At 72.1% G+C, this 112,993-nt stretch carries 102 protein-coding genes and 5 tRNA genes (2 of these 107 only partly in view); 63 read left to right on the forward strand and 44 right to left on the reverse strand.

The window, feature by feature from the left end; translation table 11 throughout:
* The 5 genes from ABCQ75_RS09760 to ABCQ75_RS09780 all read right to left on the reverse strand — a co-directional run.
* On the reverse strand, positions 1-2,500 hold the 5' portion of the coding sequence (locus tag ABCQ75_RS09760) for an ATP-dependent helicase (protein ID WP_345885282.1). It extends 2,495 nt beyond the left edge of the window; only the first 2,500 of its 4,995 coding nucleotides appear in the window; its start codon is at positions 2,498-2,500; its stop codon lies beyond the left edge, outside the window.
* A gap of 121 nt (positions 2,501-2,621) precedes the next feature.
* A complete protein-coding gene (locus ABCQ75_RS09765) occupies positions 2,622-3,242 on the reverse strand; it encodes a DUF4232 domain-containing protein (RefSeq protein WP_345885120.1) in 621 nt (206 codons plus the stop codon).
* Positions 3,243-3,332: 90 nt separating this feature from the next.
* Complete coding sequence (locus ABCQ75_RS09770) at positions 3,333-4,094, reverse strand: SDR family NAD(P)-dependent oxidoreductase (protein ID WP_345885122.1); 762 nt, start codon at positions 4,092-4,094, stop codon at positions 3,333-3,335.
* A gap of 139 nt (positions 4,095-4,233) precedes the next feature.
* Positions 4,234-5,079: a YcnI family protein gene (locus ABCQ75_RS09775; RefSeq protein WP_345885124.1), complete on the reverse strand. Its 846-nt coding sequence runs from the start codon at positions 5,077-5,079 to the stop codon at positions 4,234-4,236.
* Positions 5,080-5,183: 104 nt separating this feature from the next.
* On the reverse strand, positions 5,184-5,864 hold the full coding sequence (locus ABCQ75_RS09780) for a hypothetical protein (protein ID WP_345885127.1): 681 nt from the start codon (positions 5,862-5,864) through the stop codon (positions 5,184-5,186).
* Between the two features lie 217 nt (positions 5,865-6,081).
* Between ABCQ75_RS09780 and ABCQ75_RS09785 the strand changes: the two genes are divergently transcribed.
* Positions 6,082-7,173 (forward strand): glycerophosphodiester phosphodiesterase family protein, encoded by a 1,092-nt coding sequence (locus tag ABCQ75_RS09785; RefSeq protein WP_345885129.1) that lies wholly within the window; start codon positions 6,082-6,084, stop codon positions 7,171-7,173.
* 200 nt (positions 7,174-7,373) lie between these two features.
* Here ABCQ75_RS09785 and ABCQ75_RS09790 read toward each other — a convergent pair.
* A tRNA-Ser gene (locus tag ABCQ75_RS09790) sits at positions 7,374-7,460 on the reverse strand.
* A 261-nt stretch (positions 7,461-7,721) separates the two neighbouring features.
* Here ABCQ75_RS09790 and ABCQ75_RS09795 point away from each other — a divergent pair.
* Positions 7,722-8,234 carry a DedA family protein gene (locus ABCQ75_RS09795; RefSeq protein ID WP_345885131.1) on the forward strand — a complete coding sequence of 171 codons (513 nt, stop codon included), beginning with the start codon at positions 7,722-7,724 and terminating at the stop codon, positions 8,232-8,234.
* Positions 8,235-8,306: 72 nt separating this feature from the next.
* Here the strand turns inward: ABCQ75_RS09795 and ABCQ75_RS09800 are convergent, their stop codons facing one another.
* The 5 genes from ABCQ75_RS09800 to tadA are packed head-to-tail and all read right to left on the reverse strand — an operon-like array spanning position 8,307 to position 11,329.
* Positions 8,307-8,918: a DNA-3-methyladenine glycosylase I gene (locus tag ABCQ75_RS09800; protein WP_345885133.1), complete on the reverse strand. Its 612-nt coding sequence runs from the start codon at positions 8,916-8,918 to the stop codon at positions 8,307-8,309.
* Positions 8,919-8,964: 46 nt separating this feature from the next.
* The gene (locus tag ABCQ75_RS09805) at positions 8,965-9,642 is read right to left on the reverse strand and encodes an alpha-ketoglutarate-dependent dioxygenase AlkB family protein (RefSeq protein WP_345885134.1); all 678 of its coding nucleotides are present in this window, start codon (positions 9,640-9,642) and stop codon (positions 8,965-8,967) included.
* Entirely contained in the window at positions 9,639-10,277 is a 639-nt protein-coding gene (locus ABCQ75_RS09810; protein WP_345885135.1) for a methylated-DNA--[protein]-cysteine S-methyltransferase, read from the reverse strand. Before ABCQ75_RS09810 ends, ABCQ75_RS09805 begins: the two co-directional genes overlap by 4 nt.
* On the reverse strand, positions 10,274-10,771 hold the full coding sequence (locus tag ABCQ75_RS09815; protein ID WP_345885136.1) for an RNA polymerase sigma factor: 498 nt from the start codon (positions 10,769-10,771) through the stop codon (positions 10,274-10,276). Before ABCQ75_RS09815 ends, ABCQ75_RS09810 begins: the two co-directional genes overlap by 4 nt.
* A 42-nt stretch (positions 10,772-10,813) precedes the next feature.
* Positions 10,814-11,329 (reverse strand): tRNA adenosine(34) deaminase TadA, encoded by a 516-nt coding sequence (gene tadA, locus ABCQ75_RS09820; RefSeq protein ID WP_345885138.1) that lies wholly within the window; start codon positions 11,327-11,329, stop codon positions 10,814-10,816.
* Positions 11,330-11,374: 45 nt separating this feature from the next.
* Here tadA and ABCQ75_RS09825 point away from each other — a divergent pair, with 45 nt between their 5' ends.
* Positions 11,375-12,115 (forward strand): phosphatase PAP2 family protein, encoded by a 741-nt coding sequence (locus ABCQ75_RS09825; protein WP_345885140.1) that lies wholly within the window; start codon positions 11,375-11,377, stop codon positions 12,113-12,115.
* Between the two features lie 12 nt (positions 12,116-12,127).
* Positions 12,128-12,763, forward strand: coding sequence for a uracil phosphoribosyltransferase (gene upp / locus ABCQ75_RS09830; RefSeq protein ID WP_345885142.1), 636 nt, complete (start codon positions 12,128-12,130; stop codon positions 12,761-12,763).
* A gap of 24 nt (positions 12,764-12,787) precedes the next feature.
* Here the strand turns inward: upp and ABCQ75_RS09835 are convergent, their stop codons facing one another.
* The 3 genes from ABCQ75_RS09835 to ABCQ75_RS09845 form a co-directional block, all read right to left on the reverse strand.
* Positions 12,788-13,618, reverse strand: coding sequence for a hypothetical protein (locus tag ABCQ75_RS09835; protein WP_345885144.1), 831 nt, complete (start codon positions 13,616-13,618; stop codon positions 12,788-12,790).
* Positions 13,615-14,205 carry an RNA polymerase sigma factor gene (locus tag ABCQ75_RS09840; protein WP_345885145.1) on the reverse strand — a complete coding sequence of 197 codons (591 nt, stop codon included), beginning with the start codon at positions 14,203-14,205 and terminating at the stop codon, positions 13,615-13,617. Before ABCQ75_RS09840 ends, ABCQ75_RS09835 begins: the two co-directional genes overlap by 4 nt.
* A gap of 110 nt (positions 14,206-14,315) precedes the next feature.
* Positions 14,316-14,969, reverse strand: a complete 654-nt coding sequence (locus ABCQ75_RS09845) for a protein tyrosine phosphatase (protein ID WP_345885146.1) — start codon at positions 14,967-14,969, stop codon at positions 14,316-14,318.
* 232 nt (positions 14,970-15,201) lie between these two features.
* On the opposite strand from ABCQ75_RS09845, the gene ABCQ75_RS09850 reads away from it, so the two are divergent.
* Positions 15,202-16,107, forward strand: a complete 906-nt coding sequence (locus ABCQ75_RS09850; RefSeq protein ID WP_345885147.1) for a DMT family transporter — start codon at positions 15,202-15,204, stop codon at positions 16,105-16,107.
* Here the strand turns inward: ABCQ75_RS09850 and ABCQ75_RS09855 are convergent.
* The 3 genes from ABCQ75_RS09855 to ABCQ75_RS09865 all read right to left on the reverse strand — a co-directional run bounded on the left by ABCQ75_RS09855 (position 16,058) and on the right by ABCQ75_RS09865 (position 19,309).
* Positions 16,058-17,581 carry a sensor histidine kinase gene (locus ABCQ75_RS09855; RefSeq protein ID WP_345885150.1) on the reverse strand — a complete coding sequence of 508 codons (1,524 nt, stop codon included), beginning with the start codon at positions 17,579-17,581 and terminating at the stop codon, positions 16,058-16,060. The genes ABCQ75_RS09850 and ABCQ75_RS09855 overlap by 50 nt on opposite strands.
* A complete protein-coding gene (locus ABCQ75_RS09860; RefSeq protein ID WP_345885152.1) occupies positions 17,578-18,318 on the reverse strand; it encodes a response regulator transcription factor in 741 nt (246 codons plus the stop codon). The genes ABCQ75_RS09855 and ABCQ75_RS09860 overlap by 4 nt, the downstream gene beginning before the upstream one ends.
* A gap of 217 nt (positions 18,319-18,535) precedes the next feature.
* Complete coding sequence (locus ABCQ75_RS09865) at positions 18,536-19,309, reverse strand: aggregation-promoting factor C-terminal-like domain-containing protein (RefSeq protein ID WP_345885154.1); 774 nt, start codon at positions 19,307-19,309, stop codon at positions 18,536-18,538.
* Between the two features lie 798 nt (positions 19,310-20,107).
* Between ABCQ75_RS09865 and ABCQ75_RS09870 the strand changes: the two genes are divergently transcribed.
* Both ABCQ75_RS09870 and ABCQ75_RS09875 read left to right on the forward strand, forming a co-directional pair.
* Positions 20,108-20,899 (forward strand): winged helix-turn-helix domain-containing protein, encoded by a 792-nt coding sequence (locus tag ABCQ75_RS09870; protein ID WP_345885156.1) that lies wholly within the window; start codon positions 20,108-20,110, stop codon positions 20,897-20,899.
* Positions 20,900-21,024: 125 nt separating this feature from the next.
* The gene (locus ABCQ75_RS09875; RefSeq protein WP_345885157.1) at positions 21,025-21,558 is read left to right on the forward strand and encodes a SixA phosphatase family protein; all 534 of its coding nucleotides are present in this window, start codon (positions 21,025-21,027) and stop codon (positions 21,556-21,558) included.
* Here ABCQ75_RS09875 and ABCQ75_RS09880 read toward each other — a convergent pair.
* The 3 genes from ABCQ75_RS09880 to ABCQ75_RS09890 all read right to left on the reverse strand — a co-directional run bounded on the left by ABCQ75_RS09880 (position 21,521) and on the right by ABCQ75_RS09890 (position 23,960).
* Positions 21,521-22,141, reverse strand: a complete 621-nt coding sequence (locus ABCQ75_RS09880; RefSeq protein ID WP_345885159.1) for a hypothetical protein — start codon at positions 22,139-22,141, stop codon at positions 21,521-21,523. The genes ABCQ75_RS09875 and ABCQ75_RS09880 overlap by 38 nt on opposite strands.
* Before the next feature lie 115 nt (positions 22,142-22,256).
* Positions 22,257-23,675, reverse strand: coding sequence for a dihydrolipoyl dehydrogenase family protein (locus ABCQ75_RS09885; RefSeq protein ID WP_345885161.1), 1,419 nt, complete (start codon positions 23,673-23,675; stop codon positions 22,257-22,259).
* Positions 23,676-23,883: 208 nt separating this feature from the next.
* Positions 23,884-23,960, reverse strand: a tRNA-Arg gene (locus tag ABCQ75_RS09890).
* Between the two features lie 313 nt (positions 23,961-24,273).
* Between ABCQ75_RS09890 and ABCQ75_RS09895 the strand changes: the two genes are divergently transcribed.
* The 6 genes from ABCQ75_RS09895 (at position 24,274) to ABCQ75_RS09920 (ending at position 32,011) form a co-directional block, all read left to right on the forward strand.
* Entirely contained in the window at positions 24,274-26,097 is a 1,824-nt protein-coding gene (locus tag ABCQ75_RS09895) for a phosphoenolpyruvate carboxykinase (GTP) (protein ID WP_345885162.1), read from the forward strand.
* Between the two features lie 206 nt (positions 26,098-26,303).
* Positions 26,304-26,474 carry a hypothetical protein gene (locus ABCQ75_RS09900; RefSeq protein WP_345885163.1) on the forward strand — a complete coding sequence of 57 codons (171 nt, stop codon included), beginning with the start codon at positions 26,304-26,306 and terminating at the stop codon, positions 26,472-26,474.
* Positions 26,475-26,629: 155 nt separating this feature from the next.
* Positions 26,630-28,120 carry an MFS transporter gene (locus ABCQ75_RS09905; protein WP_345885165.1) on the forward strand — a complete coding sequence of 497 codons (1,491 nt, stop codon included), beginning with the start codon at positions 26,630-26,632 and terminating at the stop codon, positions 28,118-28,120.
* Complete coding sequence (locus ABCQ75_RS09910) at positions 28,089-30,734, forward strand: PEP/pyruvate-binding domain-containing protein (protein ID WP_345885166.1); 2,646 nt, start codon at positions 28,089-28,091, stop codon at positions 30,732-30,734. The genes ABCQ75_RS09905 and ABCQ75_RS09910 overlap by 32 nt, the downstream gene beginning before the upstream one ends.
* A gap of 2 nt (positions 30,735-30,736) precedes the next feature.
* A complete protein-coding gene (locus tag ABCQ75_RS09915) occupies positions 30,737-31,318 on the forward strand; it encodes a TetR/AcrR family transcriptional regulator (RefSeq protein ID WP_345885167.1) in 582 nt (193 codons plus the stop codon).
* 84 nt (positions 31,319-31,402) lie between these two features.
* Positions 31,403-32,011: an NAD(P)-dependent oxidoreductase gene (locus ABCQ75_RS09920; RefSeq protein ID WP_345885168.1), complete on the forward strand. Its 609-nt coding sequence runs from the start codon at positions 31,403-31,405 to the stop codon at positions 32,009-32,011.
* Positions 32,012-32,114: 103 nt separating this feature from the next.
* Here the strand turns inward: ABCQ75_RS09920 and ABCQ75_RS09925 are convergent, their stop codons facing one another.
* From ABCQ75_RS09925 to ABCQ75_RS09945, 5 genes are all read right to left on the reverse strand, one after another.
* Positions 32,115-33,326 (reverse strand): globin domain-containing protein, encoded by a 1,212-nt coding sequence (locus ABCQ75_RS09925; RefSeq protein ID WP_345885169.1) that lies wholly within the window; start codon positions 33,324-33,326, stop codon positions 32,115-32,117.
* 100 nt (positions 33,327-33,426) lie between these two features.
* Complete coding sequence (locus ABCQ75_RS09930) at positions 33,427-33,876, reverse strand: RrF2 family transcriptional regulator (RefSeq protein WP_345885170.1); 450 nt, start codon at positions 33,874-33,876, stop codon at positions 33,427-33,429.
* A 54-nt stretch (positions 33,877-33,930) separates the two neighbouring features.
* Complete coding sequence (locus ABCQ75_RS09935; RefSeq protein ID WP_345885171.1) at positions 33,931-34,416, reverse strand: hypothetical protein; 486 nt, start codon at positions 34,414-34,416, stop codon at positions 33,931-33,933.
* Positions 34,413-35,816, reverse strand: a complete 1,404-nt coding sequence (locus ABCQ75_RS09940) for a phosphomannomutase/phosphoglucomutase (protein WP_345885283.1) — start codon at positions 35,814-35,816, stop codon at positions 34,413-34,415. The genes ABCQ75_RS09935 and ABCQ75_RS09940 overlap by 4 nt, the downstream gene beginning before the upstream one ends.
* Positions 35,817-36,074: 258 nt before the next feature.
* Positions 36,075-37,796, reverse strand: a complete 1,722-nt coding sequence (locus tag ABCQ75_RS09945; protein WP_345885172.1) for a thiamine pyrophosphate-dependent enzyme — start codon at positions 37,794-37,796, stop codon at positions 36,075-36,077.
* Between the two features lie 104 nt (positions 37,797-37,900).
* Between ABCQ75_RS09945 and ABCQ75_RS09950 the strand changes: the two genes are divergently transcribed.
* Complete coding sequence (locus ABCQ75_RS09950) at positions 37,901-40,081, forward strand: RecQ family ATP-dependent DNA helicase (RefSeq protein ID WP_345885175.1); 2,181 nt, start codon at positions 37,901-37,903, stop codon at positions 40,079-40,081.
* A gap of 102 nt (positions 40,082-40,183) precedes the next feature.
* Positions 40,184-41,200 (forward strand): hypothetical protein, encoded by a 1,017-nt coding sequence (locus tag ABCQ75_RS09955; RefSeq protein WP_345885176.1) that lies wholly within the window; start codon positions 40,184-40,186, stop codon positions 41,198-41,200.
* A 231-nt stretch (positions 41,201-41,431) separates the two neighbouring features.
* On the opposite strand, the gene ABCQ75_RS09960 is transcribed toward ABCQ75_RS09955, so the two are convergent.
* Positions 41,432-41,520: transfer RNA gene (locus ABCQ75_RS09960), tRNA-Ser, on the reverse strand.
* Positions 41,521-41,612: 92 nt separating this feature from the next.
* Positions 41,613-43,859, reverse strand: a complete 2,247-nt coding sequence (locus tag ABCQ75_RS09965; protein ID WP_345885178.1) for a prolyl oligopeptidase family serine peptidase — start codon at positions 43,857-43,859, stop codon at positions 41,613-41,615.
* Positions 43,860-43,911: 52 nt separating this feature from the next.
* Between ABCQ75_RS09965 and ABCQ75_RS09970 the strand changes: the two genes are divergently transcribed.
* Positions 43,912-45,960: an FAD/NAD(P)-binding protein gene (locus ABCQ75_RS09970; protein ID WP_345885181.1), complete on the forward strand. Its 2,049-nt coding sequence runs from the start codon at positions 43,912-43,914 to the stop codon at positions 45,958-45,960.
* A gap of 309 nt (positions 45,961-46,269) precedes the next feature.
* Here ABCQ75_RS09970 and ABCQ75_RS09975 read toward each other — a convergent pair whose 3' ends face one another.
* From ABCQ75_RS09975 to ABCQ75_RS09985, 3 genes are all read right to left on the reverse strand, one after another.
* Positions 46,270-48,768, reverse strand: coding sequence for an ExeM/NucH family extracellular endonuclease (locus ABCQ75_RS09975; protein WP_345885184.1), 2,499 nt, complete (start codon positions 48,766-48,768; stop codon positions 46,270-46,272).
* A 97-nt stretch (positions 48,769-48,865) separates the two neighbouring features.
* Positions 48,866-49,660 carry a VOC family protein gene (locus ABCQ75_RS09980; RefSeq protein WP_345885186.1) on the reverse strand — a complete coding sequence of 265 codons (795 nt, stop codon included), beginning with the start codon at positions 49,658-49,660 and terminating at the stop codon, positions 48,866-48,868.
* Positions 49,661-49,802: 142 nt separating this feature from the next.
* Positions 49,803-49,890: transfer RNA gene (locus ABCQ75_RS09985), tRNA-Ser, on the reverse strand.
* Positions 49,891-49,963: 73 nt separating this feature from the next.
* Between ABCQ75_RS09985 and ABCQ75_RS09990 the strand changes: the two genes are divergently transcribed.
* The 7 genes from ABCQ75_RS09990 (at position 49,964) to ABCQ75_RS10020 (ending at position 56,397) form a co-directional block, all read left to right on the forward strand.
* Positions 49,964-50,947, forward strand: coding sequence for an NAD(P)H-quinone oxidoreductase (locus ABCQ75_RS09990; RefSeq protein WP_345885188.1), 984 nt, complete (start codon positions 49,964-49,966; stop codon positions 50,945-50,947).
* Between the two features lie 178 nt (positions 50,948-51,125).
* Positions 51,126-53,426: a carbon starvation CstA family protein gene (locus tag ABCQ75_RS09995; protein ID WP_345885190.1), complete on the forward strand. Its 2,301-nt coding sequence runs from the start codon at positions 51,126-51,128 to the stop codon at positions 53,424-53,426.
* Positions 53,426-53,668, forward strand: a complete 243-nt coding sequence (locus tag ABCQ75_RS10000) for a YbdD/YjiX family protein (RefSeq protein WP_345885192.1) — start codon at positions 53,426-53,428, stop codon at positions 53,666-53,668. The genes ABCQ75_RS09995 and ABCQ75_RS10000 overlap by 1 nt, the downstream gene beginning before the upstream one ends.
* A 75-nt stretch (positions 53,669-53,743) precedes the next feature.
* Positions 53,744-54,391 carry a bacterial proteasome activator family protein gene (locus ABCQ75_RS10005; protein WP_345885193.1) on the forward strand — a complete coding sequence of 216 codons (648 nt, stop codon included), beginning with the start codon at positions 53,744-53,746 and terminating at the stop codon, positions 54,389-54,391.
* A gap of 8 nt (positions 54,392-54,399) precedes the next feature.
* Positions 54,400-54,840 (forward strand): hypothetical protein, encoded by a 441-nt coding sequence (locus ABCQ75_RS10010; RefSeq protein WP_345885195.1) that lies wholly within the window; start codon positions 54,400-54,402, stop codon positions 54,838-54,840.
* Positions 54,841-54,937: 97 nt separating this feature from the next.
* A complete protein-coding gene (locus ABCQ75_RS10015; RefSeq protein ID WP_345885197.1) occupies positions 54,938-55,792 on the forward strand; it encodes an aldo/keto reductase in 855 nt (284 codons plus the stop codon).
* Positions 55,793-55,836: 44 nt separating this feature from the next.
* Entirely contained in the window at positions 55,837-56,397 is a 561-nt protein-coding gene (locus ABCQ75_RS10020; protein WP_345885198.1) for a very short patch repair endonuclease, read from the forward strand.
* Here ABCQ75_RS10020 and ABCQ75_RS10025 read toward each other — a convergent pair.
* On the reverse strand, positions 56,330-58,117 hold the full coding sequence (locus ABCQ75_RS10025; RefSeq protein WP_345885200.1) for a glycoside hydrolase family 15 protein: 1,788 nt from the start codon (positions 58,115-58,117) through the stop codon (positions 56,330-56,332). The two genes, ABCQ75_RS10020 and ABCQ75_RS10025, sit on opposite strands and share 68 nt — an antisense overlap.
* An 85-nt stretch (positions 58,118-58,202) precedes the next feature.
* Between ABCQ75_RS10025 and ABCQ75_RS10030 the strand changes: the two genes are divergently transcribed.
* A complete protein-coding gene (locus ABCQ75_RS10030; RefSeq protein WP_345885202.1) occupies positions 58,203-58,724 on the forward strand; it encodes a hypothetical protein in 522 nt (173 codons plus the stop codon).
* A gap of 27 nt (positions 58,725-58,751) precedes the next feature.
* Here ABCQ75_RS10030 and ABCQ75_RS10035 read toward each other — a convergent pair whose 3' ends face one another.
* Complete coding sequence (locus tag ABCQ75_RS10035) at positions 58,752-59,651, reverse strand: SDR family oxidoreductase (protein ID WP_345885205.1); 900 nt, start codon at positions 59,649-59,651, stop codon at positions 58,752-58,754.
* 165 nt (positions 59,652-59,816) lie between these two features.
* Between ABCQ75_RS10035 and ABCQ75_RS10040 the strand changes: the two genes are divergently transcribed.
* Positions 59,817-60,803 (forward strand): DNA topoisomerase IB, encoded by a 987-nt coding sequence (locus tag ABCQ75_RS10040; protein WP_345885207.1) that lies wholly within the window; start codon positions 59,817-59,819, stop codon positions 60,801-60,803.
* Between the two features lie 80 nt (positions 60,804-60,883).
* On the opposite strand, the gene ABCQ75_RS10045 is transcribed toward ABCQ75_RS10040, so the two are convergent.
* Positions 60,884-61,312 (reverse strand): hypothetical protein, encoded by a 429-nt coding sequence (locus ABCQ75_RS10045; RefSeq protein WP_345885209.1) that lies wholly within the window; start codon positions 61,310-61,312, stop codon positions 60,884-60,886.
* Positions 61,313-61,601: 289 nt separating this feature from the next.
* Between ABCQ75_RS10045 and ABCQ75_RS10050 the strand changes: the two genes are divergently transcribed.
* Positions 61,602-62,291, forward strand: coding sequence for an SDR family oxidoreductase (locus ABCQ75_RS10050; RefSeq protein ID WP_345885210.1), 690 nt, complete (start codon positions 61,602-61,604; stop codon positions 62,289-62,291).
* A gap of 37 nt (positions 62,292-62,328) precedes the next feature.
* Complete coding sequence (locus ABCQ75_RS10055) at positions 62,329-63,231, forward strand: sigma-70 family RNA polymerase sigma factor (protein WP_345885213.1); 903 nt, start codon at positions 62,329-62,331, stop codon at positions 63,229-63,231.
* 12 nt (positions 63,232-63,243) lie between these two features.
* Here ABCQ75_RS10055 and ABCQ75_RS10060 read toward each other — a convergent pair whose 3' ends face one another.
* Positions 63,244-64,188, reverse strand: coding sequence for a glycosyltransferase family 9 protein (locus tag ABCQ75_RS10060; protein WP_345885215.1), 945 nt, complete (start codon positions 64,186-64,188; stop codon positions 63,244-63,246).
* Between the two features lie 121 nt (positions 64,189-64,309).
* Between ABCQ75_RS10060 and ABCQ75_RS10065 the strand changes: the two genes are divergently transcribed.
* From ABCQ75_RS10065 to ABCQ75_RS10095, 7 genes are all read left to right on the forward strand, one after another.
* Positions 64,310-64,876 (forward strand): D-glycero-alpha-D-manno-heptose-1,7-bisphosphate 7-phosphatase, encoded by a 567-nt coding sequence (locus ABCQ75_RS10065; protein WP_345885216.1) that lies wholly within the window; start codon positions 64,310-64,312, stop codon positions 64,874-64,876.
* Positions 64,873-65,925 (forward strand): glycosyltransferase family 9 protein, encoded by a 1,053-nt coding sequence (locus tag ABCQ75_RS10070; protein ID WP_345885217.1) that lies wholly within the window; start codon positions 64,873-64,875, stop codon positions 65,923-65,925. Before ABCQ75_RS10065 ends, ABCQ75_RS10070 begins: the two co-directional genes overlap by 4 nt.
* Positions 65,925-66,959: a glycosyltransferase gene (locus ABCQ75_RS10075; protein WP_345885219.1), complete on the forward strand. Its 1,035-nt coding sequence runs from the start codon at positions 65,925-65,927 to the stop codon at positions 66,957-66,959. Before ABCQ75_RS10070 ends, ABCQ75_RS10075 begins: the two co-directional genes overlap by 1 nt.
* A complete protein-coding gene (locus ABCQ75_RS10080) occupies positions 66,956-68,242 on the forward strand; it encodes a glycosyltransferase (protein WP_345885220.1) in 1,287 nt (428 codons plus the stop codon). The genes ABCQ75_RS10075 and ABCQ75_RS10080 overlap by 4 nt, the downstream gene beginning before the upstream one ends.
* Positions 68,242-69,003: a D-sedoheptulose-7-phosphate isomerase gene (locus ABCQ75_RS10085; RefSeq protein ID WP_345885221.1), complete on the forward strand. Its 762-nt coding sequence runs from the start codon at positions 68,242-68,244 to the stop codon at positions 69,001-69,003. The genes ABCQ75_RS10080 and ABCQ75_RS10085 overlap by 1 nt, the downstream gene beginning before the upstream one ends.
* A gap of 1 nt (position 69,004) precedes the next feature.
* A complete protein-coding gene (locus tag ABCQ75_RS10090; RefSeq protein WP_345885223.1) occupies positions 69,005-70,456 on the forward strand; it encodes a PfkB family carbohydrate kinase in 1,452 nt (483 codons plus the stop codon).
* A gap of 87 nt (positions 70,457-70,543) precedes the next feature.
* Entirely contained in the window at positions 70,544-71,329 is a 786-nt protein-coding gene (locus ABCQ75_RS10095; protein WP_345885225.1) for an SDR family oxidoreductase, read from the forward strand.
* Between the two features lie 14 nt (positions 71,330-71,343).
* Here the strand turns inward: ABCQ75_RS10095 and ABCQ75_RS10100 are convergent, their stop codons facing one another.
* A complete protein-coding gene (locus tag ABCQ75_RS10100) occupies positions 71,344-72,459 on the reverse strand; it encodes a glycosyltransferase family 9 protein (RefSeq protein WP_345885226.1) in 1,116 nt (371 codons plus the stop codon).
* A 303-nt stretch (positions 72,460-72,762) separates the two neighbouring features.
* On the opposite strand from ABCQ75_RS10100, the gene ABCQ75_RS10105 reads away from it, so the two are divergent.
* The 14 genes from ABCQ75_RS10105 (at position 72,763) to ABCQ75_RS10170 (ending at position 89,344) form a co-directional block, all read left to right on the forward strand.
* Entirely contained in the window at positions 72,763-74,304 is a 1,542-nt protein-coding gene (locus ABCQ75_RS10105; RefSeq protein ID WP_345885229.1) for a PfkB family carbohydrate kinase, read from the forward strand.
* Between the two features lie 109 nt (positions 74,305-74,413).
* Complete coding sequence (locus ABCQ75_RS10110) at positions 74,414-74,683, forward strand: DUF7218 family protein (RefSeq protein WP_345885231.1); 270 nt, start codon at positions 74,414-74,416, stop codon at positions 74,681-74,683.
* A complete protein-coding gene (locus ABCQ75_RS10115; RefSeq protein ID WP_345885233.1) occupies positions 74,664-75,263 on the forward strand; it encodes a DUF6328 family protein in 600 nt (199 codons plus the stop codon). Before ABCQ75_RS10110 ends, ABCQ75_RS10115 begins: the two co-directional genes overlap by 20 nt.
* Positions 75,264-75,435: 172 nt before the next feature.
* Entirely contained in the window at positions 75,436-75,795 is a 360-nt protein-coding gene (locus ABCQ75_RS10120; RefSeq protein WP_345885235.1) for an SPW repeat domain-containing protein, read from the forward strand.
* A 282-nt stretch (positions 75,796-76,077) separates the two neighbouring features.
* Positions 76,078-76,683, forward strand: coding sequence for a hypothetical protein (locus ABCQ75_RS10125; RefSeq protein ID WP_345885237.1), 606 nt, complete (start codon positions 76,078-76,080; stop codon positions 76,681-76,683).
* A gap of 155 nt (positions 76,684-76,838) precedes the next feature.
* Entirely contained in the window at positions 76,839-77,963 is a 1,125-nt protein-coding gene (locus ABCQ75_RS10130; RefSeq protein WP_345885238.1) for a hypothetical protein, read from the forward strand.
* Between the two features lie 72 nt (positions 77,964-78,035).
* Positions 78,036-79,436, forward strand: a complete 1,401-nt coding sequence (locus ABCQ75_RS10135; protein ID WP_345885240.1) for a hypothetical protein — start codon at positions 78,036-78,038, stop codon at positions 79,434-79,436.
* A 408-nt stretch (positions 79,437-79,844) separates the two neighbouring features.
* The gene (locus tag ABCQ75_RS10140) at positions 79,845-82,493 is read left to right on the forward strand and encodes a hypothetical protein (protein ID WP_345885243.1); all 2,649 of its coding nucleotides are present in this window, start codon (positions 79,845-79,847) and stop codon (positions 82,491-82,493) included.
* The gene (gene pstC, locus ABCQ75_RS10145) at positions 82,490-83,512 is read left to right on the forward strand and encodes a phosphate ABC transporter permease subunit PstC (protein WP_345885244.1); all 1,023 of its coding nucleotides are present in this window, start codon (positions 82,490-82,492) and stop codon (positions 83,510-83,512) included. The genes ABCQ75_RS10140 and pstC overlap by 4 nt, the downstream gene beginning before the upstream one ends.
* A gap of 4 nt (positions 83,513-83,516) precedes the next feature.
* Positions 83,517-84,833, forward strand: coding sequence for a PstA family ABC transporter permease (locus tag ABCQ75_RS10150; RefSeq protein ID WP_345885247.1), 1,317 nt, complete (start codon positions 83,517-83,519; stop codon positions 84,831-84,833).
* The gene (locus ABCQ75_RS10155) at positions 84,830-86,599 is read left to right on the forward strand and encodes a substrate-binding domain-containing protein (protein ID WP_345885249.1); all 1,770 of its coding nucleotides are present in this window, start codon (positions 84,830-84,832) and stop codon (positions 86,597-86,599) included. The genes ABCQ75_RS10150 and ABCQ75_RS10155 overlap by 4 nt, the downstream gene beginning before the upstream one ends.
* A complete protein-coding gene (locus tag ABCQ75_RS10160; protein ID WP_345885251.1) occupies positions 86,596-87,606 on the forward strand; it encodes a sortase in 1,011 nt (336 codons plus the stop codon). Before ABCQ75_RS10155 ends, ABCQ75_RS10160 begins: the two co-directional genes overlap by 4 nt.
* Before the next feature lie 10 nt (positions 87,607-87,616).
* Positions 87,617-88,540, forward strand: coding sequence for a phosphate ABC transporter ATP-binding protein PstB (gene pstB / locus ABCQ75_RS10165; protein WP_345885253.1), 924 nt, complete (start codon positions 87,617-87,619; stop codon positions 88,538-88,540).
* Positions 88,541-88,543: 3 nt separating this feature from the next.
* Positions 88,544-89,344, forward strand: a complete 801-nt coding sequence (locus ABCQ75_RS10170; RefSeq protein ID WP_345885254.1) for a lytic transglycosylase domain-containing protein — start codon at positions 88,544-88,546, stop codon at positions 89,342-89,344.
* 412 nt (positions 89,345-89,756) lie between these two features.
* On the opposite strand, the gene ABCQ75_RS10175 is transcribed toward ABCQ75_RS10170, so the two are convergent.
* Positions 89,757-89,829: transfer RNA gene (locus ABCQ75_RS10175), tRNA-Thr, on the reverse strand.
* Between the two features lie 75 nt (positions 89,830-89,904).
* Complete coding sequence (locus ABCQ75_RS10180; protein ID WP_345885255.1) at positions 89,905-90,177, reverse strand: hypothetical protein; 273 nt, start codon at positions 90,175-90,177, stop codon at positions 89,905-89,907.
* Positions 90,178-90,430: 253 nt separating this feature from the next.
* Between ABCQ75_RS10180 and ABCQ75_RS10185 the strand changes: the two genes are divergently transcribed.
* Positions 90,431-91,141, forward strand: a complete 711-nt coding sequence (locus ABCQ75_RS10185) for an HAD-IA family hydrolase (protein ID WP_345885256.1) — start codon at positions 90,431-90,433, stop codon at positions 91,139-91,141.
* 46 nt (positions 91,142-91,187) lie between these two features.
* On the opposite strand, the gene ABCQ75_RS10190 is transcribed toward ABCQ75_RS10185, so the two are convergent.
* Genes ABCQ75_RS10190 through tmk form a run of 3 tightly spaced genes read right to left on the reverse strand, consistent with a single transcriptional unit; the run spans position 91,188 to position 94,670 of the window.
* A complete protein-coding gene (locus ABCQ75_RS10190) occupies positions 91,188-92,777 on the reverse strand; it encodes an alpha/beta hydrolase (protein ID WP_345885257.1) in 1,590 nt (529 codons plus the stop codon).
* Positions 92,778-92,799: 22 nt separating this feature from the next.
* Positions 92,800-93,942 (reverse strand): DNA polymerase III subunit delta', encoded by a 1,143-nt coding sequence (locus ABCQ75_RS10195; protein WP_345885258.1) that lies wholly within the window; start codon positions 93,940-93,942, stop codon positions 92,800-92,802.
* Entirely contained in the window at positions 93,939-94,670 is a 732-nt protein-coding gene (tmk, locus tag ABCQ75_RS10200) for a dTMP kinase (protein ID WP_345885259.1), read from the reverse strand. Before tmk ends, ABCQ75_RS10195 begins: the two co-directional genes overlap by 4 nt.
* A gap of 104 nt (positions 94,671-94,774) precedes the next feature.
* On the opposite strand from tmk, the gene ABCQ75_RS10205 reads away from it, so the two are divergent.
* Genes ABCQ75_RS10205 through ABCQ75_RS10220 form a run of 4 tightly spaced genes read left to right on the forward strand, consistent with a single transcriptional unit; the run spans position 94,775 to position 97,994 of the window.
* Positions 94,775-95,947, forward strand: coding sequence for a trans-sulfuration enzyme family protein (locus tag ABCQ75_RS10205; RefSeq protein ID WP_345885260.1), 1,173 nt, complete (start codon positions 94,775-94,777; stop codon positions 95,945-95,947).
* A 9-nt stretch (positions 95,948-95,956) separates the two neighbouring features.
* Positions 95,957-96,268 carry a DUF2516 family protein gene (locus ABCQ75_RS10210; protein ID WP_345885261.1) on the forward strand — a complete coding sequence of 104 codons (312 nt, stop codon included), beginning with the start codon at positions 95,957-95,959 and terminating at the stop codon, positions 96,266-96,268.
* A gap of 54 nt (positions 96,269-96,322) precedes the next feature.
* Entirely contained in the window at positions 96,323-97,237 is a 915-nt protein-coding gene (locus tag ABCQ75_RS10215) for a class I SAM-dependent methyltransferase (protein ID WP_427916084.1), read from the forward strand.
* 10 nt (positions 97,238-97,247) lie between these two features.
* Positions 97,248-97,994: a phosphoglyceromutase gene (locus tag ABCQ75_RS10220; protein WP_345885262.1), complete on the forward strand. Its 747-nt coding sequence runs from the start codon at positions 97,248-97,250 to the stop codon at positions 97,992-97,994.
* Between the two features lie 153 nt (positions 97,995-98,147).
* Here the strand turns inward: ABCQ75_RS10220 and phoU are convergent, their stop codons facing one another.
* The gene (phoU, locus tag ABCQ75_RS10225) at positions 98,148-98,807 is read right to left on the reverse strand and encodes a phosphate signaling complex protein PhoU (RefSeq protein WP_345885263.1); all 660 of its coding nucleotides are present in this window, start codon (positions 98,805-98,807) and stop codon (positions 98,148-98,150) included.
* 188 nt (positions 98,808-98,995) lie between these two features.
* Here phoU and ABCQ75_RS10230 point away from each other — a divergent pair, with 188 nt between their 5' ends.
* Together ABCQ75_RS10230 and ABCQ75_RS10235 are read left to right on the forward strand one after the other, a co-directional pair.
* The gene (locus ABCQ75_RS10230) at positions 98,996-100,177 is read left to right on the forward strand and encodes a sensor histidine kinase (RefSeq protein ID WP_345885264.1); all 1,182 of its coding nucleotides are present in this window, start codon (positions 98,996-98,998) and stop codon (positions 100,175-100,177) included.
* Complete coding sequence (locus ABCQ75_RS10235; protein ID WP_345885265.1) at positions 100,174-100,854, forward strand: winged helix-turn-helix domain-containing protein; 681 nt, start codon at positions 100,174-100,176, stop codon at positions 100,852-100,854. Before ABCQ75_RS10230 ends, ABCQ75_RS10235 begins: the two co-directional genes overlap by 4 nt.
* Before the next feature lie 144 nt (positions 100,855-100,998).
* Here ABCQ75_RS10235 and ABCQ75_RS10240 read toward each other — a convergent pair whose 3' ends face one another.
* Positions 100,999-101,592 (reverse strand): hypothetical protein, encoded by a 594-nt coding sequence (locus ABCQ75_RS10240; protein ID WP_345885266.1) that lies wholly within the window; start codon positions 101,590-101,592, stop codon positions 100,999-101,001.
* A gap of 268 nt (positions 101,593-101,860) precedes the next feature.
* On the opposite strand from ABCQ75_RS10240, the gene ABCQ75_RS10245 reads away from it, so the two are divergent.
* The 6 genes from ABCQ75_RS10245 to rlmB all read left to right on the forward strand — a co-directional run bounded on the left by ABCQ75_RS10245 (position 101,861) and on the right by rlmB (position 106,714).
* Positions 101,861-102,343, forward strand: coding sequence for a CarD family transcriptional regulator (locus ABCQ75_RS10245; RefSeq protein WP_066495480.1), 483 nt, complete (start codon positions 101,861-101,863; stop codon positions 102,341-102,343).
* 110 nt (positions 102,344-102,453) lie between these two features.
* Positions 102,454-103,227, forward strand: coding sequence for a 2-C-methyl-D-erythritol 4-phosphate cytidylyltransferase (gene ispD / locus ABCQ75_RS10250; protein WP_345885267.1), 774 nt, complete (start codon positions 102,454-102,456; stop codon positions 103,225-103,227).
* Complete coding sequence (gene ispF, locus ABCQ75_RS10255; RefSeq protein WP_345885268.1) at positions 103,224-103,715, forward strand: 2-C-methyl-D-erythritol 2,4-cyclodiphosphate synthase; 492 nt, start codon at positions 103,224-103,226, stop codon at positions 103,713-103,715. Before ispD ends, ispF begins: the two co-directional genes overlap by 4 nt.
* Before the next feature lie 41 nt (positions 103,716-103,756).
* Positions 103,757-104,089, forward strand: coding sequence for a hypothetical protein (locus ABCQ75_RS10260; protein ID WP_345885269.1), 333 nt, complete (start codon positions 103,757-103,759; stop codon positions 104,087-104,089).
* Positions 104,090-104,140: 51 nt separating this feature from the next.
* Positions 104,141-105,709 carry a cysteine--tRNA ligase gene (cysS, locus tag ABCQ75_RS10265; RefSeq protein ID WP_345885270.1) on the forward strand — a complete coding sequence of 523 codons (1,569 nt, stop codon included), beginning with the start codon at positions 104,141-104,143 and terminating at the stop codon, positions 105,707-105,709.
* Positions 105,710-106,714 (forward strand): 23S rRNA (guanosine(2251)-2'-O)-methyltransferase RlmB, encoded by a 1,005-nt coding sequence (gene rlmB / locus ABCQ75_RS10270; RefSeq protein WP_345885271.1) that lies wholly within the window; start codon positions 105,710-105,712, stop codon positions 106,712-106,714.
* A gap of 70 nt (positions 106,715-106,784) precedes the next feature.
* Here rlmB and ABCQ75_RS10275 read toward each other — a convergent pair whose 3' ends face one another.
* Positions 106,785-107,579, reverse strand: coding sequence for a carbon-nitrogen hydrolase family protein (locus ABCQ75_RS10275; protein WP_345885272.1), 795 nt, complete (start codon positions 107,577-107,579; stop codon positions 106,785-106,787).
* 166 nt (positions 107,580-107,745) lie between these two features.
* Here ABCQ75_RS10275 and glgX point away from each other — a divergent pair, with 166 nt between their 5' ends.
* Positions 107,746-109,869, forward strand: a complete 2,124-nt coding sequence (gene glgX, locus ABCQ75_RS10280; RefSeq protein ID WP_345885273.1) for a glycogen debranching protein GlgX — start codon at positions 107,746-107,748, stop codon at positions 109,867-109,869.
* 9 nt (positions 109,870-109,878) lie between these two features.
* Here glgX and glgP read toward each other — a convergent pair whose 3' ends face one another.
* Entirely contained in the window at positions 109,879-112,494 is a 2,616-nt protein-coding gene (glgP, locus tag ABCQ75_RS10285) for an alpha-glucan family phosphorylase (protein ID WP_345885274.1), read from the reverse strand.
* Positions 112,495-112,679: 185 nt separating this feature from the next.
* Between glgP and ABCQ75_RS10290 the strand changes: the two genes are divergently transcribed.
* A protein-coding gene (locus ABCQ75_RS10290) for an alpha-1,4-glucan--maltose-1-phosphate maltosyltransferase (RefSeq protein WP_427916085.1) crosses the window boundary here: on the forward strand, positions 112,680-112,993 show its beginning. It continues 1,738 nt past the right edge of the window; the window shows 314 of its 2,052 coding nt (coding positions 1-314); its start codon is at positions 112,680-112,682; its stop codon lies beyond the right edge, outside the window.

The raw sequence follows: 112,993 nt of genomic DNA on the forward strand, positions 1-112,993 counted from the left end.
CGCCCACCTCCTCGGTGACGATCCCCTCGAGCTCGTCGGGGTCGAACACGAAGAGGTCTGCGCCGGGCGGCTCGTCCTCCATCATGGGCACGCGCAGTACGATCCCGTCGTCCCCGGCCATGGCGGAGCCGTCGAGTCCGTAGCGTTCGTGGAGGCGGCGGCCCACGGCGAGGGCCCAGGGGGCGTGGACGGGCATGCCGAAGGGGGAGTGGAGCACCAACCGCCAGTCGCCGAGCTCGTCCTGGAAGCGCTCCACCACGAGCGTCCTGTCGCTGGGGACGACGGACGTGGCCTCCTTCTGCTCGTCGAGGTAGGCCAGCAGGTTCCCGGCGGCGAACGCGTCCAGGCCCGCGGCCTCGATGCGGGCGGCGGCGCGGTCCCGGTCCGCGCCGGAGACCTCGCGCTGGAAGGCGCCGAGGGCCCGGCCGAGCTCGGCGGGGCGGCCCAGGCCGTCCCCCTTCCAGAAGGGCAGCTTGCCGGGCTGGCCGAAGGCCGGGGTGACGAGGACGCGGTCGTGCGTGATGTCCTCGATCTTCCAGCTCGTGGCGCCGAGCGCGAACACGTCTCCGACGCGGGACTCGTAGACCATCTCCTCGTCGAGCTCGCCCACGCGCCGTCCGCCGCGCGCGGCCTGCGCGGCCGCCGTGCCCCCGCCGCCTTCGTGCTCGGTCCCGATGATGTACACGCCGAACAGCCCGCGGTCCGGGATGGTCCCGCCGCTGGTGACGGCGAGGCGCTGCGCACCGGGCCGGCCCTCGATGGTCCCCTCGGTGCGGTCCCACACGATCCGCGGCCGCAGCTCGGCGAACTCGTCCGAGGGGTACTTGCCGGAGAGGAGGTCGAGGGTCGCGTCGAAGGCGGAGCGCGGGAGGGTCGCGAAGGGCGCGGCACGGCGCACCACGTCGAACCATTCCTCGACGTCCACCGGCCCGAGCGCGGTGGCCGCCACGGTCTGCTGCGCGAGGATGTCCAGCGGGTTGGCGGGGATGCGGAGGGCCTCGATGCGCCCGGCGAGCATGCGCTCGACCGTGATGGCGGTGTGCACGAGGTCTGCGCGGTGCTTGGGGAACAGGACGCCTTGGGACACCTCGCCGACCTGGTGGCCGGCCCGGCCCACGCGCTGGAGGCCCGAGGCGACGGAGGGCGGCGACTCGACCTGGACCACGAGGTCCACGAGCCCCATGTCGATGCCGAGCTCGAGGCTGCTCGTCGCGACCACGCAGCGCAGCCGGCCGGACTTGAGGTCGTCCTCGATCTGGGCGCGCTGCTCCTTGGACACCGAGCCGTGGTGGGCGCGGGCGAGGACGGGCTCCGCGCCCGAGGTCTGCCCGGCCTGCGCCATCATCTCGGCGGGTGTGCGCGTGGCCACCGCCGCCGCGGCCGCCCCGGCGGCTGCTCCCGCCGTGGTGAGCCCGCGCTCCGAGGCGGGCAGAGGCTCGTCCCACACGCTCGGCTGGGTCCGCTCGGCGTAGATCTCGTTGAGCCGGCCGGTGAGCCGCTCGGCGAGGCGGCGCGAGTTCGCGAACACGATCGTGGACCGGTTCGCGAGCACGTGGTCGACGATCTTCTCCTCGACGTGCGGCCAGATCGACGCGCTGGGCTGCAGCCCCGAGGCCGGCCCCATGTCATGCGCTGCGGCGGCGCCGGCGAGGTCGCTCATGTCCTCGACCGGCACCGTGACCGTGAGCTCCCACGTCTTCTTGGCCGGCGGCGCCACGATCTCGCACGCCGCGCGCCCCGCGAGGAACTGGGCGACGAGCTCGCGCGGCTCCACGGTGGCCGAGAGCCCGATCCGCTGCGCGGGCCTGGGCAGGATCGCGTCGAGCCGCTCGAGGGAGACCGCGAGGTGCGCCCCGCGCTTGGTCCCGGCCACGGCGTGCACCTCGTCCACGATCACCGTCTCGACCCCCGCGAGCGTCTCGCGCGCCTGCGAGGTGAGCATGAGGTAGAGGGACTCGGGCGTCGTGATGAGGATGTCGGGCGGGTTCGCCAGGAGCGCGCGCCGGTCGGACGACGGCGTGTCCCCGCTCCGCACCCCCACGCTCACCTCGGGCGCGGGCAGGCCCAGGCGTTTGGCAGTCTGCGCGATCCCGATGAGCGGCGCGCGCAGGTTGCGCTCCACGTCCACGCCGAGGGCCTTGAGCGGGGAGATGTAGAGCACCTTGGTCTTGTTCTTCGGCGCACGACGCCGGCGCCCGCCTGCCGCCCTGCCGCCCCCTTCCGCGGTGCTCTCGTCGGGGTGGCTGCCGCCTGCCTGCTCCAGCCCGGGGAGGGGCGCGGCGGGAGGCGGCTCCCCGCCGTCGTGCGCGCCCGGGTGCCGTGCGATGAGTTGGTCGAGGGACCACAGGAACGCCGCGAGCGTCTTGCCCGAGCCGGTCGGGGCGACGACGAGCGCGTGGCGGCCCGAGGAGATCGCGTCCCAGGCGCCGGTCTGGGCGGGCGTGGGCTCGCGGAAGGCCCCGAGGAACCATTCGCGCGTGGCCGCGCCGAAGCGCTGCATCACGCCCGCGGCCACCGCCGCAACTCCGTCCGGTCCGTCCGTCACCGCACCATCATCCCGCACCCCGCCGACACTCCTCGGTCCGGCACCGCGTTGGCCCGGCAGCGCGCGCGGCAGGCCGCTAGGCCGGCTGGAACGCGCGGAGGGTCAGCAGGTGGATGTCCGCGTTGCTGCACGCCGCGGCGGGCGCCGGGATGAACACCGAGCCGTAGTCCTCCGGCGGGTAGACGCGCAGCCCGGCGGCCTGGACCACGGTGCAGCCGGTGAACGTGCGCGCCTGGCGCAGCCCGAACTCCGCCGCGCCGGACTCGCCGGGAGCGAGCACCACCGGCGTGACCGCGGTGGCCTGGTCGCGGTCCGCGGGCGCGCCGATGGGCTTGCCCTCCGGGCCCGCGGTGAGCGACACCCCGGCGAAGCCCTCGAGCAGGCACGCGGTCTTCGAGACGTTCTTGAGCACGATCTTCTGGTACACAGTGCCCGCCGCCCCGCCCTGCCCGGGCGCGAGGGAGCCCTTGAGCTGGGTGGAGAGGCAGCGCGCGGTCCCGCCTGCCGCCTTCGTGGCGGTTCCGGAGGCGCTCGGCGAGGCGGACGACGCCGACGGGCTGGCCGAGGGGCTCGGGCTCGTGGCCTCCGTGGTCGGCGAGGGGCTCGTGGCCGAGGGGCCGGGGAGCCCGCAGCCTGCCAGGCCCGCGGCCAGCACGAGCGGCGAGAGGACGGCAGCGGCGCGGGAGAGGCGAGTCATAATCCCACGATTCACTCCTGTCACACGCGCGTCAAGCTCCCGTGCGCCGTGTCACGGTCCGGCCGCGCGGATCCGCGCGGCCGGCGGGCGTCACTGATCGCGGTGCACGAGGTGCGGCGCGGCCTGCGCGACCGGCTTGACCACGAGCCGGTCGATGTTCACGTGCCGCGGCCGCTGCACGGTCCACACGATGCACTCGGCCACGTCGTCCGCCGTGAGCGGGTCCGGAACGCCCGCATACACGCGATCGGCGGCCTCCTGGTTCCCTCCGAGGCGGCGCAGCGAGAACTCCTCGGTGTGGACCAGGCCCGGCGCGATGTCGATGATGCGCACCTTCTCTCCCACGAGCTCGAGGCGCAGCGTTTCCGAGACCACGCGCTCCGCGTGCTTCGCGGCGCAGTACCCGCCGCCGCCGGGGTAGGAGACGTCCGCAGCGATCGAGGACACCACCACGACGTCCCCGCCGGACGCGCGCAGCGCGGGGAGGAGGGCCTTCGTGACGCGCACCGTGCCCACCACGTTGACCTCGTACATCCACCGCCACTTCTCGAGGTCGGCTTCCGCGATGCTCTCCACGCCGCGCGCGCCGCCGGCGTTGTTCACGAGCACCTCCACGGAACCTGCGGCCTCGGCGATCCGCGCCACGTCGGCGTCGTCCGTGATGTCCGCGGCGAGGATGTCGCACCCGGTGCGGGCCGCGAGGCCCTCGAGGCGCTCCCGGCGGCGGGCAACCGCGAGGACGGAGTATCCGGCGTCGACGAGGTGGCGCACGGTGGCCTCGCCGATCCCGGAGCTCGCGCCCGTGACGACGGCGCGGCGGGCAGGGCGTGGCTGGTTCGCTGGAGTGCTCATGGGTCCATCCCAGCACCGAATCCCGCTCGGCGCACACAGTGAAGGCCGCCCAGCTGATCCGGGACGCCGGACGCCGGACCGCCGCGGGCCCTGCCCTGAAGCGGGACCCGCGGCGGCGCTCAGCACTCCGCCGTCGGTGTCAGGCCGAGCCGCGCGGAGAGCGCGTGCGCACGAACGCGAGCGTCCCCATGGCCAGGCCCGCGAGGCCCGCCACGAGGCCCGCCCATCCTGCCGACTCCGCGCCCGAGGCGCCCGCCATCGGCGAGGAGGCGTCGCCGTCGTCCGAACCGGCCGTCGCGTGCCCGCCTTCCCCGTGCCCATCCTCTGCGTGCCCGCTGGCTGCCGCGGACGTCACCTCGATCGACGGCGCGGGGTACTCCACGGCATCGTGCCCCCCGCCCTCGGCCGGGACCTGCGCCCAGTCCGTCCTGCCCTCGGTGCAGGTCTGGAGCGTCGGGAAGCGGAGGGTGCTGCCCGCGGCGTCCGCCGGGAGCTTCACCGAGAGAACGAAGTCGTCGCGCAGCTCCGCCGGCAGCGGCTTGATGGCCGTGTAGACGATCTGCGAGGTCCGCTCGGTGATCGTGGCGCCGTCCGGGGTGGTGATCGGGGTGCCGAGCTTCTCTGTGACCTTCCGTGCTGTCCAGTTGGCGTGGGCGGTCGGCGTCGCGTCGTTGATGCCTTCCGGGAGGGTGATCGCGACCTGCCTTGTGGGGCTCTCACCGCAGCCGTGCGGGATGCCGAACGCGAGGAGGGCGGATCCGCCTGCCTCGGTGGCGCTCGGGTCGATCGAGACGTGCGCGGATGCCGCACCGGCCCCCGAGAGCGCGAGTGCGGCGCTCGCGGCGGCTGCAGCGCCCGCGCGGGCGAGGAGGACGCGGGCGTTCCGCGCCCGGGCAGCGGCCCGGGCAGTCCGGGCGGTCCGGGTGTTCCGGGAGCTCGGCGTGGTGATCGGGGTGCCGGCAGTGGTGGTGTTCTCGGTGTTCATGGCAGTGCCTTTCGCGGCGCGCGGGCGCGCGCCAAGGACGCCGGCGCTCGGCACGGGGGTGCGCGGCGAGCGCGGCGGGAGGGATGCGCCGGGAGGCGCGGGACTCAGGCGAAGGCGGTTGCCGGGGGAGGGCCGCGCAGGGGCGGGGGCGCGAGGGTCCGCCACGCGAGAGCGCGCTGCACGGGGTACGGGGGCGCCGCAGCAGGCGCAGGGGCAGGCACGACGGCGGGTGGCTGGGGCAGGTGCAGGAGCGGCCGGATCCACTCGGCGAGTGCCGTGAGCGCGAGCTCGGACTGGCGGATCACCGCCGCGCACGCCAGGGTGGCGACCGCGTGCAGCGCGACCATGGCCCAGGACGCATGGGCGTGCTCCGGCGCGGCCGCCCCGGCAGCGGGGTGGGACGAGGCGAGCGCGGACACGGCATCCCCCACGTGCTGGTGGCGGCCGAATGCCAGCGCGTTCGCTGCCTCCGCGGGCACGGCCGCGGGCATCGAGAGCAGGGTGAACGCCTCGTGCAGGGCCAGCTGGCCCGCTCCCAGGACGCCGATCAGGGCGGGGAGGCGCAGCGTGACGCGGCCCAGGAGCGTCGAGCCCAGTGCCACGAGGGCCAGGAGTGCCGCGAGGACCGTCGGATGCGGGAGGGACCCTCCCGCCCAGGCGTGTGCTCCGGCGGCGAGCGCGGTCACGGTGCCGGCCATCGCCGTCGTCCGCATCCAGCGCACGGCATTGCCGCCGCGCAGGGAGGGGGGCACGGGCACCGAAGGGGTCTCGCGCGCGGTGTGCACGGCACCTCCTCGGGGTCTGGCCTCGGGCTGTGGCGGGCGCCGGCCGGGCTCTCTGGCTTCCCGCCGGTGGTGTGGCCCTGGCGTCCACAGGCCCGGCAGGGCGGTTCAAGTCTACTGCGGCGCTCGGGGAGCGCGGCGCCAGCCGTTCACCTGGGCGTTGCCCGGATCTCACAATCTGGACACCGCTGGTCAGGGATCGCTCCCTAGTCTCCCGGGCATGGCTAAGAAGCTTTTGACCACCGTCAGTACCCTTGCCGCGGCCGGCGCCCTCGCGCTCACAGCGCTCCCCGCCGTCGCCGCTACCGACACCACCGTTGCCCCGCACCCCCAGGCCGTGCTCCCGCAGAAGACCCACTTCGACCTGCAGGCACACCGGGGCGGGCTCGGCATGACCACCGAGGAGACCCCGCAGGCCTTCGCGAAGGCCCTCGAGCTCGGTGTCACGACCCTCGAGCTCGACACGCAGATCACCAAGGACGGCGCCGTCGTCGTCACCCACGACCGCCAGGTCCAGGCGCGCAAGTGCGCCGACACCGCCCCCGTCACCCCCGGGGACACGATGTACCCGTACGTGGGCAAGTACATCAAGGACCTCACCCTCGCCCAGGTCAGGACGCTCAACTGCGGCTGGCAGCAGCTGCCGGGCTACCCGGAGCAGGAGGTCGTCTCCGGCGTGAAGATGGCCGAGCTCAAGGACATCTTCGCCGTGGTGAAGGCCCATGATGCCAAGGGCGTCATGATGAACATCGAGACCAAGGTCGAGGCGGGCGCTCCCGAGCAGACTGCCCCGCGCGAGCTCTTCGTGAGCCGGGTCTACGAGGAGATCGCAGCGGCGGGCATGGACCGCCAGGTCACCATCCAGTCCTTCGACTGGGGCGCGCTCAAGGAGATGCACCGCATCGCCCCCCACCTGCCCCTCGTGGCGCTGACCAACTACGATTTCCTCCAGGTCGGCAAGCCTGGCGCCTCGCCGTGGCTCGGCGGGATCGACGCGGACGACTTCGGCGGCGACTTCGTCGCTGCTGCCGCCTCGATCGAGGGCGTCACGGCGCTGTCCCCGAACTACGGCTTCCCGCAGAACGGCAAGGTCGGCCAGCCGGGCTTCCGCTTCTACCCGAGCGAGAAGATGATCGAGGACGCGCACGCCCGCGGCCTCAAGGTCATCCCGTGGACGTGCGATGACCGCGCGACCATGGAAGCGCTCATCGACATGGGCGTGGACGGGATCATCACGGACTACCCGAACGTGCTCCGTGACCTCATGGCGGAGCGCGGCATGCGCCTGCCCAAGGCCTACCCGGCGGCGTGACGCCTCAGCCCGGGTGGCTCCTTCGGGGGCCGCCCGGGCCCGTTCCTCGAAGCCGCCCGCCGGCAGCCTGACGGCTGCTGGCGGGCGGCTTCGGCTGCAAACCAGTCAGCACGGTAGCCCGGAAGCATGGTCAGCCGGACCGCATGACAAAGGCCCCTGCATCCCCGGTATTCCGGGGCCGCAGGGGCCTTCGTGCTGGGCGGTGGTGGAGGGATTTGAACCCCCGTTGGCTTTTACACCAAACATCATTTCGAGTGATGCACCTTCGGCCGCTCGGACACACCACCAGCAGGCATCCACTCTACCGGGTGCTCGCCGCAGGTCCAAACCGGCCACAGCCCGGGCTCGGCGGGCCGCCCCGGGGCCTTGGCGATGAGTGGGTAGTCTCGTGGGAGCACCCCCGAAGGAAAGGAAGAGTCCTGGTTCTCGCCGCATCGTCTTCTGCAGAACAGCTCGGCGGGTTCGGGGCCTGGGCCGTCGGCATCATTGAGCAGCTCGGCGGCCTCGGCGCCGCCCTGCTCATCGCTCTCGAGAGCTTCTTCCCGCCCGTGCCCAGCGAGATCATCCTTCCGCTGGCCGGCTTCACCGCGTCCAAGAGCCCCCTGGGCGTCGTAGAGATGATCCTGTGGTGCACGGCCGGGTCCCTTGCGGGCGCATGGGCGCTGTACGCCGTCGGGGCGCTCCTGGGGCGCGCGCGCACCCACCGGCTCCTCGGCCGACTCCCGCTCATGAAGCTCGAGGACGTCGAGAAGGCCGAAGCCTGGTTCGGCAAGCACGCCAAGAGCAGCGTCTTCTTCGGCCGGATGGTCCCGGTGGTGCGCAGCCTCGTCTCGATCCCGGCCGGGATCACCCGCATGGGCCCTGTGCTCTTCACCCTCCTCACCGCAGGAGGCTCCCTGCTCTGGAACGGCGGCCTCATCATGGCCGGCTATCTGCTCGGGGAGAAGTGGCAGTCGGTGCGGCCCTATGTCGGCGGGTTCAGCAACCTCGTCCTCGTGGCGATGGGCGTGGCCGTGGCGATATGGGTCATCAGGCGCGTCCGGGCGAAGCGCTCCACCTGACGGCACCCCTCGGCCCTGGCAGCACCCCTCGGCCGGCGGACCCATCGGCGGATGAGGCCCCCGCCGGAGAGTTCAGCCGCCCGCCGCGAGTGGCCAGATCCCCGAGCTGCCGCGGCGATGGCTGCCCACGAGGTGGGTATCGATGATCCCGATCGCCTCCATGAGCGCGTGCATCGTGGTGGGCCCGACGAAGGAGAAGCCCTTCTTGCGCAGGGCCTTCGAGAGGGCGACCGATTCCGGTGAGGTCGAGGGGATGTCGGCGAAGCTGCGCGGTTCAGGGGTCCGCTCGGGCTTGAATCCCCAGACGAAGTCGACGAGTCCGCCCTCCTCGCGCAGCGCGATCGTGGCCCTCGCGTTGGTGATGGCCGCGGCGATCTTGGCCCGATTGCGCACGATTCCCGTATCGCGCATGAGCCGCTCCACGTCCTGGTCGGTGAACGTGGCGACGGCGTCCGGGTCGAAGTCGGCGAATGCGTCCCGGAAGGCCGGGCGCTTGCGCAGGATCGTCGCCCAGGACAGCCCGGCCTGGAAGCCTTCGAGGCAGATCCGCTCGTAGAGGCCCTGCTCGTCGAGCACGGGCATGCCCCATTCCGTGTCGTAGTACTCACGCATGAGCGCGTCGGCGCTTGCCCAGGATGGACGCAGGAGTCCGTCCTCTCCGGTGACCAGTGCAGTCTCGCCCATCGTGCTGTGCCTTCCTCTCACATGCCGGGTGCGGTGGACCCGGGGTTCATTCCAGGCCGGTGGCCCGCAGTGTGATGTTGATGCGGCCGGACTCGAGGCCGCACCCCGGAGGTGCGGTGCCGGGGAGGGTGCTCGGCACGCCGTGGTAGGCGAGCCGCGAGGGCCCGCCGAAGACGAAAAGGTCCCCGGACTCCAGAGTCAGGTCCTGATAGGGCTTCGCGCGGGTCTGCGTGTTGCCGAACCGGAACACGCAGCTGTCGCCGATGGACAGCGAGACCACCGGCGCGAGCGAGGCCTCGTCCTTGTCCTGGTGCATCCCCATACGCGCTTCGGAATCGTAGAAGTTCACGAGCGCGGCGTCCGGGGTGTACTCGAGGCCGCCGCCCGCGAGCCCGTCCGTCCCGTAGGCCTCGGCCACAGCGAGGCGCCCGACCCGCACGAGCCAGTCCGGCAGGGGAAGGACCTTGGCGCCGTTCACATCGGTGGCCTCCCGCGTGTAGCGGTAGGGCTGCCAGTGCCATCCGAGGCACACGGTCCGCACGGACATCGGGTGGCCCCGGACGAGGGCCGCGCGCGGGGGCACGGGGCCGGCGGCCCACTCCCGGAACCGGTCGGCAATCCATGCCTGCTGGTCGGGCCGCAGCCATCCGGGGACGTGCACGGCGCCCGGCGCCACTTCGCGGCGCGGCCGGGACAGGAGCTCGTCGCCGAAGAGCGTGCTCATGCTGCCGCGGACTCGAGTGACAGGAGCGCTGTCTTCGCCTCCAGACCGCCGAGGTAGCCGCCCAGGCTGCCGTCGGAGCGGAGCACACGGTGGCACGGGACGACGAGCGGGAGAGGGTTCGTGGCGCACGCCGTGCCGACCGCGCGGACCGCCTTGGGGCTCCCCACCGCCCGGGCAACCTCGGTGTAGCTCTCAGTCCGCCCGAAGGGGATCCGCTCGAGGTGCTGGATGACGGTCCGGCGGAACCCGGAGGACAGGCTCAGGTCGAGCGGGAGGCCGAAGGCGTGGCGCCGCCCCGCGAAGTACTCCTCGATCTGGCGGGATGCGGCGCCGAGCCGTGCAGGAGCCTCGAGGATGCGCGGGCTCAGCCGCACGGCCAGCTGCTGGAGGACCGCGTCGTGGCCCTCGCGCTCGAACGCCACGCGGACCAGGCCTCGCTCCGTTGCGGCCAGGAGGAGTGCTCCCAGCGGCGACTCGACCACGCGGTAGGCGATGTCCAGCACCCCCTCGCGGCTCGCCTCCTGGGCAAGCGACGCGCGCAGGCGATCGAGCGCGCCGGGCTCGATGGCGGTGGCGTGGGTCGGGAACACGAGGTCCACGGCCCCGGACGGGGGCGTCCAGTCGGTGGTGGTCATGGTGCGGCCTCTCCTGTGGGTGTCTCTTCGGCCATGGACGATCGCAGCCTCTTGATCCCGTCCGCCGCGGACCGCCGGGCGGCGGCCGCGCTGCCCCCGAGGATCCCGGCGATGTCCGCGAACGGGAGGTCCGCGAGGTAGCGGTACGCGATGACGCGGCGCTGCTTGTCCGGCAGCTGCGCCACAAGATGCCACACGCCGTCCGGCGGGCCGGGGTTGCCGTGCGCCGAGGCCCGGTCGGGCACCGAGTCCACGGGCACCGCGCGCCGTCCGCTCGCGCGCACCGAGTCCAGTGACCTCCGGTGCGCGATGGTCACGAGCCAGGCCTCGTGGTTCGCATCCGGCGGGAGCTCGGGGTAGGCACGGAGGGCAGCGATGAAGGTCTCCTGCCAGACGTCCTCCGCCTCCACAGGCCCGACGACGGCTCGGCACACCCGCAGCACCGTGGCGCCGTGGAGCTCCACGAGCTTCTCGAAAGGCTGTTTCGTGTCCATCACTGTGCAGACGCTCCCGGAGCCCGGAATGTGAGGTCCGGCTCAGGCATCGGCCCCGGCCGAACGGTGCGCGGCGAAGAACGCCCGCAGGACGTCTCCGCACTCCTGCTCGAGGACACCCCCGAACACCTCCACCCAGTGGTTGAGCCTCCGCTCCCGCAGCACGTCGAAGACGCTGCCGGCCGCACCGGCCTTCTCGTCCCATGCCCCGAAGACCACGCGCGGGATCCGTGCGAGCACGATCGCGCCCGCGCACATCGCGCACGGCTCGAGGGTGACCACGAGCGTGCAGTCCGCGAGCCGCCATCCGTCCCCGCCGCCGTCGTGCGCCAGCCGCGCGGCAGCGGCGCGGATGGCCTGCACCTCGGCGTGCGCCGTGGGATCGCCGCACGCCTCGCGCTCATTGCGCCCGACGGCGAGCACCTCGCCGCCGGGGCCGACCACGACGGCGCCGATCGGGACATCCCCGGTCGACTCAGCGGCGCGGGCCTGCTCGAGCGCCAGTCGCATCCAGGCCTCGTGGCGCGCGTCCTGGCGCAGGGGATCGGCGGTGGGCATGGCTCCAATGATAGGTTCGGGTCCAGTCGACCGGGGGAGGAACGCGTGCGCCGTCTGCTCGACGCCCTGGCCCGGTGGCTGGGGCCCAACGCCTCGATGTGGGCGCTGCTCGCGATCGGGGCGGGGCTCACGCTCGCACTCAGCGTGGCCGGCGGGGAGGTGTACGAGTCGGTGGCCCAGAAGGGGCGGCTCGCCTCGATGGACCAGCCCGTCCTGGAGGCGGCAGTCGCCGCCCGGACGCCCGAGTCGGTCGCAGCCGTCACCGCGTTCACGAACCTCGGGGGCGGGCTGATCTCCCCGATCGCCGCGGCCGCGGCCGCCATCCTCATCGCGATCCGCACCAACCACTGGCGGGCGCTCGTGCTCGTCCCGGCCGCCGGTGCGGGTTCGCTCCTCGTCACGGTGTTCGGCAAGGACCTGGCCGGGCGGGCCCGCCCTCCGCTCGCCTCTGCGGTCCCGCCGTTCGAGTACTCGCCGTCGTTCCCCAGCGGCCACACGCTCAACGCGACCGTCCTCGCCGGGATCATCGTCTACCTCGTGGCGCTGCACCTCCGCCGCGCATGGCCCCGGGCTGCGGCGATCGCCGTCGCCGCCCTCTACGCCTTCGCCATGGGCCTCTCCCGCGTGTACCTCGGACACCACTGGCTCACCGACGTGATCGCCGCATGGCTGCTCGGCCTCGCATGGCTGAGCGTGGTGGTGTTCGCCCACCGGGTGTTCATCCTCGTCCGTGCCCGCCGGGCCCGGAGGGCCGGCCGGGCCGGCCGGGCCGGGCCCGGGGGCTGATAGCTTTTCACCATGCGCACACTCGTCGTGGACCACCCGCTCGTTGCCCACAAGCTGACCGTCCTGCGGGACCGTGACACCCCCAGCCCCGTGTTCCGCCAGCTCACCGAGGAGCTCGTGACCCTTCTGGCCTACGAGGCCACGCGGGACGTCCGCACCGAGCCCGTCACCATCCAGACCCCGGTCGCGACCACCGTGGGCACGGCCTTCACCAAGCCGACTCCCCTCGTCGTCCCGATCCTGCGCGCCGGCCTCGGCATGCTCGAGGGCATGACACGCCTCGTGCCGACCGCTGAGGTGGGCTTCCTGGGCATGGCCCGCAACGAGGAGACCCTGGACATCATCACGTACGCCGAACGGCTCCCCGAGGACCTCACGGGCCGCCAGGTGTTCGTCCTCGACCCGATGCTCGCCACAGGCGGCACCCTGCGCGAGGCCGTCAAGTTCCTCTTCCGCCGCGGCGCCTCCGACGTCACGTGCATCTGCCTCCTCGCCGCGCCCGAGGGCCTGGCCAAGCTCGAGGAGGAGCTTGCTGACGCGAACGTGACCGTGGTGCTCGCCTCGATCGACGAGCGGCTCAACGAGAAGGCCTACATCGTCCCCGGCCTCGGCGACGCCGGCGACAGGCTCTACGGGCTCGCCAAGTAGCGCTCCTGCCTCCGGCGCGTCCGCTCACCGGCCGGTGAGCGGGTCCTCGGGAGGCTCGACGAGCGAGGGCAGGGACGGCACCGGCAGGCTCGGCGGGGTGTCCATAGTTGCAGGAGGCGCGGTCGGGCCCAGCGGGACCTGCGGAGCGGTCGGCACGGGAACGGGCTGGCCGAGGCTGTCGACCGGCGCGGGGGCGGGGGAGCCTACCGCCCCGTCCGTCGCCGAGGGCGAGGGAGCTGGCTGCGGTGCGTCCGTCGTCCCCGGTTCGGGAGCCGTGTACTCCTGGGGTGCTGCGGGCTCTGCGGGGGCCGGGGCCTGCTCGGCCGGGGTTCCCGCGACAGCGCCGAGGATCGTGGTGAGGGACGTGCTGATGCCCTCGCGCAGGCCCGGATCGGCAACGCTCGCCGCGGCAGTCCCCGTGGCGAGGGCGGCGACGACGGCCGCGGCCGCCAGGGGGGCGCGGCGCCGGCGGCGGCGCTCGCGCGCCCGGGCAAGGTCGACGACGTCGCCCGCCTCGCCCGGGTGACGCGCCGGTGGTGCGGTCACGGCAGACGCCGTCTCCACCGGCCCGGAGGCGGCAGCGGCAGTCAGGAGGGCGGCCTCGGCAGCCGCCGCCGCGGACTGGGGCACCGGCGCTGCTGTCGGCACGGCGGCCCGGTCCACATCCTGGGACATGAGGGCCACATCCGGGGACATGAGGGCCCTGAGCGCCCGGCTCGGCGCGACGGGCCCGCTGTGGGCCAGCGCGCGCAGCTCATCGAGCACAGGGCGCATCGACGCGGCGTCGTCGGCATCGCACTCGGCGAGGAACTCGTCGACGACCCTGAGGTCGTCCGGGTCCGGTGTGGCGTTCATGGTGTGCTCAGTTCTGAAGTCAGCGCGTGGGATCTGAGGGCGGTGAGCGCCCGGCGTTGGAGCTGTTTGACGGCCCCGGTGCTCCGCTCCATGATGGCGGCGGTCTGCTCGATCGAGAGGTCCGCGACGATCCGCAGCAGCAGGACCTCGCGGTGGTCGTCTGCGAGCCCGCCCAGGAGCGCGACGACGCCGCTCGCCTCGAGCGCCTCGTCCTCCGGGGTCAGGGGTGCGCGGCGCGGATCCTCGTCGGCCTCGTGGGGCACGAGGTGGGGGGTGCGGGAACGTCGGCGGTGGTGGTCGACGGCGCGGCCGTGGGCGATCGTGAAGGCCAGGGCCTTGGCGCCGTCCAGCCCCCCTGTGAGGCGGGGGCGGGCGCCGGGGCCGCGGTCGCCGTCCTCGGGGGCCATGCGGGTGTAGAGGGCCAGGAAGACGTCATGGGCCGCCGAATCGGGGTCGTCCACTCCGCGGGCGCGGAGGTATCCGCGGACGGACGGCGAGTAGGCCCGGTAGGCCGCGGTGAAGAGCCCAGTGAGGTCGGTGGGCTCGTCGGCGGGGGCGCTCTGCCCGGCCTGAACGTGCGTCGTCAACCCGTGTTCCTCCTTGTGGCCTGTCACCTCCGCGTCGTCACGCGGCAGTCCGGCCGGGATGGTGTGGTGCGCGGGAGCCCGCCGCGGCGGGCTCCCGCGAAGGGTTCAGCCTAGCGGACGCCCTCGGCGAGGCCGGACGGGGCTTCGGTCGGGACGGCCGGCAGGGACGGGGCCGGGGCGCTCGGGAGCGCATCCTCGGCCGGGACAGCCGGGACAGCCGGGGCGTCCGGCGCCTCGACCGAGCCCGTGGCGCTGGCTGCGCCCTGGGCGGCGGCCTCGGCCGTCACATCGGCGCAGTACGCGGCGATGTTGGCCTCGCCCTCGGCAGAGACCGAGAGGCTGCGGTAGGCGGTCGAGTCGGCGTCGAGGCCACCGTTGGCGTGGGCGGTGCAGAGGCCAAGGACGTCCAGGTTCGCCGGGTCCGACCCGTTGCCGACCGCCTTCGAGGCCAGCTCGCGGGCGTCGGCGAGGGCCTGCTCGGCCTCGCCCTTCGCGGCGTCCAGCTGGGACGTGCCCTTGGCCTGCGCGTCGGCGGCGAGCTCCTCGGCCGAGGCCTGAGCCGCCTGGGCCCGGGACTCGCCCTCGGCCTGGGCCTCGGCGACGGCAGGGGCGGGAGCCCCGATGAGGCTGTGGGCCATCTCCTGCGCGGGGGCGGGGAGGGAGCCGGTGTAGGCGGCGGTGCCCACGCCGCCGACGGTGAGGGCGCCGAGCGCGGCAGCGCTCGCAGCGATCTTGCTCGAGGCGAGGACGGTGAACAGCGACATGGAAGCTCCTGGGGTCTGTGGGGACGGTTTCAAGGCGCCATCGCGGCGTCCTTACACGGGGTCAACCGATGCCCCCTGCGGAAAGGTCACGCGGCCCGGAAGAATTCTGCGCGGCCCCCTGGATCCTCTCTGGAGCGGCACGGGGATTCGGTCCAGACCGAATGGTCGCCGGCCCGACCGCCCAGCCCTATCGTGAGTGGGTGGACTCCAGCACTTCTTCCAGGAACTCCGCGTGACCCGGCGCACGTGGGTGCTCTTCATCGCCATGGGCCTCATCTGGGGCACCCCCTACCTCCTCATCCGCGAGGCCGTCCACGAGGTGAGCCCAGCGGTCGTGGTGTTCGCGCGCACGGCGATCGGCGCCGTCGTGCTCCTGCCCTTCGCGTGGCGCGGGATGCGGAAGCTGTGGGAGCACCGGTGGCCCGTCCTCGCGTTCGCGCTCATCGAGATGGTTGGCCCCTGGTTCCTCCTCAGCGACGCCGAGCGGCACATCACGAGCTCGCTGGCCGGGCTGCTCATCGCGTTCGCGCCGGTGCTCGCTCTCCTGACGGCAAGGGTGAGCGGGCTCGAGCGGCGCATCGGCGGGCTGCGGATCCTCGGACTCGTCCTTGCCGTGGCGGGCGTCACAGCCCTCGGCGGGGACGGGATGAGGGCCTCCGGGCCGTGGCCCGTGGCGGAGATGGTCCTCGTGGCGGTCGGCTACGCCGTGGCCCCCCAGATCGCGGCGGTGAAGCTGCGCGAGGTCCCCGCCCTGCCCCTCACGGCGGTGTGCCTGAGCATCGCTGCCGTGGTCTCGGCCCCCTTCGCGGCGGCCACGTGGCCCGCCGATCCGCCCTCGTTCACGGCCACAGGCTCGCTCGTGCTCCTCGGGCTCCTCTGCACGGCCTTCGCGTTCCTCCTCTTCTTCCGGCTCATCGCCGAGGCGGGGCCCGCACGGGCGACGGCGATCGCGTACGTCAATCCCGTCGTCGCCCTCGCGCTGGGGGTCGCCCTGCACGGCGACCCGCTCACCCCGCTGCTGGGGATCGGCGCTGTCCTCGTCCTGGCCGGCGTCGTCCTCGCGACGAGCGGCCGGCGCGAGGCGGCCCTCACCCCGGAAGGCGAACCGCGAATACCGTCTGCCCCGGCCGCGACGTGAGCTCCACGCTCCCGCCGTGGGCCTCGACGATCGCCTCGACGATCGCGAGGCCCAGGCCGGTGGAGCCCTCCCCGGACGTGCCCGAGCGGGCAGCGTCCGCGCGCGCGAATCGCGAGAACACCGTGGTGCGCAGCTCGTCGGGGATCCCCGGCCCCGTGTCCGTGACCGTGATGACCACGCCCCCGCGCGGGTCCCTTCCGGCGGCGGCCGTCACCACCGTCCCCGGCGGGGTGTGCGTGCGGGCGTTCGCAAGCAGGTTCACGAGGACCTGGTGCAGCTTCTGCGCGTCTGCGCGGACCTCGAGCGGCTCGTCCGGCAGCTCGAGCCGCCACACGTGGTCCGGCCCGATCACCTTCTGGTCCGTGACCGTCTCGATGACCAGCTGCGTGACGTCCACCGGGCGCACCGAGAGGGCCTGCCCCTCGTCAAGCCGTGCGAGCGTGAGGAGGTCCTCGACGAGGCGCCCCATCCGCCGGGACTGCGCCTCGACCCGGGCGATCGACTCCGTGCCCTGGGGCGAGAGCGTCTCGGTGAGCCGCACCATGTCGGTGTAGCCGCGGATCGCCGTGAGCGGCGTGCGCAGCTCGTGCGAGGCGTCCGCGACGAACTGCCGTACCCGCTTCTCCGAGGCCTGCCGCGCCTCGAGCGCCCCGGCCACGTTCTCGAGCATCCGGTTCAGCGCGTGCCCCACCTGGCCCACATCGGTCCCGGGGTGCGCGGCCGACGGCGGGACCCTGACCGCGAGGGCGACTTCGCCGGCGTCGAGAGGCAGCTGGGCCACCTGCCCGGCGACGCGCGAGACCTCCTCGAGCGGCGCGAGCGTCCGGCGGATGATCCACGTCCCGACGAGGCCCAGGAGGACGAGCCCCGCGAGGGAGACGAGGAGCGTCGTGGCCACGAGTGAGCCGAGCGTGGCCTGCTGCTGGGCGAGCGGGAGCCCCGTGACGATCGTGTCGCCGTACCCCGTGCGCACGGCGACGAGGCGGTAGTCGCCCACGCTGAGGCGGCGCTCCACCGCAATGAGCCCCCCGTCCTCGTCCGTCAGGCCCGAGCGGGACGCGTCGGCATGCGTGCCGGAGACGGGCACCGAGGCGAGGGTGACGGCGTCGAACGCCTGCAGCTCGAGGCGCTCCCCCTCGGGGGAGATGAGCCCCCCGATCTGGACCACCCCTCCGCTGATGCGCGCATTGAGGGTCCCGGCGCCCTGGCCCCGGGCGTCGAGCGGGTCCATGCGCAGCCCCCCGCCTCCGCCGAACTGGGCGGCGCGATGGCTCGCGGCGGCGAGCTCCGAGTCGAGCTGGCGCGTGAGCACCGAGTCCATCGAGGCGTAGAGCAGCGTCCCGATGATGGAGCTGGCGGTGACGAGCAGGAGCATCGTGGCGAGCACGAGCTTGGTGCGCAGATGCCAGGTGTCCGGATGCCGCCAGCGGCGGGGCCGTGGCGTGCCGACGGCGGCGCCCACAGCCCCGCTCACCCCTCGGCCGGCTTGATGACGTAGCCGGCGCCGCGCACGGTATGGATCATCGGCGGGCGGCCGGCGTCGATCTTCTTGCGCAGGTAGGAGATGTACAGCTCCACGATGTTGGCCTGCCCGCCGAAGTCGTAGCGCCACACGTGGTCCAGGATCTGCGCCTTGCTGACCACCCGCCTGGGGTTCTCCATGAGGTAGCGGAGGAGCTCGAACTGAGTGGCCGTGAGCTGGATGTCCTCGCCGGCGCGGGTCACTTCCCGCGTGTCCGTGTTGAGGACGAGGTCTCCCACCACGAGCTCCGCGTCGTCCTGCGCCGCGACGCCCGAGCGCTGCACGAGGCGGTGGAGGCGCAGCATGACCTCCTCCATGCTGAACGGCTTGGTCACGTAGTCGTCCCCGCCAGCGGCGAGGCCCGTGATGCGGTCCTCGAGCGCGTCCTTCGCCGTGAGGAAGAGCGCAGGCACCCCGGGGAGGAACTGCCGGATCCGAGAGAGGGCCTCCACGCCGTCGAACCCCGGCATCATGACGTCCAGGACGAGGACGTCCGGACGGAAGTCCCGCGCGGCGGCGACGGCGCTCGGGCCGTCGCCCGCGGTCCGGACCGTCCACCCGGCCATGCGCAGGCCCATGCCCATGAGGTCTGCGAGGCTCGGCTCGTCGTCCGCTACGAGGGCGCGGATGGGAGTGCCGTCGGGGCGCGTGATGGCCGGCAGGTCGGAGACGGAGAAGGGGCGTTCCATGGGTCCAAGCCTCCCGGGTGCACTCGTGGCGGGCCTATGGCCCAGCTGTGGGCCAGCTGTGCGGGCAGGCCCGGCTGTGCTGGCAAGCCTAGCGCCGGCGCGTGGCCGGGGGCGGAAGCGCACGACGGCGCCGCCGGCCTCGTGGGGGAGGCGGGCGGCGCCGCGGTGGGTCACCCGGGCGGGCGGCGGGAGCCGCGAGCCCTGGAGGGAGGCCGGCTCAGTACCAGTTGTTGGCGTAGTGGAAGCCGAGCGCGTTCGCCGGCGAGCCGTAGCGCTCCTTGATGTAGTCCAGGCCCCAGTCGATCTGCGTCCGGAAGTTGGTCTGCCAGTCAGCGCCGGCAGAGGCCATCTTGCCCGCGGGGAGGGCCTGGACGATCCCGTAGGCGCCGCTGCTGGGGTTCGTGGCGTCCGTGCGCCACTCGGATTCCTTGGTCCAGAGCGTCTCGAGCGCGCTCATCTGGTCCTGGCCCCAGCCGTAGGCGGCGAGGCGGCTGGCCGCGTAGGCCCTCGCCGCGGCCGGGTCATTGACGGGGCGGGCGGCGGCGGCCTTGGCTTCCGCGGCCTTCTTCGCGGCGGCGGCCTTCTTCGCGGCAGCGGCCTTGGCGGCGGCTGCCTTGGCGGCCTCGGCCTTCTCGGCCTTGGCCTCGCGGGCCGCCTTCATGCGCTCGGCGGCCTCGCGCAGGCTGGCCTGCTCCGCGGCGGTCCGGGCCGCCGCGTTCTCTGCTGTGTTCTCTGCAGGCAGGGCTGCCTGGGCCGTCTCCACTGAGGCAGTCTGGCCGAGGTCGCCGGCGGTCGTCGCGGCGGCGCCGCCGCCGACTGCGACGAGTCCGAGCGACAGTGCCACGACAGCACTGCGGTGGCCGAGGCGGCCGCCGGGGGCCTTCGGGTCCGAGATGGACGCGGCGATGCGGGCGAGGGGGGTGCGGGTGGTTGCAGCTGCACGGCGGCGGCCGTGGGGGCGCGCGGAAGCGCGGAACGTCGACTTGCTCACTGGGGGCCTCTCGGTGGCGCCTGCGGAGTTAGCTGTCGGGTTCGGATGAGAGTCATCCGGCCCCGCCGCTGGGGCGTGGGCTTCACCCCGAGGCCGCACTCGCTGGGGGGTGCGGGGCGGCCGGGTGTGGGGTCCTCCGTCTCTGCCTTGCATGTCCTCCCAGGCTGCCGGCAGAGCTCGGCGGGCACGGCCCGGGGGAGCCCGCAGTGGCGCGGGCATGCATTCCACGGTACCGACCACGGCTCCCTTTGTCACATTTGGGTAACGGCAGATTCGCCCCGCGTGCCTACCGCATGCTCTAGCCCCTGTCCAACGGAAATGGGGGACTGCGGCGTGCTTGTCCAGTGAAGTCCGAATTGTGAGATCGGCGATCTCTCCCGGAGGGTCGGATCAAGAGCGCCTGTCGACCGAATAATCTTCGATAAACGTCCATTCGGTCGGTAAAACCCTGAAAAATGAGGTTCACATCAGCCAGTTATCGAATCGTGAGGTTCATCACAACTCCTTTGCGAATCTCACGATGTGAGACGAATCTGACATTGTTACTTGCCTGTAGGGATTGTTACGGGCCACACTCGGTGTGTGAACAAGGACTCAGCAGCACGTTTCGCTCGAGAACGCGCCGCCGGCTCACCCGCTGGCCGCGCACTGTGCCGCTGTCGAATGTCGAGCTGACTGCACCACCCCAGCAATCGCACGTCCATAGCCCAGCGTCGGGCCCACTTACGCCTTCGCGGGCGCCTGCGCTCCGCATTCGAAGCCGCTGCGGCGGCTAGTCACGAACGAGGTCTGCATCCCATGTCACTTGCATCCGGCTACGTCCACATCTCCGTCCGCAATGCCCAGAAGTCGCAGCAGGGCGCCGCACGCCAGCCCTTCGCGGCCCGTGTAGCGCAGCCGCTGCGCGCCGCCGGTCACGACTACGCGCCCATCACGGCGCCCACGCCGGTGATCGCCCCCTCCGCCGAGCCGGTGCGAGCCGTCCCGGCCGACAATGTGGCCCACGGCTTCGTGCTCTACGTGGGCCTGTCCGAGCAGGAGGCGGCAGCAGCCGGCACGTCGGTCGCGCGCATCGCCCAGGAGGTCCGCGCCTACGCCCAGACCCTCCTCGCCGGCGTCGAGTCCTACGCTGCCGTCGCCGTCGCCCCTGCCGGTGCACCGGGCACCCCGCTGGACGTCGTCCGCTCGACCTTCGGCGATCCCACTGCCTCGGTGCGCCAGCAGCGCCCCGAGCCCCGCCAGCCGGTCGCCCCGCAGGACGCCCGCCCGAGCGGCGTCCTCATCGACCTGGCCCGCCGCGAGGTCCACCTCGACGGCGAGACACTCAATCTGACCTTCAAGGAATTCGAGCTCCTGAACTACCTTGTCGAGAACGGCACCCGGACCGTGAGCCGTGACGAGCTGCTGGACGGGCTCTGGAAGAACGCCGAGGAAGTCCCCAACGAGCGCACCATCGACGTGCACATCCGCCGCCTGCGCTCCAAGCTCGGCCGCCTGGCCAACACCGTCCGCACGGTGCGCGGCCAGGGCTACCGCTTCTACGAGCACCCCGAGGTCGTGGTCTGGGCCGCGCCGGAGTACTCGATCTAGCCCACCCCGCCCGACCCGGCGGCAGCGCTCACAAGGCCGGTGATGCCGACCTGCCCGGACGCCGCCGTAGGCTGTGCCCCCACGCCGCCGTAGGCTGTGCCCCCACGCCGCCGTAGGCTGGGGGAGTGACCCAGCACCACCTCAAGCGCCTCGTCGTCCTCCGCCACGCCAAGGCTGCCTGGCCGCTCGGGGTGGATGACATCGACCGGCCGCTGGCCGAGCGCGGGCACGCTGACGCGCCGGCGGCGGGCGCGTGGCTCGCCAAGCACGGCGTGGTGCCGGACTTCATCCTCTGCTCCGTGGCGCTCCGCACGCGGCAGACCTGCACGTGGGTGTGCGAGCAGCTCGGCGACAAGGCGCCCACGCCCAAGCTCGAGACCGGCCTCTACGCCGCGAGCGCCGCGCGGATGCTCTCCGTGGTCAACCATGTGCCGGAGACCGTGCGCACCCTGCTCGTGATCGCCCACATGCCCGGCGTGCAGGACCTCGTCCTCCGCCTGGCCTCCCGCGACTCCGACCAGGACGCCTACATGGACGCGGCGAGCCACTTCCCGACGGCGGGCCTCGCTGTCCTCGAGGTCGAGGGACCCTGGGCCGAGCTGGACGGCCAGGACGCCCGCCTCACCCGCTTCGCCGTGCCCCGCGGGAAGCGGCACTGACCGGGGCGTTCGCCCGCGTGCGCGCCGGGGCGGCCGCCGCAGTGCCCTGCCGGGACGCGCGCGGGGCCACCCCCGTCCTGGGGCGCGGCGCGGCAGCGCTCTTGGGACCCGGTGCCCTGGCGGCTCTGGCCCGCGGCGCGCGCGGGGCGCGGGACGGGGTGCTGCGCAGGGCCCGCTGCTCCGGCCACACCGCGCCGGCGAACAGCACCGCGAGCGTGAGGCACACGGCGAGGACTGATCCGAGGAAGTAGGGATCGGCGTCCCGCGTCGAGACGGTCGCGACTGCCTCGGGGCTCTGGTCCCATGCAATGCCGAGGACCCGGAGGAACGCGAGCCCGGCGCCCAGCGCGAGCGCCGTGCCCGCCGCTGCAGTCCCAGCCGCGACGTAGCGCCTCATGGCCAGGACCGCGTAGAGCGAGCACGCCACGAACACCCCGGCGGAGACCAGCGTGAGCGTGGCGGATCCGGCATCCAGGGTCAGGAACGTGACGAATCCCAGGATGGCGGTCGCTCCCGCGCTCCAGAGGGAGGCGCGGGCGCTGGGGCGCAGCGGGCGGAAGCGGGGACGGGGCGGGGCAGCCATGGCTCAAGTGTGGCAGGGCAGTCCGACGTTTCTGTGCTGCACGTCGCGTGCCTCCCGCACGGCATCACGGAGCCGGCGTCGCCGAAGGCTCCCGAGGACGCCCACCGCAGGGCGCCTAGAGGCCGTAGGCCTCGAGCAGCCGCAACCACACCTCGGAGAGGGTGGGGAACGCCGGGACCGCATGCCACAGCCGGTCCAAGGGCACCTCGCCCGCAATCGCGATCGTGGCGGCGTGCAGGAGCTCGGCGACGTCCGGTCCCGCGAAGCACGCGCCCACAATGGTCCGCGTGTCCTCGTCCACGAGGATCTGCGCCCAGCCCTCGTAGTCCTCCCCGTGGAGGGAGGCGGCCGCGACATTGATGGGCAGGGCCACGGCACGCACGCGCAGCCCGGCCTCCCACGCCTCCACCTCGGTCATCCCCACGCGGGCCAGTTCCGGGTCGGTGAACACCGCCTGCGGGACGGCCAGGATGTCCGCGGTGCGGGCCCATGCGCTCCACGCGGCAGGGGTCTCCGCGGCACCGAGCTCGCCACGGGCGCGGGCCACGATCGCATCGCCGGTGATGCGCGCCTGGTACTTGCCCTGATGCGTGAGCTTCGGGCCGCCTGCGCAGTCGCCTACCGCGTACAGCCAGGAGAGCCCGTTCACGCGTCCGGTCGTGTCGGCCCGCAGGGAGACGGGCTCGATCCCGAACGCCGGCAGCCCGAGCCCGTCGAGCGCGGGGCGCCGGCCCGTCGCGACGAGCAGGCGCGCCGCCTCGAGCGTGCGGCCGCCGTCCAGCGTGAGCCGCACCCCGCCGTCGTCCGCCGCCTCCACGAGCTCCGCCGAGGCGCCCTCGAGGACCTCGACGCCGTCCGCCGCCAGCCCGGCGGCCACGAGCGCGCGGGCGTCCTCGGGGAAAGCAGGCAGGAGGGGGCCGCGGGCCACGACGGTGACCGCGGTGCCGAGGCGCGCGAAGGCCTGGGCGAGCTCGGTGCCGGCCACACCGCCGCCGAGCACGACCAGGCTCACGGGGACCTCGCGCGCGCTCGTCGCGTCCGCGGTGGTCCAGAAGGAGACGTCCGGCAGGCCCGCGAGCTTCGGCAGCGCCGGCACCGAACCGGTGGCGAGCACGACGGCGGTCCGCGCGGTGAGGTTCGAGGAGGCGCCCTCCGCCGTGGTCACCACGATCCCGCGGGAGCCTGAGAGCCGGGCGCGGCCCCGGACGAGCGTGATGCCGGCCTGGTCGGCCCATTCGGCCTGGGCGGTGTCATCCCAGTGGCCTGCGGCCTGGTCACGGCGGGCGAGGACGGCGCTGACGTCGAGGGAGCCCGTGACGGCCTCGCGTGCTCCGGGCACGGTCCGGGCCGCGCGGAGGGCGGTGCCGGGGCGGAGGAGCGCCTTGGACGGCTGGCAGGCCCAGTAGGAGCACGCGCCGCCCACGAGGCCGCTTTCCACGATGGCCGCCGTGAGGCCGCCCTTGACCGCGCGCTCCGCGGCGTTCTCGCCCGCGGCGCCGCCGCCGATCACAATGACGTCAAAGTCGCTGTCCACCCCACGATGCTAGACGACGCGCGGAAGGCCCTCGGACGGGTGGACCCGGGGCCTCGGCGGCCTGGCGGTGGGACGGCTGGGCAGGTGCAGGACCACGAGCTCACGGGGATAGGGGCGGCCCGAGCCCCGCGAGCCAGCGCGTGGCTGCAGGCGCCACGAAGCGGGCCCACGACGAAGGGCCCGGTCTTCCGACCGGGCCCTTCGTGGGTGGTGCGCCCAAAGGGATTCGAACCCCTGACCTTCTGTTCCGTAGACAGACGCTCTATCCAGCTGAGCTATGGGCGCTTGCCAGGCCTTCCGAGGCGTTCCCGCCCCGCTCGGCCTCGAATAACTTTACGCGAACTCAAGCCCAGTTCCAAATCGGCCTCCTCGCGAGCTCCGGCCCCGTTCCTGGGGCGTCAGGCGTCATCTTTCGACCGGCGAACTAGACCGGTCTATGTGACCTTGGTCACTCAAAGTCGCGTTTTAGTCACAGATCGGCCCAAAAACCCGGGTTTATGAGATGGATGCTCTCATCTCAAGGGGAAAAGGTCCTCAGTGGTCCAGACCACCTTCCCTAGCATGGAATGACACGCCGACCCGATCGAAGGAGTATGACATGGGCGATACTCGTCTGCCGCTGCTTGCGGAAGCCCCCACCACGTACGAGCCGCTGCTCTCCTGGGTCGAGGAAGTTGCCGAGCTGACCAAGCCCGAGCGAATCCACTGGGTCAACGGTTCGGAGGCGGAGTACCGCACGCTGACCGACGAGCTCGTCGCCGCCGGCACCCTCACGCGCCTCAACCCGGAGCTCTTCCCGAACTCCTTCGCCGCGTTCTCCGACCCGGCCGATGTGGCCCGCGTCGAGGAACAGACCTTCATCTGCTCGGAGAACGAGCGGGATGCAGGCTTCACCAACAACTGGATGGAGCCGGCGACCATGAAGGGCAAGCTCGCCGAGCTCTTCGACGGCTCCATGCGCGGGCGCACCATGTACGTGATCCCCTTCGTCATGGGGCACCTTGACGCCGAGGACCCCAAGTTCGGCGTCGAGATCACCGACTCCGCGTACGTCGTCGCCTCGATGCGCGTCATGGCCCGCATCGGCACTGATGTGCTGGAGAGGATCGAGGAGACGGGCGCCTTCTTCGTGCCCGCCCTCCACTCCGTGGGCGCCCCGCTCGAGCCCGGCCAGGAGGACGTGCCGTGGCCGTGCAACCCGGAGAAGTGGATTGTGCACTTCCCCGAGGAGCGCTCCATCGTCTCCTACGGCTCGGGCTACGGCGGCAACGCCCTGCTCGGGAAGAAGTGCTACGCCCTGCGCATCGCGTCCGTCATGGCGCGAGACGAGGGGTGGCTCGCCGAGCACATGCTCATCCTCAAGCTCACGAGCCCGGAGAACAGGGTCTACAACGTCGCGGCGGCCTTCCCGTCCGCGTGCGGCAAGACCAACCTCGCGCTTCTGGACCCGACGATCGAGGGCTGGAAGGTCGAGACCCTCGGCGACGACATCACGTGGATGCGCTTCGGCAAGGACGGCGAGCTCCGTGCCGTCAACCCCGAGGCGGGCCTCTTCGGCGTCGCACCGGGCACGGGCTGGGGCACCAACCCGAACGCGATGCGCGCCATCGCCAAGGGCAACAGCATCTTCACGAACGTCGCGCTCACCGACGACGGCGGCGTGTGGTGGGAGGGCATGACCGAGGAGGTCCCCACCCACCTCACCGACTGGCAGGGCAACGACTGGACGCCCGATTCCGGCCGCCCGGCCGCGCACCCGAACTCGCGCTTCTGCACGCCGATCGACCAGATCGACATGCTCGCCCCCGAGTACTTCGCGCCGGAGGGCGTCGAGGTGCACGCGATCCTCTTCGGCGGCCGCCGCAAGACCACGATCCCGCTGGTCACCCAGTCCCGCGACTGGGCCCAGGGCATCTTCTACGGCGCCACGCTCTCCTCCGAGACCACGGCGGCGGCCGCCGGTGCGGTCGGCGTGGTGCGGCGCGACCCGATGGCCATGCTCCCCTTCATCGGCTACGACGCCGGGGACTACCTCAACCACTGGGTCCGGGTCTCGGCGAAGGCCAACCCGGCCCGACTGCCCAAGATCTTCCTCGTGAACTGGTTCCGCCGCACGCGCGAGGGCGGCTTCGCCTGGCCCGGCTTCGGGGACAACGCCCGCGTCCTCAAGTGGGCGATCGAGCGGATCGAGGGCGCCGCGGACGCCGTCGAGACGCCGATCGGGTTCGTCCCGACGCCGGCGAGCCTCGACCTCACCGGGCTCGGGATGACCGAGGACGAGGTCCAGGAGGCCGTCCGCTTCGATGCGGAGGAGTGGAAGGCAGAGGTCCCGGGCCTCGAGGAGTGGTTCGAGCGCTTCGGCGGATCGCTGCCCGAGAGCCTCACGGCGGAGCTCGAGAGCCTCAAGTCGCGCCTCGCCTGAGTTATCTGGGTGTTTGGGTCCGTTTCCGCAGGGGTAAGGGACACCACAGCTGGTTGAAGAGGTCCGTAGCCTCGGGGGAACCTGCGGGGTGGGCCAACGGTCAGTGAGGCATGGTTCAAGAGTCCGGACTGTGCCGGTGCGGTACCCCCCGGCCTTGGCTGCCCGGTGCTGCATGGTCTCGGAAACCGAACAAGGAGGAGAGCATCATGCGATCGATCCTGACGGCCGTTTTCGCGGCCGGACTCACCTTCGGAGCCGCTGCTGCGGCCGCACCCGCCTTCGCCGAGCCCCCGGGCCCGGGCGACCAGCAGTGCGTGCCGGGCCAGAACGGCAACCCGCACCCCGGCTTCAAGGCCGGTGTCTGCGGCAAGAAGTAGCAGCTCCGAACGACGGCGGCGTCCCCGGCTGGGTGGGGGCGCCGCCGTCGTGCTGTGCCCGCGGCCGCGAGCGCCGGGCGGGCAGACCGGCACGTGGGAGAAATCAGCCTTTAGAGCACATTGAGTTCTCTAAAACCTGCGCGTAGCGTGGTTGCATGGAGGGAGGCCAGCCCATTCCGCCGGCCGTCCGGCGGGCGCTGCCGGCGCTGCTGCTCGTCATGTTCCTGGGCGCGGTGGACCAGACCGCCATGTCCGCGGCCCTGCCCAGCGTGGCAGGGGACCTCGGCGGTCCCGAGCACATGCCCGCCATCGTCGCCGCCTACCTCGTCGCCGCCACCGTCGCCATGCCGGCGGCCGGAATCCTCGGAGACAGGCTGGGCCACCGACGGGTCCTCGCGGGCGGGGTGCTCGTGTTCCTGGCCGGCGCCGTCGTGTGCGCAGCCGCTGGCCAGCTCTGGACCCTCATCGCCGCACGCTCCGTCCAGGGCGTCGGGGGCGGCGTGCTCATGATCGGGGCGCAGGCCGTCATCGGCGAGCTCGTGAGCCCGCGCGAGCGCGGCCGCTACCTCGCCGTCATCGGCGTGGCCTTCATGGCGGCGGCCGTCACGGGACCCGTGCTCGGCGGGGCAATCGTGGACGCGGCCTCGTGGCGCTGGATCTTCGTCGGCTACGTCCCCCTCGCGGTGCTCGCGTTCGTCGCGGTCCTCCGCGGGATCCGCCTCCCGCCCGTGCTGCGCGGCAGGAAGGGATTCCCGTGGGAGCTCGTGCGGGACAGGTCGTTCTCCCTCGCTGTCGCGATGAGCTTCCTCGTGGGCTTCGCGATGTTCTCCGTGATCGCGTACGTGCCCGCGTACCTCCAGATAGCCCTCGGCCTGTCCGCAACGCAGTCCGGCGCGGTCCTCGTGCTCCTGGTCGCCGCGCTGCTGACGACGGCGGTCGGCTCGGGAGTGCTCATCGCGCGCACCGGGCGCTACCGGGTGTTCCCCCGGATCGGGACGCTCACCGCGGGCGGGGGGCTCGCCCTGATCGCGGTGGCCGGGACAGGCGGCGGGCTCGCGGCGGCCCTCGGCGGGCTCGTGCTCGTGGGGCTCGGGATCGGGTTCACGATGCAGGTCCTCGTCATGATCGGCCAGAATGCCGCGACCCGCGAGACCCTCGGTGTCGCGACATCCGCGGTCGCGTTCGTGCGGCAGGTGGGCGCGGCGGCCGGCGTGGCACTGGTCGGTGCCGCGGTCACGGCGGGATTCAGGGCCCGGCTCCCGGCCGAGGCCGCCGCAGTCCTCGGGGACCGGTCCGGGGCCCTCGGCCCGGCGGCGATCGCCGGGCTCCCGCGGGGCGCCGCCGCGGACGTCGCCGCAGCCTACGGCGGAGCGCTCACCTCCGTCCTGCTCCTGCCCGCGGTCCTCTTGGGCCTCGCGGCCGTCCTGGCACTCCTGCTGCCCGACCGGCCCCTGCGCACCGAGGCCTTCGCTGATGGCGGCACGGGCGAGAGCGCCCAGCCGGGAAGCGCCCAGCCCGAGAACCCCGTGCCCGAGAACACCGAGCCCCAGAACACCGCACCGGAGAACACCGGATTCAGCGGCACCGCCCCCGAGACCACCCAGCGAGGACACCATGGACAAAGCCCCTCCGACGACCGCCCCTGATGCGCCGGGCCCCGGCACCGTCGTGCCGCTGACTGTCCCGCTCACGCGGCTGGGCGCGGGAGACCGCGCCCTCGCGGGCGGGAAGGGCGCCAATCTCGGCGAGCTCGTGCGCGGAGGATTCCCCGTGCCGGCCGGATTCGTCGTCACGACCGCCGCGTACGAGGCCCACACGGCCGCTGTCCCCGGGGTCCAGTCCGCGCCCGCCGAGCGCCGCAGGGCCCTCGTCGAGGCGGCGCCCCTGCCCGAGCGCGTCGCCCTCGCGATCGCCTCGGCCTACCGCGAGCTGGGCGCCGGCCCAGTGGCGGTGCGCTCGAGCGCGACGGCGGAGGACCTCGCCGGCGCTGCCTTCGCCGGCCAGCAGGACACCTTCCTCAACGTCATCGGCGAGGCCGGGGTCCTCGACGCCGTCCGGCGCTGCTGGGGCTCCCTGTGGACCGAGCGGGCGGTCGCCTACCGCGCCCGGGTCGGGGTGGACCCTGCGGGGGTGGGCATCGCCGTGGTCGTCCAGCGGCTCGTTCCCGCGGACGTCGCGGGGGTCATGTTCAGCGCCAACCCGGTCACGGGGGAGCGCTCCGAGGTCGTCGTGGACGCCGGGAGCGGGCTGGGCGAGGCGGTCGTCTCGGGCCTCGTGACGCCCGAGCACATCGTGCTCGACCGGCACGGCCGTGTCCGGTCCCGCACCGCATCCGGGGGAGAGGCCGTGGTGGGCCCCGCCGCGGGAGGAGGCACCGTCGTCGTACGCCGGGACGCGGAGGAGGCGGAGGAGACGGACGACGCCGGGAGCCCGCCCGCCGCGCCCAGCCCCACCGCCGCGCCCAGCCCCACCGCCGCGCCCGGCCCGACGCGCGCGCCCAGCCCCACCGGCGCGTCCGGCCCGACGCGCACGCCCCTCCTCACGGAGGCACAGCTCAGCGGGCTCGCGGCGCTCGCCCGGCGTGCACAGGACCACTTCGGCCGGCCCCAGGACCTCGAGTGGGCGATCGCGGACGGCGCCGTCTGGCTCGTCCAGTCGCGCCCCCTCACGGGCCTCGGCCCCCAGCCTCCGCGCCTGATCCCGTTCCAGCGGCTCGTGGGCCCATTCTTCCTCGAGATGTTCCAGGAGCGCCCCTACCCGCTCGACGTCTCGGGGTGGATCGAGAAGGGCATCGAGGCGATGCTCCGCCGCATGGCCGGAAGCCTCGGAGTCCGGTTCCCGTCCATGGCGGAGGTTCTCCCCGAGGAGGATGGGGTCGTGGTCCAGCTCGTGCCCCCGGTGCCGCGGCCCACGTGGCGCGTCCTCGGTGCGCCCCTCTCGGTGGCGCGCAGGGTGCGGCGCTATGACGTGCGGCGCTGGAGGGAGGATCCGCGCTTCGCGGCGTTCCTCGAGGAGATCCGCCGGCTCGAGGCCACGGACCTCGCATCCCTGCCGTGGAGCGGGGTGGTCGCGACGGTCCACGGGGCCTTCGAGGCGCTGGCGCGCGTCACGGACCTGCGCGTCTCCTACCTGCCCGGGGCCTTCCTCCCGCAGGGCCGGCTGCGGCTCATGCTCGCCCTGCTCGGCCGCGCGCGGCTCGGATCGGCGCTCGTGGCCGGCGCGGAGACCCGCACGAGCCACGCCAACGCGGCCCTCGAGCGGCTCGCCTCCCTCTCCGAGGGCGACCCCGAGCTCGCGCGGGCAGTCGACGCCGGGACGCCGGCCGAGGCGCTCGCCCGGATCCGGGCGGACGGCCGGTTCGCGGACTTCGCCGGGCAGCTCGACGCGTTCCTGGCCGAGTACGGGAACCGCGAGACCGTGAGCGTGCTCCTCAGCAGCGCGCCCACGTGGCGCGACGCCCCCGAGACGGTCCTCGGGATCATCCGCTCCCTGCGCGGGCGCCGCCCCGAGCCCGCGGACCAGACCGGCGCCGCCCTCGCCGAGCTCCTCGCCCACCCGCTGCTGCGCTCCGGGCCGCTCCGCCGCGCGGCCGTCGAGGCGGTGGAGGGCGCGCGTGCGGGGATGGGGTTCCGCGAGGACTCGCATTTCTACGCGACGAAGGCCCTCCCGCCCCTGCGTGCGGCGCTGAACGAGCTCGGGCGCCGGCTCGCGGAAGCTGGGGTCCTCGACGCCGCCGAGGACGTGTGGCACCTGCGGCTCGACGAGCTCGCCGCCGTGCCGGATGCGCCGCCCGACGGCGGGGCGCTGCCCGCGTGGGTGGGAGAGCGGTACCGTCCGCTCGTCGAGGCCAGGGCGGCGAAGCGCCGGAGCCTCGAGGGCGTGCCGCTGCTCGCGCCCGAGCTCCTCTTCCCGCACCGGCGCGAGGAGGACGGCGCCCTGCTCACGGGAACCCCCGCGAGCAGGGGGACGGCCGCCGGGCGGGTGCGCGTGGTCCGCGGCCCCGCCGACTTCGGCACGCTGCGCGCGGGCGAGGTGCTCGTGTGCCCCTACACGAACCCGTCCTGGACGCCGCTCTTCCAGCGCGCGGCCGCCGTGGTGGTGGACACCGGTGGCGTGGGGTCCCACGCAGCCATCGTCGCGCGCGAGTACGGCATCCCGGCCGTCATGGGGACAGTGCGCGGCACCTCTGTGCTCCGCGATGGGCAGGAGGTCCTGGTGGACGGGGCCGCCGGGACCGTGCGTGCGGGGGGTGGAGCGTGACCGTGGACCACCGCAGCCTTCCCCGCCGCCGCGGCGAGGCCCTGAACCGGGCCATCTTCGAGGCCGTGCTCGCTCTCGTCGAGGAGGACGGCTATGCGGGACTGACCATGGAGCGGGTCGCCGCGCGGGCGCGCACCGGGAAGGCGAGCCTCTACCGGCGCTGGGACGGGGTGCCCGCACTCGCCATGGACGCTGTCCGGGACGCCATGCCGGGCCCCGGCGCGATCCCCGACCGCGGGTCCCTGCGCGAGGACGCGCTCGCGGTCCTGGGCCTCGCAGCAGAGCAGCTCCGAGGACCGGTCGGGGCCGCGCTGCGCGGCGTCCTCGGCGAGGCCCTGCGGGACCCCGACCCGGACCGGATCGCCGCGCTCAGCCGCGGGAGCGCGCTCGCGATGATGCGCACGGTCGCCGAGCGGGCCGCGGCGCGGGGCGAATGCCCGGCGTCGTGCCTCACCGAGACCAGGCTCGAGGCGGGGCCTGCGGTCATGAGGCAGCGGTTCCTGCTCGGCGCGGGCGGGCTGGATGCCGCGTTCCTCGAAGCGATCGTGGACGAGGTCGTGGTGCCGCTCCTCACGAGGCCCTGAACCTCGCCGCCGTTGCCTGGTGCGGGGAATACCTGCGTGCGCGCGACGTTGCAGACAGTTGTCACTTCAACTTAAGGAGTCCTCATGAAGATCGCCGTCTACGGAGCCACCGGCATGGTGGGGAGCCAGATCGTCGCCGAGGCAGCGCGCCGCGGGCACGAGGTCACCGCCATCAGCCGCAAGGGCGCCCCGGTGGAGGGTGCCGCCGTCGTGCGCTCCGCGGACCTGGCCGACCTCGATGCCTACCGCGAGGTCGCGGCGGCGAGCGACGCCGTCGTGCTCGCGACCTCGCCGGACCGCACCGGCGGGCCGCGCGAGCCGTACATCGAGGCTCACCGCGCGGTCGCCGGAGTGCCCACACAGGCCCGCATCTACATGGTCGGCGGGTTCGGCGGCCTCAGGACGCCGGACGGCACGCAGATCAAGGACACCTCCGGATTCCCGCCGGAGTACAAGGGCGAGTCGGACGCCGCGTGGGCCGCGTACGAGGCGCTGCGCGACTCGGGGCTCGACGTGACTGGCCAGGCTCCGGCAGCGGTCATCGCGCCGGGCGAGCGGACCGGCAGGTACACGACCGCGGTGGGGGTCCCCGCTGCGGGCGACTCGATCTCGAGCCAGGACTACGCCGTCGCGCTCCTCGACGAGCTCGAGGAGCCCCGGTTCCGCGGGACGTTCTTCACCGCCGCCAACTGACGCTGCGGGGGACATGACGGCGGGCCGCCGCCCCGATGCCTTCCGTGGTCGGGGCGGCGGCCCGTGCCGTGCGCGCCGTGCGGTCTGGACTGCCGGGTGCCGGCTAGTTGGCCGAGGCGATCCAGAGGTCCGGGCCGAAGACCTCGTAGTGGATCTTCGTGGCGGGGATGCCCTTCGCGATCGCCTGCGAGCGGATCTTCTGCATGAACGGCAGCGGCCCGCAGAGGTACAGGTTCGCGTCGGCGGGCAGCTCCACATCGTCCAGGTTCATGAAGCCCTCGCGGGTGGCCACGCCGGCCGGCGCGCCCGCTCCGACGCCTGCGGGCTCGGACTGCGGCTGCTCGAGCCACACGTGCAGCTCGGCGTCGCTGATCCTCTCGACGTCCCCGAGCATCTGGCCGTAGAGGGCCCACGTGTCGAGGCTGCGGTCGGCGTGGAGGGCCAGCACCCTGCGGCCGGAGCCGCTGTTGGCCAGAGTCCGCAGGATGGAGGCGCTCGGCGTGCAGCCGATCCCGGCCGTGGCGAGCACGATCGGCTCGTCGCCGCCGTCCAGGGTCACGTCGCCGTACGGGTTGGAGAGCTCGACGACGTCGCCCACGCCGTACTCCTCGTGCATGACCGGCGAGACCTCGCCGCCGTCGGTGAGCTTGGTCGTGATGACGCGGCGCTGTGTGGACTCGGCGTCTGCCGAGAGCGTGTACTGGCGGGCCTGGAGGAGGCCGTCCGAGACGGGGACGCGGACGGAGACGTACTGGCCGGGCTCGCCGGGCGTCACGGCGGTGGCGTCCGCGGGCTCGAAGACGAAGGTCATGGTGGTGGGGCTCGCCGGGGTCTTCTCGACGATCTTCCACGGGGACCACATGGCGCTGTTGGCCTGCTTGGCGTAGAGGCCCTTCTCGATCTTGATGAGCGCGTCCGCCATGAGCCAGTACACCTCGGTCCAGGCCTGGGCGATCTCGGGGGTGATGACCTCGGCGAGGTCCTCCGCGATCGCCTCGAAGAGGTACCTGTACACGATCTGGTACTGGTCCTCGGTGATGCCGAGGGAGGCGTGCTTGTGGGCGATCCGGCTCAGCACGGCCTCGGGGAGCGTCCCGGGGTTCTGCACGAGGTGCGTCGCGAACGCCGCGATGGATCCGGCGAGGGCCTGGCGCTGCTGTCCGTTGGCCTGGTTGGCGCGGGAGAACACGCCGTTGAGGAGCTCGGGGTGCGCGGCGAAGAGCTTCTGGTAGAAGACCGGGGTGATCTCCCCGATCCGGCTCCCCACGAGGGGGAGGGTGGCTTCGATGACGGGACGCGCGGTGTCCGAGAGCATGTCGACTCCTCAACTGGTGGTTATTCGACATTTCTCATGCCGAATTAACGTCAGTCTTCTACGCTGCGTAGAAAATGGCAAATTGAGAGGCTCCCCAGCGTCACGCGGGCGGGCGCACGCCGATCTGGACGAGCACGGGGCCCATCTGGCCCTCATGGGGGAGCGAGCTCACGGTCACGCTGTCGAGGGCCTGGTAGAAGGCCTCCCGCGCGCGCCGCAGAGCCCCGCGCAGGGTGCACTGGTGGCGAAGGGGGCAATCGCCGTTCGGGGTCTCGCAGTCGGCGAGGTCCTCGCGCGTGTCAAGGGCCCGCAGCACGTCACCGACGCTCGCGCGCCGACCGGCCTCGCTGACCTGGACGCCGCCGGCGCGGCCCCGCGTCGCCTCGACGAAGCCGAGCTCGCGCAGCTTCAGGACGGCCTTGCTCACGTGGTTGTACGGGGTTCCGATCCCGTCGGCGATCGTGCGGGTGGCGAGCGGGAAGCCCGTGTCATTCGCGCACAGCAGCATGAGGGCGCGCAGGCTCACGTCCTCGAAGGCTGTCATGCGCATGCGTTCAAGTCTACGCGCCGCCCGCCCGGACCGGCTGGGCGCACCCGCGGGGGCTCAGTCGGTGAAGACCTCGGGCTCGTGCCCATCCGGCTCGAGCGGGCTGAAGGCGAAGCCCGCGTCCGTCTTTCCGTAGGGCACGACGGCGGCCATCACCCCGCCTGCCGCATGCTCGGCGGCCGCGTGGATGCCGTCAGCGCCACCGGCGCCGTGCTCGGGCAGGTGGACGTCCGAGGCGAAGGCCACGGCACGGCAGTCCGCGCGGTTCTGGCGCAGGAGCTCGAGGACGTCGGCCATCATCGCGTCCGCGTCGATGTCCCCGCCGGCCCCCGCCTCAGGCGGGGCCACCATGACAAGCCGCAGCTCGCCGTCGTGCGCGAGCGTGACGCCGAACGGCAGGAAGCCGCCGTTCTGCTCGAGATGCTCCTGGGCGAGCCCGAGCGCCGTGCCGAGCACCTCGCGAAGGTCCGCCGCCGGGTCCACCCCGCCGGCTGCGGCGTCCTCCGTGCCGGCCGCGCCGCCGTCCGTCCCCGCGCCGCTCATGCGCGCACGATCGCGAGCACGTTGTCCCGCAGCGACTCGAGGGTCGCGCGGTCCTTCGCCTCGCCGTTGAAGCGCAGGAACGGCTCGGTGTTGGACGGGCGCAGGTTGAACCACCACGAGCCGTCCGCGGCGGAGAACGTGGTGCCGTCGAGCTCGTCGATCGCCACGTCGTCGCCCTCGAACTCCTCGCGCACCCGCGCCACCGCAGCGGCCTTGTCCTCGACCTCTGAGTTCAGCTCGCCCGAGGAGACGTAGGGCTCGTACTCGGCGCCGAGCTCGGACAGCGGCAGCTCCTGGCCGCCGAGGGCCGCGAGGACGTGCATCGCCGCGAGCATGCCCGTGTCAGCGTTCCAGAAGTCGCGGAAGTAGTAGTGCGCCGAGTGCTCGCCGCCGAACACCGCGCCCTCTTCGGCCATGACGGCCTTGATGAACGAGTGGCCCACGCGGGTGCGGACCGGCCGACCGCCGTCGTGCACCACGAGCTCCGGGACGGCGCGGGAGGTGATGAGGTTGTGGATGATGACGGGGTGGTCCTCGCCCGCGGCCCTCGCGCGGGCGATCTCGCGCCGCGCCACGAGGCCCGTGATCGCCGACGGCGAGACGGGCTCGCCCTTCTCGTCGATGACGAAGCAGCGGTCCGCGTCTCCGTCGAACGCGAGGCCGATGTCCGCACCGTGGCGCACGACGGCGGCCTGCAGGTCCCGCAGGTTCTCCGGCTCGAGCGGGTTGGCCGGGTGGTTGGGGAACGTGCCGTCCAGCTCGAAGTAGAGCGGGACGATCTCCAGCGGCAGGCCGGGGAGGATCTGGTCGCCGAGGACGGCCGGGGTGGTGAGGCCGGCCATGCCGTTGCCGGCGTCCACCACGACCTTGAGCGGGCGGATCCCGCTCAGGTCCACGAGCGAGCGGAGGTACTCGGCGTAGTCGCGGAGCACGTCCCGCTCGGCGATCCGGCCGGGCTCCCCGACCGGCTCGATCACGCCGGCGGCCAGGTACGCCTCCGCGGCAGCCTGGATCTCCGCGAGCCCGCTCTCCGAGGAGACGGGCTGCGCGCCGGCCTTGGCCATCTTGATGCCGTTGTACTGGGCCGGGTTGTGGCTCGCAGTGAACGTCGCGCCTGCCGCGTCGAGGGCGCCGCACGCGTAGTAGAGCTCGTCGGTCGAGATGAGGCCGAGGGTCTCGACCTTCCCGCCGCGGGCGGCCGCGCCCTTGGCGAACGCGGCGATGAACTCGGGCGATGAGGGGCGCATGTCACCGCCCACGAGGACGTCCCGCCCCGCAAGGCCGAGGACGTCCACGAAGGCGGCGCCGACCGCCTCGACGATCGTCGCGTCGATCGTCTCGCCCACGATCCCGCGGACGTCGTACGCCTTGAAGGAGGCGGAGAGGTCGATGGCGGCCATGGAATCGGCCGATGGCGCGTCGGCGGGCGTGCTGGAAGGGCTGCTCACGTTGCTGGTCACGGGCTCGATTCTACTGGCGGGCGAAGCGGCCGACGGCGCGTCCCCCACTCGGGTGGGGGACGCGCCGTCGTGCGCCTGCGCCGGTTGCGGGGTCATGTCCCCGCGCTTGTGGGGTCCCTGCCGGGGGACGGGACCCCACATGCAGCGGGACGGGACCCCGCATTGGTGGGGACGGGACCCCGCAACGGGGAGGGGCGGTCAGTAGGCCTTGACGCGCTGCTCGACGACGAGGTGGACGAGCGCGAAGACGCCGTCCTCGTCGATGGCCCTGAGCGCGGCCTCGAGGGCGGCGGGGACGTCGGAATCGTTCTCGACCCGCACGCCGAAGCCGCCGAAGGCCTGGGCCATGAGCGCGAAGTCGGGGTTCTTCAGCTGGGTGCCGGAGATCCGCTGGGGGTAGTGCCGCTCCTGGTGGGTGCGGATGGTTCCGTACTCCTGGTTGTCCATGACGATCACGAGCGGCGTAGCGCCGTACTGGGCCGCGGTGGCGAGCTCCTGGCCGTTCATGAGGAACTCGCCGTCGCCGGCGATGGTCACGACCCGGCGGCCCGGGTGCGCCAGCGAGGCCGCGATCGCGGACGGCACGGAGTAGCCCATGGAGCCGTTGCGCGCCGAGATCATGGACGCGTACTGCTGGGTGGGGAAGTAGCGGTGGGCCCAATTGGTGTGCTCGCCGGCGCCGAGGGTCACCATGGCGTCCTCCGGCAGGCCCGCCACGAGGTGGGCCATGAGGGTGTCCATGCGCGCCGGGCCGTCCGTGGGGGTGGCCGGGGGCAGCGCGCAGAACTTCTCCTGCTCGCCGCGCATGCGCTCGGTCCAGGCCTTCCACTCCTCGCGCACGGGCAGGTTCATCATGACGAGGTCCCGCACGAACACGTCCGGCTTGGCCACGATCTGGTAGGAGACGGGGCCGGAGCGGCCGCGCAGGGACGGGTCGATCGTGACGAGGAAGTTCTTCTTGTTCCAGTCCTGCCGGACCAGGAAGCCGTCCGTGATGACATCGCCGGGGACGGTGCCCACGAACACGAGGAGGTCGGTCTCCTCGAGCAGGTCATAGGTGGGCTTGGGGCGGCCGTAGCCGATCGGCCCCACGTAGGAGGGGGAGTCGAAGGGGATGGTGCCCTCGCAGCGCCACTCCGCGGCGGCCGGGATGCTGTGGTCCTCGAGCCAGTTGGTCAGGGCGGTGGCGCCCCCCTGGGTCCAGTCGTTGCCGCCGACGACGAAAAGCGGCTTCTTCGCCTCGGACAGCGCGGCCTTGAGTGCCTTCCAGTCCGTGACGGTCATGCCGCCCCCGGCGACCGGGATCACGGGGTGGACCGTCGCGTCGACCTCCTCGCGGATGACGTCCTCGGGAAGGCCGACGACGACCGGCCCCGGCCGTCCGCTCATCGCCGCGAACATCGCCTCGGCCACGATCTCGGAGGCGCGCTCCGCGTGGTCGAGGACCATGACGCGCTTGGCGCCGGTGTCGAACCAGGACTTGATGTCGAACTCCTGGAACGCCTCGCGGTCACGGTGCGCGAAGGGGATGAGGCCTACGAAGAGGACCATCGGCGTCGAGTCCTGCCATGCAGTGTGAAGGCCCACGTGGGCGTTCGCCGCACCGGGCCCTCGGGTCACCATCGCGACGCCGGGGAGCTGGTTCATCTTCCCGTCCGCCTCGGCCATGTACGCGGCGCCGCCTTCGTGGCGGCACACGATCGTCTCGATGTCCGCGCCGTGCAGGCCGTCCAGGACGTCGAGGAAGGACTCCCCGGGGACCACGTACGCGCGCTGGACGCCGTGCGCGGCGAGGGAGTCGACGATCACGTGGCCGGCCGACTTGCGGCCCGGCGCGGCGGGGGCTGCAGTGGCCTGCGGTGCCTCCCGTGCGTCATCGGCGGGGATGGGATGGGACAGGGCCGGCGCCGTTGCCGTCATAGGTGCATTCCTTCTCTCGTGCACTGGACACTGGTTCCACGGTATCGGCGCCCAGGGCGCGGAAGCAGCGAGAAGTGTCAGAGGTCACGCCCATACTTGAAGGCATGGTCCCGAACTCCAGACTCAGTGCCCCCGAAGCCGAGAATATTACGCAGGAAGGCATCCGGGAACGGGCCCTCGGGGTCCTCCGCGAGCTCGTGGGGAGGCCTGACGCGCAGTTCCACGACGGCCAGTTCGAGGCCATCGAGGCGCTCGTCGCGCACCGCCGGCGCACCCTCGTGGTCCAGCGCACGGGGTGGGGGAAGTCCGCCGTCTACTTCGTCGCATCGCTGCTCCTGCGCGCCCGGGGAGCAGGGCCCACGCTCATCGTGTCCCCGCTGCTCGCCCTCATGCGGGACCAGGTCGCGGCGGCTGCGCGGGCCGGGGTGCGGGCCGTCGCGATCAACTCCGCGAACCGCCTCGAGTGGGACGAGGTGCACGCCGCGCTCGAGGCAGACACGGCGGACGTGGTCCTCATCTCGCCCGAGCGCCTCACCAACCCGTCCTTCCGCGAGCAGCACCTGCCCGAGCTCCTCGCGCGCACGGGCCTGCTCGTGGTGGACGAGGCCCACTGCATCTCCGACTGGGGCCATGACTTCCGCCCCGACTACCGCCGGATCGCGGCGCTCATCGACGGGCTCCCCGGCACGGTTCCCGTCCTCGCCACGACCGCGACCGCCAACGGCCGCGTTGTCCACGACATCGAGGAACAGCTCGGGGAGGGCGTGCTGACCCTGCGCGGGCCCCTCGGGCGGGAGTCGCTGCGGCTCGGCGTCCTGCGGCTGCCCGACGCCGGCCATCGCCTCGCATGGCTCCTGGCCCATCTCGAGGGGCTCTCCGGGAGCGGGATCATCTACACCCTGACGGTCTCGGCGGCGGAGGACACCGCGAGGATCCTCTCCGAGGCCGGCCACCGCGTGCTCGCGTACACCGGCAAGACGGACCCCGCCGAGCGCGAGCAGGCCGAGCAGCTGCTCAAGGACAACGAGGTCAAGGCCCTCGTGGCGACGAGCGCGCTGGGGATGGGGTTCGACAAGCCGGACCTCGGGTTCGTCGTGCACCTCGGCGCCCCCTCGAGCCCTGTCGCGTACTACCAGCAGGTGGGCCGCGCGGGCCGCGGCGCGGCGAACGCGGACGTCCTGCTCCTGCCCGGCCCCGAGGACGCGGACATCTGGCGGTACTTCGCCTCGGCGTCCATGCCCGAGGAGGCCAAGGCCCAGGCGGTCATCACGGCGCTTGCGGAGGCCGGCCGGCCGCTCTCGACCGTGGCGCTCGAGTCCCTCGTCGAACTCAGGCGCACCCAGCTGGAGCTCCTCCTCAAGGTCCTCGCCGTGGACGGGGCCGTCGAGCGGGTCGGCGGCGGCTGGCAGGCCAGCGGCCGGCCGTGGTCCTACGACGCCGAGCGGTACGCCCGGATCGCCGAGGCCAGAGTCGCCGAGCAGGACTCGATGGTGGTGTACGAGGAGACCTCGGGGTGCCGCATGGAGTACATCACGAGCGTGCTGGACGACGAGACGGCGGCCCCTTGCGGGCGCTGCGACAACTGCGCGGGGCGGTGGTTCCCGGCCGATGTCGACCCGTCCCTGCTCGAGAGGGCGGGGAAGCAGCTGCGCCATGCGGGCGTGCCGATCGAGCCCCGCGCCCAGTGGCCCAGCGGGATGGACAAGCTCGGGATCCCGGTGAAGGGCAGGATCCCCGCAGGGGAGCTGCTCGCGGAGGGGCGTTCCCTGGCCCGGCTCACCGACCTCGGGTATGGAGGCCCGCTGCGCGAGCTCTTCGCCGCGGGCGCGCCGGACACGGAGGTGCCGCCGGCCCTCGCGAGGGCCTGCGTCGAGCTCCTCGCGGGCTGGGCCAAGGGGGACTCCGCGGCGGGGCCCTGGAGCGGCGCGGGCCGGCCCGCCGGCGTCGTGAGCATGCCGTCCGCCACCCGGCCGCGCCTTGTGGAATCGCTGGCCCGGGGAATCGCCCAGGTGGGCCGCCTGCCGTACCTCGGAGCGCTCGAGCGCACGCCGTCCGCCCGGTCCGGCGAGGCCGGGGGCAACAGCGCCTTCCGCCTGGCCGGGGTGTGGGAGGCGTTCGACGCCGGGGCGGAGCTGCGCGGGCGCCTCGCCGAGATCGCGGGACAGCCTGTGCTCCTCGTGGACGACCTCGTGGACAGCCGGTGGACGCTCACCGTGGCGGGGCGCCTCCTGCGCCATCACGGGGCGGGGCCGGTGCTGCCCTTCGCCCTCGCACAGGCCGGGTGACTCCGAAGCGGAGGTGCTGCGCGTCACAGGATTGTCACGAAATGGTCTCGGTTGCGTAGGCTGGGGGAGACCACACGTCCCCGCACAGGAGAAACTCCCGACGTGATCTGGCCGCCCGTGCCGCGTGTCCCCCGCCCCATGCGCCTCGCGCTCCTTGTGCTGCTCGCATTCCTCTGCGCCGCAGGGTTCGCGATCGCCAGGCCCCCGGTGACCGCCGTCGCCGCCGAGCAGGACCCGCAGACGCTCGAGGGGGCAGGTCCGGCGACCTCGTCGGACATGGGGAGCCTCACTGATCCGACTCCCACCCCGACTCCCACGCCGTCCCCGGAGCCCACTCCGACGGGCACCGTCGAGCCCTCGCCGGCCCCCATCCAGGCCGAGGCCAGCCTCACCCGTGTCCGGTGCGACCTCATGCAGCTCGACGCCGCCGGCAGCGCCGGGAAGACGCTCGCGTACCGGGTCACCGACGAGGCCGGGCGTGTCGCGGCATCCGGCACCTTCACGGGGGCGCTGGGCCGGAGCGTCTCGATCAGCACCGGCCACTCCTACACGGCCCGCGTGAGCGAGTCCACGGGCGGCCCCGCGGTGGCCGTCTCCGAACCGGCGGACATGCGGGCTCCCTGCCCCGTAGTCGTCACCCCGGATGCCCCGGCGTTCTCCGACGAGTGCGGCACGGCCGCGGACACGGTCGAGGTCCCGCGGATCATCGGCATCGACTACCGCGTGGGCTCCAGCGTGCTCGTCCCCGGCGGCAACTCGGCCGTGGGGAACGTGACCGTGGTGGCGACCGCGCGGCCCGGCTACATGCTCAGCGGGACCTCGGAGTGGTCCCACGACTTCTCGGACGAGGCATGCGCTCCCGGCCGCGAGCCGGTCCAGGCCCCGGGGACGCCATCCCCGCCCCCCGCAGCCGCCCCCGGTCCCACCCCCGCGCCGTGGACGTCGTCCCCCGCCTTCCCGTCGTCGACTGCGGCCGTCCCCGAGGACGAGAGGTTCACGAGCCGGCCCGCGAGCGAGGCCAACGGCATCGGCGGCCCGGGCCCTCTCGCATGGGGCATCATGCTCGCCCTCGCGGCTGCCGGCGGCGTCTTCCTCTGGTCCAAGACCCGTCACCACTGAGGGGCAGTCCCTGACCGGGCCCCGGACTGCGGCGGCAGCCACACGCGCACCGCGGCGGGCCGGGGCGCCCACCCGTTGGGGCGGGCAGTCGGCAGGCCGGGCGGCGAGCCGGTGGGGGCCGGCCAAGGGCGCCGAGGGCCAGTCGAAACGCAGAACACCCCCGGTCCGAAGACCGGGGGTGTCAGCGATGTCTCGCCACATCCGTAAAGGATGTCCCGCTACATCACATTGCGGAGACGGGGGGATTTGAACCCCCGGTCCAAGTTTCCCCGGACCCTTCATTAGCAGTGAAGTCCATTCGGCCGCTCTGGCACGTCTCCTTGCTGTTACCAGCCGGACAAGCGTACCCAGAACCGTGGGCGCGACGCAAAAGCAGGCCGTCGTTCCAGCGTCCCTGCGGGGGGCGGACAGGTCAGCGCAGCGTGCCGGTGAGCGCGCGCCACAGGAAGCTCTGGCTCCGTGCCTGGAGCGAGGCCGCCTGCCGGTTGTCCGCGGCACCGGCGTGGCCGCCCTCGAGGGCCTCGTGGAACCACACGTTCGGGATGCCCATCGCCTCCATGCGGGCAGCCATCTTGCGTGCCTGCACGGGCCCCACACGATCGTCCGAGGTCGCGGTCCAGATGAACGTGTCCGGGTACTCCACGCCGTCCCGCAGCAGGTGGTACGGGGAGAAGGTGCGCAGGGACTCCCATTCTTCGGGGACCTCCGGGTCGCCGTACTCCGCGATCCACGAGTACCCGGCGGAGAGCTTCGTGTACCGGCGCATGTCCAGCAGCGGCACGCCGCAGGAGACGGCCCCGAACAGCTCCGGGTAGTGCACGAGCATGTTCCCCACGAGCAGCCCGCCGTTGGACCCGCCCGAGCAGCCCAGATGCTCCGGGGATGTGACGCCTCGTCGGATGAGGTCCTGGGCCACGGCGGCGAAGTCCTCGTACGCCCGGCGCCGGTTGGCCTTGAGCGCGGCCTGGTGCCAGGCGGGACCGTACTCGCCACCGCCTCGGATGTTCGCCACGACGTAGACGCCGCCCTTCTCGAGCCACCCGCGCCCCACCGTGCCGGAGTAGGCGGGCGTGCGTGAGATCTCGAACCCGCCGTAGCCGCTCAGCTGGGTGGGCGCGGTCCCGTCCAGCTCTAGCCCGCGTGGGGAGACCTGGAAGTACGGCACGCGCGTGCCGTCCTCGCTCGTCGCGAAGTGCTGCTCCACCTCGAACCGCTCCTCGTCGAAGAACGACGGCGCCCGCTTGACGTCCGCGCTCGTCCCGCCGAGGGTGCCGCGGACCAGGGTGGTCGGGGTCAGGAACCCGGTCACCACGAGCCAGTAGTCGTCCCCGGCCTCGGGGTCCTCGTCGTCCACGGCGTAGCTCTCCACGAGGTGCAGCGGCGGGCACGCGTCGAGCACGGAAGCCGGCCACCCGCCGTCGTGCGCGGCGCCAGCCTGACCGCCGTCGGCGCCCTCCTGGGCCGCTGGCTCCCGGACCGCAGACTGCGCCTCCTGGCCCGCGTCCTGGGACGGCGGGGTGAGCACGCGGATCTCGCTCGAGACGTCCCGCAGGAGGTTGAGCATGAGGTGGCCGCGGGTCCAGGACCACGACTGGAGGGACGTGTGCCCGTCCGGGGCGAAGAGGACCGCGAACTCGCGCCCGCCGGCCATGAAGGCCTCGAAGTCCGCCGCGAGCAGGGACCCGGCCGGGAAGGTCCCGCCGGCGCTTCCTGTGCCGGCTGCCCCGTCCGCACCCGCTCCGGCACCCTCGGGCGTCCAGTCCCGCTGGGGGCGGAAGAGGATCCACTCGCGGTGCAGGTCCACGTCCACGTCCGTGGGGACCGGGACGGGGGCCCACGCGCCGTCCCGCCACACATGGTGCTGGACGTCGAAGAAGCTCATCCGGTCGCTCGCGATGAGCCGCTCGAACCCGGGGGTGTCGTCGAAGCCGGCCCCGGCCATCATGTGCTCGGCGGGGACCTCGAAGATCACCTCGGCGCTCTCGAGGTCGCCGCCCCGCGGGAGCCTGCGCACGAGCCGCGGATAGGACGACGTGGTGACGGCATCCTCCCCGAGCGTCGAGGACACGAGGAGGGTGTCGGCGTCGAGCCAGTCCGCCCCGCCCTTGGCCGCCGGGAGCGAGAACCCGCCCGCGGCCGGATCCACGAACGCGCGGTCCTCGACGTCGTACTCCCGCAGCGCGGCCGCGTCGCCGCCGTCGGGGGAGAGACGGAGCATGCAGCGCCGCCACGAGACGCCGTCCTCGGGCCGCAGGAACGTCGCGCCGCCCCACACCCACTCGGTGCCCTCGGCCGCGGCGAGCGCGTCCAGGTCCAGCACGGGCTCCCACTCGGGCGCGTCGGTCACGTAGCTGTCCCAGCGGGTGCGGCGCCACAGGCCCTTGGGGTGCTCGGCGTCGCGCCAGAAGTTGTAGTACCAGTCCCCGCGCTTGGCCACCATGGGGATGCGTTCATGCGAGTCCATGACCTCGAGGATGCGGGCCTCGAGCTCGGGGTAGTCCCCGGTCTCGAGCAGCTCCTCGGTGCGTGCGTTCTGCTCGCGCACCCACGCGAGCTGGTCCTCGCCATGGATGTCCTCGAGCCACAGGTTCTCGTCGACCGGCTCGCCGGGGGCGTGGGCGAGGGTCTGCGCGGGGGTGGAGGCGGCAGGCTCAGTCATGAAGCCATCCTTCCACGACTGGCCCCAGCGCGCCCGGGATAAGCTCGTCCCTATGGTTCGGGGCGGTGCGATGCGGGTTGCCGTGGTGGGCGGCGGCCCCCGCGGCGCCTCTGCGGTGGAGCGTCTCCTCGCCAACTGGGCCGCCGTCCACTCCTCCGAGCACGACGCCGGTCACCCCCCTCGGCGGGACCCGCGCCTCGGTGGGAACCCGCCCACCCGAGCGGGACAGCCCCGTCCAGAGCGCCTCGAGATCACGGTCTTCGACCCGTACGAGCCCGGCCCCGGGCGCGTGTGGCGCACGGAGCAGCCGAGGCTGTTCCTCATGAACACCCAGTCGTTCTACCCGACCGTCATCCCGAGCGAGCCCGGGCTCGCCCCGCCGCTCGCCGGCGGGAGCTTCGATCAGTGGCGGGCCGCCCAGCGCGCAGCGATCGAGGACGGCTGCTGCGGGCTCACCGGGCAGGAGCGCGCCGAGGTCGAATCCCTCGGACCGGACGGATTCCCGCCCCGCGCCCTCTACGGCCGGTACCTCGCGGACACGTGGAGCGCGCTCCTGGCCGCCGCGCCCCCGGGAGTGGAGGTCGAGCACGTGCCCCACGAGGTCGTCCGGCTCGGCCGTACCCCGCACGGCTTCGCCCTCACCCTGGGGGACGGCCCTTCCGACGCCGTGCACGCCCGGGAGGCGGACGCCGTCGTGCTCGCAGTGGGCCACATCCCGGCCCAGCTGGGGCGCGAGCAGCGCGCGCTCGCGGAGGCCGCCGGGACGCTCGGGCTCGCATACTTCCCTCCCGCGGCGCCCGCGGACGTGGACTGGGACCGCGTCCCCGCGGGGGAGACCGTGCTCGTGCGCGGCATGGGGCTGAACTTCTTCGATGTCATGGTCCAGCTCACGCAGGGCCGTGGCGGCACGTTCACGGACGACGGCGACCGCCTCGCCTACGTGCCCAGCGGCCGCGAGCCGCGGATCGTCGCCGCCTCCCGCCGCGGGCTCCCGTACCGGGGCAAGGCCGAGCTCGGCGCCTATTACGCGCCTTCGGTGCAGCTGCGCTGGCTCACGCGGGAGGCGGCGCTCGCGCCCCGCCGCGCGGGCATCGAGCCCTCGTTCGACGCCGACCTCTGGCCCCTCCTGCACCGTGACGCCCTCTGGGCTTACTACTCGACGCTCGCGCGGGTCGAGGCGGAGTCCGTGGCGCCCGGGTTCCTGGACCGCTTCGCGGCGGCCCTCGCCCTCGAGGGGCCCGGCTGGGAGCCGGAGGCTTCGCGGGTGGTGCGCGACGGCGTCGTCCGCGCACGGCGCCTCGACCTCCGTGCGCTCGCCGCGCCGCTCGCCGGCTGGCACGCGCGGGACCGGGCCGAGCTCGATGCGCGGGTCCTCGCCTGCCTCGACGAGGACGCTGCCGGCTCGGCGCGCGGCGAGGACGACCCGGTCAAGATGGCGGTCGCCGCCCTCCACCGCGGCCGCGCCGTGCTCAAGGAGGCCGTCGCGGACGGCGGGATCACCGAGGAGTCCTGGGCTGCGGGGCTGCGGGGCTGGTTCGAGGGGCTCGTGGAGGGCCTCGCGAGCGGGCCGCCCGCGCTGAGGATCCGCCAGCTCGCGGCGCTCATGCGGGCCGGTGTGGTGAGCACGGTGGGGCCGGAGCCGCGCTTCGGGCTCGAGCGGACGGGGCCCGGGGCCCCGTGCTTCACCGCGGCCTCGCCGTGGGTGGGCGGGCCCGAGGTGCGGGCTCGCTGCCTTGTCGAGGCGCTCGCGCCGGTGAACCGCGTCGGCCAGGCGGATTCGGCGCTCGTCACGGGGCTGCTCGCGGACGGGCTTGCGCGGCCACGCTTCCTCGCCGGGGCGGACGGGACCCCGCGGCCCTCGAGCGGGTTCGATGTGACCGCGCCGCCGTACCGGGCGCTGGACGTCAATGGCCAGACGGTGGAGGGGCTGTACGTCCTGGGGCTCCAGCTCTCGGCCGTGCAGTGGGGCACGGCGATCGCCGCCGAGGCACACCCCTTCGCGGCGCCGGGCGAGGCGCACGACGGCGCCCCCTACCCCAGCGGGCAGCGCACCCTGCGGGACGCGGACGCGATCGCCAGGCACATCCTCGGCCTCCCCTGATTGTTTCGGGTACACATAAAGGGACCATTTCGGCGTTTCGGGTACGCGCTGCATTGTTTCGGGTACACACAAGGGGACCATTTCGGCGTTTCGGGTACGGCGCGCGACCTGTTGTCCGCAAAAGCACGGCGGCGGCCGGCGCCGTCCGTCTGGAAGGCGCCGACCGCCGTCGTGCTTCAGCGCGAAGACCGCAGCCGCCCGCTCGACAGTGCGCGATGCGGTGAACTGGTCCTGTACCCGAAACGCTCCTGGGCGCGTTTATGTGTACCCGAAACGCTCCTGGGCGCGTTTATGTGTACCCGAAACGGGCTAGAGGTTCGCTCCCACGAGGATTGGGTCGTGGTCGCTGGCCCGGTACTGGTCCGGTGCGTAGAAGAGCGTCGCGTTGTAGTTGTAGCGGCTGTACTCGAATGCGACCGGTTCGGGAGAGTTGATGTTCCACACGTCCTGGCCGGTCACCGCCGAAGCCGCGGCCGGCGAGGCGAACACGTGGTCGAGCGAGCCGACCGCGCCGCCGAACGCGTAGCTCTGCTTCCCGAGCGCTGGGTGGGTCTTCGAATACCCCGCGGCAAGGATCTCCTTGACGGGGTCCTCCTTGGCGTAGGCATTGAAGTCCCCGAGCAGGAACACCTTGTCCGTGCCCTGCGCCGCCTGCTGCTGCGCGGCGAACGCGACGAGCGCCTTGGCCTGGGCCACGCGGTCCGCGTTGTACGCGCCCTGCCCATCGCCCTGGTCGGCGTTGGCGCCGGTGGCACCGCTGCCGCTCTTGGACTTGAAGTGGTTCGCGATGGCGAGGAACTTGGCCGAGTCCGCGGCGCCCTTGGCCTTGAAGGACTGGGCGAGCGGCTGGCGGGCGTTGGAGAAGGCGGGGTCGTCGAGGATCACCGAGGTGCCCACGGGCTCCACGGCGGCCACACGATAGATGAAGGCCGTGCGGATCACGTCCTCGCTGCCGGGCCGGGCATTGGGCGAGCGGACGTAGTCCCACGTGCCCGGGGCAGACGCGTTGAGCGCGAGGACGAGCCGTGAGAGAGCGTCGTCGCGGTCCTTGCCGAACCAGAGCGAGTTCTCGACCTCGTTGAGCGCCAGGACGTCAGCGGTGGTCTTGTTGACGGCCGCGACGATCTTGGCCCGCTGCCGCTCGAGGTTGGCCGCGTTGGCGGCACCGCGGGCATCGCAGCCGCCGCTGACCGTGATCGGGTTCCCCTCGCGGTCGCTGTAGAACGTGCAGTTGCCCAGGGTGTCGCCCGTCGTCGTGAAGTAGTTCAGCACGTTGAACGTGCCGATCTGCACCGTCCCGCCCACGGCGGCGGGAGCTGCAGGGCGGGTCGCGCCGAAGCTCGCAGGCTTGACGGTCGCGGCGTTGTCCCGGGTGAGCTGGGTGAGCGGCTGGAACTTCCACAGGCTGTTGCGGTAGTCGAAGACGACGTCGGTCGTGAACGCCACGGGCGAGCCCACGCGCACTGGGTCCGTCGCGGTGAGCCACGGCAGCGGGATGGCCTTCGTCGTGGCGCTGGAGAGGAAATTGGTGGTGGAGCCGTCGTCGAGAGTCACCGTGTGCGCCGAGTTCGACGCCGCTGCTGCCGCCGCCGCTGCGCCCGGCTCCGCCTGGGTGGTCGGAGAGAGGAGCGGGGAGGTGCCGTCGGTGACGCCGAGCTCGCCGTACTTGTTGAGGTTGTAGTTGTCCGTGACCGTGAACGGGCCCTGTGGGGTGACGAGCATTCCCTCGAGCGCTTCGCGGTGCGGTTCGGCAGGCAGCCCGACGAGCGCGCCCTTGACCTCGGGCGCGGCGTCCGGGAGCACCGTCGCGCCGCCGGCCGGGACGGAGATCTGGGTGAGGCCGAAGCTCTCCTGGACCGTGCCGCGGACCTGCACGTGGTCGCCGGCCTTGACCTGGCCGACGGTGGCGGACGAGGAGACGAAGATGCCACTGGAGGCCGTGTGGGTGCCGAAGTCGATGGTCCCGCCAGTGCCAGGGGTCTGGATGTAGTAGCCGTTGAAGCCCCCGCTGGGGTAGACGGCGGTGACCTTGCCGCGTGTCGAGACGGTGCTGGACGCGAGCGGACTCGAGTCACCGGTGCCCTGGATGTCCTCGATCGTGCGGTAGTCCGGCGGCAGCGGCGTGGGGGCCGGTCCGGGATTCCCCGAGCCGCCATCGTCGGCGGGGGAGGACGTGTTCTGCGGCGTGACCGTGGACGTGAGGGCGAAGTCGTCGGCGTTGACGTCGGTGTCCCGGTGGGCGGTGCGGTCGATCGAGCGGGGATCCGATGTCGAGGACGGCGCCGGACCGGCCGCGGTCTCGAAGGTGTTGGTCGGGCCGTAGCCGATGAGGTCCGCGACGCGGGAGTCGTTGACGACAGAGCCGGTCGCGAGGGGGCTGAGCGCCGCCGTCGACTTCGCGAGGACGATCGTGCCCTTCGTGCCGCTGAAGTTCAGCGCGCCCGAGGCGAGGTCCGGTGCGGGCAGTGCAGCGCCCGTGCTCCCGTTCGATGAGCCCTGCACGAGGTAGAAGCTCTTCGGCGCGATCGTCCCGCTGAGTGCAGCCACCGCGGTCGGCGAGGATGTCCCGGTCGCGGAACGGTACTGGATGGACCAGCCTTCGAGGCTCACGGGAGTGGAGCCGGTGTTGTAGAGCTCGACGAACTTGTTCCTGTACGGGGCGTTGGAACTGCCCCCGTTGACATACGCCTCGTTGATGATGACGGCATCACCTGCGGGTGCCGCTGCTGCCTCTGTGGCCAGCAGCGGCACCGCGAAGAGGCCCAGCGTGAGCGCAAGCGCGGTGGCCGGCCTTCCGATCGTGTCCATGGTTCCCTCTCAGACGATGTGAGTGGCGCAGATCCCCCCTGCGCCAGCCCACCGTCCGGAGATGAACACGGCGTGTCACCGCGCCCAACACCTGCAGTCAAGCAGTCGGCTGGCCCTGGCCGAGGTCCTGCATGATGCGGAATGCGGCGCCCATCGGGTCGGCGAGGGCCGCCATCCGGCCGTACGGGGTGTCCACGGCGGTCATGAGCACGGTCGCCCCGAGCGAGGTCGCAGTGGTGATGGCCGCGTCCGCGTCCTCCACGCCCCAGTAGACCGTCCAGTGCGGCGGGACGCCCTCGGGCAGGTCCTTGGAGGCGTCGAAGATGCCCGCCTTCGCGTCCATGCCGGAGCCGAGGGTCGTGTAGCGCATCTCGGCGGAGTCGCTCATGACGTCCGTCTTCCAGCCGAGCGCCTTCTCGTAGAACGCGACGCTCGCGTCGTAGTCGCGGGCATTGAGCTCGAACCACACGGGGGAGCCCGGCTCCGCGACCTTCTCGAAGCCGGCCATCGGGGCCGGCTGCCAGCCGCCGAACACCGCGCCGCCAGCATCGGAGAACATGGCCATGTGGCCCTGGTCCGGGACCTCCATGGGGGGCATGAAGACCTGGCCCCCGGCCTGGGTGACGGAGTCCGCCGTCGCGGCGATGTCCTCGGTCGCGAGGTAGACGCTCCACACGTCCGGCATGGAGCCCTGGTCCTCCATCTTGCGCATGAGGCCGGCCACTGCCCGGCCGTCCTTCGAGGCGGTCGTGTAGCCGCCGTACTTCTCCTCGTCCCCGGTCTCGTAGGTCCAGCCGAAGAGGGCGGTGTAGAACTCCTTGGCCTTCTCGATGTCGCTCGTCATCAGATCGGCCCAGATGGGCGCTCCGGGGGTGACTTCTGGCGTGGGCATGGAAGCTCCTTGGGTTGGCGGGAAGCTGTGGGCCGAACGCCACCGACGCTATGCATGCCCTCTGACACTTTTCAAGGGCCGCCGAATGCGCAGAACGGCGCCCCCGGATTCCTCCGGGGGCGCCGTTCCCATCGTCACTGCGCGGAAGGTAAGGGATTTGAACCCTTGGCACGGGGTGACCGCGCACTGGTTTTCAAGACCAGCTCCTTAGGCCGCTCGGACAACCTTCCCTGCGCCTAGTAGTGTTTCACAGGCCAGCGACCCGGGGAAACTGAGCGCCCGGGAGAGGGAGGATCCCACGCCATGAAGGCCGTGTTCATCTCCGAGCCAGGAGGCCCAGAGGTCCTGGAGGTGCGTGACGCCGAGGAGCCCGTCCCGGGCCGGGGCGAGGTGCTCATCGACGTGGTCGCGGCGGGCATCAACCGCGCGGACGTCCAGCAGCGGCGCGGCTTCTACCCGCCCCCGCCCGGCGCGTCCGAGATCCCGGGGCTCGAGGTCTCGGGGCGGATCGCCGGGTTCGGTCCCGAGGTCGCGCGCCCGTTCTCGGTGGGGGAGAAGGTCGTGGCGCTCCTGGCCGGCGGGGGGTACGCGCAGAAGGTCGTGGTCCCGGCGGAGCAGGTCCTGCGCATTCCGGAGGGCGTGGACCTCGTCACGGCGGCCGGCCTGCCCGAGACGGGCGCGACCGTGTACTCGAACCTCTTCATGACAGCGCAGCTGCAGCCCGGGGAGACGCTCCTGGTCCACGGCGCCACGGGCGGGATCGGCACGATGGCGGTGCAGCTCGCCAAGGCGTTCGGCGCGCGGGTGGCAGCGACGGCGGGCAGCGAGGAGAAGGTCTCCACGGCTCGGGCCTTCCTCGGCGTGGACCTCGCGGTCAACTACCGCGAGGAGGACTTCGTGGAGGCGGTGCGCGCAGCGACAGGCGGGCGGGGCGCGGACGTGATCCTCGACGTCGTGGGCGCGAAGTACCTCGAGCGCAATGTCGAGGCCCTCGCCCCGTACGGCCGGCTCGTGGTGATCGGGCTCCAGGGCGGCGCGAAGGCCGAGCTCAATCTGGGGATGCTACTCAACAAGCGGGCCGCCGTCATCGGCACGGCCCTGCGGCCCCGCCCGGTCGAGGAGAAGGGCGTCATCATGTCCGCCGTCAGGGAGCATGTCTGGCCCCTCGTGGCGGACGGCCGGGTGAAGCCCCTCGTGGACCGCACCTTCCCGCTTGCCGAGGTGGTGGCGGCGCACGAGTACTTCGACTCCGGCGAGCATGTGGGCAAGGTGCTGCTCACCGTCTAGTGCGCGCACGACGGCGTGCGGTCGCCTCGGGCGGTCACCCGCGGCCGCCGCCAGCCGCCGGGCGCGGCAGGGCTACCGCTCGCCGCGCGGGTGTCCCGGCCCGGGAAGACCTGTTCCCGGCGAGCGTTCGCGGGACTACGCTCAGTATGCGTCTGTCACCTGCACTCGAGGAGGAGTCATGAGTTCCGTCTCACGCGACGCTGGGGGAGCGTCTGGGACCGGTCCGGAGCGCGGCACACTCGTCCAGGACCCGGCACTGCCGCCGGTTGCCGTGGACCCCGCCGTGCTCGAGGCCGAGGAGCGCCGCTGGACCCCTGCGAAGATCGCCGTCTGGGTGGCCATCGCCCTGGTCGGCGGCCTCGCGTGGGTGATGCTCGCGCTCGTGCGTGGCGAGACAGTGAACGCCATCTGGTTCGTGTTCGCCGCGGTCTGCACATACCTCATCGCGTACCGGTTCTACTCGAAGTACATCGAGAGGCACCTGCTCAGGCCCAATGACGTCCGCGCGACCCCGGCCGAGTACAAGGCGGACGGCAAGGACTACGTCCGCACCGACCGCAACGTCCTCTTCGGCCACCACTTCGCCGCGATCGCCGGGGCAGGCCCCCTCGTCGGGCCGGTCCTCGCAGCCCAGATGGGCTACCTGCCCGGCACCCTGTGGATCATCATCGGCGTGATCCTCGCCGGCGCCGTCCAGGACTACCTCGTGATGTTCTTCTCCATGCGCCGCGGCGGCCGGTCGCTGGGCCAGATGGCCCGCGAGGAGCTCGGCGTGGTGGGCGGCACGGCCGCGCTCATCGCGACGCTGCTCATCATGATCATCATCGTCGCGATCCTCGCCCTCGTGGTCGTCAACGCCCTCGGCGAGAGCCCGTGGGGCGTGTTCTCCGTGGCCATGACCATCCCGATCGCGCTGTTCATGGGCGTGTACCTGCGCTTCATCCGCCCCGGCAAGGTCATGGAAGTCTCGATCATCGGCTTCGTGCTGCTCATGGCCGCCATCATCGGCGGCGGCGCCGTGGCGAACACCGGCTGGGGCCAGGAGCTCTTCCACCTCGAGCGCCTGCCGATCGCGTGGGGCATCATCGTCTACGGCTTCATCGCCGCCGTCCTGCCGGTCTGGCTCCTGCTCGCGCCCCGCGACTACCTCTCCACGTTCATGAAGATCGGCGTCATCTTCCTCCTGGCCATCGCGATCATCATCGTGCGCCCGGAGATCAACGTCCCAGCGTTCAGCGAATACGCCTTCCGGGACAACGGCCCGGTGTTCGCCGGCGCCCTGTTCCCGTTCCTCTTCGTCACGATCGCGTGCGGCGCCCTCTCCGGGTTCCACGCGCTCATCTCCTCCGGCACCACGCCCAAGCTGATCGAGAAGGAGCGCCAGACCCGCTTCATCGGCTACGGCGGCATGCTCATGGAGTCCTTCGTGGCGATCATGGCGCTCGTCGCGGCGATCTCGATCGACCGCGGCCTCTACTTCGTCATGAACTCCCCGGCCAACCTCACCGGCGGCACGGTGGAGACGGCGGCGGCGTGGGTCAACGGCCTCGGCCTCGCCGGTGTGAACGTCACCCCGGACATGCTCGCGGGCACCGCGCAGAGCGTCGGGGAGCCCTCGATCGTCTCGCGCACGGGTGGCGCGCCGACTCTCGCGGTGGGCCTGAGCCACATCATGCAGCAGTTCATCGGCGGCGCGGGCCTCGCGGCGTTCTGGTACCACTTCGCGATCATGTTCGAGGCGCTGTTCATCCTCACCGCCGTCGACGCCGGCACCCGCGTGGCGCGCTTCATGCTGCAGGACTCGATCGGCAACTTCGTGCCGAAGTTCAAGGACACCTCGTGGCGTCCGGGTGCATGGATCTGCACCGCGGTCATGGTCGCGGGCTGGGGCTACATCCTGATCCTCGGGGTGACGGACCCGCTCGGCGGTATCAACACCTTCTTCCCGCTCTTCGGGATCGCGAACCAGCTCCTCGCGGCCATCGCGCTCGCGGTGTGCCTCGCGATCGCGGCGAAGCGCGGGACGTTCCGCTACCTGTGGATTGTGGCCGTCCCGCTCGCGTTCGCGGCCGTCGTGACCATCACGGCCAGCGCGTTCAAGATCTTCTCGACCGTGCCCGCGGTGGGCTACTTCGCCCAGAACGCGGCGTTCTCGAAGGCCCTCGCGGAGGGCAAGACCTCGTTCGGCACGGCGAAGACGGCCGCGGCGATGGAGGCCGTGGTGCGGAACACGATGGTGCAGGGGGTCCTGAGCGTCGTCTTCGTGACCCTCGCGATCATCGTGATCGTGACCGCGCTCGTCTCCACGTTCAAGGCATTCCGCGGGCTCGGCGCCGGAATCGGGGCCGACAAGGAGGACCCGGCGGTGCCCTCGCGGGTCTTCGCCCCCGCCGGCCCGGTCGCGACACCTGCGGAGCGCGCGGTCCTGCAGGAGTGGAAGGACCGCGGCATCAGCACGGTCCCGGCGGGCCACCACTGATGTCCTCCCTGACCAGCGGCTCCGGGCGCACGACGGCGATCGCCGCCGTGCGCTCGGCGCTCGCCGGGGCGCGGGGCTACTTCCGGGGTGTCCTCGGCGCGGATGCGTACGAGAAGTACCTCGACCACCACCGTGCCGAGGCGGCGGCCGGGCACTGCGCCGCCCCGGCGATGACCGAGCGTGAGTTCTGGCGGGACCGCACGGACCGGCAGGACACGAACCCCCAGGGGCGCTGCTGCTGACTGCCCGGCGCGGACCCGCAAGGCGCTGTCGCTGGGCGCCGTGCGCGTCTCGGCACGCGTGAGAGTATGGGCCACATGACAGGACCGGAGAGCGAACCCATGGCAGAGGACGGCACTCCCAGCGGGAACGGCGACGAGCCTGTGGAGGGCACGCCCGTGGAGGGACCTGAGACCGATGGCGGCGGCCCGGCGTCGCCCGCCATGGCCGGCGGGGAGCGCCGGGCGAGCCTCCAGGAGCTCGTGGACGAGCCCGCCAAGGTCATGCGGATCGGGACCATGATCCGCCAGCTCCTCGAGGAGGTGAAGGGCGCCCCGTTGGACGAGGCGGCCCGCACCCGGCTCGCCGAGATCCACGAGCGCTCGATCGCGGAGCTCGAGGACGGCCTCGCGCCCGAGCTCGTGGCCGAGCTGCACCGCATCTCGCTGCCGTTCAGCGATGAGTCGGTGCCCAGCGAGTCCGAGCTCCGCGTGGCGCAGGCCCAGCTCGTGGGCTGGCTCGAGGGGCTCTTCCACGGGATCCAGACCGCCATCGCGGCGCAGCAGGCCGCACACCAGCTCGCCGCTGCCCAGGTCCAGCTGCGCCAGCTCCCGCCGGGGACGATGATCGCTCCCGGCGTGGTGATCGGGGAGAACGGCGAGCCCCAGCGCGCGCCCGCGGGGCAGCGCCCCGGGATGCGTCCCGATCGGCGCGATCCGGACCACGGTCCGGGCCAGTACCTCTGAGAGGCGGGGTGGGGCTCCTCAGCTCGGCGTTCCAGGCCCGACGGGATGACGCGGAACTCGGCAAGGGCCTGTGGCGCCGTGCCCATGACCGCTTCCGCCGCGGCCTGGACCGCTACCACCAGGTCCTCGAGGGGATCGAGGACGACTCGCTGTACGCGGAACTCGTGGTGATCGCCGATTCCCTGGCCGCTCTGCTGCCGCGCGTGCGCGCCGTGTGCGTGGCCGCGCAGGCTGCCGCCCCGAGCGAGGGGCTGGACGTGCCCGGAGGCTTCGCGGACGTGCACCGTGCCCTCTCCAAGGCGGGGAACGCGCTCGCCACCACGGCGGAGGCCGCCGCGATGCTGCGCCTCGCGGTGGGCCCCGTCCCGGTCGGGGCGGTCTCGGTGGAGCGGCGGGCAGCCTCCGTGTTCGAGCAGGTGGAGCGGGCCGAGCAGCTCGTGGCGGGCTGAGGCTTCGGCGCCGCAGGCTGTTCGCGCTGCGCGAAGACGGGCGGGAAATCGGCGCCTGCCCCTTCCGAAGCGGCGCTGCACTGGAAGTATGGTGCCCATGACTTCGACTGAGACCCTGACTTCCCCTGTGCTCGAGTTCCACGACGGCAACACCATCCCGCAGCTGGGCTACGGCGTCTGGCAGGTCGAGGACGCGGTGGCGGAAGAGGTGGTGGGCGAGGCGTTCAACGCGGGCTACCGCCACATCGACACCGCCGCGATCTACGGCAACGAGGCCGGAGTGGGCCGCGCGATCGCGGCCTCCGGCCTGGCCCGCGAGGACCTGTACATCACCACGAAGCTCTGGAACGCGGACCAGGGCCGGGACAACGTGGCAGGCGCCTTCGACTCCTCCCTGTCCAAGCTCGGCCTCGACTACGTGGACCTCTACCTCATCCACTGGCTCCAACCGAAGCGCGGCCTCTACCTCGAGACGTGGGAGGAGCTGGCCAAGCTCAAGGAGTCCGGCCGCGTCCGCTCGATCGGCGTCTCCAACTTCACGGTCGAGGCGCTCGAGGAGATCGAGCGCGAGACGGGCGTGCGCCCCGTGATCAACCAGGTGGAGACCCACCCGTACTTCCCGCAGGCCCAGCTGCGCGAGTTCGAGGCCTCCCGCGGGATCCTGCACGAGTCGTGGTCCCCGCTGGGCCAGGGCAAGGACCTGCTCGCGGACCCGGCGCTGGAGGCCATCGCCGCCAAGCACGGCGCGAGCGTCCCCCAGGTCGTGCTCGCGTGGCACCTCGCGCTCGGCAGCGTCGTGATCCCGAAGTCCGTCACGCCCGAGCGCATCGCCCAGAACTGGGCCTCCCTCGGCGTCGCGCTCGACCCGGAGGACCTCGAGGCGATCGCTGCCCTCGACAAGGGCCAGGCCGGCCGGATCGGCCCTGACCCGGCGGAGGCCGACTTCGCCTGAGCGGTCCTGGGCCGGCACGCAGGCAGCGCTTGTACGCTGGCGTGATGAAGCAGGCGCACGACGACGGCGACGCACCCCGCGCGGGTGCGTCGCCGTCGTCGTCCCCGCGCCGAGCGGGCGAAGCCTCCTGGGCCTCGACCCCCGCCATCCGCCGGACCATGCTCGGCAACCGCTCCCGCGATACGGCCCCCGAGCTGTCGGTGCGCCGGGCCGTGCATGCGATGGGCCTGCGGTACAGGGTGGCCATGCGCCCCGAGAAGGCCCTCCGGCGCACGGCCGACCTCGTGTTCACGCGGGCGCGCGTGGCCGTGTTCATCGACGGCTGCTATTGGCACGGATGCCCCGAGCACTACATCGAGCCTGCCCGAAACGTGGACTACTGGCGGCCCAAGATTGCGCGGAACCGCGAGCGGGACGCGGAGACCACCCAGCTGCTCACCGAGGCCGGCTGGACGGTGCTGAGGTTCTGGAGCCACGAGGACCCGGCCCAGGTGGCGGGGCGGATCGCGGAGACCGTCAGGGAGGCGCGCGTCCCGCTCAAGAAGGCGGACGCGGAGGCTCGTCCGAACGGCCCATCCCCTGCTCGAGCGCCACGGCCGCGTTGATGAGGCCGAAGTGGCTGAACGCCTGCGGCGTGTTGCCCAGCTGCCTGCCGAGGCGGGGGTCGTACTCCTCGGAGAGGAGCCCCACGTCGTTGCGGAGCTCGAGGAGGTCCTCGAAGAGCCTGCGCGCCTCGTCTCGGCGGCCGATCCCCACGAGCGCGGTCACGAGCCAGAACGAGCACGCGAGGAACACGCCCTCGGTACCGGGGAGCCCGTCCGCTCCGGATTCAGTCCGGTAGCGGAGCAGGAAACCGTCCGCAGCGAGCTCCCGTTGGACGGCCTCGATCGTCGCCACCACCCGGGGGTCGTCGTAGGGCAGGAAGCCCACGCGGGGGATGAGGAGGAGTGCGGCATCCAGCTCTGAGGAGCCGTAGGACTGGACGAAATGGCTGCCGGTCGGGTCCATTCCATGGGCCAGGACGTCCGCGCGGATCTCGTCCCGCACCGCAGTCCACCGCTCGAGCGGGCCTTCGAGGCCGGACTCTGTGATGCCCCTGGCCATCCGGTCCGCGGCGACCCAGGCCATGACCTTGGAGTGGGTGAAGTGCCGCCGCGGCCCGCGCATCTCCCAGAGGCCGTTGTCCGGCTGGCGCCATACGCGTTCAAGATGGTCCATGAGCGCGCACTGCAGGTTCCACGAGTCCTCGGTCCCGAGCGCGTTGCGGGTGAGCGCCAGGGCGTCGAGGACCTCGCCCCACACATCGAGCTGGAGCTGCTCCGCCGCCGCGTTGCCGATGCGCACGGGGGCGGACGCCTCATACCCGGGCAGCCAGTGGAGCGTGTCCTCGGGCACACGGCGGCGCCCGGTGAGGGAGTACATGATCTGCAGGTCCGCCGGGTCGCCGGCGACGGCGCGGAGGAGCCAGTCCCGCCAGGCCCCTGCCTCTTCCGTGTAGCCCGCCGCGAGGAGCGGCTGCAGCGTCAGGGTCGCGTCGCGCAGCCAGCAGTACCTGTAGTCCCAGTTCCGCTCGCCCCCGAGCCATTCCGGCAGCGAGGTGGTGGCTGCCGCCGCGATGCCGCCGGTCGGGCCGAAGGTCAGCGCCTTGAGCGTGATGAGGGAGCGGTCGACGGCGTCCTTGTACGGGCCGGTGACCCGGCACCTGCTGCTCCACTCGTCCCAATAGGCCAGGGTGCGTTCCAGTGACACCTCGGCGTCGGCGCACGGCTCCCACCGCTCGTGGCTCGGCCTCCACGTGAGCACGAAGGGGACGCGGTCGCCGGGGCCCACGGTGAACGCGCTCACGGTGCGCCGGTCGCGGCCCACGAGCGGCGCCGTCGTGGTGACGTACGCGGCGTCCGGTCCCGCGACCGCGTGGAGGACCCCTTCGCGCCGGCGCACCCACGGGACCACATGCCCGTAGTCGAAGCGCAGCGCCAGGTCCATCTCCACCGGCACCGAGCCGCTCACGCCCTCGACGATGCGCACCACATCGCACGCACTGTCCCGGGGAGGCATGAAGTCCACGACGCGCGCCGCGCCGTCGTCGGTCTCCCAGACGGACTCGAGGACGAGCGTGCCCGGGAGATAGCGGCGCGACGTGCACGTGGCCGCGCCCACCGGGGCGATCCGCCAGCGGCCGTGGTCAGGGGTGCCCAGGAGCGCGCCGAAGCACGAGGGCGAGTCGAAGTGCGGGAGGCAGAGCCAGTCGATCGAGCCGTCCATGCCGACGAGGGCCGCGGTCTGGAGGTCCCCGATGACGGCGTAGTCCTCAATCCTCGCCATGCCCGCACCATACCAAGCGGGTTGGCAGCCCGGTGCGGGGGGTAGGTCCCATGTGCAACGTCACTCCCGGAAACAGAGGTCGGACATGGATACCACCCAGATCTGGATCATCATCGGCGTCGTCGTTCTCGCCGTCATCGTCATCGCGGTCCTCGTGGCCGTGGCCCGCAAGCGGCGAACCGCCCATGACGAGCGGTCCCGCAGAGAGGCCGAAGCGCTGCGCGCCCGCGCGGCGTCCGAGGACCTCGAGGCGCGTGAGCGTGAGGCAGCGAGCCTCGAGGCGCGGGCCCGGGCCGAGCGCGCGCAGGTCGAGGCTGACCGGCTCCGCCAGCAGGCGGAGGAAGGCACTGCGGCCGCCCGCGAGAGCCGGGATGAGGTCGAGCAGCGGCTCCGGCGCGCGGACGAGATCGACCCCGAGACGCGCGGGCACCACCACAGGCACGACACGGATTCGGGCCACGGCCACGACAGGAACGACGCGGACCGCCGCCGTGACGGCAACGACGCGGACCGCCGCCGTGACGAGAACGACGACGACCGCACGGCCCGCGGGCCCGCTCACGCCCCCGAGCACCGGGCGGCGTCGGACCGGGACGCCGACCGCTGACGTCCCGGCCCGGTGAGCGCAGGCCGGTCAGAACGGCTTGCCGCCGGTGACGGGGAGCACCGAGCCCGAGATGTAGCCGCCCTCGTCCGAGGCCAGCAGCACATACGCCGCCGCGAGCTCCGCGGGCTGGCCCGGACGGCCCAGCGGAGTGTCCTGGCCGAACTCGGCGATGTGGTCCGGCCAGCCGGTGGACGGGATGAGCGGGGTCCAGATGGGCCCGGGGGCCACTGCGTTGATCCGGATGCCCCTCGGGCCGAGGTCCGGGGCGAGGGCCTTGACCAGCGCCACCTGCGCGGCCTTCGTCATGGCGTAGTCGAAGAGTCCCGCCGAGGGCTGCACGGCCTGGATGGAGCTCGTGATGATGATCGACGCGCCGGCGCCCAGATGGGGGAGCGCCGCGCGCAGCGTCCAGAACTGGCTGTACAGGTTGGTCCGCAGGACGCGGTCGAACTCCTCGGTGGGCACGCTCTCCACCCCGTCGCGCGCCTGCTGGTAGGCCGCGTTGAGGACCAGGACGTCGAGCCGGCCGAACTCGCTGCTCACACGCTCGGGCAGCGAGGAGCTCACGGTCTCGTCCCGCAGGTCCGCCTCGATCGGGAACGCACGCTGCCCGGCGGCGACGATCTCGCGTTCGGTGGCGTCGGCGTCGTCCTTCTCCTCGGGCATGAACGTGAAGGCGACATCCGCACCCTCCCGGGCGAAGGCGATCGCGACCGCGCGGCCGATCCCGGAATCGCCCCCGGTGATGAGCGCGGCCCTGCCCTCCAGTCGACCGTGCCCCGTGTAGGTGGCCTCGCCGTGGTCCGGGGTGGGCGTCGTCTCCGCGGTGGTGCCGGGGGCTTCCTGCTCCTGTGGCGGCATCTCCTCGCTGGGGTGGGCGGAGCGGGGGTCGTCGGGTGTTCCGGTGGTCTCTCGGGCGTCATTCATGGTGGACTCCGCACTGTTGAGATTGAGGCGCTGGTGGACATGAGGGCCGCTTCCTGACCCATGGCCACGGTAGGCCGCAGCGGAGCCGGGCGGAAGGCCATTCCGCTTGCCGCGCAGCCTGCGCGGATGACGGTTGGACGCGCGCGGTGCGGGTAAGCCACAGGCGTGGCCCCACCCTCTTCGCGCCGGCGGCGCCCTTCCCGTCCACCCGCGCCGGGGCTCTGGACCCGCCGCCGGGCGGGGCAGGGCTTCGTGTACCGGGACGCGGAGGGGGCCAGGGTCACGGATGAGGAGGCCCTCGAGCGGATCCGTTCGCTCGCCATCCCTCCGGCGTGGCGCCACGTGCGGATCGCCGCCTCGCCGCGGGCGCGGGTGCAGGCGCGGGGCGTGGACGCAGCCGGCCGCACCCAGTACCTCTACCACGCAGGCTGGCGCGAGCGGCAGGAGGCCCGCAAGTTCCGCCGCGCGCTCGGGCTGGCCGAGCGGCTCCCGGGCCTTCGGCGGCGCGTCACTGAGGACCTGCGGGGCAAGAGGGGTCCGCGTGCCCAGGCCCTCGCGGCGGCCGTGAGGATCATCGACCGCACGGGGATGCGCGTGGGCGGGCACCGCTATGCCCGCGAGAACGGCACCTTCGGGGTCACCACCGTCCAGCGCGAGCACGTCTCGCTCGAGGGCGATGCGGTGGCCTTCGACTTCCCCGGCAAGTCCGGTCTGCGCTGGGAGGTGGTCGTGACCGACCCGGACCTCGCCGCATACCTGCGCGCGCTCCCGCGGCGGCCCGCTCGCGAGCCGGCCTTGGGGTACGACGACGGGCACGGCTTCCAGCCCGTGAGCGCCTCGGCCCTCAACGAGTACCTCCGCGGCTCGTCCGCGTCCGGCGTGAGCGCGAAGGACCTCCGGACGTGGCGCGCCACCGTGGTCGCAGCCCGGTCCCTCGCCCGCAGCCGGCAGCAGGAGGCCGACGCCGACACGGCCTGGCGCGACGCCGTCGCCGCCGCTGCGGAGTGGCTGCACAACACGCCTGCCGTGGCGCGCAGCTCCTATGTCGACCCGCACCTGCTCGAGGCGTACCAGGAGGGGCGGGCGGTGGCCGGCCCGAGGGCCTCGGAGCGTTCCGTGTGCGAACTCCTGCGCTCCGCCCGTGCGGCGTGAGCCGGGCAGGGAGCCGACAGGCAGCAGAGGAGCCCGGCAGTCCGAGGGATCGCCGGGCTCACGTCGCTTTGCCAGAAGGGTCAGGCGCCTGGGGAACGGTCTGGGAAGTCGTCCGTGGTGCGCGGAGCATCGGTGTCGTCGTCGCGGGGGGTGAGGTAGCGCTCTCCCTCCTCGGTCTCGCCCACCTCGTATTCCGCGGCGACCGCGTCGATCGCGGCCTGGTCCACCGGGCCCGGAGGCTGCACTGGTCCGGGGTTGGGGGTCCGCTCTGCGTCCCCGTAGACCGCGCCGAGGCCCTTGGAAGAGGGCACCACCTCGTCGCGGCCGGGCACCGAGTCATCCTCTTCGGACCGGCGCACGGGCCGCCCGGGCTCTTCAGCCAGCCCGGCTTCGTCACGCAGTGCGGCATCTTCGTGCCGTCCGGGCCCGTCAAGGAGCCTCTCGTCCGCGCCGAGCCTGTCGTCCGTGCGGCGCGGGTCGTCGTCCCGGGGTCCGTCGATCCTGCTCATGGAGGTCCTCCTCGCGATCTACGCGGCGCAGGCACCCGCTGGCGCCGGATGCCTGTGGGAGGCATCGCCCTGATGGTACCCCCGGCCCGTTCCGGCAAACCGGACGCGGCAGCAGGCCGCGCCCTGGGCAGCAGCCGGGCTGCGCAAAAGCTGTTGGGGCTGCGTGAAGGGTGTTCAGCGGCCCCGAGTGGGTAGTGGAATGGGTGAACGTCCCGGGAGATCCCGCGGGACGCTGGCACAGGAGGTGTTCGTACTGCTGTCTCCGAAGGTCCTCGATCAAGGGAGTGGCATGTCCGATCCACACCGGCTCGCTGGCCGGCGCATCCTCATCACGGGCGAGGACTCCCTTCTCGCCCGCCGGCTGGGGGAGCACTTCTCGCGCTTCGGCGCGCTGCTGGATGTTGACCCGGCGCCACTCGACGCCGGCCCGCCCGCGAGCCCGGAGGAGGGGTCCCGCATGGTCCATGAGGCCGTCGAGTCGCTGGGCGGGCTGGACGTGCTCATCAACACGGGCCCGGCGGCCCTTCCCGCCGAACTCGTCCCCTCGAGCCCGCGCGGCCTGAGCCTGGAGGGCATGGAGCATGCGCTCGAGCGCTCCATGAGCCTGCTGGTCTCCACCACGGAATCGGCGGTGCGGGAGATGGGGCCCGGCTCGAGCATCGTCACAACCGTCCTCTTCGCCTCCCCGCCCTACCTCCTGACGCCAGAGCAGGAGGCGCTCACGGAGGCCGTCCTCGACACGACGCGCGGCTGGGCGGACATCCTGTCCTCGCGCGGCATCCGCGTCAACGCGGTGGCGGGAGGCCCCGAGTGGGCAGCGGAGAGCCTGGCGGGCGACGACGACGTGCAGGAGGCGGAGCTCGATCCCTTCGTGTACCTCGCCTCCAGGGAATCCCGGTGTGTCACCGGCTCAGTCCTCGGAGTGGCACGTGCCTATGAGCACGCGCTCGAGGGGATCGGAGGGTTCAGGAACCGCTGATCTGCGCCGCCTTCCTACCCCAGCCAGGAGGTACACCATGGAAGCCGCATCCCACCCGAACGTCGTCCCGCTCCAGCCGCCCACACGCACCCATCGTGCGGCGCCGCGTCCCATTCGCCGCCCATGCCCCGACGGGAACGGCCCTGACGGGCTGCATGGCTCCGAACAGCCGTACGGCTCCGAACAGCCGCTGCGTCCCCGAGCAGAGCGCTCGGAAGCGCCACAGCGCTCCGTGCCCATGGAGGAGGCGGCCGGCGACGACGCTGCCGCGGCGCTCGCCACGGACTACCTCGGGGTCGCGGACGCTCTCGCGCGCCGGTTCCGGTGCCCGGGTCACGATGCGGACGATCTGCGGCAGGTGGCGCGCCTCGGCCTCATGAAGGCGGCCCGCCGGTACCGCGAGGCCCTAGGCCACGGTTTCGTGCCCTACGCGGTGCCGACCATCACGGGGGAGCTCAAGCGCTATCTCCGAGACCAGTCGTGGGTCATCCGGCCCCCTCGGTCCATCCAGGAGCTGCGCCTCAAGATCAATGCCCTGAGGCCGGCGCTCACGCAGGAGCTCGGCCACGACCCGACCACGGCTGAGCTGAGCACCGCAGCGGGCGTGCCCGCGATGGATGTGGCAGAGGCCCAGATGGCTGACGCGTCCCTCGTGACCCGCCCCGTGGAGCACGGTGATGGATCGGACGATTCCGAGGAGCCGCGCGTGGGCATCACCCCGTCAGCCCTCGACCCGGGCTTCGAACGGGTCGAGGCCCTCCATGCGCTCGCTGGAGCGCTCGAGGACTCCACGGCCGCTGACCGGCGCCTCCTGACCCTGCGGTTCGTCGAGGAGAAGACGCAGAGTGAGATCGCCCGGGAGCTGGGCGTGAGCCAGATGCAGGTCTCGCGGCTGCTCAAGAAGCTCCTCGACCGCCTGCGCCGCCGCATGGCCGCATGAGGCCCTTCCGCTTCAGGAGGTGGGCAGGCGCAGCCGGTCGACGGCGTCGAGCACGTGCCCGGGGAGGACTGCCAGGAGCGCTGGGTCCGGGTCTTCCGCGAACGCGTCGCCCCGGCGCCGCGTCGCGTCGGTGAGCACGATGTGGGGACCGTCTCCCGGGGGGCCCCACTGCTCCGGCGCGGCCGGCCCGAAGAGCACCACCGACGGAATGCCGTAGGCGCTTGCGAAGTGGGCGGCTGACGTGTCTGCGGTGATGACGAGTGAGGCGGCCGAGAGTGCCGAGGCGAACTCGCTGAGGCTCCACCGCCCGGCGGCCACGCAGCTGGCCGGGAGGCCGGCAGCCGCTGCGATCGTCTCCGCCCGTTCCCGGTCCCCTGAGCCGCCCGTGACCCTGACATCGTGCCCTGCCCGGCTGAGCTGGGCAGCCACGGCGGCGAAGCGGTCCGCCGGCCACATGCGGCTCCCGTGCGCCGCCCCTACGTGGACCAGAGTCGCCCCGTGGACGGGCGGGTCAGCCACCGGAACGCCGAGCCGGAAGTCGCCAGCGTCCGCGCGCAGACCGTGCCAGGCCAGGAGGCGCACCCAGCGCTCGCGTTCATGCAGTCCCTCCTCCCAGGACGGCCCGGGCCATCCGGGGGCCTCGTGGCCGATCCTGTGGCGAGGGCTGAGTGCGTCGAGCCGGCGGTGGCTCTGGGGCCCGGCACCGTGCAGGTTCACGGCGACGTCGACCGGGCCGTTCCACGGGATGGGGGCCTCGAGGCCCGGGGTGGGGAGGAGCTCGTTGACCCCACCGACAAGGGGCAGCACCTCTTCGAGCCAGCCGGGCGCGGCGAGGACGATGCGGTGCTCAGGGAAGGCGGCCCGCAGCCCGCGCAGGGCGGGCACTGCGACCAGCAGGTCGCCGAGTTTGAGCGCGCGGAGCGCGAGAAGGACGGGGCGGGCTGAGCCCATGCTCATGTGACCTCCAGGGAAACCCTTGGGGAGCCCTCTTCCTGAGCAGCGGGGCGCCAGTGCCCCGGGTCGGTTTAGTCTACCTTCCGCCGGGAACTGCTCAGGCATGCCCAGCCTTCGAACCGACGTGCCCACTTCTCCGCCCGCTGCGGTTCTGTTCGACCGCGACGGAACGCTCGTGCACGACGTCCCGTACAACGGCGAGCCCGCGCTCGTGGAGCCCGTCGAAGGCGCCGCCGAGGTCCTCGCCGCGCTGCGCGCCGAAGGGGTGGCCCTGGGCGTCATCACGAACCAGTCCGGGATCGGCCGGGGCCTCATCACCCGCGCACAGGCGGACGCCGTCAACGCGCGGATCGAGGAGCTGCTCGGCCCGTTCGACGTGTGGTGCGTGTGCCCGCACGCCCCCGAGGACGGGTGCGGGTGCCGGAAGCCCGCGCCTGGCATGGTGCTCGCGGCGTGCGAGGCCCTCGGGGCCGCGCCGGAGGCCACGGTGATGGTGGGGGACATCGGGGCCGATATGGAGGCCGCCCGCAGGGCGGGTGCGCGGGGGATCCTCGTGCCGACGCCGGTGACCCGACGCGAGGAAGTCCTCGCCGCCCCGGAACAGGCCGACGACCTGGCTGGCGCGCTGCACCTGATCCTGGGCCGCGCCCAGACGCCGGCCGGGGTGACCGCCGCGGAGGCGGCGCAGTGAGGCGTGTCCTCGTCGCCCGGCTTGACAGCCTCGGCGACGTGGTCCTCGCCGGCCCCGCTGTCCGCGCCGTCGCCGCCCACGCCGAGGCGGTGCTGCTCACCGGCCCCCGGGGCAGCGCCGTCGCGCCCCTCCTGCCCGGCGTCTCGGAGCACCTCGAATGGGACTGTCCCTGGATCGGCAACCCTCCAGCGCGGGCCAGCGAGGCGCACCTCGGCGCGCTCGAGCGGCTCATCGCCGGCGCCGGTGTGGAGGAGGCCGTCATCCTCACCTCGTTCCACCAGTCCCCGCTTCCCCTGGCCCTCGAGCTGCGCCGCTGCGGCGTCGCCCGCATTACCGGCCTGTCCGAGGACTACCCGGGCAGCCTCCTCGACGTGCGCGTGACCAGCCGCGACCTGCCGTGGGAACTGCACGAGGCAGACCGCGCGCTCGGCATCGCCGCCGCCGCGGGCTTCGCGCTCCCCGCGGACGACGACGGGCTCCCGGCACTCGCCCGAACGGCACCGAGCGCGGTGCGTCCCCCGGGCGAGTACGTGGTGGTCCACCCCGGTGCGGACGTCCCGGCACGCGCGTGGCCCGCGTCGCATGCCGCCGAGCTCGTCTCGCTCCTCGCGGCCCGGGGGATCACCGTCGTGGTCACCGGTGGGCCCGGCGAGCGGGAGCTCACGGAACGGGTCGCCGGTGCTGCGGGGACAGACCTCGGCGGGAAGACGGACGTCCCCGCACTTGTGGACGTGCTCGCGGGGGCGAGCGCCGTCGTCGTGGGCAACACCGGTCCCGCGCACCTCGCGGCGGCCGTGCGGACCCCCGTGGTGAGCCTCTTCTCGCCGGTCGTCTCGGCGCAGAGCTGGGGGCCGCGGGGAGGCCCTTCCGTGCTCCTCGGCCAGCAGGACGAGGCGTGCGCCGGCAGCCGGGCGCGCGAATGCCCCGTCCCGGGGCACCCGTGCCTCGCGTCAGTCACGCCGGAGGATGTCCTCGCCGCGCTCGCGGGCGTGACTGGCCTCGCCGGCCTGGCCGGCCTCCCGACGGCTCCGACCGGGGCGGTGGCGTGATGCGCATCCTCCTCTGGCACGTGCACGGCGGCTGGGCCGAGGCGTTCGTGCGCGGGCGGCACGAGTACGTTTTGCCCGTGGACGAGGCGCGCGGCCCATGGGGGCTCGGGACCGGCGGGCGCGACTGGCCCAACGCGATCGAGGCGACCCCGGAACTGCTGGCGGACGGGGCCGGGGCGATCGACGCCGTCGTGCTCCAGCGGCCCGAGGAGGCCGAGCGCGTGCGCGAGCTCACCGGCCTGCGCCCCGGGACCGACGTCCCGGCCGTGTACGTGGAGCACAACACGCCCCGTGGCGCCGTGCCGGACACGAGGCACGCGCTCGCGGACCAGTCTGAGATCCCGGTGGTGCACGTGACGCACTTCAACGCGCTCATGTGGGACACGGGCAGAGCGCCCGTCCACGTCGTGGAGCACGGCGTCCCGGACCCGGGCCACCTGTACACGGGGGAGCTCGAGCGGCTCGCCGTCGCGGTCAACGAGCCCGTCCGCCGCGGCCGCACCGCGGGCACGGACCTCCTGCCCCGCTTCGCGGCGAGGGCTTCGCTGGACGTCTTCGGCATGGGAGGCGAGGGCCTCCGGGAGGCGGTCGGCGTGCCTCCCGGGCGTCTGCACTGGGCTGGGGACGTGCCCCCGCCGCGGCTCCACGCGGAGCTCGCCCGGCGGCGCACGTACCTCCACCCGTTCCGCTGGACCTCCCTCGGGCTCGCCCTGCTCGAGGCCATGCACGCGGGGATGCCGGTGCTCGCCGTCGGCTCCACGGAGGCCTTCCGTGCCGTTCCGCCGGAGGCGGGGCTGGTGAGCGCGAGCCCCGCGGAGCTCGCCGAGGCCGCGACCGCCCTCATGGCAGACCCGGAGGCGGCGCGCGCCGCGGGGCACGCGGCGCGGGAGGCGGCACTGGCCCGGTACGGGCTCGGCCGGTTCCTGGCCGACTGGGATGACGTGCTCGCCGAGGCCCTCCGCGGGCCCGGGGGCATCGGCACGGCGCGGCCCGGCAGTGCCCGGCCCGCCCGAGAGATGAGGAGCAGGACATGAGGATATCGATGGTGTCCGAGCACGCGAGTCCCCTCGCCGCCGTGGGCGGCGAGGACGCGGGCGGGCAGAACATCCACGTGGCCGAGCTCGCGGCTGCCCTCGTGCGCCGCGGGCACGAGGTGACCGTGTTCACCCGCCGCGACAGCGAAAGGCTGCACTGGGAGCAGCGGCTCCCCTCCGGCGTGGCCCTCGTCAACGTGGACGCGGGGCCGGCCCGGGCGGTGCCCAAGGACAGGCTGCTGCCCTACATCCCCGAGTTCGCGGAGCGGATCGCCCGCTACTGGGCCGAGGACCCTCCCCAGGTGGTGCACGGCCACTTCTGGATGTCCGGCATCGCGTGCATCGAAGCTGTGGGGGCCCTCCAGAAGCAGGGCCTGCCCGTACCAGCCGTTGCCCAGACCTTCCACGCCCTCGGGGTGGTCAAGCGCCGCCATCAGGGGGTGGAGGACACGAGCCCGGCGGAGCGGGAGAGCCTCGAGCCCTGGGTGGCCCGGAGCGTGGACCGGGTCATCGCCACATGCCCCGACGAGGCCTTTGAGCTGCGCAGCATGGGCGTGAGCCAGCGCCGCATCTCGATCGTCCCCTGCGGCGTGGACACCGAGAAGTTCACCCCGGACGGCCCGGCCCGCCGGCACGGCGCCCGGATGCGGCTCGCCGCAGTCGGCCGGCTCGTGCCGCGCAAGGGAGTGGACACCGTGATCACCGCGCTCGGCCTCCTGGCCGAGTCCGGCCGCCGGGACATCGAGCTCGTGATCGCCGGCGGCGATGCCTCCAAGGACAGGATCGCCTCGGACCCCGAGGTGCGCCGCCTGCGGGACCTCGCCGCGGCGCTGGGCGTGGAGAACCAGCTCATCTTCGCCGGGCAGGTGGCCCGGGACGAGATGCCGGCGCTCCTGAGGGGCGTGGACGCCGTGGTGTGCACGCCCTGGTACGAGCCGTTCGGGATCGTGCCGCTCGAGGCCATGGCCTGCGGCGTCCCCCTCATCGTGGCCGCCGTGGGAGGCCTGAGCGAGACGGTGGTGGACGGCGTGACCGGGCTCCACGTCCCGCCCAAGGACCCCGCGGCGCTCGCCCAGGCGGTCCGGACCCTCGCGGACGACCCCGCGCTGCGGGCGTCTCTCGGCGCGGCGGGCGTGGAGCGGGCGCGCTCCCGCTACACGTGGGACCGCGTCGCGGCGGACACCGAGCGCGTGTACCGCGCCATGCTGGACCACTGGGAATGGCCCGCCGCGGACGTCGAGGCCTCGAGAGGCCGTCTTCGGCGTACTGAGGGAGCGCTCTGATGGGCGCCGCGGAATCGATCGGCCGATGGAGCGCCCACACGGCCGGACCCGCCGCCGTGAACGTGTCCTCCCTGTCCGCCGCCCGTGCCCGGCCCGGCGCCAGCGCCCGCCCCGCCGCGCCCGAGGCCTGGGCGCGCGAACTCGAGGGCCGCGTCGGCGAGCATCTCGAGGCGTCCGCCCAGGCCATCCTCGGCCTGCGCTCGCAGTCTGCCCTCATCGGCCGCTGGTCGGCGGTGCTCGCCGAGCGGCTCCACGCCGGCGCGCGGCTCCTCGCGGCGGGCAACGGCGGGTCCGCCGCCGAGGCGCAGCACCTCACCGCCGAGCTCGTGGGCAGGTATGACGGGGACCGGCCGGCCTACTCGGCGATCGCGCTGCACGCGGACACCTCCGCCGTGACGGCGATCGGCAACGACTACGGCTACGCCGAGGTGTTCGCCCGGCAGGTACGCGCCCACGCCCGGCCCGGCGACATCGTCCTGCTGCTCTCCACGAGCGGCGCGAGCGCGAACCTGCTCGCCGCCGCGGGCGCCGCCCGCGACTGCGGCGCGCTCACGTGGGCGCTCACGGGACCGGCACCGAACCCGCTCGCCTCCGCAGTGGACGAGGTGCTGGCGCTCGAGGCCCGCAGCTGCCACGTGCAGGAGTCCCAGCTCGTGGCCATCCACGCCCTGTGCGAGGGCTTCGACGCGTGCGTGGCCGAGCTCGAGGGCCGCAGCTCCCGCCAGCACGGAGAAACGCGCCAGCACGGAGAGGAGGGATGAGATGAGGATCGCAGTGGTGGGGGACACCCTCCTGGACATCGACCTGACGGGACACGCAGACCGCCTCTGCCCGGACGCCCCCGCGCCGGTCGTGGATGTCCGGGAGCGGATCGAACGCCCGGGCGGGGCCGGGCTCGTGGCGACGATGCTCGCCGACGACGGCCACGACGTGGAGCTCGTCACGGCCCTCGCCGGGGACGACGCCGCCGCCCGGCTCCGCGCGCTGCTCGCGCCGGTGCGGGTCACGGCCGGCGCCCTGGGCGGCCCGACTCCCGTGAAGATGCGCGTCACCGCGGACGGCCAGCGGATCGCCCGCGTCGACGAGGGCTGTGGGACCAGGCCGCTGCCGCTCGTGGACGAGGCCATGGTCGCCGCACTCGATGCCGTGGACGCCGTGGTGGTCGCCGACTACGGCCGCGGCGTCGCGGACTCGCCGGCCCTCCGCGCCGCGCTCGAGGCCGCCGCGAGCCGGGTCCCGCTCGTGTGGGACCCGCACCCGCGCGGTCCACGCCCCGTGGCCGGCGCGGCGGCGGTGACCCCGAACCTGCCCGAGCTGCTCTCGCTCTCGGGCCGGGATGTCCACGAGCTCGGTGCCGTTGCATCGGCGGCGGGACGGCTCCTGCAGCGCTGGGGTGCCCAGTCCGTCATCGTCACCCTCGCCGAGCGCGGTGCGCTCGTGTGCTCGCCCGACGGCGACACGCACGTCGCGGTGCCCTCGGCCGGACTGCGGATCGAGGATCCGTGCGGGGCTGGGGACAGGTTCGCGTCCGCGCTCGCCGTGGCGCTGGCCCGGGGGGAGTCCCTCGAGGCAGCGGCCGAGACGAGCGTCGCGACCGCGGTGGCATTCCTCGCGAGCGGCGGGGTGCGCTCCCTCGCCCCCGACGCAGGGGCCGCGGCCGACGCCGGGGCCTCGCCGGCTGCGGCGGCCGCACCCCGCGAGATGGTTTCCCGTCCGGCCTCCGGCAATGGGGGGAGGCTGGGCGGGGAGGACCCCCGCGCGAGCGCGGCAGTGGACCTCGCCCGGAGGGTCCGCGCGGCAGGCGGGAGGGTGGTCGCGGCAGGCGGCTGCTTCGACCTCCTGCACACGGGCCACCTGCGCCTCCTCGAGGCAGCGCGCGCCATGGGCGACTGCCTGATCGTGTGCCTCAACTCGGACGACTCGGTCCGGCGGCTCAAGGGCCCCGATCGGCCCGTCATGGGGCAGGCGGACCGGGCCGAGCTGCTCGAGGGCCTCGCGTGCGTGGACGCGGTCGAGGTGTTCGGCGAGGACACGCCCGAGGCGGCGATCGCGAGGCTGCGCCCGCACGTCTGGGTCAAGGGCGGTGACTACCGCGCCGACGACCTCCCCGAGACCGCGCTCCTGCGCAGCTGGGGCGGCGAAACGGTGACCGTGCCGCTCGAGCCAGGGCGGTCGACGACGTCGCTCGCCACCGCGATCGCGGGCCTCGGCTGAGCTGACCCCGCTTTCTGATTCCTGAGAAGCCCGATTCCTGGGAAGCCCGATTCCTGGGAACACAGCCCGAGAGAGAGGACTGCCCGCATGACTGACACCACCCACCTGATCAACGGCGCCGAGACCCCGGCGGCGAGCCCGGCGGCGAGCCCGGCGGCGAGCACGGCCGGCGAGGCCGCGGCGAGCCCCCTGAAAGGTGCCCGCATCCTCGTGACCGGGGGCGCGTCCGGCCTCGGGGCGGCGGTTGTCGAGGCCGCCGCGGGAGCGGGTGCCGTCCCGCTCGTCCTGGACCGGCAGCCGGCAGGAGAGGGCCAGCGCGGCTGGACCGTGGACCTCTCCGAGCGGGAGGCAGCAGAGGCCGCCGTCGCGCAGGCCGCCGAGGAGATGGGCGGACTCGACGCGATCGTGTGCGCCGCGGGTATCGACAAGTGCGGCGAGCTCGGCGAGGTGCCCGCGGAGGACTGGGAGCGCGTGGTCCGCGTGAACCTCCTCGGCACGGCGGCCGTGGTCCGCGCCGCGCTCCCTTACCTCGAGCGCAGCCGAGGCAGGGTCGTGACCGTCGCCTCGACCCTGGGCCTGCGCGGCGCCGCCGGGGCCACCGCCTACTGCGCGTCCAAGTTCGGGGTGATCGGCTTCAGCCGCGCCCTCGCGGCCGAGCTCAAGGGCCGGGTGGGCGTCACCACCCTCATCCCGGGCGGCATGGACACGCCGTTCTTCGACGACCGCCCGGAGCAGTACAAGCCCCATGACCGCACCAACCTCAACCGTCCCTCGGACGTGGCGCGGTCCGTGCTCTTCGCGCTGTCCCAGCCCCCGGGCTGCGAGGTGCGCGAGCTGCTGGTCGCCGGCTCCATGGAGGACTCCTGGCCGTAGCCGGACCGGAGCACTCAGCCCCCGCGGCCGGCCCGGCGCCCGGCGAGGAGGCTCTTCGCGTCGGCGAGCACGGCGTGGACGGGCACCTCCTCGACCCAGGGCACGGTGTGGCCGCACGCCTCGGCGAAGGGGTCTGTGCCGTCCCGGCCGCACACCGGGCACGCCGAGCGCCACGCGATCTGCACCCGGTTCAGCCGCCGGCCCACGGGGCCCGCGTTGACCACGTTGGGCGCCCAGTACACCGAGGCCGTGGGCGTCCCGAGGGCCTCCGCGAGGTGCCGGGGCCCGCTGTCGTTGGCCACCACGAGCCGGGCGGCCGCAAGCAGTCCGACGAGCGCCGCGAGGCTCGTGCGGCCCGCGGCGGACTGCACGCTCCCCACACCCGGGCCCTGCCCCTCGGACGCCGCGCGGGCGACCTCCTCGGCGAGGCCGCGCTCGCCGTCGTCCCCCACCACGAGCACCTGCCAGCCGTCGGCGGCCAGGTCCGCGGCCACGGCGGCGAAGCGCTCGGCGGGCCAGCGCCGCCGGGCGTCGGTCGCCCCCGGATGCACGACGACGAGTCCCCGGCACGCGGGGTCGAGCCAGGGCCGCGCGGCGGCGGCGTCCGCGGCGGTCGCGGCGAAGTGGGGCACGTGGCCGGCCGAGGGGGCGCCCGCGAGCGCGGCGACCTCGAGCCAGCGGTCGAGCTCGCGCTGGTAGAAGGCGTGCGGCATCGAGCGCTCGAGCGCGGCGGCATCGTCGGTGGCGCAGCCCACCGTGTGCGTGGCCCCGAGTGCCAGGACGAACGGGTTCGTATTGCGCCCGCCGCCGTGGAGCTGCACCGCGAGGTCGATCCCCTCTGCGCGCAGCGCTGAGAGCAGGGCCAGGGTCGGCGCGTGCGCCCACCATCGGACGCCGCCCGGGCCCACGGCATCCGGGAAGAGCGGGACGGGGACGGTGCGGTCCACGAGGCTGGGGCGCCCCTCGAGGAGGCCTGCGAGCAGCGGAGTCGTGAGCAGCACCGTCTCCGCGCCGGGGTAGGCCGCCCGCAGGGCAGCCAGGGCTGGCAGCGCCCCGACGAGGTCGCCGATCCCGCCCCCGCGCAGCACCGCGATGCGGTCCACGCCCTCGAACCGCGGCTCGTGCTCCATGCCGTCTCCCGTCCACGCTCGTCGGAGCCTCCTCCACGGAGGCCGTCCCTCGCCGATCTACCCGTCCACGCGATGCCCAACCGGCGCGCTCATTCGGTATGCGCAACCGGCACACGCATCCGGTGCGCCCAACCGGGCGCGCCCGGCCGGGTGTGGGAGGAACGGAACGGGGGAAGGGAGAAGGAAGCAGCGTTCATTCCCAGTCCCCCAGCTTCGCAGCGTCCGTGTCCCAGGTTCAGCCAGCGCCGGGTTCCCGCTTCGTGCCGGGGCTCCTTCTCCTCTCCACATCCCGCAGGAGGCCCCATGACGGCAGTCGACCCCCGCACCGCCGGACAGTTCCTCGAGAGTGTGCGCACGCGCCAGCCCGTCGTCGTGGTCCTCGGGGACGTCCTCCTGGACCGCCGCTTCGAAGGCACGAGCGAGCGGCTGTGCCGCGAGGGCCCCGTGCCCGTGCTGGATGTGCAGCGCGTGCAGGATGCCCCTGGCGGCGCGGCCAACACCGCCATGAACCTCGCTGCGCTCGGGGCCAGGGTCCGGCTCGTCGGGGTCGCGGGGGACGACGAGCCCGGCTCGGCGCTCGTCCAGTGCCTGGCGGCAGCCGGGATCGAGGACCGCTGGCTCGTGCGCAGGCCCGGCGCCGCCACCGCCGTCAAGGCACGGATGGTCGCCGACGGCCAGCTCCTCCTGCGGGTGGACACCTGCCGCACGGCGAGCGACGACGAGGCCGCGGACGTCGCGCGGGCGGCGAGCGCCGCGCTCGAGGGCGCGGACGCCGTCGTGCTCTGCGACTACCGCCTCGGCGCCCTTGCAGCCCTGGACCGGGACGACCTGCGCGACGCCGCGCACACCCTCATCGTCGACGCGCACAGCGCGGCCGACTGGGCCGGACTGCATGCGGACGTGGCGACGCCGAACGCCGCCGAGGCCGCTGCCCTCCTCGGCGCCGCACCACCGCACGGGGACCGGGGCCGGTGGGCTGCCGAGCACGCCCACGAGATCGCCCGGGCCACGGGAGCCAGCCACACGGTCGTGACCCTGGACCGGGACGGGACCGTGGTGCTCGGCCCGGACGGCGCACGGCACCGCACCCTCGCGCATCCCGCCCCCGAGCAGAACGCCGTGGGCGCGGGGGACACGTTCACCGCAGGCCTCGCGCTCGCCCTCGCCGCGGGGCTCGGGATCGACGACGCCGCGGACATCGCGCAGGCGGCCGCGGACGCCGTGGTGGAGTCGCCCGGGACCTCCACCTGCAGCGCCGAGCAGCTCGCCGAGCGCCTGCGCGGGGACCTGGGCGATGCGCAACGGGCGGCTGGCGCGGCAGGGGAGGGCCTGAGCGGCGCCGCGGACGCTGCGCGGGCCCACGGCGTGCGGAAGACCGGCGTCGGGCGCTGGGAGGAGGTGCTCGCCGTCGCCGAGGAGGCGAGGGGGCGGGGCGAGCGGATCGTCCTCACCAACGGGGTGTTCGACGGCCTGCACCGAGGCCACACTGCCTTCCTCGAGGAGGCTGCGAGCCTGGGAGGACTCCTGATCGTCGCGGTGAACTCGGACGCCTCGGCCGAGCGGCTGCGCGGGCAGGCGCCGGCCGTGGGCGAGGACGACCGCGCCGCGGTGGTCGCCGCCCTCGCGGCCGTGGACTGCGCAGCCGTGTTCGACTCCGAGACAGCGGTGGACCTCATCCACAGCCTCCGGCCGGACGTGTACGTCAAGGGCGGGGACTACCTCCCGGGCATGCTCGCCGAGAGCGACGCGGTCGAGGAGGTCCGCGGGCGCCTCGAGACGCTCCGGTACGTCGACCGCCCCGCTCCGGCTCCACGCACGGGAGTGTGGGCGCGCACACGGGCGTGACCGTGCCAACCGGTGTGAAGGGAGCCCCGGTGGGGCAATAATCAGCTGACGGCAGCGAGCCCCGGCGCCGGGGCGACTGCGCTGCCCGAGGCCGAGGGAAGGAGCCATCATGCCCGCCAGGAAGACGCCACCGAGCCTCAAGGATCCAGAGCTGTACGAGGAATTGCGCGACGAGGGCGCATCGAAGGAGAAGGCCGCCCGCATCTCGAACGCGGCCGCCAAGGAGGGCCGCGGGAAGGTGGGCCGGCGTGGGGGCAAGGCCGGGGACTATGAGGACCGCACGGTCGAGGAGCTGCGCTCCCGCGCGAAGGAACTCGGCCTCAAGGGCTACTCGTCGATGCGGAAGGCAGAGCTGATCGATGCCCTCCGGAATCACTGACGCCGGCGCACCGCAGCGCGAGGAGCCGCTCGACGACGAACGCGGATACAAGCGCCGCGAGACGTATGCGGCGAAGCTCGACAGGAACTGGAACGAGCTCCTCCAGGAGCTGAGGATCCTCCAGACCGGACTCCAGCTCATCGCCGGCTTCCTTCTTACGCTTCCCTTCCAGTCCCGGTTCGCCGAGCTGGACGCGTACGGCGTGTGGCTCTACCTCGCCATGGTCCTCACGGCCGCGGCTGCAATCCCGGTGGTGCTCATGCCCTTGAGCGTGCACCGCTGGCTGTTCCGCAGGCACGTGAAGAACCGGATCGTCACGAGCGGGGCGTGGGCTGCGAAGATCGGACTCGTCCTCGCGTGCCTGCTGATCGTGGGCACGAGCTCGCTCATCTTCTACAAGGTCATCGGACTGTGGGAGTCCTGGGTCGCGGGCGCCGCGCTGCTGCTGCTGTGCCTCGTGACGTTCATCGCGGTGCCGGCGGCGCTGGCCCGCCAGGGTTCCTCCGAAGACGAGGAAGACGAGGAGGCCGAGGAAGACGAGGAGGAGGGCCAGCCGGCGCGCACGGACCGGCCGCTCTAACCGCGCAGCTCTGGGACCGCCCGGGGCGGCGGGGGTCTTTACACCCCCGCCGCCCGGGCGTGTACTGGAAGCGGCCAGCGGCTGCGGGCGCCGGCGCAGTCATTGCACCGACTGCCGACCACTGACCGGCACTCCCTCGGGGGTTCCGGGGGAGCAGAGATGGGAGGCAGCAATGAAGAAATGGACCCGCTGGGAGGACTACGTCGCGATCGTGGCGGGCCTCTACACGGCACTGTCAGTCCTGTGGACGGCCCAGACGTCCACCTCCACCACCCTCATGGCCGTGTTCGGCGTCCTACTGGTCGCCACGGGCGTGCTCAACCTCGCGATGCCGGGGACTCCATGGCTCGAGTACGCGCAGCTCGCCTTCGCGGTCCTGCTGTTCGTCTCCCCGTGGATGGGCAGCTACACGTCCCTCATGGGCGCGTCGTGGACGTCCTGGATCGCCGGGCTCGTGGCAGCGGGCGTCACGGCTGCGGCCATCAAGCCGAGCATGGACGCACACCACCACCGCATCATGCCCTCGCACTGACGGGCATCCTCCTGCAGCCGCGCAGCGGCTGCCCTCTCCAGGCCGCGGCGCGCTGGGCGCCGCGGCCTCAGCACGCTCGATTCCTGCATGAATCAGAAATCGATGCAGCCCTTACCGGAGAACGGGAGCGTGTCGCTGGAATTGGAACTGTCATGCGGCGTTTTCGTGGCGTTAGTCCGCGAGTCGCCGATTATTCGCCGAACGACCTCACTCTGACTTCGGCCGTGGGGGACAGAAAACGTCGGGGGGACGGCCGGTCTTCATACTAGAGGGGCCGTTTCCATGGCGCGTATTGCATTCACCACTTTTGCCAGCTCGTCGGCGCCTGCCGTCCAGCGTTGGAAGGAGCGCGAAGCCGACCTTTCGGCAGCGATCCCACAGCCGGATCACGTGGTCAGGCTGGCCGCCCTCGTTGGCCGGCATCGGCCCGCTCCCGTTCTCAGGCGTCCTTCGCCGCCGACCAATCAGCCGCTGGTGCGGCGATTGGGCGATTTCGGCGAATGCACGGGCTGGCGCATCATTTCCGGAAATCACCGGGAGATCGCACGGGGTGTCGGGCTGTTCCCGGACTACAAGAGCGCAGCGGAACAGGCACTCAGAATCCGCGAGAACGCGCAGTCGCTGACGCTGAGCTTCGTCCGGCATCACGCCACGGGCCGATTGGGTTGGTACGCCTGTTTTGAGGACCGTCCTGTCCTCATGGCACCGGCGTGGCACCCTCTTGCGCGCGAGTGCGACCAATCGGCTGCCAATGCGCTGGCGGCCCTTTCTGTTGCGACAGTCGCCGACAAGGCCGTCAGGCACGGGTCGCGGTATATGCCTGGACTGATTCCTTCGGCAGATGAGGAAGCAGGCGGCGAAACGGACCGGGAAGCGCCCGCCCCATGAGTTCCCTGAAATGTCTCCCAGTGTTCACCTGAAGAGGAGTTCTTCTTCGTCTTCGGTGGACGGTTTCCGGCCCTCTCGAGCCGAAACTGTGTACGGTCGTGCGCCCTTGTGAACCGTTCGACCGCTCCACACAGACTTGAGACCGGAGAACATCCATGAGATCCAACATCATCAAGAAGGCCGGAGCCGTCACTGCCTCCGCGCTCGTTCTTGGCTTTGCCGGCGTGTCGCTGGCCTCGGCGGAGCCCGCGTCGAGCGGTCGGCCCTACGCAGCCGTCGGCTCGGACACGACCCAGGGCGTCTGGAACGGCCTGACGAACGGCGGACCGATCCGCTCGATCGCCTCGTGGGACGCTTTCGCTGCGGACGGCAGCACCACGATCACGCTCAACACCTCGGGCCAGACCATTGCGCGGCCCAACGGTTCCGGCTCCGGCGTCAAGGCGCTCAGCGCCGCCGAGAACCCGAACAACCACGTCTTCATCGGCCAGGACAAGCAGACCTACACCCTCAAGCCCGGCGACATCAGCGTGGCTCGCTCCTCCTCTGCCCCGAGCAAGGCCGGCAACGAGCTGATCTTCCTCCCCTTCGCCCGCGACGCGATGACGTTCGCCTACAAGGACAGCCAGAACCGCGCTCTGGACCTGAGCCCGGAGGAGATCCAGGGCATCTTCTCCTGCACGCCCAAGGGGCGGGTCACCATCAACGCCGAAGGCAAGCCCGTGGTCGATGGCTTCGTGCTGACCCCCAAGGTCCCCAATGCTGCGTCCGGAACGTACTCCTTCTTCATGAAGGCGGCCGCCCTCACGAGCCTCGACTCCACCTGCGTGCCTCCAGCGAACCAGGGCTTCCCCGAGAACAACGCTGAGGTTCTGGTCAACGATGGCGATATCGTCCCGTTCTCCGCTGCCCAGTGGATCGCCCAGAACAACGGAGCCATCCAGAACACGACGAGTGCCCAGCACCATCTGGCAGACATCGCCTCCCGCAAGGCGATCGACCCGGCCAGCGCCGCTCCCACGCTGCGCCCGGGGCCGCTCTTCGGCGATCCCACCGTTGCGCCCCCGGTCGGATTCGGCAGCTACGCGCGCGATGTCTTCAACGTGGTCCCTGCACGCATCGCGAGCAGCACGGCGACCGAGGACGTTGTCCTGCGGAACTCCATCACGACCCTGCTCAAGACCACGGCGAGCAAGCGGATCATCAACAAGTTCGGCTTCATGAACCTTGAGTATGTGGGCGACTGGGCTGCGGGCAAGCCCTCCGGATACACCAACTAGCCCCCGCCGCCACGCCCATTCCACCCCGAATTCCCGTCCGCTGATCGCGGACACGCCTTGAAAGGGAAGCCCATGACTTCCGCAAGCACCCGAGCCCGCCTCCTGGGCTCCAGGGCGGTTGCTGCCCTCGCCGGCGGAGCGATGCTCCTCAGCGGCAGCATCGTGCCCGCCCACGCTGAAATCTCCTCCACCTCTGCCGGCACCGTGACCTCCACCAGGGCCTCCGGCGCGTGGACTGTCGCCGATCTCGCTGCGACCGAACTCAGCACCGACATGGCCTGCCCCGTGCTGGACGCCATGTCGGGAGCCCTCGTCGTGATCGCCGAACAGGGCTCCGAGGTCCCTTCGGTTGCGACCGGCGACGTGGCGGCCGCATCGCAGTACACGTTCGTCCAGGACCCCATGTTCCAGATGTCGCTGAACAGCGACGGCACGGTTGCCGCTCCGAGCACGCTCGAGAACGGCTTCCTTGACAGCGCCGGCCAGGCCGTGGCGAACATGCAGAACGCCGTGCAGCCCAACCACACGTACAGCATCGGCTACGTGTGCACCCAGCTGTCCGATGACTTCACCAAGGCGACGATCAACCCCGTGGGCGGCCAGGCCGTCGCGTCGTGGGCGACCCTCACCACCGACTCCGCGGGCAACTGGACCATCGGTGCGCGGCAGGAGCCCTTCGCCTCGGTCAGCGTTCCGCGCATCACTGGGACCACTGCTGTCGGCTACACGCTCACGGCCGCCGTCGCCGCTTCCGTCCCGGCCGCCGACGCCACCACCTTCCAGTGGCTCCGCGACGGCGCTGCGATCCCGGGCGCCACGACGACCACCTACAAGCTGGTTGCCGCTGACCAGGCGCACAAGATCAGCGTTGCGGCCCGCCACACCAAGGCCGGCTACATCGACGCGGTCAGGACTTCTACGGCCTACACGGTCAGCGGGGTCTTCGCCAACGTGGTCGCGCCCCGCATCAGCGGAACCGCTGCTGTCGGCTACACGCTCAAGGCCGTCGTGACCGTCCCGTCCCCGGCCCCGTCCAGCATCCGGTACCAGTGGCTGCGCAACGGTGCTGCCATCAGCGGTGCAACGGGATCGAGCTACAAGCTCACTGCCTCTGACCAGGCGAAGCAGATCCGGGTCAAGGTGGCGTTCCTGCGCGCGGGATACCTCACCACCACACCTACTTCCGCCTACGTCGTCCCCAAGGGCGTGTTCGCCAACCTCGTGGCCCCGACCATCGGCGGCACCGCGAAGGTCGGCTACACGCTGAAGGCCTACGTCACGAAGCCGACGCCGCTGCCGTCCGTCATCCAGTACCAGTGGCTGCGCAACGGCTACCCGATCAAGGGTGCAACGGCTTCCGCCTACAAACTGACGTCCTATGACCGTGGAAAGCAGATCCGCGTCCGCGTCACGTTCGTCCGCAGCGGGTACCTGACGGCCTCTCGCACGTCCGCGTACCGCATCGTGGGCTGACACCTGCCACAGAGGGGGCGGGTCGGACGTCGTCCGGCCCGCCCTTCGGCTTCTTCACGGCCCTCGCCTCCGGAGGGAACGCCTTTCCCGTCACCGATTGTTCATCTTCCGGGCACCCTTGCTTCTCCTTCTTCCAGAACCGTCCGGTCGGTCGCACCCCATAATTCTTGGGGCGCCCGGCGATTGTGGGGCTCATTCTGTCCGGCCCAGTTCCGGCCGTAGCGAAAGAATCCTCCGATGATTGAATTCCCTGCCCTAGCGCGCTGTGTCCGGCGCCGCGCATGGCGAAAGGCGTTCCAAGCCTCAGCGCTGGCCGGTGTCCTGATTGCCGGCTCGGCGGTGCTTCTCCCTGCTGAATCGACCGCGGCGCCGACGGTGCCCGGTGCCGACTGGGGCACCCAGGGCAGCATGGCCAGTGATTCGGCGGTCACGGTGCGCTGGGACAACGCGGGGAACCCGGCCGAGACGGTCGTGCCCCGCGATTCCAGCCAAGCTCTTCCCCACACGGCGGGAAAGACGTATGCGGACATCGACCGTCGCATCCAGACCGCAGCGGCGTCCACCTTCGGGGCGGACAATGGCCTCGGCGGCCTGAGCTGGACGGTCTCGCAGACCAAGAACCTCCAGAACCAATCGGTCACGGTGTCCTTCACCGGGGCCAAGCCGGTGGAAGGCGCGAGCGGAGGTCCGTCCACCTATCTGCAGGTCTTCCAGTGCTGGGGTCGTCCGGGTGCCGATGGCAAGCCCGACCCGAACGCCACTGAGCCGGACCCTGCAACGTGCCAGTTCGGTGCTGTAGGCGCCGACGGGGACATCTCGACGCCCGCACACCAGCGGGCTCTGCTCGCCGATCCGCTCGTCAAGGGCGGGGACTGGGAGGCGCCCGACGCCGTCGTGCCCCGCATGAACCTCCCCGCGCCTTTCCTCTCGATCACCGGCGAGCAGACCCGGATCACCGACGGGTTCGGCCTCAGCGAGTACCGCAATCCCTTCTTCAGCCGGACCTCTACGAACGAACACTCGCTGTTCCTGGCAACGGGTGCCAGAGGCGAAGGCAGCCGGACGTTCGAGCTGCAGACGGGCGCAGAGGCATCAGGCCTGGGATGCGGCTACCGGGCCGACGCGCCCAGTGTGAGCAAGTGCTGGCTCGTCGCCGTGCCCCGCAGTGGGACGATCGACAAGGTCCTCAAGGCTGGCCCTCTCGCGCCCAGCCTGTGGGGCCTGCGCATGCAGGTGCCGCTCCATTTCCAGAACGTCGGTGCGTCATGCTCCTCGGACCAGGCCGCCACCTTGAGCTTCGGATCAGAGAATCTGACAGCGGCCATGAAGTCGTGGATCCCCGGCATCTGCGAGGACAAAGGCTTCACCGTGGGATTCACCCCCATGGCGGACATGCAGGCCCGCAAGCAGCTCGAAGGCGCCAATCCCCTGGCATTCACAATCCAACCCGCGGCGAATGTCAAGAAGGCCGTTCACGCGCCGGCGGCGCTCAGTGGGGTTGTTGTCGCCATGACGGTCGACAATCCCTGCACCCGTGAGTACAGCGATCTGGTGGCCAGGGTCTGCGGATACGCCAATGAGGCGGAATTCGAAGCCGACAAGGCCAAGAACGGGGCGCTCGTACGCGATCTCAAGCTCAACGCCCGCCTTCTGGCCAAACTGCTCACCCAGAGCTACATCGCCCACACGGCGCCCGCTCTCGTCGAGGATGCCCCGTTCAAGAAGCCCGGGACTACGGAATACGGCCAGCCCATGCCGTACAGCGTCCAGCAGGACCCCGAATTCCAGAAGCTGAACCCCAAGGGCCTCGGGTCGGCGGCCAGCCTCAGCCCGCCGATTGTCGAGGGCCTGCGCTCGGATGCCGCTGCTGCCGTCTGGGACTGGATCCTCAACCAGAAGAGCGCGCGCGCCTTCCTCGAGGGCTGTCCCGATCCCTGGGGCATGGTCATCAACCCGTACTACTCGATGCGCACCTACGATTCCTGCGAGGACCAGGCCCAGAGCCTCGACGCTGCCGCGGAGCGGAAGATCGCAGATGCCAAAGAGCCGGCGAACTTCAACTACGCGAAGCCGGTCTATCCCTCGGACAGCGCGGCATACCCGCAGGTCTACTGGGCCGAGCGGCCGGCCGTCCGACTTGCCGACGGCACCGTGGAGCAGCCTGCCCTGACCGTCGGGGACCAGTACGCGACTGTGCACGACATGGCGGCAGCGGCCAACTACACCGTGCGTGCGCAGCCGGCATCGGTCACCAACTGGTGCATGGACTGCACGCCTCCCGCGTTCAAGCTCGTGCCCCGCGAGAGCTTCGGCAACCGGAACGTCATCTCCATCACGGATTCGGCCTCCGCTGCCAAGTTCCAGCTGCCGACCGCACAACTCTGCGACGCAGAGGGCACGTCCTGCGTGGGAGCGGACAACAGGAGCCTCACGAGGGCTGCACAGGACTTCGAGCCGACGGGAACTCCCGGAGTGCTTCGCCCGGACAGGACTCCGGACATCGCCGGCGGGGCCTATCCGCTGACGGTCCCTGTCTACGGCGCTGTCAATGCTTCCCTGGCCACGCCTGCGGAAGCAGCGAAGTACGCCGAACTGTTCGGGTACATCGGCGGCCCGGGCCAGCAGCAGGGCTTCCGCGCTGGAATGCTCCCTCCCGGATACGCGCCGCTGACAGCGACGCTGCACAAGCAGCTCGATGAGGCGGTCACGGTGCTCAAGGGCCTTGCACGCGGCACGATGACGCTCAAGGACCTGCCCGTCATGGACAGGTCCGCGGCCGGGGGTGCCGGCTCCGCCATCCTCCCCCTGTCGCTTGGCGGTCCGCCGGCCGACGCCCTGGCGCCGGCTGCAGCGTCGGTCCCCGCCGCCGCGGAGTCGCCGGCCAAGGCAGCCCCCGTGGCGAAGGGCGCCGACGCGGCCCAGCCGGTGCCGCTGGCCGGGGGAGTGACCGCCCGCGCCGGAAGCGCGTGGCCCCAGCACGGACTCCTGATCGGCCTGGGTGTCGCTCTGGCCGCGGTCGTCTCGTCATCACTGCTTGCCCGAGGACGGCGTTCATGAGCACTTACCTGCCGGAGTACCCGGAATCCGGGCTCGGCGCGGCCAGCCCCCGCCCCCTCAAGCACCGGCTGGAATCGGGCGACTACCTGTTCCGCACCATCACGCGGGTAGGCGGCGTCATCGTGCTGGCCATCATGGCCATGGTCGGCATCTTCCTGGCCAGCAACGGTGTGCATGCGATCAGCGAAGTGGGCCTGTGGAAGTTCCTGACCACCCAGAATTGGGCGCCCGAGAGCAACGACTTCGGCATCGCCGCGGTGCTCTGGGGCACCGTCCAGATCGCCGTGGTCGCACTGCTCGTGGCGATGCCGCTCTCGCTGGGGACGGCACTGTTCATCACTGAAGTGGCCCGCGGGTGGCTCCAGAAGACCCTGACCTCGCTCGTCGACCTCCTGGCGGCTGTGCCCTCGGTGGTCTTCGGTCTCTGGGGTGCGTACATGCTGCAGCCGAATATCGTCGACCTCAGCCGCTGGATCTACCTCTGGTTCGGCTGGATCCCCGTCTTCCAGGTCGAGGGCGTGGATCCGTCCAGTCCCCTGCGGGACACCGTGCCCTTCACCGCGTCGACCTTCATTGCCGGTCTTGTCGTCGCCATGATGATCGTGCCCATCCAGACGTCCATCATGACTGAGTCCTTCCGGCGCGCGCCTATCGGAGAACGAGAGGGTGCCTTCGCGCTCGGGGCCACACGATGGGGAATGATCCGCGCCGTGGTCCTGCCGTTCGGGCAGGGTGGGATCATCGGCGGCACGATGCTGGGGCTCGGTCGGGCGCTCGGCGAGACGATCGCGATCTACCTCATCATCAGCCCCGTCTTCGAGATCAAGTTCCACATCCTCGAGAAGGGTGCGAACTCGATCGCCGCAATGATCGCGCTGAAGTATTCGGAGTCCAATGAATTCGCGATGAGTGCCCTGATGGCGGCTGGCTTCACGTTGTTCATCGTGACGATGCTTGTCAATTTCACTGCCTCTGCAATCATCGCCCGTTCCCGTTCCGGCGCCGAGAGCGAGGGCTAGAGCCATGTCAATCGTCGACAAGATCAGTGTCCGTTCTGGAGCAGGCGACTCGCAGGCCGAGCCGCGCACCTTCCTTCCTCTGCTGGACAGGGAAGGGCCATCGACCGAGCCGGACCGTGTCCGGCTCGGAGCCGCCCGCGACCGTGTCTTCGCCGTGATCGGTGCGGCTATCGGCGCGCTGGCCATGGGCGTGCTGCTGACCGTGGGCTCGGGACTGATCCCGCCCGGCTGGATGCTGGCCGTCTCGTTCTTCTGGTTCGTGCTGCTCTACGCCGCATTGCTCGCCCTCCGTGAACCCTTCCCTGCCGTCTGGGACGGCTTTGCCAGCGTGCTGATGTGGGCGGCGGGCGCCGCCGTCGTCGGCACTCTGGCGATCGTCGTCGTCTTCACCTTCGCGCGAGGTCAGGAGGCGCTCACGCACCTGAACTTCTTCACCCGGGACATGACCGGCGCCGGGCCCCTCTCCGGTCTGGACGAGGGCGGGATCCTGCACGCCCTCGTAGGCACGCTTCAGCAGATCACCATCGCGCTCGTCATCACCATTCCCCTGGGGCTGACCACTGCGGTGTTCCTCAACGAGGTCGGCGGCCGCTTCGCGCGGATCGTGCGCACGGTGGTCGAAGCCATGACGGCGCTGCCCTCGGTCGTTGCCGGCCTCTTCGTGTACGCGGCCATCGTCCTGGCGGTCACACGGCAGACGAACGGCTTCGCCGCATCCCTTGCCATCACGGTGCTGATGCTCCCCATCATGATCCGGTCCGCGGACGTGGTGCTCAGGCTCGTTCCGGGAAACCTGCGCGAAGCCGGGCTCGCGCTCGGCGCAGGGCAGTGGAGCGTCGTCCTGTATGTCGTGCTGCCCACGGTCCGTTCCGGTCTCGCGACCGGGGTCATCCTGGCGACGGCGCACGGTATCGGGGAAACGGCTCCCGTGCTGCTCACGGCGGGCTTCACCGGCGTCATGAACGTGAACCCCTTCTACGGTCCGCAGACCCCGCTCCCGCTGGCGGCCCTAGATCTCGTCCGGTCTCCGGTTCCGGAGATGGTCGCCCGTGGCTTCGCGACAGCCGCCTTCCTGCTGTTCGTCGTCCTGGTCCTCTTCATCGTCGCCCGCCTGATCGGCGGGCAGGAGGCCGGCAAGACCACGGACGCGCAATTGCGCCGAATGGCGCACCAGTCGCGGCGCGATCTGCCCCGCATCCAGGAGAACTACGCCCGCCTGAGCGCAGAGCGGGACCGCCTCCACGCCGCACCGGACGGCGATTCCGACTCCGTCATCGATCCGAGGTCCGCCACCTCCGTCCCCTTCCAGGAGAAGCCATGATCCGCAGGCCCAAGCACGACTCCGGCCGCCGCCGCGAGGCGCTCACCATGGTCGCCGGAATCCTCACCGCCCTCGGCCTCATCTTCGCCGGCCTGGCGCCAGCCCAGGCGGCGAGCTACATCCGTATCGGCGGCTCCGGCTCGTCGTGGGCCGGCAATGCACTCCAGGACTGGGTCTCACGGGTTGGCGCGCAGGGCGTGACCGTCGACTACGAGAACAAGGGCTCATCCACCGGTCGCAAAGAGTTCGCCGACAAGATGAAGCAGTTCGCCGTCTCGGAGATCCCCTACACGGGTGACACCGCAGACCCCCGGGACAACAGCCGCCCGAGCTTCAAGTACGCGATGCTTCCGGTGGTGGCCGGCGGAACGGCGTTCATGTACAACCTCAAGGTCGGGCCGAACCGGCTGACCTCCCTGAAGCTGTCCCAGACGGCAATCGCCAAGATCTTCACGGGCCAGATCCAGAAATGGAACGATCCGGTCATCCGCGCCGACAACCCGGGCGTGCCGCTTCCGGACGCCACCGTCAACGTCGTCGTCCGCTCTGACGGCTCGGGTGCGACGGCCCAGTTCACGCTGTGGCTGCTCCGCCAGTTCCCGTCCGACTACGCGAAGCTGTGTGCCAAGACCGGGTGCGACCCGAAGAGCGCTACGTCCTTCTTCCCCATCGGCAACGGCCAGCTGCGCAACTTCGTGGCGCAGAACGGCTCGCAGGGTGTCACGACCTACACCGCGAACAACCTGTACACGATCAACTACGACGAGTACTCCTATGCCCGCGGCATCGGCTTCCCTGTTGCCCAGGTGAAGAATTCCGCAGGCTTCTACACGGTGCCATCGGAGTCCGCTGTGGCAGTGGCGCTCACCCAGGCCAAGATCAACATGGATGCGAAGAGCCTGAACTACCTCTCGCAGGACCTCTCGAAGGTGTATGGCTACCGGGATCCGCGCTCGTATCCCATGTCCGCCTACTCCTACATGATCGTGCCCACCGAGACGACCACTGCGCTCAACTACGCCCAGGGTGCCACGCTCGGCTTCTTCGCGAACTACGCCCTGTGCGAGGGGCAGCGGCCTATGGGCGAGCTCGGCTACTCTCCGCTGCCCATGAACCTCGTACTGGCCGCGATGGACCAGCTGCGCAAGGTGCCGGGCGTGGACAAGGAGACCCTGGCCAAGATGGACGCGACCCGCAACAGTGTCAGGAGCGGAACAGCCCCCGCCTGCAACAACCCCACGTTCAAGCCGGGCGATTCCCCGGCCATGAACCAGCTGGTGCGCACCGCTCCGTTCGATCCGGGCTGCAACGCCGCCTGTCAGGCCCCATGGACCGGAGCCAGCGCGGCGGAGAACCAGGGCCCCGGCAGCACCGGGTCCAACAAGGGCGGACCGGCCTCGGCGGCCAGCGCCACGGCAGGCAGCGCCTCGGCTGCTGGGCCGGCCGCTGGTGCGGGCGGCCAGACTGGGAAGGACGCGGCAGCCGCGCCGGAGGCCGCTGCGGCGGCCGCGGGCAGCTCCGGGGCTGGAGCGTGCGACGCCGACACCGGAGTGTGCGGATCGGCGGCTGTGCAGGTGCAGGGAGCTTCAGGGCAGGCCCTCTCGCCCGTGTCCACCACGCTCGAGGGCAGGAACGGCTGGGGACAGGCCCAGACGATGCTGGTCGTCGCGGGCGTCCTGCTGCTGCTGCTCGTGCTGGCCCCGCCGTTCGCCGCGCGAGTCGTCGGTAGGCGTCCCAAGGGATCGTCGTCTGGGAGCGAGTCGTGACGGCCGGAACGGTGCTCGAGGAGCCCGCTGGCGCGGCGGTCGCCGGCGCTGCCGAGCCGTCGTCGCGACGTCGGGTCCGGCCGGTACGCCGGCCGCGTCCGGGCGCAGTCCCGCCGCCGTCCACCCGGCCCAAGAAGCCGTCCGTCGGCCGGGCGCCGGTCGCGCCGTGGCGCATGCTGCTGTCGATGGTGCTCACGATGCTCGCCACTGTGATCACTCTCCAGCTGATCAACCTCGTGGGTGTCTCGCCCCTCCTGCACGCCACTGCGCAGGAGCGTCTCTACGAAGAGCTCCGACTCAGTCTCAGCGAAGGTTCCGCGCCGCTCGGCCAGACGACGTTCGACGGCGCGCTTGTCGCCCCGGGGACTCCGCTCGCGCTGCTGTCGATTCCAGATATCGGCGTGCGCGAGGTAGTGGTCGAGGGCACGGCGTCCGCCCAGACGATGCTCGGTGCCGGCCACCGGCGGGATACGCCGCTCCCGGGCCAGACCGGGACAAGCGTGCTCATGGGACGCTCCGGTGCGTACGGCGGGGTCTTCCGGTCCCTGCATGACCTCGCTCCCGGCTCCCGGTTCACGCTCACGACCGGCCAGGGCGAGGCCGCGTTCGAGGTCATGGGGCTTCGACGGGCGGGGGACCAGGCTCCGCCGGCCCCACTGCCCACCGAAGGACGTCTCACCCTGATCACAGCGGACGGTCCTGCCTTCATGCCCGAGGACGTCCTGCGCGTGGACGCGAAGCTGGTCTCCAAGCCGTTTGAGAAGGCCGCGCCCGTGCTGGTCCCCGGCTCCCTGCCCGGAGCCGAACAGGCAATGGGGCAGGACACCACCAACCTGTTCACCCTCGTCCTGTGCCTCCAGCTGCTGATCCTGGTCTCCGTAGCGGCCGTCTGGTCCTGGACCCGCTGGGGCAGGCGGGAGACCTGGCTGGTCTTCGTGCCTGCCCTCACCGCCGCCGGGCTCATCACCGGCACCAACGTCAACTTCCTCCTGCCGAACCTCCTCTAGGGACATCACCATGCGCAACACCCCCGAGCTGCCGACCGTCGCAATCGACCACGTGGAGGACCCTGTCCGATCAAGCCCGCTGGCTGTCTTCGACGAAGACCGCACACTGTCCGGCCGCCGTCAGGACAAGGCCCGTTTCGACCTCTCGGCGCGGCCTGCTGCTGCCGGGCTCGAGGCAGAGGAGATCAGTGCGTGGTTCGGAGAACGCAAAGTGCTCGACCGTGTCTCGCTCTCCATGCCCGCCGGTACCGTCACGGCGCTGATCGGGCCGAGCGGATGCGGGAAGTCGACCTTCCTGCGCATCCTGAACCGGATGCACGAGATGGTGCCCAGCGCCTCGCTGGCTGGCAGCGTGCGGCTGGACGGCCAGGACATCTACGATCCCCAGCAGCGCATCACCGCCGCCCGTCGCAGCATCGGCATGGTCTTCCAGAAGGCCAACCCGTTCCCGGCGATGTCCATCTACGAGAACACGATCGCCGGCCTGAAGCTCTCGGGCATCAAGGCGACACGCGCGGAGAAGGACTTCCTCGTGGAGGATTCGCTCCGCAAGGCATCGCTGTGGGATGAGGTCAAGGACAGGCTCCAGCAGCCCGGGGGTGGGCTGTCCGGAGGACAGCAGCAGCGCCTCTGCATCGCCCGATCCCTCGCGGTCAGCCCGCAGGTCCTGCTGATGGACGAACCCTGCTCGGCCCTTGATCCCACATCCACGCGGCGCGTGGAAGAGACCATCGAGTCGCTGCGCGGCCAGGTCACCGTCGTCATCGTCACCCACAACATGCAGCAGGCAGCGCGCGTGTCTGACACGTGCGCGTTCTTCCTGGCGGCCCAGAACACGCCCGGGGTGATCGTGGAACACGGCGACACCGATGCGATGTTCCACAGCCCTCGCGACCAGCGGACCAGCGACTACGTCAACGGTCGGTTCGGCTGAGCCATGCCCCGCGTCACTCCGGTGGCGGCTGCCAACGCTGTGGCGGCCGGCATCGTCTTGGCATTCGTCGGCTGGGTCTGCTCCATGCCGGGACCAGGCGCCGCCGCCGAGGCGGTGCCTGCGGGGTACCTCGCGGTCGCGCCGGCCCCCGACGGCGCCAGCGCGCCAGCGGCTGGGATGCGTGAGGGGGCTGCGGCCGAGGCGGCCCCGACCGCGTCTCACGGGCGGACAGCGACCCTGCTCGACCCGGGCTGGGTGGAATCGACGGCTGGTCTGACAGGGATCCCCTCGCGGGCCCTCCAGGCGTACGCTGCGGCCGGCGTGGTGGTGCAACGGGAGCGGCCCGACTGTCACCTCGGCTGGAACACGTTGGCCGCTATCGGCTTCGTCGAGTCCGCTCACGCGACCCATGGGAACGGGGAGCTTGCCGCTGACGGCTACAGCACGGCCCCGATCATCGGACCGGCCCTGAACGGGGACGGCTATGCGGCCATCCGCGACTCCGATGCGGGTGAGTTTGACGGCGACAGGCAGTGGGACCGTGCTGTCGGGCCCCTGCAGTTCATTCCCGAGACATGGCGGCAATTCGGGCGGGATGGCGACGGAAACGGCGTCGCGGACCCCCAGCAGATCGACGACGCCGCTCTGGCGGCAGCCGGCTATCTGTGCGAGGCCGGTGGGAATCTGGGGGAGGGGCCGGGCTGGACCCGTGCCGTCTACGCCTACAACAACTCGCGGTCCTATGCCGAGGACGTCAGGGCAAAGGCCATCGAATACGCGGCCCGCGCCGCAGCCGCGGGCTGAGCGCCGGCCATTGAAATCTGACGGTTGGGCACGGAAAGCCCCTTCCTGTCCGCGGTGAGAGCGCGGGCCAGCGCAGGTGGCCTCTGGACGCCGGTCACGGCCCGCGGGAGAGCCCCCGGAGAGGTGGAGACACGGAGGGCCCGGCAGCACCTGCTGCCGGGCCCTTCTGCCGTGCCTGGGGTCAGTCGCCCCCGCCGCCACCGCCCGAGCCGCTGTCGCCGCCGCTGTCTCCGGTGGATGGGGCGCTGTCTCCTGAGCCGTCCCTGTCCGTGGCCGGTCCCGCCGGCACCAGCGGCGGGGCGCCGCCCTCTGCGTCCGGATCTGTCGGACGGTAAATCGGACAGGTGGTCCGTCTGGGCATGGAAAAACCCCTCCCTGCTCTGCGTTTCCGCAGGTCAGAGAGGGGTTGCTGAGCCTCCTAGCGGGCTCGAACCGCTGACCTTCTCATTACGAGTGAGACGCTCTACCAGCTGAGCTAAGGAGGCAACCAGTGGACCGCCGGGGCGGATCCACCGAGAGACTACTTTAGACGAGCCCGCTGCCCACGGTCAAAACGCCCTTCACGCCGTGCCGCCGAGGTACTTCGCCGTGTAGGTGACGGCGGCCGAGAAGGACCGCCAGGAAGGATAGTGGGCCGAGTCCACGAACGCGCGGCCGGTCGCCCCGATGAGGCACGCGAGGGTGCTCTGCCGTCCGCCGGGCTGGCTCGGGTAGAGCACCACGTCCACTGACCCGTAGGTTCCGAGCGAGAGCCGCGGCTCGGTGCTCCGGTGGGCCACCCGCAACTGGCGGCCAAGCGAATGCTGTCCCGGATGCGTCGACGGACTGAACATGGTTCCTCTTCCCACAGCCTTCCCCACAAGCTCCCAGTGGCGGGCCACCACCCCCAGCGTGATGGCCCGCCGACATGACAGATGCCCACGACTCGCCGGGATGACGCACATTTCTCCAAGTTTTTTCGATTTCCCGGGATGTGGCCTTGTTCACCGCCCGTACGCGGCGTGTTCAGCCTTGGGACTCAGCGTGCTGGCATGCTCACGCCGGATGCAGTCTGACAGTGGGCTGCCGAGAGGAATGAGGATCGCAGTGACGCTGGAGTCGCCCGCCGCCGGAGAGCGTGGCCCGCGGTTGGCCGTACTGGACATGAACGGCACCACCGTGACGGACGGCGGTGCTGCCGAGCGGGCGGTCCGGGAAGTCCTGAGCGGTCATGGGGTCAATGGCCCCCGGCTCGAGCAGGCGCTCGACCGGTCCCGGCGCAGCGCTGGCCTGGACCGCGCCGAGCTCTTCGCGCAGGTCTTCCCGCACGACGCCGACACCGCCCGCCGCGCGACCCGCGCCTTCGCAGAGGCGTACGACCGGATGATCGCTGCCGGCGCGGTGACGGCCGTGCCGGGCGCCGAGGAGACCGTCCACGAGCTGCGCTCGCGCGGGGTCAAGGTCTGCCTCGCCACCGGGTTCGGGCGGCACACCCAGAACAGCATCCTCGAGGCCCTCGGATGGATGGGGCTCGCCGATCTCTCGCTGTGCTCGGAGGACGCAGGCCGGGGCCGCCCGCACCCGGACATGGTGCTCACAGCCGTGCTGGCCCTGGACGTCGAGGACGTGCGGGACGTCATCGTCGTCGGGGACACCGCCGCGGACATCGCCTCGGGGCTTCATGCCGGCGGCTCGGCCGTCGGCGTCCTCACGGGGGCGCAGGGCGAAGGCGAGCTGCGCGCGGCCGGAGCGAACGCCGTCGTGCCCTCCATCGCGGACCTGCCAGGCCTGCTCTGGCCCGCCGCCCACTCGGCCTAGGCCTTCCGCCCACCCCCCGCCCGGGCGTCCGCCGGAGCGGTCCGGGCTAGCAGCGCAGGCCGTCCTTGGGCACGGTGCCGTCGATCAGGTAGGCGTCCACGGCGTCGTCGATGCACTCCGAGCCGCGGCCGTACGCCGTGTGTCCCTCGCCCTCCCACGTGAGCAGGGCGGCGTTGCCGAGCTGGCCGCGCAGGGCGCCGGCCCACTCCACCGGGGTGGCTGGGTCTCCCGTGGTCCCGACGACCACGATCGTGCTCTCACCCTCGTAGTGCGCCGGGGCGGGGGTGCGCACGGGCTTCACGGGCCAGTCGCGGCAGCTGACGTCGCTGTAGGCGAAGAACTCCCCGAGCGTGGGCGAGGCCGCCATCAGATCCTCCGCCTCGGCGCGCATGGCCGCCGGATCCGCGTCATTGGAGTAGTCGAGGCAGTTGTACGCCGTGAACGCGTAGGTGCTGTTCGAGCTGTACGTGCCGTCGCCCTCGCGGTCGGCTGCGATGTCGGCGAGGCGGAGCATCGTCGTGCCGTCGCCGCGCAGGGCGCCTGCGAGGGCCTGGGTGAGGGCCGGCCAGTTGCGGTCGTTGTAGAGCGGCAGGATGAAGCCGTTGACGAAGTCGATCGAGTTCACGGTGCGCGCCCCCACGGTGGGCAGAGGACGTTCCTTCACGGCGGCGAGGAGCTCGCGGATCTGGCCCACGGCCTCCTCCTCCGAGCCGCTCAGCGGGCAGTCGGACTTCTCGAGGCATGAGCGCGCGTAGGAGTGGATGGCGGCCTCGAATGCCTTGGCCTGCCCCAGGACGATGTCGCGGTCGTCCAGCGCGGGGTCCATCGCGCCGTCGAGCACGAACCTGCCCACCCGGTCCGGGAAGAGACCCGCGTAGGCCGAGCCGAGGAAGGTCCCGTACGAGTAGCCGAGGTAGTCCAGCTGCGTGTCGCCGAGCGCCGCAGCGCGGATGACGTCCATGTCCCGCGCCGAGCTCTCCGTGTCGGTGTGGGCGAGGACGGGCCCGGTGTTCGCCACGCACGCGTCGATCACCTCGCGCTGGAGGGCGAAGGCCTTCTCGAGCCCCGCGTCGGTGCTCGGGTCCACCGTCGTGGCGCGCATGCGGTCCCGGCCCTTGGCGTCCAGGCAGGTCACCGGCGCGGACCGCTTGACCCCGCGCGGGTCGAAGCCAACCACCGTGTAGGCGTCCCGGACCTTCTCCGGGATCATCGCCGTGACCGAGTCCTTGACCATGTCATAGCCCGAGACGCCCGGCCCGCCCGGGTTGACCAGGAGGCTTCCCGCAGAGCCGCTGCCCTTGGTGCGGATGAGCGCGATCTCGATCGTCTCGCCCTCCGGTGCGTCGTAGTCCACCGGCACCGTGACCTTGGCGCACTCGAACGAGCTCTCGCACGCGGCCCAGTCCACGCTCTGCGTGTAGAACTCCTCGAGCCCCTTCGGCGCTCCCTCGGTCGCCTTCGGGTCCGGTCCGCTCTGCGCCGGCGTGCCCGTGCACCCCGAGAGGACGAGGGCGGCGGCCGCGAGGGCGGCAGCTGCGCCACGTCGGAGGGCTGCGCCGCGCCGGACTGCACTGCGCTGGACTGCACGGCGCGGGCGGCCGGTGCGCGGGGCGGCAGGGGGAACGGGGAAGGTCACGGGGCCTCTTTCGGGTCCGGGGTCAGATGAGGGCGACGGCCATCGCCTCGACCGCGAGGAGCGGGGCGACGTTCGTGCTCGTGATGCGCTGTCGGGTCAGGTTGATGGCGTCCATGCGGGCCAGGGTCTGCTCGGGGGACGAGCCCGCCGCGAAGCCGGCGATGTCCTCGCCCAGCTCGGTGTTGACGAGTTCCACCGCCCCGCCGAGCTGGACCACGAGGACGTCCCGGTAGAACGAGAGGAGATCGGTCAGGGTGCGGTCCAGCGAATCCGTCACGCTGCGCTTGGCGCGGCGCTTCTGGTCCTCCTCGAGGGCGCGCACCTGGGAGCGCAGCGACGGGGGCAGCCGTTCGCCCTCGGCGACCCCGAGGGTAGCGAGGAGCTTGGACCGCTCGGCAGCGTCCCGTTCCTCGTTCGACGACGTTGCCTCCTCGGTCGCGATCGCCGTGAGCCGCTCGGCGAGGGCCACTGCCTGCGAGACGGTCGAGAGGGTGAGGGGGAGCCGCACGGTCGCGGTGCGCCGCTCGCGCGCCGACGGGTCCTGCACGAGCCGGCGCGCGATCCCGACGTGGCTCTGCGCCGCCCGGGCCGCCTCGAGCGCGAGGGCCGGGTCGGCGCCGTCGCGCTCCACGAGCAGCGCCGCGACGTCCTCGACGGGGGGCAGCCGCAGCCCCACGGGACGGCAGCGCGAGCGGATGGTCACGAGGACGTCCGCGGGGGAGGGGGCGCACAGCATCCACACCGTCCGGGGCGTGGGCTCCTCGATCGCCTTGAGGAGCACGTTGGTGGTCCGCTCCGCCATCCGGTCCGCGTCTTCGACCACCATGATGCGCCAGCGGCCGCTCTGCGGGCGGTCCCCGGCCTTCGTGACCATCTCGCGCGCCTCGTCGATCGTGATGGTCACCTTCTCGGTGCGCACGAACGCGACGTCGGGGTGGGTCTCGGCGAGCACCTCGCGGCAGGAAGTGCACTGGCCGCAGCCGCGGGCCGCGGGGTCGTCCGCCTCGCAGTTGAGCGCCGCCGCGAAGGCCTTGGCCGCCGTGGAGCGCCCCGAGCCGGGCGGGCCCGTGAAGAGCCAGGCGTGGGTGAGGCCCTCGCCCGCCGCCGCGCGCCGCAGCTGGTCGACGACGTGCGCCTGGCCCGGCAGGCCGTCCCACACGGTCACGGGGAGACTCCGGCGTGCCCCGGAACGGCGTTGCCCGACGTCCCGGCGCGGGGACCTGCGTCCAGCGGCGGGCGTTCGGCGAGGGCCCGCTCCACGGCGGCGAGGATCTCGGCGGCGAGGGACTGCGGATCGCGGGCCGCGTCCAGGACCAGATGGCTCTCGGGACGGGCCTGCGCGAGCGCCGTGAACGCGGTGCGGACCTGGCGGTGGAAGGCGTCCGGCTCGGACTCGAGCCGGTCCTCGGCCGCCTCCCCCGCGGTGCGGCGAGCCCGCCCCTCGGACTCCTCGACGTCGAGGAGCACGGTGAGGTCCGGCCAGAGGCCCTCCGTCGCCCAGGTGTTGAGCCGCTCGACGTCCTCGGCCCCGAGGGAACGGCCCACCCCCTGGTAGACGACCGACGAGCCGATGTAGCGGTCTGTGATGACGACCGCTCCGCGGGCAAGGGCGGGCCGGATCGCCTGCGCGACGTGCGCGGCGCGGGCGGCGGCGAAGATGAGGGCCTCGGTGCGGGGGTCCACCTCGCCGTGCCCGTGCTCGAGGACGAGGGCGCGCAGCTTCTCGCCGATCTCGGTCCCGCCGGGCTCGCGTGTGAGGAGCACGTCATGCCCGGCCGCGCGCAGGGACTCCGCGAGGAGCCGTGCCTGGGTCGACTTGCCGGCGCCGTCGCCGCCCTCGAACGCGACGAAGAGCCCGGGCGCGGACGGCAGGTTCGAGGGGGAGGAGGTCACCCATCAAGCCTACCGGGGGATCACGCCGCGCGGGTCGACGGCCGGGGTCCTGTGGATGCCCGGGACCACCGGGCACCGCCGGCGGCGTGGCCTAGATTTGTCCCATGACGCACCCCCATGCCTACCCCCACCTCGATGCCGCCGCGATGTCCCAGCTCGCCCCCGAGACGCTCGCGGTGGCCGCGGGCAGGCCGGAGCGCGGCCCGGACACCCCGGTCAACCCCGCGGTGGTCCTCTCGAGCACGTTCGTGGGCCTCGGCGGGGTCGGCGAGGAGGGCGCCATCGGCTATGCGCGCGTGTCCAACCCGACGTGGGAGCCGTTCGAGGAGGCCGTGGGCCGGCTCGAGGGCGCCGAGCTGCCCGCGCTCGTGTACTCGTCCGGCATGGGAGCGATCGCCGCGGCCCTGAGCCTCGTGCCCGTCGGCGGCGTGCTCGTCGCCCCGCAGCACGCCTACTCGGGGACGCTCGGCCTCGCGCAGAGCAAGGCCGAGCGCGGCGAGCTGAGCCTCATCGGCGTGGACATCGCGGACACCGAGGCCACTGCCGCCGCCCTCGACGGTGCGGACGTCCTGTGGGTCGAGAGCCCCACCAACCCGATGCTGGAGGTCGCGGACCTGCCCGCCCTCGTCGCCGCAGCGCGCGCTGCGGGGGTGCTCGTCGTCGTCGACAACACCTTCAGCACCCCGCTGGGCCAGAAGCCGCTCGCGCTGGGCGCGGACGTCGTCGTCCACTCCGCCACGAAGTACCTCGCGGGCCACTCCGACGTGCTCCTCGGCATTGCCGTCGCCGCCACCGTGCAGCTGCGCGAGCGCCTTCACGCGCACCGCACGCTCCACGGCGCCATCGCCGGCCCCTTCGAGGCATGGCTCGGGCTGCGCGGACTGCGGACGCTCGCGCTGCGGGTCGAGCGCTCGCAGGCGACCGCGGGCGAGCTCGCGCGCCGCCTCGACGCGCACCCCGCCGTCGCCCGTGTCCGCTACCCCGGCCTTCCCGCCGACCCGGGCCACGAGCGCGCGGCGGCGCAGTTCACGGGCTTCGGCTCGGTGGTGAGCATCGAGTTCGACGACGCCGCCTCGGCGGACGCGTTCGTGGCGCGGCTCGCGCTGTGGCTGCCTGCCACGAGCCTGGGCGGGGTCGAGTCGACGATCGAGCGGCGCCGCCGCCACGCGGGCGAGGCGCAGACGGTGCCCGAGGGCCTCGTCCGGCTCAGCGTCGGGATCGAGAACGTCGAGGACCTGTGGGAGGACCTCCGCCAGTCCCTCGAAGCCGGGCGGTAGGCTGGAGCCGTGGACGGGAAAATGATGATCTTCTGGATCCAGTTCGGCGTCGGATGGGCCGTGACCGTCCTCTGTGCGGGCCTGTCCGTGTGGGCGTTCGTGGACTGCCTCACCCGCAAGGGGCCTGCGTTCGAGGCCAACTCCAAGCGGACGAAGGGCTTCTGGCTCGGTCTCACCGGGGCCGCGGCCGCGTTCACCGTCTTCGGCATCCTCACCGGCCCTATGGGGCCCACGTGGGGACTTGGCCTGTTCAACATCGCCGCCGTGACCGCTGCCGGCGTGTACCTCGCCGACGTGCGTCCGGCCGTGGCCTCCCGCTGACCCGTCCCACCCCGACCGCCGAGATGGGGGTGGGCGCCCGCTAGGCTGGCCCTCGTGGTGCAGAAGGCGAGCTCGATCCGGACCCATGCGGTCCGGACCCACGCGGGCCGGACCCAGCCCGGGCGGGGCGCCCGCGGAGTCGTCGGCAACGTCACACGGGGCACCACCAATCCCAACCGCATGCGCCGGGTGGACCGGTGGATCACGGGCCCGCACGCGCGCCGGATCCTCTCGCTCCCGGCGGATCCCCTCGCCGTCGACCTCGGGTACGGCGCGTCCCCGATCACTGCGCTCGAGCTCTTCACCCGCCTGCGCTCCCTCCGCCCGGACATGCGCCTGACCGGCATCGAGATCGAACCCGCCCGCGTCGCGGCAGCGAAGCCGCTCGAGGTCCCGGGCCTCGACTTCCGGCTCGGCGGCTTCGAGCTGCCGGTCCCCGGCCGCCCGGCCCTCGTGCGCGCCTTCAACGTGCTGCGCCAGTACGAGGAGGCCGATGTCGCCGGCATCTGGGGCCTCGTCTGCTCGCGGCTCGCCCCTGGAGGGCTCTTCGTCGAGGGCACATGCGACGAGATCGGCCGCCGCGCGGCCTGGGTGGCGCTCGACGCCGACGGGCCCCTCACGCTGTCCCTCGCCGCACGCTTCGGCGCCTTCGGGCTCCCGTCCGACCTCGCCGAGCGCCTGCCCAAGGCCCTCATCCACCGCAACGTCCCGGGGGAGAGGATCCACGGGTTCCTGGGCGCGCTCGACGCCGCGTGGCTGGCCGCCGCCCCGCTCGCGCCCTTCGGAGTGCGCCAGCGCTGGGTCGCGATGTGCCGCGGGGTGAAGGACGCGGGCTGGCCCGTCCACCACGGTCCGGGACGGTGGCGGCTCGGCGAGCTCACGGTCGGCTGGGACGCGGTCGCGCCCGGCCCGCCGGACCGCCCGGCCCCGCGCGTCATGGAGGCGGGGGCAGCTGCTGCCGGCCGATAGCATGGGGCGCATGACCTACACGCTCATCCTGCTGCGCCATGGGCACAGCGAGTGGAACGCCAAGAACCTGTTCACCGGCTGGGTGGATGTGGACCTCAACGACCAGGGCCGCGAGGAGGCCCGCCGCGGCGGCGAGCTGCTGGTCGAGAAGGGCTACCTCCCGGACATCCTCCACACCTCGCGGCTCAAGCGCGCGATCAACACCGCGAACATCGCCCTCGACGCGGCGGACCGCGGCTGGATCGACGTCAAGCGCAGCTGGCGCCTCAACGAGCGCCACTACGGCGCGCTGCAGGGCAAGGACAAGGCCCAGACGCTCGCCGAGTTCGGCGAGGACCAGTTCATGGTGTGGCGCCGCTCCTACGACACCCCGCCGCCCGCACTCTCGGACGACTCCGAGTTCTCGCAGGCCGGCGACCCGCGCTACGCGGACCTCGGCGACGATCTCCCGCGCACCGAGTGCCTCAAGGACGTCCTCGAGCGCCTCATGCCGTACTGGGAGACCGAGATCAAGGGGGACCTCAAGGCCGGCAAGAAGGTCCTCGTGACCGCGCACGGCAACTCCCTGCGCGCGCTCGTGAAGCACCTCGACGGGATCAGCGACGACGACATCGCCGGCCTGAACATCCCCACCGGCATCCCGCTCGTGTACGAGCTCGACGAGGACTTCAAGCCCACCAACCCCGGCGGCACCTACCTCGACCCGGAGGCCGCCGCCGCCTCGATCGAGGCGGTCAAGAACCAGGGCCGCAAGTAGCCCCACAGTAGCCCGGGCTTTCCGCGCACGCACGACGGCGGCCGCCCGCCTCCCGCAGGAGGTGGGCGGCCGCCGTCGTGGTTGCGCCGTGCGGGCGGGCGGCCGGAAGGGCTGGGAGCCATGCCCCCGCGCGCCCTCCGGCCCGCGCGCAGCTCAGCTCGAGGTCATGTCCCCGTCCCACTCGCCCGTCACGAGGTAGGAGACCTTGCGGGCCACCGAGACGCCGTGGTCGGCGAAGCGCTCGAAGTAGCGGCTCGCGAGCGCGGCGTCGACGCTCGAGCTCGGGCTCGCGCTCCAGGACGGCTCCGCGATAGCGCGGAAGATGCTCGCGTGCAGCTCGTCGAGCTCCGCGTTCGAGCCCTGGATCTTCGCCACGAGCGTGAGGTCGTGGGTTGCGAGGAGCTCGGCCACGTCCCGGATGATCGACTGGTCGAGCTCGGCCATCTTGCCGAATGTGCGGCGCAGCGCTTCGGGGGCGGCGTTCTCGGGGTAGCGCAGCCGCGTGAGCTGGGCGATGTGGCGGGCCAGATCGCCCATGCGCTCGAGCGAGGCGCTCATGCGCAGCGACGCGACGATCGTGCGGAGGTCGGAGGCGACAGGGCCCTGGAGGGCGAGGATCTCGATCGCCTTCTCGTCGAGGGCGGTCTGCTTGAAGTCGATGCGGGCGTCCGCGGCGATGACCTCCTGGGCCAGCTCCACATCCGCGGACTCGAAGGACTCGACCGCCTTGTCCAGGGCCTCCGCGACAAGCTGCGCGATCTCCGCGAGCTCTTCGCGGACCTCTTGGAGTTCTGCCTGGAATACCTTGCGCACGGTGGCGTCCTTTCACTTCGGTGTCCCGGGTACGGAGACGCCCCGCGCCCCCGACTCGTCACACTTTCAGCGGCGGATGAATTGTTGTCCGCCTGCAAGTGAACGTTAGTTGAACGGGCCCGGCGGGACCAGCATCGTGGCCAGCACTGTGACACGGGGCGCCCGTGTGCCGGGCCTAAGCTAGGTGCGTGGACCCTCTCGTCATCGGCATCGTGGCGGGCCTGCTCGGCCTGTCGTTCGGTGCTTTCGGCGTGCTCGCCTTCCGGGCGAGCGAGCGCCAGCGCCAGATCCACGAGGGACCCGCCCCGGAGCCGGGCTTCCCGGCGGGCGCTGCAGACGTGCTCTCCGTGCTCGGCAAGGCCTTCGTCGTGGTGGATGCGATCGACGGCGTGGTCCGCGCGAGCCCTGCGGCGTACGCGTACGGGCTCGTCCGGGGCCACACGGTGGTCCACCGGGAGCTTTTGCGGATGACCGCGAAGGTGCGCGGCAACGGCGTGATCCTCGAGAAGCAGTTCGAGCTCCCCCGCGGACCGCTCGGACAGGGCACCATCATCGTCAGCGTCCGGGCGGCCGTGCTCGGCGACGAGTACATCCTCCTGCTGGCCGACGACCGCACCGAGATCACCCGCACGGAGCGGATCCGCAATGACTTCGTCGCGAACGTCTCGCACGAGCTCAAGACCCCCGTCGGGGCCATCTCGCTCCTCGCCGAGGCCCTCGAGGCCAGTCCGGACGACGAGGACGCGGTCCGCCGCTTCGCGCAGCGCATGCACAAGGAGTCGAGCCGCCTCGCCGCGCTCGTGCAGGACATCATCGAGCTCTCGCGCCTCCAGGGGGCAGACGTCCTGCACCAGGGCCGGGCCGTGGACATCAACGACGTCGTCGCGGACGCGGTCGACCGTTCGCGCCTCGCTGCAGAGGCGAAGGGGATAGAGGTCAGGGTCGGCGGCCGCGTGGACGCCCCCGTGTTCGGTGACCCCGACCTGCTGGCCAATGCCCTGCGCAACCTCATCGACAACGCGATCCGGTACTCGCCGGCCAACACGAAGGTGGGCATCGGCGTTCGCCACCGGGACGGCCTCGTCTCGGTGTCGGTCACGGACCAGGGCGAGGGACTGCGGCCCGAGGACCAGGAGCGCGTGTTCGAGCGCTTCTACCGCGTGGACGCGGCCCGCTCGCGCCAGACCGGCGGGACGGGGCTCGGGCTCAGCATCGTCAAGCACGTGGTAGAGCAGCACGGTGGCGAGGTGACTGTCTGGTCGCAGCCGGGCAAGGGGTCCACGTTCACCGTGCGGCTGCCGGAGATGGAAGAAGACCGAGAACAGAGCAGTGCGGCCGGTGGGCCCACCGAGCAAGGAGCAATCGCTTGAGCAGGATCCTGATCGTCGAGGACGAGGAGTCGTTCAGCGACCCCCTGTCCTTCCTCCTCCAGAAGGAGGGGTACGAGGTCGAGGTGGTGGACAACGGGAGCGATGCGCTCCTCGAGTTCGACCGCAATGGAGCCGACCTCGTGCTCCTCGACCTCCAGCTGCCCGGCACGCCCGGCACCGAGGTGTGCCGCCAGCTGCGCCAGCGCTCCAACGTCCCGGTCATCATGCTCACGGCGAAGGACTCCGAGATCGACAAGGTCGTCGGGCTTGAGCTGGGCGCGGACGACTACGTGACCAAGCCGTACTCGTCGCGGGAGCTCGTCGCCCGGGTGCGCGCCGTCCTGCGCCGCCACGGCGAGCCCGAGGAGCTCATCTCCTCGACCGTCCAGGCCGGTCCGGTCCGCATGGATGTCGAGCGGCACGTGGTGAGCGTCGACGGCGAGCAGGTCTCCCTGCCGCTCAAGGAGTTCGAGCTGCTCGAGATGCTCCTGCGGAACTCGGGCCGCGTGCTCACGCGAGGGCAGCTCATCGACCGCGTCTGGGGCTCCGACTACGTGGGGGACACGAAGACGCTCGACGTCCACGTCAAGCGCCTCCGCAGCAAGATCGAGCCGGACCCCTCGAGCCCCCGCTACCTCGTGACGGTGCGCGGCCTGGGCTACAAGTTCGAGCCGTGACCGGGCGCCTGCCGCGCAGCAGGCAGCCCGCCCGCCGACTCGGACGACGACGGCCGCCCACCCCGCGAGGGTGGGGCGCGGACGACGACGGCCGCCCACCCCCTGAGGGTGGGCGGCCGTCAGCGTCTGGTCGCCTGGTGGAGGCTAGTGGCCCGAGGAGGCTTCCTCGGTCTCGCCCCCGGCGTGGGATGCGTCCCCGGACTCCGACGGAGTCGCGGTGGCGGACGGCGTGGCTGCCGAGGAGGGCAGGTACTCGCGGTACTCGGCGAGCGCGCCGTCGAGGACGGGAACCGAGAGCTCCTTGCTCGTGCCGGCCGCGGTGAACTCGATCGGGGCGAGGCCGCCGGGGATCGCACCGGACTCGGAGAGCTCGATCGGCATGCCCTCCTCGCCCAGGTTGACCTCGCCGTTGGCGGGGATGTCGAGGCGGACCGGGGTGCCGGCGTCGGAGAAGGTGAGGGCCACTTCCTGCGCGGACGTGTTGAACACCGTTCCCAGCAGGCGACCCGGGGCGTCGGCGCTGAGGCCTTCGGAGCCCTCGGCCCGGCCCGACGAGACGACGAGCACGTTGCGCAGCTGCAGCGGGCCGAGGTCGGCGACGATGCCGTCGGATGCTGCGTACTTGTGGGTGGTCTGCTGGGCGTTGATGTACCCGCAGCCCGTGGCCGACAGCAGTCCGACGCCGAGCGCGGCGATCAGAGCGACGCGCTTGGCCGGCTTCGATGCAGTGAAACGCACAGCTGGCTCCTGTGAAGAGGTCAGGGAAAGTCTGGTCGCCCCTAGCGTATCGCCAACTTCGACGTTCTGTAGATTCGGGCGCCGGCGGGGCCCTGCGGGCGGGGGCGCAGGGCGACAGTCCTGAAGCATCTTTTTGAGGTCGGGTCAACCCCCTACTGGATCGTCACAAGCCGTTCTTCCGCGTCATTCCGGGCCTCATCCGGGATCCCGCGCCGGGGCCGCGGGCCCGGCCGTGGTAGAGTGGAAGCCGGGAAAGGGGAAAGTCCACATGGTTTTTGAAGTTGGCGAGACGGTTGTTTACCCCCACCACGGTGCAGCCAAGATCGAAGAGATCAAAATGCGCACCATCAAGGGCGAAGAGAAGATGTACCTCAAGCTCAAGGTCGCCCAGGGTGATCTGACGATTGAAGTGCCAGCGGAGAACGTGGACCTCGTAGGGGTCCGGGACGTCGTGGGCAAGGAAGGCCTCGAGCACGTGTTCGACGTCCTCCGTGCGGAGTTCACGGAGGAGCCCACCAACTGGTCCCGCCGCTACAAGGCGAACCTCGAGAAGCTGGCCTCCGGCGATGTCATCAAGGTCGCCGAGGTCGTCCGCGACCTCTGGCGCCGCGACCAGGACCGCGGCCTCTCGGCCGGCGAGAAGCGCATGCTCGCCAAGGCCCGCCAGATCCTCATCTCCGAGCTCGCGCTCGCCGAGAAGACTGATGAGGAGCAGGCAGCGACGGTCCTCGACGAGGTCCTCGCCTCCTGATCAGGGACTCTCTGGGCAGGACGGCTCCTGCGCACAGACGTGGCGGAAGGCCCCGGCAGCACCCGCTGCCGGGGCCTTCTGTGCTGTTGAGGTCGTCTAGGCTGGACGCCATGACTGAGCCTTCCCAGCCCCCCGCTGCCCTCGCCGTCGTGATCGTGGCGGCGGGCTCGGGGACCCGTCTGGGCTACGGCGTGCCCAAGGCCCTCGTCCCGCTCGGCGGGGCGCCGCTGCTCCTGCACGCGCTCCGGGGAGTCGCCGGCGCGAGCGTGGCCCGGCAGATCTGCGTGGCCGTGCCGGCAGGGGACACCGAGCTCGGGGGGCTGTGCCGCAGCTTCGCCGAGGAATACGGCCCGGACGCCCCGCTCATCACGGTGGTCGAGGGCGGGGCGACCCGCGCCGACTCCGTCCGCGCCGCACTCGCCGCGCTCGAGCCCGGCACCGAGCGCGTCCTCGTGCACGACGCCGCCCGGCCGCTCGCGCCGTCGGACGTCTTCCACCGCGTGGCCGACGCCCTCGAGCGCGGGGCGCACGCCGTGATCCCCGCCGTGCCCGTCTCGGACACGATCAAGTCCACCGCCCCGACCGAGGGCGATGCCGCCGCGATCGCGGGGGAGGTGGTCACCGGGACCGCCGTCCGCGAGCAGCTGCGCGCGGTGCAGACTCCGCAGGGCTTCGACGCCGGCACCCTCACCCGGGCCCACGAGCTCGCAAGCGGGTGGCCCGAGGAGCAGGCGGCCGGGATCACGGACGACGCGATGCTGGTCGAATCGCTCGGCGTCCCCGTCTACGTGGTCCCCGGGGACCTGCGCGCCCTCAAGATCACCACGCCGACCGACTACGTCCTCGCCGAGGCGCTCCTCTCCGCCGAGGGCGTGGCCCCGTGACCGCGGTCCTGCCGCGCACGGGCATCGGCGTGGACGTCCACGCGTTCGCGCCCGAGGACAAGCCCCGGCCGCTGTGGCTCGGCGGCCTCCTGTGGGAGGGGGAGCGCGGCCTGGCCGGCCACTCCGATGCCGACGCCGTGGCCCACGCCGCGGCGAACGCGCTCTTCTCCGCTGCGGGCCTCGGCGACCTCGGCACGCACTTCGGGACGGACCGGCCCGAGTACGCGAGCGCGCGGGGTACAGTCCTGCTCGCCGAGGCGGCCCGGATCGTGAGGGACGCGGGCTTCGGGATCGGCAACGTGGCGGTGCAGCTCGTGTGCCAGAGGCCCAGGTTCGGGCCCCGGCGCGCCGAGGCCGAGGCCGTGCTGTCCGAGGCCGCTGGCGCGCCGGTCTCCGTCTCCGCAGCAACGACGGACCACCTCGGCTTCACGGGCCGGCGGGAGGGCGTCGCCGCGATCGCGACAGCGCTCGTCTACCCGCTCGCGTAGACTGGAGGGCTGTTCCGCCCCTACCTCCGGGAGACTGACGCATGAAGAAGACCATCGGCGCTGCGGCCCTCGCTGCCACGATGCTGCTCACGGCATGCGGCGGCGACGGCCGCCTGAGCCTCGAGGAGAGCTGCAGGCTCCTCAACGAGGACCAGTTCAGGCCCTCCGGCAACCAGATCGAGCAGGCCCGCCAGATCGCCGAGCACTACTCGGAGCTCGCGCAGAAGGTGGACCCCTCGATCGGCACGGTGATCCAGGGCATGGCGGACGCCCAGCGGAAGGTAGCGGAGTCCACGAGCGGGGTCGCGACTGAAGAGCAGCAGCAGTTCTTCATCGACTCGCTCAACAGCATCGGCAAGGTCTGCGGCGCCTAGCCGGGGACGCGCCGTCGAACCTCTCCTCCGCCTGAAAGATACGCTTGTCCCGTGACCCTGCGCTTCTACGACTCCGCGACCGCCGAAGTCCGTGACTTCGAACCCCTCGTGCCCGGCACCGCGTCCGTGTACTACTGCGGCGCCACGGTGCAGGGCTCGCCGCACGTGGGACACGTCCGCTCGGCGATCGTGTTCGACCAGCTCACGCGCTGGCTGGCGTACCGCGGCTACGAGACGACCGTGATCCGCAACGTCACCGACATCGACGACAAGATCCTCGCGAAGTCCGCGGCATCGTTCGAGCCGGACTTCGTCCCGGAGGGCACGTACATCCCGCGGGAGCCGTGGTTCGCGCTCGCGTACCGGTACGAGCAGGAGTTCGAGACGGCGTACGAGGTCCTCGGCGTCCAGCGTCCCACCTACGAGCCGCGCGCCACGGGCCACATCACCGAGATGCACGAGCTCATCACGCGGCTCATCGAGCGCGGCCACGCGTACCCTGCGGAGGACGGCTCGGGCGACGTGTACTTCGACGTCCGGTCGTGGCCGGCCTACGGCTCGCTCACGCGGCAGAGGATCGATGACATGCAGGCGGCGGCGGACGTCGAGGCCGAATTCAGGAACAGGAAGCGGGACCCGCGCGACTTCGCCCTGTGGAAGGGCCACAAGCCCGAGGACCCGGAGACGGCGTCGTGGCCCTCCCCATGGGGCCGTGGCAGGCCCGGCTGGCATCTCGAGTGCTCCGCGATGGTGACGAAGTACCTCGGCCCGCGCTTCGACATCCACGGCGGCGGGCTCGACCTGCGCTTCCCGCACCACGAGAACGAGATGGCCCAGTCCACCGCGGCCGGCGACGGCTTCGCGAACTTCTGGATGCACAACGGCATGGTCACGTTCGAGGGCGAGAAGATGTCGAAGTCGGTCGGCAACGTCATCTCGCCGGCCGAGATGCTCGAGCTCGCGAGCCCGCGCGTGGTCCGCTACTACCTCGGGCAGGCCCACTACCGCTCGGTCCTCGACTACCGGCCCACCTCGCTCACGGAGGCTGCGGCCGCTGTCGAGCGGATCGACGGGTTCATCGCCAAGGCGCGCGCGGCCGTGCAGAGGCCCGCGCACGACGGCGGGAGGCCGGCTTCCGCCGGGACCGGCACCGGAGCGGGCCAGGCCGCGGTCCCCGAGGCCTTCGCCGAGGCGATGGACGACGACCTGAACATCCCCCAGGCCCTCGCCGCGCTGCACGACACAGTGCGCCGGGGCAACACGGCACTGGCCGCGGGGCCGGACGCGGGCGAGACCGCGCGCGTCGCCGAGTCGCTGTCCGAGGTGTTGGCGATGACCGCGGTCCTCGGCCTCGACGCCGCCGGCGGCCACGCGGCGTCGTGGGCCAGCAGCCCGGACAGCACAGCCCACCGGGCCCTCTCCACGCTCGTGGACACCCAGCTCGCGGCCCGCGCCGCCGCCCGCGCCGCGAAGGACTGGGCCGCCGCGGACGCGATCCGGGACGCCCTCGCGGCGGCGGGCATCGCCGTCGAGGACTCTTCGGACGGGGCCGCGTGGAGCCTCGCCGCACCGACCCCCTCCAGCGCACAGAGCGCGCCCACCAACCGAACGGGAGCATAGATGACCGCCAAGGGACGCCCCGGCGCCGCCAAGAACAAGAAGGGCCCGTCGGTCGGAACCGGCGGGCACGGACGCAAGGCCCTCGAGGGCAAGGGCCCCACGCCCAAGGCCGAGGAGCGCGTCTACCACAAGGCCTACCGCGCCAAGCAGCTTGCCGAGCGCTCGGCGGCCAAGCGCCAGGGCCAGCCCGGGCGGCTCGCCGCGGGCCGCGCCGCGACCGGCCGCTCGAAGCATGCAGAGGAGATGGTCACGGGCCGCAACTCGGTGGTCGAGGCGCTGCGCGCCGGAGTTCCCGCCAAGGCGCTCTACGTTGCCGTGCGGATCGAGATGGACGACCGCGTGCGCGAGGCCATGAAGCTCGCCGCCGAGGCCGGGATCCCGCTCATGGAGTCGCAGAAGCCCGAGCTCGACCGCATGACGGACGATGCGATCCACCAGGGCCTCGTGCTCCAGGTCCCCCCCTACGAGTACCCGGACGCGTTCGAGCTCGCCGAGTCGACGGTGGAGAAGTGGAAGAAGGGCCACATCGGCTCCGCACCGCTGTTCGTGGCGCTGGACGGGATCACGGACCCGCGCAACCTCGGCGCGATCATCCGCTCCGTCTCCGCGTTCTCGGGCCACGGCGTGATCGTGCCGGAGCGGCGGAGCGTGGGCGTGACCGCTGCGGCCTGGAAGACCTCGGCCGGCGCGGCCGTGCGCGTCCCCGTCGCGAAGGCGCCGAACCTCAACACCGTGCTGCGCCAGATGAAGGACATGGGCGTCTTCGTCCTCGGACTCGACGGCGGCGGGGACGTGGAACTTCCCGGCCTCTCGCTCGCGACCGAGCCGGTGTGCCTCGTGGTGGGGTCCGAGGGCAAGGGCCTCTCGCGCCTCACGCGCGAGCTGTGCGACCAGATCGTCTCGATCCCGATCGACTCCGACATGGAGTCCCTCAACGCCGGCATGGCCGTCGCGATCTCGCTCTACGAGGTCAGCACGCGTCGGGCGGAGAAGTCCGCGCGCTGACCCACCCGCCGAGATGGGGGTCTGGACCGCTGAGATGGGGGTCTGGGCCGCCGAGATGGGGGCCCTGCCGTCAGAGGCGGACCCGGTTCGCGAGGACGGGCAGCGCCTGCCGCGCCTTCTCGACGAGGCTGAGGTCCAGGTCCGCGTAGAGCACCGCGGGCCCGGCCCCGGCCTGTTCGAGCACGTGCCCGAAGGGGTCCACGACGGCGGAGCGCCCGATCCCGGTCGGCGCCCCCGGCCGGGCCTCGACCCCCGCGGCTCCGGGGTCGGCCTGGCCCACCGCCACGACGTAGCTCGTGGAGTCGACAGCACGGGCACGGACGAGCAGGTCCCACTGCTCGGCCTTCCCCGGTCCGGCCCCCCACGAGGCGACGACGAGCTGGACCTGCGCGCCGGCGTCCGCCGTCGCCTGGAAGAGCGCGGGAAAGCGCACGTCGTAGCACGTCGCGAGACCGAACGTCACGCCGTCGAGCGTGAACGTGACCGGCGAGCTTCCCGCGCTGACCGTGTCCGACTCGGCGAAGCCGAACGCATCGTAGAGGTGGATCTTGTCGTAGTGCGCCTCGACGCCGCGCCCGTGGACGAGGAGGGTGTTGCGCACGCGCCCGCCCTCGCCGGGGGTGAACATCCCGAGGACGACGCCGACTCCCGCCTCGTCCGCGGCCGTGCGGACAGCGGTGGCGAACGGGCCGTCGAGGGGTTCGGCGATGTCCACGAGCGAGTGGCCGAACGCGCGCATCGTGGCCTCGGGGAACACCGCGAGGTCCGCCCCGTGGGCCGCGGCCTCGTCAAGGGTCGAGCGGACGAGGTCGAGGTTGTCCTGGATCGAGCGGGACGTGGTCAGCTGGGCGAGGGCGATCCGCATCCCTCCAGTATGGCCCCGGGGCCCGGGCGGGCGTCACGATTGCCGGCGCAGGAGCTCTCGCGAGGGTGCGGACACTAGGATGGGTATGCCGAGGGGGCCATCGGCGTTCCCGTGAAGACGCCGCATGACACGACGAGAGGACGCCGCCCCACAGGGCGGGGATGGTATGAGCACGAGCAATATGACGATGCCCCTGGCGTTCGTGGTGACGCCGTCGCAGCCGTTCCCGCTCGGCCTCACCCCCGCCCGCACCGCGGACCAGCAGGCCACGCACTCGGTCAACGCCGCCGTCTACGCCCCGGGCCTCGAGGCCGTGGACCTCCATTTCCTCGACGCGGAGGGGACCTGGCACAAGCAGCCGCTCACCGAGTTCACGGACGGCGTGCACCACGGCGTGATCGCGAACATCCCCGAGGGCACCCGCTACGGCTTCGCGGCTCGGACGGACGACGCCGGCCGCGCGCCTGCCGCCGGGGCGGCGCCTCTGCTCCTGGACCCCTATGGGCGGGCAGTGGACTGCGTGGACGAGCAGTGGGCCAGTGTGCGCGTTCGGCCGGACTTCGACTGGGAAGACGTGCCCAGCCCCGCGGTGAAGATGCGGGACACGATCATCTATGAGGCCCACGTCAAGGGCCAGACGATGCTGCACCCGGATATCCCCGAGGAACTCCGCGGCACGTACGCGGGCCTCGCGCACCCGGTGATGATCGAGCACTTCCAGCGGCTGGGGGTCACGAGCATCCAGCTGCTGCCGGTCCACTTCCACCTTGACGAGTCCCACCTCCAGGACCTCGGCCTGACCAACTACTGGGGCTACAACACGGCCTCGTTCTTCGCCCCGCACCCCGGGTACGCGACCGCGGCGGCCAGGAAGGCCGGCCCGCAGGCCGTGCAGGACGAGTTCAAGGGCATGGTCAAGCTCCTGCACCGTGCCGGGCTCGAAGTGATCCTCGACGTCGTCTACAACCACACCGCGGAGGAGGGGCCGGACGGGCCGACCTCGAGCTTCCGCGGCCTCGGGGAGCGGCAGTACTACCGCTGCGATCCGGACGGCCGGTACATCGACACGACCGGGTGCGGCAACACGCTGGACTTCTCGAACCCGCGGGTCGTGCAGCTGGCCCTCGACTCGCTGCGCCTCTGGGCGGAGGAGTACCGCGTGGACGGGTTCCGGTTCGACCTCGCGGTGACGCTGTGCCGGGATGGCCAGCACTCCTTCACCCCGTCTCACCCGTTCCTCGTCGCGGCCGCTGCTGACCCGGTGATCTCTCGCACCAAGCTCATCGCCGAGCCGTGGGATGTGGGCTTCGGCGGATGGCAGACCGGGCGCTTCCCCCAGGGCTGGTCCGACTGGAACGACCACTACCGGGACACCGTGAAGGACTTCTGGCTCGCCGACCGCGGGACCATCGAGGCCGGCGGGACTGGCGGCTCCACGGCCCGGCTCGCCGACGCGCTGACCGGCTCGCACGGGCTCTTCGCCGCCTCAGGGCGTTCGGCGCTCGCCTCGGTCAACTTCGTCACGGCCCATGACGGCTTCACCCTGGCCGACCTCACGGCCTACCACCGCAAGCACAACGAGGACAACGGCGAGCAGAACCGGGACGGCCACAGCCACAACCGCTCGTACAACCACGGCTTCGAAGGCCCCACCGAGGACGAGGCGATCATCGCCGCGCGCACCCAGTCGGCCAAGAACGTCATGGCCACCCTGCTGATCTCTCTCGGGGTGCCCATGATCACGGCAGGGGACGAGCTCGGCCGCACCCAGCAGGGCAACAACAACGCGTACTGCCAGGACAACCACATCACGTGGCTCGACTGGTCCTTGGACACCGCGGGCCGGGAGATGCTGGACCACACGAAGTGGCTCATCCGGATCCGCCGGGACTTCCTCGAGCGGCAGCCGCCGAGCTACCCCTCGCGCGAGCAGGGCAACTACTTCCACTGGTTCGGCGCCGACGGGCTCCCGATGGACCCGGACCGGTGGCAGGACCCGGCCGTCCGCGTGCTCCAGTTCCAGCTGGGCTCGAAGGATGGCTACCTCGACGGCCTCGTCGTGCTGAACGGCGGCGACGAGCCGGTTGAGCCCGTCTTCCCCCTCGGCGACGGGCGCGAGGCGGCCTACGAGCTGCGCTACTCCACGGCACCCGCGCTCGAGCAGCGCATCGGCACGGTCTACGCGAGCGGGCAGGCCGGCCCCGCCGAACCCTTCTCGCTCTCCATCTACCGCGTCCGGGGTGCCGTGGGGCCCCGGGAGGAGCCCCACGCGGGCCCGGTCAGGCGTTGACCGCCAGGGTCAGGCGTTGACCACCAGGCCGAGCTCCGCCTTTGACGCGAGGCCCTCGTGGCGCGGGATCACCCGGACGGTGTAGCCGAAGGCACCCGAGTGGTCGATCGTGACGGCACCCGTGAAGAGGTACCGGCCGTTCCCCAGGACCTCGCTCGGCTCGAGCTCGGCCAGCGCCACGGCGGTGAGCTCGTCGGATTCGTCCACCTTGCCGTAGGCGAGCTCGACGAGCACGTCGGAGGGGTTCAGCACGCCCAGGTTGACGTAGGCGCTGATCTGGAGCTTGTCGCCGATCTGCGGGCCCTCGGAGAGCCCGCTCGAGTCGATGTGCTCGACGTGCACCTGGGACCAGTTGCTGCGGACGTTCTTGCTCCATGCAGCGAGCTCCCGCGAGCGGCGGTATCCCTCGGCCGCGGCCTTCCGGCCGCCGGCTGCTGCCGGCGTGTAGAGCTCGGAGACGTAGTCGGCGAGCATGCGGTCTGCCGAGACCCGCGGGCCGAGGTAGGAGAGGGTGTGCTTGATCATCGAGATCCAGTGGGTCGGAACCCCGCCCTCGCCCCGGGCAGAGGGCCCGGCCGCCCCCGCGGACTCGGCTCCCGTCCCGGCGCTGGAGGCGCCGTAGAAGCGCGGGGCCACCTGGTTCTCGAGGAGCTCGTAGAGGGCGGCGGCCTCGATGTCGTCCCGCTCGTGGGCGCTCGCACTGCTTCCCGCGGTCGGGATGGCCCAGCCGTTGGAGCCGTCGAAGAGCTCGTCCCACCAGCCGTCGAGGACGGAGAGGTTGAGCGAGCCGTTGATCGCGGCCTTCATGCCTGAGGTCCCGCACGCCTCGAGCGGGCGGAGCGGGTTGTTGAGCCATACGTCGCAGCCGGGGAAGAGGGTGCGCGCCATCGCGATGTCGTAGTTGGGCAGGAAGGCGATCCTGTGGCGCACTGCGGGGTCGTCCGTGAAGTGCACGAGGTCCTGGATCATCTTCTTGCCGGCATCGTCCGCCGGGTGGGACTTGCCCGCGATGACGATCTGGATGGGATGCTCCGGGTGGAGCAGGAGGCGCTTGAGCCGGGCCGGGTCGCGGAGCATGAGCGTGAGGCGCTTGTACGTGGGCACGCGGCGCGCGAACCCGATGGTGAGCACGTCCGGGTCGAGCACCGAGTCGGTCCAGGCCAGCTCCGCATCGCTCGCCCCGCGCTTGCGCCAGGCCGCACGCAGCCGGCGCCGCACGTCCTCGATGAGATGGCTGCGCAGCGTGCGGCGGATCTCCCAGAGCCGCTCGTCCGAGACGTTGAACACGACGTCCCAGCGCCCGCCCACCCCGGCGCCCGGGGCCAGGTCCTCGGCCATCGCCGTGATCTCGGGGTCCACCCACGTCGGGACGTGGACGCCGTTGGTCACGGAGGTGATCGGCACCTCGGAATGGTCGAACCCCGGCCAGAGGCCCGAGAACATGGCCCGGGAGACGCGGCCGTGGAGCTTCGCCACGCCATTGGCGCGCTGGGCCAGGCGCAGGCCCATCACCGCCATGTTGAACACGGACGGGTCGCCGCCCTCGTAGCTCTCGCGTCCCAGCTCGAGGATCCTCGAGGTCGGCACGTCCGGCGCGAGCCCGGCGTCGAAGAAGTGCTTGACCTGCGCCGCATCGAATCGGTCGATCCCGGCGGGGACCGGGGTGTGGGTCGTGAACACGGTCGACGCCCGGCCGGCCACGAGCGCCTCGTCCCACGTGAGCTCCTGGTCGCCGGCCATGAGCTCCTGGATCCGCTCCACGCCGAGGAAGCCCGCGTGGCCCTCGTTGGTGTGGAACACCTCGGGAGCGGGCCCGCCCGTGAGCCGCTGGTGGATGCGGAGGGCCTTGACGCCGCCCATGCCGAGCAGGAGCTCCTGCTGGAGGCGGTGGTCGCCGCCGCCGCCGTAGAGGCGGTCCGTGATCTGCCGGGCACCGTCATCGTTCGCGGGGACGTTGGAGTCGAGGAGGAGGAGGGGCACGCGGCCCACGTCGGCGCGCCAGATGTGCGCGTGCAGGCGCCTGCCGTTGGGCAGCGGCAGCGTCACGACGCACGGGGTGCCGTCCGCCTCCTTGAGCTGGGTCAGGGGCAGGGCGTCCGGGTCGAGGACCGGGTAGGTCTCCTGCTGCCACGCGTCGCGGGAGAGGGACTGCTTGAAGTAGCCGGACTGGTAGAGGAGGCCGACGCCGACCAGCGGCACTCCGAGGTCGGAGGCGCTCTTGAGGTGGTCGCCGGCGAGGATCCCCAGCCCGCCCGAGTACTGGGGGAGCACCTCGGTGATCCCGAACTCGGGGGAGAAGTAGGCGATGCACGCAGGAGCGTCGTCGCCGAGCCCCTGGTACCACCGGGGCTCCTCGAGGTAGCAGCGCAGGTCTTCCGCGGCGGCCTGGACGCGCGCCACGACCTCGGGGTCGAGGGCGAGCTGCTGGAGCCTCTCCCGCGTGACGAGCCCGAGGAAGCCTGCTGGGTCGTGGCGGCTCTCGGCCCAGACGTCCGGATCGAGGCCCGCGAAGAGGTCCCGGGTGGGCTGGTGCCAGGACCAGCGCAGGTTCGTGGCGAGCGTGTCGAGGGCCGCGATGGGCTCCGGGAGCACGGTCCGGACGGTGAATCTACGGATGGCCTTCACGAGCGCCACCCTAGCCGAGCCGGGAGCGTTGCTGAATAGCCGGACGTTACAGGTCGGTGAATGCCGGGCAACAGCTCCATGAGCCGCCACGCCGGCCGGTGCCACGGCGTCCGTAGTGCCGACGTCATTGCCTTCGCAATCGCACCTCGCCCGGCTATGGTGGCGACTGGACCGGCCTGACGGCCATGCCCGCTGCGAAAGGACGTCCCGTGCCTGCACTCGAGCCCAACGTTCCCGAGAAGCTCCGCTTCGGGCGCTTCCCCATCACGGATGTGACGCCCGTGGTCGAGGGGGGCGCGTTCCCGGCGAAGGCCGTGGCGGGGGAGAGCATCGCCGTCGGAGCGACGGCGTTCCGTGAGGGGCACGACCAGCTCGGCGTCAGCGCCGTCCTCTACTCGCCGCGGGGCAAGGAGAAGGAGCGCGTGCGCCTCGCCCCGGTGGGCCAGGGCCTGGACCGCTGGGAGGGCGTCCTGACCCCGACGAAGGCCGGCGACTGGGA

Origin of the sequence: Sinomonas halotolerans (assembly GCF_039615075.1) — a bacterium.
GTDB lineage: Bacteria > Actinomycetota > Actinomycetes > Actinomycetales > Micrococcaceae > Sinomonas > Sinomonas halotolerans.

Coding starts and splice junctions, on each gene's coding strand:
- ABCQ75_RS10105 (WP_345885229.1), top strand. CDS start 72,763: ATGACGGCAGTCGACCCCCGCACCGCCGGACAGTTCCTCGAGAGTGTG.
- ABCQ75_RS09910 (WP_345885166.1), top strand. CDS start 28,089: ATGGACAAAGCCCCTCCGACGACCGCCCCTGATGCGCCGGGCCCCGGC.
- pstC (WP_345885244.1), top strand. CDS start 82,490: ATGAGCACTTACCTGCCGGAGTACCCGGAATCCGGGCTCGGCGCGGCC.
- ABCQ75_RS09880 (WP_345885159.1), bottom strand. CDS start 22,141: ATGGCTGCCCCGCCCCGTCCCCGCTTCCGCCCGCTGCGCCCCAGCGCC.
- ABCQ75_RS10045 (WP_345885209.1), bottom strand. CDS start 61,312: ATGAGCAGGATCGACGGACCCCGGGACGACGACCCGCGCCGCACGGAC.
- ABCQ75_RS10090 (WP_345885223.1), top strand. CDS start 69,005: ATGAGGATCGCAGTGGTGGGGGACACCCTCCTGGACATCGACCTGACG.
- ABCQ75_RS10135 (WP_345885240.1), top strand. CDS start 78,036: ATGACTTCCGCAAGCACCCGAGCCCGCCTCCTGGGCTCCAGGGCGGTT.
- rlmB (WP_345885271.1), top strand. CDS start 105,710: ATGACCGCCAAGGGACGCCCCGGCGCCGCCAAGAACAAGAAGGGCCCG.
- ABCQ75_RS10275 (WP_345885272.1), bottom strand. CDS start 107,579: ATGCGGATCGCCCTCGCCCAGCTGACCACGTCCCGCTCGATCCAGGAC.
- ABCQ75_RS10110 (WP_345885231.1), top strand. CDS start 74,414: ATGCCCGCCAGGAAGACGCCACCGAGCCTCAAGGATCCAGAGCTGTAC.
- ABCQ75_RS10180 (WP_345885255.1), bottom strand. CDS start 90,177: ATGTTCAGTCCGTCGACGCATCCGGGACAGCATTCGCTTGGCCGCCAG.
- ABCQ75_RS09920 (WP_345885168.1), top strand. CDS start 31,403: ATGAAGATCGCCGTCTACGGAGCCACCGGCATGGTGGGGAGCCAGATC.
- ABCQ75_RS09925 (WP_345885169.1), bottom strand. CDS start 33,326: ATGCTCTCGGACACCGCGCGTCCCGTCATCGAAGCCACCCTCCCCCTC.
- pstB (WP_345885253.1), top strand. CDS start 87,617: ATGCGCAACACCCCCGAGCTGCCGACCGTCGCAATCGACCACGTGGAG.
- ABCQ75_RS09785 (WP_345885129.1), top strand. CDS start 6,082: ATGGCTAAGAAGCTTTTGACCACCGTCAGTACCCTTGCCGCGGCCGGC.
- ispD (WP_345885267.1), top strand. CDS start 102,454: ATGACTGAGCCTTCCCAGCCCCCCGCTGCCCTCGCCGTCGTGATCGTG.
- ABCQ75_RS09975 (WP_345885184.1), bottom strand. CDS start 48,768: ATGGACACGATCGGAAGGCCGGCCACCGCGCTTGCGCTCACGCTGGGC.
- ABCQ75_RS09810 (WP_345885135.1), bottom strand. CDS start 10,277: ATGACCACCACCGACTGGACGCCCCCGTCCGGGGCCGTGGACCTCGTG.
- ABCQ75_RS09980 (WP_345885186.1), bottom strand. CDS start 49,660: ATGCCCACGCCAGAAGTCACCCCCGGAGCGCCCATCTGGGCCGATCTG.
- ABCQ75_RS10150 (WP_345885247.1), top strand. CDS start 83,517: ATGTCAATCGTCGACAAGATCAGTGTCCGTTCTGGAGCAGGCGACTCG.
- ABCQ75_RS10205 (WP_345885260.1), top strand. CDS start 94,775: ATGACGCACCCCCATGCCTACCCCCACCTCGATGCCGCCGCGATGTCC.
- ABCQ75_RS09845 (WP_345885146.1), bottom strand. CDS start 14,969: ATGTCGCTGTTCACCGTCCTCGCCTCGAGCAAGATCGCTGCGAGCGCT.
- ABCQ75_RS09965 (WP_345885178.1), bottom strand. CDS start 43,859: ATGACTGAGCCTGCCGCCTCCACCCCCGCGCAGACCCTCGCCCACGCC.
- ABCQ75_RS10025 (WP_345885200.1), bottom strand. CDS start 58,117: ATGGCGAGGATTGAGGACTACGCCGTCATCGGGGACCTCCAGACCGCG.
- upp (WP_345885142.1), top strand. CDS start 12,128: ATGCGCACACTCGTCGTGGACCACCCGCTCGTTGCCCACAAGCTGACC.
- ABCQ75_RS09950 (WP_345885175.1), top strand. CDS start 37,901: ATGGTCCCGAACTCCAGACTCAGTGCCCCCGAAGCCGAGAATATTACG.
- ABCQ75_RS09895 (WP_345885162.1), top strand. CDS start 24,274: ATGGGCGATACTCGTCTGCCGCTGCTTGCGGAAGCCCCCACCACGTAC.
- ABCQ75_RS09940 (WP_345885283.1), bottom strand. CDS start 35,816: ATGGCCGCCATCGACCTCTCCGCCTCCTTCAAGGCGTACGACGTCCGC.
- ABCQ75_RS10125 (WP_345885237.1), top strand. CDS start 76,078: ATGGCGCGTATTGCATTCACCACTTTTGCCAGCTCGTCGGCGCCTGCC.
- ABCQ75_RS10080 (WP_345885220.1), top strand. CDS start 66,956: ATGAGGATATCGATGGTGTCCGAGCACGCGAGTCCCCTCGCCGCCGTG.
- ABCQ75_RS10115 (WP_345885233.1), top strand. CDS start 74,664: ATGCCCTCCGGAATCACTGACGCCGGCGCACCGCAGCGCGAGGAGCCG.
- ABCQ75_RS09870 (WP_345885156.1), top strand. CDS start 20,108: ATGTCACTTGCATCCGGCTACGTCCACATCTCCGTCCGCAATGCCCAG.
- ABCQ75_RS10130 (WP_345885238.1), top strand. CDS start 76,839: ATGAGATCCAACATCATCAAGAAGGCCGGAGCCGTCACTGCCTCCGCG.
- ABCQ75_RS10075 (WP_345885219.1), top strand. CDS start 65,925: ATGCGCATCCTCCTCTGGCACGTGCACGGCGGCTGGGCCGAGGCGTTC.
- ABCQ75_RS09815 (WP_345885136.1), bottom strand. CDS start 10,771: ATGGACACGAAACAGCCTTTCGAGAAGCTCGTGGAGCTCCACGGCGCC.
- ABCQ75_RS09995 (WP_345885190.1), top strand. CDS start 51,126: ATGAGTTCCGTCTCACGCGACGCTGGGGGAGCGTCTGGGACCGGTCCG.
- ABCQ75_RS10140 (WP_345885243.1), top strand. CDS start 79,845: ATGGCCAGTGATTCGGCGGTCACGGTGCGCTGGGACAACGCGGGGAAC.
- ABCQ75_RS09765 (WP_345885120.1), bottom strand. CDS start 3,242: ATGACTCGCCTCTCCCGCGCCGCTGCCGTCCTCTCGCCGCTCGTGCTG.
- ABCQ75_RS10170 (WP_345885254.1), top strand. CDS start 88,544: ATGCCCCGCGTCACTCCGGTGGCGGCTGCCAACGCTGTGGCGGCCGGC.
- ABCQ75_RS10245 (WP_066495480.1), top strand. CDS start 101,861: ATGGTTTTTGAAGTTGGCGAGACGGTTGTTTACCCCCACCACGGTGCA.
- ABCQ75_RS09990 (WP_345885188.1), top strand. CDS start 49,964: ATGAAGGCCGTGTTCATCTCCGAGCCAGGAGGCCCAGAGGTCCTGGAG.
- ABCQ75_RS10060 (WP_345885215.1), bottom strand. CDS start 64,188: ATGAGCATGGGCTCAGCCCGCCCCGTCCTTCTCGCGCTCCGCGCGCTC.
- ABCQ75_RS09770 (WP_345885122.1), bottom strand. CDS start 4,094: ATGAGCACTCCAGCGAACCAGCCACGCCCTGCCCGCCGCGCCGTCGTC.
- ABCQ75_RS09805 (WP_345885134.1), bottom strand. CDS start 9,642: ATGAGCACGCTCTTCGGCGACGAGCTCCTGTCCCGGCCGCGCCGCGAA.
- ABCQ75_RS09800 (WP_345885133.1), bottom strand. CDS start 8,918: ATGGGCGAGACTGCACTGGTCACCGGAGAGGACGGACTCCTGCGTCCA.
- ABCQ75_RS10260 (WP_345885269.1), top strand. CDS start 103,757: ATGAAGAAGACCATCGGCGCTGCGGCCCTCGCTGCCACGATGCTGCTC.
- ABCQ75_RS10035 (WP_345885205.1), bottom strand. CDS start 59,651: ATGAATGACGCCCGAGAGACCACCGGAACACCCGACGACCCCCGCTCC.
- ABCQ75_RS09900 (WP_345885163.1), top strand. CDS start 26,304: ATGCGATCGATCCTGACGGCCGTTTTCGCGGCCGGACTCACCTTCGGA.
- ABCQ75_RS10015 (WP_345885197.1), top strand. CDS start 54,938: ATGACTTCGACTGAGACCCTGACTTCCCCTGTGCTCGAGTTCCACGAC.
- ABCQ75_RS10120 (WP_345885235.1), top strand. CDS start 75,436: ATGAAGAAATGGACCCGCTGGGAGGACTACGTCGCGATCGTGGCGGGC.
- ABCQ75_RS10220 (WP_345885262.1), top strand. CDS start 97,248: ATGACCTACACGCTCATCCTGCTGCGCCATGGGCACAGCGAGTGGAAC.
- ABCQ75_RS09860 (WP_345885152.1), bottom strand. CDS start 18,318: ATGGAACGCCCCTTCTCCGTCTCCGACCTGCCGGCCATCACGCGCCCC.
- glgX (WP_345885273.1), top strand. CDS start 107,746: ATGAGCACGAGCAATATGACGATGCCCCTGGCGTTCGTGGTGACGCCG.
- ABCQ75_RS10085 (WP_345885221.1), top strand. CDS start 68,242: ATGGGCGCCGCGGAATCGATCGGCCGATGGAGCGCCCACACGGCCGGA.
- ABCQ75_RS09945 (WP_345885172.1), bottom strand. CDS start 37,796: ATGACGGCAACGGCGCCGGCCCTGTCCCATCCCATCCCCGCCGATGAC.
- ABCQ75_RS10030 (WP_345885202.1), top strand. CDS start 58,203: ATGGATACCACCCAGATCTGGATCATCATCGGCGTCGTCGTTCTCGCC.
- ABCQ75_RS10050 (WP_345885210.1), top strand. CDS start 61,602: ATGTCCGATCCACACCGGCTCGCTGGCCGGCGCATCCTCATCACGGGC.
- ABCQ75_RS09935 (WP_345885171.1), bottom strand. CDS start 34,416: ATGAGCGGCGCGGGGACGGACGGCGGCGCGGCCGGCACGGAGGACGCC.
- ABCQ75_RS10155 (WP_345885249.1), top strand. CDS start 84,830: ATGATCCGCAGGCCCAAGCACGACTCCGGCCGCCGCCGCGAGGCGCTC.
- ABCQ75_RS10055 (WP_345885213.1), top strand. CDS start 62,329: ATGGAAGCCGCATCCCACCCGAACGTCGTCCCGCTCCAGCCGCCCACA.
- ABCQ75_RS10100 (WP_345885226.1), bottom strand. CDS start 72,459: ATGGAGCACGAGCCGCGGTTCGAGGGCGTGGACCGCATCGCGGTGCTG.
- ABCQ75_RS09930 (WP_345885170.1), bottom strand. CDS start 33,876: ATGCGCATGACAGCCTTCGAGGACGTGAGCCTGCGCGCCCTCATGCTG.
- ABCQ75_RS09835 (WP_345885144.1), bottom strand. CDS start 13,618: ATGAACGCCACACCGGACCCGGACGACCTCAGGGTCGTCGACGAGTTC.
- ABCQ75_RS09970 (WP_345885181.1), top strand. CDS start 43,912: ATGGTTCGGGGCGGTGCGATGCGGGTTGCCGTGGTGGGCGGCGGCCCC.
- ABCQ75_RS09905 (WP_345885165.1), top strand. CDS start 26,630: ATGGAGGGAGGCCAGCCCATTCCGCCGGCCGTCCGGCGGGCGCTGCCG.
- ABCQ75_RS10020 (WP_345885198.1), top strand. CDS start 55,837: ATGAAGCAGGCGCACGACGACGGCGACGCACCCCGCGCGGGTGCGTCG.
- ABCQ75_RS10095 (WP_345885225.1), top strand. CDS start 70,544: ATGACTGACACCACCCACCTGATCAACGGCGCCGAGACCCCGGCGGCG.
- ABCQ75_RS10000 (WP_345885192.1), top strand. CDS start 53,426: ATGTCCTCCCTGACCAGCGGCTCCGGGCGCACGACGGCGATCGCCGCC.
- tadA (WP_345885138.1), bottom strand. CDS start 11,329: ATGCCCACCGCCGATCCCCTGCGCCAGGACGCGCGCCACGAGGCCTGG.
- ABCQ75_RS10005 (WP_345885193.1), top strand. CDS start 53,744: ATGACAGGACCGGAGAGCGAACCCATGGCAGAGGACGGCACTCCCAGC.
- ABCQ75_RS09775 (WP_345885124.1), bottom strand. CDS start 5,079: ATGAACACCGAGAACACCACCACTGCCGGCACCCCGATCACCACGCCG.